The following is a 115,343-nucleotide window of genomic DNA, read 5'->3' as shown; positions in this document are numbered from 1 at the left end:
CGATCGGGGCGCGGAACAGGAAGAAGGCGCCCGCGGCGATCAGCGCGAACCCGATCAGGTGGTTCAGCGTGATCTTCTGGCCGAGATACCAGGTCGAGAACACCACGAACACGGTGAGGGTGATCACTTCCTGCATCCCCTTCAACTGTGCCGGCGAGTAGACGTCGCTGCCCCAGCGATTGGCTGGGATGACGAGGCAATATTCGAAAAAGGCGATCCCCCAGCTCACGAGGATCACCGCGAGCATCGGCTTGTCCTTGAACTTGAGATGCCCGTACCAGGCGAAGGTCATCAGGATGTTCGAGCCGATCAGCAGCAGGATCGGCAAGGCGCGGGTCAGGAGGATCGGCATCCGGGCGACGAGCACGGCTGCGGCGCGGCGGTCAAGCGCGAAAACGGCGTAGGATTTCCAGACGGGCGTTTTGTAGGGTTTCGCCGGCCTAGAGTCGCAAGAGTCGCGGTAGAACGACTCTCGCGTTGCGCGGGCAGGAAATATTGTTGCGCCGACCTGTAGGAAAAATCGACGGTGTCAAAGAGCGCGGTTGGCAATTGCCCGACCGGCGGGCAGGGGAGCAGGCGAAATCCTAATTTGCAAGGCAGGGGGCGGATGCAATCGACGACATGCGACGAGCTGGTCGCGCAGCTTCGCGCACTCGGGGTACGCGAAGGCGGCGTGCTGCTCGTCCATTCGAGCTACCGCGCGGTGCGCCCGGTCGCGGGGGGTCCGATCGGGCTGATCGCGGCGCTGCGGGAGGCGCTGGGGCCCGAGGGGACGCTGGCGATGCCTTCGGCGACCGGCGAGGACGATCAGCCCTTCGATCCCGCCGCCACGCCCAATCGCGAGGATCTGGGGATTGTCCCCGCGCTGTTCTGGCAGCAGCCGGGCGTGGTGCGCAGCGCGCATTTCGACGCAGTGGCGGCGATCGGCCCCAAGGCCGAATGGATCACCGGCGGGCCGTTCGTGCTGCCGCCGACCGCGCCGGGGAGCGCAATCGACCGGATCCGCGAGGCGGGCGGGCAGATCTTACTGCTCGGCGTCGGCCATGACGCCAATACGATGCTCCACCTCGCCGAGCTGATCGGCGGCGCGCCCTATCGCAGCGACTTCCACTACACCGCTGCCGACGGGACGCGCGTGCACTATGGCGAGAATGACAGCTGCTGCGAGAACTTCGCGCTGGCCGACGACTGGCTGCGCGCCGAGGGGCGCCAGCGCGAGGGGCGGGTGGGGCATGCCGAGGCGCGGCTGATCGAGGCGGCCGACCTTATCCGTGTCGCGGTGGCGCGGATCGCGGCGGATCCGCTGGTCTTTCTCCACGGATCGGCGGAAGGTTGCGAGGAATGTGACGAGGCGCGGGCGAGCATCCGTTGATTGCACGCCTGCTGCAGCGGCCGCGCGGGAAGGGCGCGCAGGGCGGGACTACGCCGTAGACTCATAAAGCTGCCTATCGGCTAACGCCCCGATTGCGGCGGTTCGAATAGCCATAGCGGATCACAAAAGCCGCCGCCGTTCACAGTACCTTAGCGCTTTTCCGGATAGCTCGGCGAACGTGGCGAGCACCGGAACGTTGTCTTTATGGGAATGCTGATCGGGCGTCTCAGGCTGGTCCCGGCGGCAGCTCTGCTGCTGAGCGCTTGCGGCGAGAGGGCCCAGGTGAACTACCGGCTCGACGTGGAAGTTGACGACAACGGCGTCATCAGAACAGGCTCACGCGTTTGGTCTTTCGAGCTGGCTCGGCCGATAGTGCCTCTCGTTTCCAGTTTTTCCCCGCGTTTCAGGGGTGAGGCGGTGCCTGTGGAACTTCCGGGCAGGGGAACCCTGTTCGCGCTGGTCGTGGGGCGCACCGAAAACAATTTGGTATCGCTCGATGCGATGGCGATGCTGCCAGAACGTGTCCTCCAGCCCCAGTGGCCCAATCGGAACCCTGATCGGATTCTTGGTCTCGCTGAAATTGCTACCCGCCGTGGGCAGAGCCGCGTCCTCAACTGCGGTCGTGAGGACGCGCTAGTCTGCCCCTACCTAGTCTCGTTTGCCGATATCAATGACCCCCGAACAGTGGTTCCGCTAGCCCCCGACGACCTCGAGGCACATTTCGGTAAGGGCGTACGGTTGCGGAAAATTTCGGTAACAGTAACCCATCAACCGGTCGAGTTCTCCTCATCAGCCCCTTACCCGGTTTACAGCAACCGGCCCGACTGGGCCGCTTGGGTGAGAGAGTTCCCCTCTTATGACGTTCGGACGATTGGCCCTGAGGCTTTCAGACGGGAACGCTGAATCCGCGCTGCCAAAGCGTTTTGAGGCAGCGGTTAGCGTGGGTAACGAATGTATTCGCTAAGCATCGTTCACGCAGGCTAGCCCCTCAACGAATAGCTATCCGGCCCCTTGGCACGAAAGCCGCAAGCCCGCTTCCCACCCGGTCCCGGACGCTCGGCCCTCGTGCCAAAGCGGTCGTTTATGGGTTCACAGCCTGGTCGGTGACGATCTCGAGGACCGTGTCACCGGCGAGAAGGGCGTGGGTCTCGGGCTCGGCGAAGCTATAGGGCTGGCCGTCGCGATAGATGCGCACGCCGAGGCCGGTGGCGATGGCCGAGAGCGGCTTGCCGATCTCGCCGGGGTGGACCTTGCGTTCCTTGAGCTGCACGCGGCCATGGATCGAGGCGAGGTCCATCAGATAGTCCGAGAGGTGCGTGCCCTGGCACGAACCCGCGAGCAGCAGCCCGGCGAAGCTCACCGGATTGACCACAGTGGTGGCGCCGGCCGCCCGCGCGGGCAACTCATTGTCCTCGTTGCGGACGATCACGCTGATCGGCAGCGCCGGCGCGAGGTGGCGCGCGGTGAGCGTGATCAGGATCGAGGTGTCGTCGCGCCCCGCGCAAACGATCATCGACTCGGCGCTTCCGATCCGCACGTCCTCGAGGATCTGATCGCGCGTCGCATCGGCCTGCAGGACGATGCAGCCGCATTCCTTGGCGCGGGCGAGATTGGCCTCGTTCTGGTCGATCACGACGATCTGGCCGCGATCGGTGCCCCGCGCGATCAGCTCGTCGACTGTCTCCGAGCCGGTGGTGCCATAGCCCGCGACGATGATGTGCCCCGAAAGGGTTCGCTGGATCACTGCCATACGCCATTTGTCCCAGGTTCGCTTGAGCACGAAATTATAGGCGGTGCCGAGGAAGAGCAGCACCACGAAGACGCGGATCGGGGTGACCACGAAGGCGTCGAACATCCGCGCCGAATTGCTCACCGGCACGATGTCGCCATAGCCGGTGGTCGTCACCGAGATCGAGGTGAAATAGAGGATGTCGAGGAAGCTGACATGCCCGTCGGCAGTATCCTTCAGCCCGTCGCGCTCGATCCAGTGGACCCCGACCGCGAGCGCGAGCAGCGCGAGCACCGCGAGGACGCGCCAGCCGATCGAGACCCAGACCGGCAGGCTCGACTTGCGCTTGAGGGTGGCGGGGGGAAGGACGGCCATGCCGCTCTTCTATCCCCTCCCTGAAGAGGAGGGGCAAGGGGGCGCTGATCCTGTCCGGCCGGTCACCCCATTCCTCTCCCGGAGGGGGAGGTGGCAGCGAAGCTGACGGAGGGGTAGCGCGCCTCGTGCGATATCGCTGGTGGAGAGCTACCCCTCCACCGCTTCGCGGTCCCCCTCCCCCTCCGGGGGAGGAATGGGTCAGCGGGCCGGTAGCCGCGTGACCGGATCGACCGGGGTGCGGCCCTGGCGGAGCTCGAAATGCAGCTCGGGACGATCGGCGAAGCCCGAATTGCCCGAGAGCGCGATCATCTGGCCTTTCTTGACCGACTGGCCGCGCTGGACGAGCAATTGCCCGGCATGGCCGTAGACCGTGGTCATGCTGTTGCCGTGCTTGACGATGACCAGCCCGCCGAGCGCGGGCACGTCGCTGCCGACATAGGCGACGACGCCGTCGGCGGCGGCGAGCACCGGCGTGTCGAGCGGGACGGCGATCTTGATCCCGTCGTTGCGCTCGCCGCTCTTGCCCGGGCCGAAGCGCTTCACCACCGTGCCGCGCACCGGCCAGGCGAGGTTGCTCGCCACCCGGCTGGCCGGCGCGGCGACCGGGGTGGTCGCCGGCAGCACGCGCGCCGAGGAGGCGGTGGGCTTGGCCGGCTTGGCATTGGCCGCGAGCGCGGGCTGGCCGCCGGTGAGGATATCGTCGATGTCGAGATGGAAGCGCGCGGCGCGCTCCTCGATCGTCTCGGGGCGGCTGCCCGGGATCAGCAGCCGCTGGCCGGTGCGCAGGATATAGGGCTCGGCGAGCGCATTGGTGGAGACGACGCGCGACCATTCGACCTTATAGGCGCGCGCGATCGCGATGCCGGTCTCGCCGGTGCGGACGAGATGATAGCGCCCGCCGGGGATGGTCAGCCGCTGGCCGGGCTGGATCATGAAGGGCGCGGCAAGATTGTTGGCGCGCGCGATCGCCTCGGATCCCGCCCCGGTCTTCGCCGAGATGGTGCGCAGCGTGTCGCCGGGCTGAACCACCCAGGTCGAGCTCGACACCAGCCGCGCGTCGGGCGTGACGCTGCGCGCCTCCCATGCGGGCGGCGGCGCGGGCAAAGCGCGCACGTCCTGATCGAGCGAGCGCCGCTCGAAACGTTCCAGCTCCTGTTGTCGATCGGGAGCCGGCGCATCGTAGCTGCCCGGTCCCCGTCCGGCCTCAGCCGGTATGCAGCCCGACATCGCGAAGACGCCGAACAGCAGTGCCCCCATCCGGCGCATTGCCAGCTCCCTAACCCCTGAAAATTTAATAAGGGAAATGCGGGTGGTTAACAATAGACCGACGCAAGACTTTCCAGCGACTTGCGGTGGGTGAGATCGAGATGGAGCGGGGTGACGGTGACCCAGCCCTGCTCGATCGCCTCGAGATCGGTGCCGGGCTCGGGGGTGTGCGGCAACCGGCTCATCGCGAGCCAATAATAAGGGAAGCCGCGCGGATCGACGCGCTTGTCGAGCCCGACCCGGCCATAGTCGCGCAGCCCCTGCGCGACCGGCTTGATGCCCTTGACCGCTTCGGGCGGCACCGGCGGAAAATTGATGTTGATCAGCGTGCGCGGCGCCCATTCGGCATCGAGCAGCGGCTTGAGCGCGCGTTCGCCCCAGGCTTCGGCGGTATCGAAGGGCACCTTGTCGCCCATGCCGGTCTGGGCGTAGCGCTGGCTGAGCGCGACCGAGCGGATGCCGGCGAGCGCGCCTTCCATCGCCGCCGAGACGGTGCCCGAATAGCTGACGTCCTCGCCGAGATTGCCGCCGCGATTGACCCCCGACAGGACGAGATCGGGCGGCGAATCCGCCATCGCCTCGGCGAGCGCGAACATCACGCAATCGGTGGGCGTGCCGCGCACCGCATAGCGATTGTCGCCGAGACGGCGGACGCGGAACGGCTCGGTGAGCGTCAGCGCGCGGCTCTTGCCCGATTGCTCCTCGGCCGGGGCGACGATCGTGATGTCGTCGGAAAGCGTCCGCGCGATGCGTTCGAGCACGGCGAGGCCGCGCGCGTGGATGCCGTCGTCATTGGTGAGCAGGATTCTCATTTGATCCTCCCCGGGACGGGGAGGGGGACCAGCCGCAGGCTGGTGGAGGGGGCTCTCCGGGAGGGATGTCGCTGGTGGACAGCCCCCTCCGTCAGCGCTTCGCGCTGCCACCTCCCCGTGCCGGGGAGGATCAAGTACGCGGCTCCAGCAGGGTCAGCCCGCCGAGATAGGGCTGAAGCACCGCCGGCACCGCTACCGCGCCGTCCGCCTGCTGATAGTTCTCGATCACCGCGACGAGGGTGCGGCCGACCGCGAGGCCCGAGCCGTTGAGCGTATGGACGAAACGCGTGCCCTTCTCGCCTTCGGGGCGATAGCGGGCGTTCATCCGGCGCGCCTGGAAGTCGGTGCAGGTCGAGCAGGACGAGATCTCGCGATAGCGTGCCTGGCCGGGGAGCCAGACCTCGAGATCATAGGTCCGCGCCGCCGAGAAGCCCATGTCGCCGGTGCACAGCTTCATCCGGCGGAAGGCGAGGCCGAGCTTGTCGAGAATGTCCTCGGCGCAGCCGGTCATCCGCTCGTGCTCGGCATCCGAGGCGTCGGGGGTGACGATCGAGACCATCTCGACCTTCTCGAACTGGTGCTGGCGGATATAGCCGCGCGTGTCGCGCCCGGCCGAACCCGCCTCGGAGCGGAAGCAGGCGGTGAGCGCGGTGAGGCGGATTGGCAGCTCCTCCTGCCGCAAGATCTGCTCGCGGATGCTGTTGGTGAGGCTGACCTCGGAGGTGGGGATCAGCCAGCGGCCGTCGGTCGTCTGGAAGCTGTCCTCGGCGAATTTGGGGAGCTGGCCGGTGCCGAACATCGCCTCCGAGCGGACGAGCACGGGGGGCACCGCCTCCTCATAGCCATGGTCGCGGGTCAGCGTGTCGAGCATGAACTGGCCGAGCGCGCGGTGGAGCCGCGCCGCGGCGCCGCGCACGAAGGTGAAGCGCGTCCCCGAGAGCAGCGCGCCGGTCTCGAAATCGAGCCCGAGCGCGGGGCCGATCGCGTCATGCTCCTTCGCCTCGAAGGCGAAGACGGGCGGCGTGCCGCGCGCGTGGACGAGGGCGTTGTCCTCCTCGTCGGCGCCCTTGGGCACGTCGGCGAGGGGGAGATTGGGGATCGCGGCGAGCGCCTCGGTCAGCGCGGCGCCGACGGCCTTTTCCTCGGCGTCGATCGCGGGCATCCGCTCCTTGAGTTCGGCGACCTCGGCCATCAGATCGGTGGGATCGTCGCGCCGGGCCCTGGCCGCGCCGATCGCCTTCGACACCTCGTTGCGGCGCGCCTGCGTGACCTGCGCCTCGGTGATCAGCGCGCGGCGGCGCTCGTCGAGCGCGAGCAGATCGGCCGATCGCGGTGCGAGCCCGCGCTTCGCCAGACCGGCGTCGAATGCCTCGGGGTTTTCGCGGATGAAGCGGATGTCGTGCATGGCCGGGCGTATGACTGCGCGCGATGGCCTGCGCAACCCTGCGCCGCGCGGCTGCGTTGAGCGATCAGCACCGAAACACAGGAGATGAGCGATGCAGGTTCCGCACGATGCAGTCGTGGTGGTCGCGGATGGCCGGAAGATGCTGTTCCTGAGGAACGAGGGCGATGCGCTGCATCCCAACCTGCAGGTCGAGAAGAAGGTGATCGACAAGCACAACCCGTCACACAATGATCAGGCCACCGACCTCGCCGGCGGCGCATCGAGCACGCGCGGCGGCGGGCAATGGGGCGGGGGCAACATGGAGGAAGTCGACTTCCACCAGCTCGAGGAAGACCGCTTCGCCGCCGAGACCGCCGATCTGCTCCGGAAGCGCGCGCTCGCCAATGACTTCGAGTCGCTGATCATCATCGCCCCGCCGCGGACGCTCGGCGAGCTGCGCAAACATTATCACAAGGAAGTGAGCGACCGGCTGCGCGGCGAGCTCGACAAGGACCTGACCGGGCACACCGTGCCGCAGATCGAGCAGGCGCTGGTCAACGCGGAATAGGCGATCGACCGGGCGGTTTACGCGCCATCGTCACCCCGCGTTCGCGCGGGGGCATCTCCTGCGCTCGCACAAACTACCACGCGGTGGTTGGTAGGGGCGCACGGGGGAGATGGGGCCCCGCGTTCGCGCGGGTGACGGCTTTGTGGGCTTTGGCTGATGCCGTGACGTGTCCGACCTCAGGCCGCCGCGTCGGCGAGCTTCTTCTTGACGAAGCGCTTGCGGGCGACCAGCGCCGCCGCGGCGCCGCCGAACAGCAGGATCATCGGCGGTGCGGGGACCGGCTCGGGGGGCGGACCGCCCGACGAGCCGCTCGAGCCGTGGCCGCCGCAATGCTTGCCCCATTTGCAGCCCCAGCTGCTCGAGGTGCTCCAGCCGCTCGACGTGCTCCAGTTGCCGCTCGACGAGGTGCTCGACGAGGTCGACGATGACGTCGACGACGAGGTGGACGAGGACGTCGAGGACGAAGTCGACGAGCTGACCCCGCTCGAGCTCGAGGTCGAGCTCGACGAGCCGCCGGTCGAGGTCGAAGTCGACGAGCCGCCCGAAGACGTGCTCGTCGACGAGCCCCCGCTCGAAATCTCGATGTTGATGCCGCTGCTGCCCGAGCTGCTGCCTGAGCTGCCGAAGAAGCCGCCGGCGAAGAAGCCGCCGCCGAAGCCGCCATAGCCGCCCGAACCGCCGACGACGCCCGCCGCGGCGCTGCTCGCGGCGGCGACGGTCGGCATCTCACGCGGGGGAAGCGGGATCGGCGCGCCCTGGTTGGTCACGACGACGACCTGCGGCGGGGCCTGGGTCGTGGTGGTCGTGGTCACGCGGCGCACCAGCTTCTTGCGCGCCCCGCTCGCCGCGACCTTGCGCATCACGCGCTTCTTCGCGACGGTATATTGCTGGACCACGCTGGGCTGCGTCACGCGCTCCACGGCGTAGACGCCGCTGCCGCCGATGACTGCGCCGCCACAGGCACATGCGCAGAGTTTCGCCAAGGCCATGCGAACCGACATGATGTCCCACTCTTCCCTGTTGCTGGCGCCTCGCTCCCCACAGGACCGTCAGCAGCTTGTGCGCCTTCAATGCGGAAGAAACGCAAAACAAACTATTAAGCGCAAGCGCAACGAGGGCTGTTTACCTTGTTCCTGGACGATTTTCGCCGCATCTGCCGCAGAGCTTATGGTTAACGTCCGGTTTCGGTACGGTCCCGTGGCTCGTCGCAGCGATACTTGTGAACGAACATGGTTAATCGTCGGCGGCGCGGAGTCGTTGTTCAGCCGTCGCTAATTTCCCCCGTGTTACCGGTGATTAGACAGCGCGCCTGCCATAATAGCGCGCTTGTTTATGCGTCCGCGCGCAAGTATAGGGCGAGCGGGCAAAAGCAGTCATCCAGCGGCTTGGCCACTGGGTGACCGGTGTGGAGAGTGGGGATGGCTACGGTTTTGGAACGTTCCGAGGAACCCGGAAAACATTTTCCGCCGGCCGCGAACGATGGCGACGACGGCTATCGGCCGAGCAACGACGAACCCTTTATGAACCCGCGGCAGCAGGAATATTTCCGCGAGAAGCTGCACGCGTGGAAGGACGCGATCTACCGCGAGGCGGCGGGGACGCTCAACCAGCTCCAGACCGACTCGCTGCGCGAGGCCGATCTCACCGACCGCGCCTCGAGCGAGACCGACTGGTCGATCGAGCTGCGCACCCGCGACCGCCAGCGCAAGCTGATCGCCAAGATCGACGCGGCGCTGCGCCGGATCGACGAAGGCGAATATGGCTATTGCGAAGTGACCGGCGAGCCGATCTCGCTCGCCCGGCTCGAGGCGCGGCCGATCGCGACGATGACGGTCGAGGCGCAGGAGCGCCACGAGCGCAACGAGAAGGTCTCGCGCGACGAATAGCGACATCGGGGGCCGCGCGATTTTTCGGTGCGGCCCCTTAAATTTACGCTTTCGTCAACGATTGCTGCTCTAATTGACGCAGATCAATTTTGCGTTTGAGCAGCTCCGATGGACCAGTTTTCTACCGATTCCGTGAACGCGCTCTCGGCCGATGACTTCACCGGCCAGCGCACCGGCTCGCGCGACAGCCTGTTGCTGACCGCGCAGTTCCGGCTCACCGGCGACGACAAGATCGCGCAGGTTCGCGTGCGCAATCTCTCGTCGGGCGGGTTGATGGCCGAATATGCCGCGCCGGTCGAGATCGGCACCCCGGTCGAGATCGAGGTGCGCGGCGTGGGCTGGGTCAAGGGCCGCATCGCCTGGGCGACCGATGGCCGCGTCGGCGTGGCCTTCGACATCGAGATCGACCCGATGCTCGCGCGCAAGCCGGTCGGCACCGGCGCGCGCTCGCCGCAATTCGCACGACCACCGCTCGCGCGGCGCTGATCGCAGGCCGCGCGCGGCGCCGGCGACTCGGTATTGCATGGGAAATGGGGATATCCGGAGGTGCGGCGCTGAGACCACACCTCCGCAGCAAAGCGCCGGAACCCGGCGCTAGCGGTTCAACTCCTCCTTGACGCGCAGTTTCTGCTTCTTCAATTCCGCGAGCAGCATTTGATCGGGAAGGGGTCGCTGCGACTCGGCAGTGATCCGTTGATCCAGAGTCGAATGCTTGGCATTGAGTGCCGCGAAATGCGCATTCTGCATGGAAGCGTCCTCCTTCGTTAAGCGACCGGGGGGACTCAATAAATCACCTTTCGCGTGGCTTGTCGCCCCCCGTATTCGGCGCAATCGACAGCTTGCGGAAAAGGCGCGATGGTCCGTTACGGGTCCTGTGGGCCCGGGCGCGTGTGCGTAGAGGGGGCGAGATGGAAGAGAGCGAGATCCAGCGGCGGCTCGAAGCGCTCCGGACCGAGCATCGCGACCTCGACGCCGCGATCGAGGCGCTGCGCCTGACCGGGGTGGCCGACCAGCTCCAGATCGCCCGGCTCAAGAAGCGCAAGCTGCGCCTGCGCGACGAGATCTCCCAGCTCGAGGATCATCTGATCCCCGACATCATCGCCTGAGCCTCCCGCGCCGGGACGCAGGTGCTTCAATATTAAGCATTCAACTGCCGCGCGCGATATGGCACTCCTTGTCGGAATGACGGAGCAGGCAACCTCGACGATCCACCGCAGGCTGGTCGACTCGCTCTATGTCGAGGCGATGGTGCTGGCCGACGAGGCGCGCGCCTATTTCGACGTGGTCGGCCGCGCCGAGCGCGACTCGCTCGAGGCGCTGAGCCGCGTCACCTTCTCCTGCGAGTCGCTCAAGGTGACGACGCGGCTGATGCACATCATCGCGTGGCTGCTGACCCAGCGCGCGGTCGCCGCGGGCGAATTGACGCCGGGCGACGCGCTGTCGCCGGCGCGGCGGCTGGGCGAGGCCCCCGAGACCGAAGAGGGCACGCTCGCTTCGATGCCGCTGCAGGCGCGCACGATCATCGCGACGAGCATCGAACTGCACCGCCGGGTGGCGCGGCTCGACACGTCGCTCGACGATCCCGCCGTGGATGACAGCCCGGCGCGGCGGATGCTGGATCGGCTCAGCGCTTCTTTTTGATTTCTTGTTCCTCCCTCGCGAAGCGGGGGAGGGGGACCAGCGAAGCTGGTGGAGGGGGCCTCTCCGCAGGCGATGTTGCCCGGGGAGGCGCCCCCTCCGTCGCCTTCGGCGCCACCTCCCCCGCTGCGCGAGGGAGGATTTGGTTCAGCCCAGCGCCGCTTTCGCCGCGGCATATTCGCGCTTCAGCCGCTCGACTCGCACCGCGGCGGGCTCGATCGCGCTGACCGCGCCGATGCCCTGGCCCGATCCCCAGATTTCCTTCCACGCCTTGGCGCCGCCGAAGTTCATCGCGCTCGGATCGCTCTCGGGCAGCTTCTCGGGATCGAGCCCCGCGGCGACGATCGAGCTGCGCAGATAATTGCCGTGCACCCCGGTGAACAGGTTCGAATAGATGATGTCGGCCGCGCGGCCCTCGACGATGCCCTGCTTATAGGCGTCGACGGCATTGGCCTCGTCGGTGGCGATGAACGGCGAGCCGATATAGGCGAGGTCGGCGCCCATCACCTGCGCGGCGAGGATCGCACGGCCGGTGGCGATCGCGCCCGACAGGATCAGCGGGCCGTCGAACCACTCGCGGACCTCCTGGACGAAGGCGAAGGGATTGAGCCGGCCGGCATGGCCGCCCGCGCCCGCGGCGACGAGGATCAGCCCGTCGGCGCCCTTCTCGACTGCCTTGTGCGCGAAGCGATCGTCGATGACGTCGTGGAGGGTGATCCCGCCCCAGCTGTGCACCGCGTCGTTCAGCTCGGGCCGGGCGCCGAGCGAGGTGATCACGATCGGCACCTTCCATTTGGCGCAGGTGTGGAGATCGGCCTCGAGCCGATCGTTCGAGCGATGGACGATCTGGTTGACCGCGAAGGGCGCGGCGGGAGTGTCGGGATTGGCACGGTCCCAGGCGGCGAGCTCTTCGGTGATCCGGTGGAGCCATTCGTCGAGCAGGCTCTGCGGGCGGGCGTTGAGCGCGGGGAACGAGCCGACGATCCCCGCCTTGCACTGGGCGATCACCAGATCGGGCACCGAGATGATGAACAGCGGCGAGCCGATGACGGGAAGCCGGAGGCGATCGAACAGCGGGGGAAGAGCCATGGATGGGTTTTGTAGCGCAACCGATAGGGCTGTCTATCCCGGCGCGCGCGACGCTACGTCAACGCCAGCGCAGGCGCGACGCATCGACCACAGGAGCGCCCATATTGGCGATGAACGATTCGCGCATTCTCTCGCGATGTGCCGCCGGATACTCCTCGAGCTTCATATTTTCGGCTTCGACCAGCCAGTCGATAAACTGATCAGCCGTCACCGGCCCCGATCGCGGAATCAGATCGGTGACGTGGATCGGTTCGCCATCCTTGCTGCTTCCGCAGCAGCCCATCGTGACGCAGGCGAAGTCCATTAGCCCTTCGAAGCCGCGGACGACCTCTTTCAACTCGGCCGCGTAATCGCGCTGCTTGCTGGCGTAGAGGGCAGCGGAGGCCGTGAGCAGCGCCTTTTGCGCGTCATCTAGCGGGCGGATCGCCCTTGCCGGGGAGCCGACGATGAGATGGCCGGGCGGGAAGGCCTTGCCCTCGGTGACCAGCGCGCCGGCGCCGACGATACAGTCTTCGGGGATCACTGCGCGGTTGAGGATCGTCGCGCCCATGCCGATCAGGCTGCGGTCGCCGATCGTGCAGCCGTGGAGGATCGCGTGATGGCCGACAGTGACGTCGTCGCCGAGCGTGCACGGCGCGCCGGGATCCGAATGGAGCATCGCGCCGTCCTGGACGTTGGTGCGCGCGCCGATCAGGATCGGGGTGTTGTCGGCGCGGATCACGGCGCCGAACCAGATGCTGGCCAGCGCGGAAAGCCGCACGTCACCGATCAGATCGGCGCTCGGCGCGACCCATGCGTCGGGAGCGATTTGAGGCTGGTGGCCGCCGATCGCGTAGAGCGGCATCGGCCTTTAGAAGAGCGACGCGTCGAAGCTGGCGGGCAGGGGCATGTGCAGCCCCATCGCCAGCGCTAGGCCGACCGCGCCGAGCAGGATCGCGAGCGTCGAGGACAGCGAGAACAGCCCCCAGCCGACCAGCGTGACCATCTGCGGGTTCGGGCGCTGCTCGCGCTGGTTACGGCGCATCGCGAACAGCACGAACATCGCCATCATCGCGTAGATCGAAAGGAAAAACTCGGCCATCGTCCTCTTGCCCGCCCCGCATGAACCCCGCAGCAGGCGTTAGCCCGACAAGGTTAACGCTTCAATGCCGGGAACTTGCGGATCATCGCGTAGCCGCCGGCTTTGGTCGCGTACCGGCGCTGGACGATCCGATTGAAAATACATAGCATATGTAAAAAATGGGGGAGAGGGCGGTTGCGGAAGTTGCTGGGAAGCGCGGCGCTCGCCGCGATGCTGCTGTCGGGAACGGCGCTGGCGTCCGACGTCGAGCGCGTCGCGCACGGCGTGATCGTGACGCCCGATCACGGCGCCGCGAAGCGCGTGCGGGTGATCGCCTATGGCGATGCCGCGTTCCGCGTCACCGCCGCGCCGGCGCGCGACTTCAACCTGCCCAAAAGCCTGATGGTCACCGCCGATGCCGCCGGCGACCCGGTGATCACCGAAGCCGGCGGGCTGCTGACGCTCAGACTGCCGCGGGCCACCGCCGAGATCCGGCTCTCCGACGGGCGCGTCCAGTTCCGCGACGCCGGCGGCAAGCTCGTCCTCGCCGAGGAGGCGCAGCGGCGCTTCGCGCCGACCAGCGCCGACGGCAAGCCGTTTCTCGCGACCGCGCAGCAGTTCAACCGCGGCACCGATGAAGGGTTCTACGGGCTCGGCCAGCATCAGAACCGGCAGATGAACTATAATGGCGAGGACGTCGAACTCGGCCAGCACAATATGGACATCGCGATCCCGTTCGTCGTGTCGACGCGCAATTACGGGCTGCTCTGGGACAACAACGCGATCACGCGGTTCGGCAATCCGGCGCCGTACCGGCATGTCGGGCAGGGGCTGAAGGTGACGAGCGGCGGCAAGCCGGGCTGGCAGGCCGATTATTTCCTCGGCGACCGGCTCGCGGTGACCCGGCAGGAGCCGTTCATCGACTATCAGTTCATCAAGGACCAGGCGAACTGGCCCGAAGCGGCGAAGGCACGGACGGTCGCGTCGTCGGAGAGCGGGCAGAACACCGCCGGCGTGGTGGTCGGCCAGCAGCGCGTGGTGTGGCGCGGTAGCGTCACCCCGGACAAGACCGGCACGCACAAGTTCCGGCTCTATTCGTCGAGCTATGTGAAGGTGTTCGCCGACGGCAAGGAAGTGCTGTCGCGCTGGCGGCAGAACTGGAATCCGTGGTTCCACAATTTCGAGCTGGCGATGAACGCGGGCAAGCCGATCGAGCTGCGCGTCGAATGGGAGCCCAATGCCGGCTATCTCGCGCTGTTCCATTCGGACCCGCTGGCGGCGCCCGATCGCCACTCGCTGTGGCTGTCATCGGATGTCGGGCGCGCGATCGACTATTATTATGTCGGCGGGCGCAGCATGGACGAGGTGATCGCCGGCTATCGCGGGCTCACCGGCAAGGCCGAGATGATGCCCAACTGGGCCTATGGCTTCTGGCAGAGCCGCCAGCGCTACGAGACGCAGGACCAATTGCTCGGCGTGGTGCGCGAATATCGCAAGCGGGGAATCCCGCTCGACAACATCGTCCAGGACTGGTTCTACTGGCCCGAGGATCAATGGGGCTGCCATTGCTTCGACGCGAAGCGCTTCCCCGATCCGGCCGGCATGGTCAACGAGGCGCATGCGCTGAACGCCCGGGTGATGATCTCGGTCTGGCCCAAATTCTATCCGAACACGAAGAACGCGCAGGAACTGATGGCGAAGGGCCATCTCTATCTCGGCAATCTCAAGGCGAAGGAGAAGGATTGGGTCGGCAAGGGCTATGAGAACACCGACTACGACCCCTACGCGCCCGAGGCGCGGGAGATCTATTTCCGCCAGATGAAGGAAGGGCTGGTCGACAAGGGCTTCGACGCGTGGTGGATGGACGCGACCGAGCCCGACATTCATTCGAACCTGTCGATCGAGCAGCGCATCGAGCGGATGGGCCCGACCGCGGCGGGACCGGCGGCGGCGCTGTTCAACAGCTTCCCGCTGGTCCATGCCGAGGGCGTCGCCGAGGGGCTGCGGCAGGCGCTGCCCGACAAACGGCCCTTCATCCTCACCCGCTCGGGGTTCGGCGGGCTGCAGCGCGCGAGCGCGGCGCTGTGGTCGGGCGATGTCGCGGCGCGCTGGGACGATCTGCGCGACCAGATCTCGGCCGGGGTCAATCTGTCGATGTCGGGCGTGCCCAACTGGACGCACGATATCGGCGGCTTCGCGCTCGAGGATCGCTACACCAGGCAGGATGCCGCGCACGTCGCCGAATGGCGCGAGCTCAATTTGCGCTGGTTCCAGTTCGGCGCGTTCACGCCGCTGTTCCGCAGCCATGGCGAGACTCCGAAGCGCGAGATCTTCGAGATCGCCGCGGACGACAAGGCGATGTACGAGTCGATGCTATGGTACGACCAGCTGCGCTACCGGCTGATGCCGTACATCTACACCATCGCCGCCGACACCTGGCACCGGGACGGCACGATGATGCGCGGGCTGGTGATGGACTTCCCGGCCGACCGCAGGACGTGGAATGTCGACGACGAATATCTGTTCGGGCCCGCCTTCCTCGCCGCGCCGGTGACGACGTTCAACGCCCGCGGGCGCGACGTATATCTGCCCGCCGGCGCCGGCTGGTACGACTTCGCGACCGGCGCGTTCCTGAAGGGCGGGCAGACGATCGCGGCCGCGGCGCCGCGCGAGCGGATGCCGCTGTTCGTCCGCGCGGGCTCGATCGTGCCGACCGGCGCGGCGATCCAGCATGTCGGCGAGCAGCCCGACGGCCCGATCGTCCTCCATGTCTTCACCGGCGCCGATGGCGGCTTCTCGCTCTACGAGGACGACGGCGTCAGCCCGGGCTACAAGCAGGGCAGGTTCGCGCGGGTGCCGCTGACGTGGAACGAGGCGGCGGGGACGCTGACGATCGGCGCGCGCCAGGGCGGCTATGACGGCATGCCGGGCAAGCGCGCGATCTCGGTGCGCTTCTACACCCCCGGCCGCGCGACCGCGCCCGACTTCGCCGAATCGGCGCAGAGCTTCGTCTATGACGGCAAGCCGATCACCGTGCGGCGACCCTGAGCGCGCATACTGGTAAACCCGGGGTCCGCACCCCATATCGGCGCCATCGCGTGATCGTCGTTCGAGCAAGGCGCGGCTGAGAGATTCTATGTGCTCCCGCTCCAACGGGAGACTTATGTGTCGCGAGCAATCAATATCGATGCCGAACGTGCCGACGTCGAGGCGATGGCGGCCAAGCACAAGGCGGCGATCAGCGCGATCGAGCCGCTGCACCCGCGCGGCACGCGCGTCGTGCTGATGAACATCGATGGCGCCAACGCAGTCGCCAAAGCCTTTGGCAAGCGGGTGCTGACCGGTCCGGTCACGCGGACCCGGCTACGTCCTTGAGCGCGGCCGACGGCCTCCGTCGGCCAGACCAGCCCTATTTCGAAATCTATCGCGCCGACCGCGTGAAGCTCACGTCGATCCTGTTCTCGGGCGAGGATTGGCGCTGGCGCTTTTGCTCGAGCGCCGGCGTGGTCATCGCTTCCGGCGACGGCTTCGGCAGCCAGCGCGCGTGCGTGGCGGCGGTCGAAGCGCTACGCGAAGGCGCCGGAACAGCTACGTTGCGCAGGCGTTCCTGACAGAACTGATCCCGTCGCCATTTCTCCCGTTGAAAGGACTTCTCATACCCCCATCCTCGATCCTCTGCCGCGCGCAGGAAGCCCTGCAGCGCGCCCGTGCGGCTGCCTCGACCCTCACCAGCGTCCGTAAGCAGGCCGAGATCGCCGCCGCGGCATGGGCGAAAGAGGCGGTCGCCGCCGAGCATCGCGAACGCCGTAAACTCGCCGCCGCGGAGCGCGAAGGCCAGTTTGCCGAGCGGAATGCGGGGCCCTTCGGCGACGCGGCCGTGTTGGCCAGCACCTGACCTAGTTGGTCGCCACCGGCTCGCGCCGTTGCGCCGCCGGGGCATTTTCCCAGCCGCCGCCGAGCGCGTTGAACAAGGCGACCTGCGCCTCGGCGAGCGCAGCGTTCGACTGCGCCAGCGCGGCGCGGGCGCCTGCCCGATCGCGTTCGGCGTCGATCCGCTGGAGCAGCGTGTCGCGGCCCGCGCTGAAGCGCAGCCCGGCGATGCGCGCGGCATTGCTCGCCGCCGCCTCGGCGCGGCGCAGCGCGACGTTGCGCTCGATCTCGCCCGAATAGCGCGCGAGCGCCTGCTCGACCTCGCGCAGCGCAGTGAGCACGGTGCCGTCGAAGGTCGCGAGCGAGCCCTCGGCAGTCGCCTCGGCCTGGCGCAGCCGCGAACGGGCCTGGCCCATGTTCGGGAAGCTCCAGCTGATCAGCGGCCCGAGCGAGAAGCTGAACGAATCCTTTTTGGCGAGATCGCCGATATCCTGCGCGCCGAGCGATACCGAGCCGAGCAGCCGGATCGACGGGTAGAGCGCCGCGGTGGCGACGCCGACCCGCGCGGTGTCGGCGGCGAGCGTACGCTCGGCCTGGCGAACATCGGGACGGCGGGCGAGCAGCGCCGCACCGTCGCCGACCGGGATCAGCCCGGTGACCTGCGGCGGCACGGTGCACTGGGCCGCGGCGGCATCGGTCTCTTCGGGCGGACGGCCGGTGAGCGTGGCGAGTGCGTAGAGCGCGGCGCGGCGCTCGGCCTCGAACAGCGGTACCTGCGCGCGGGCATTCTCGGCGAGGACCAGCGTCTGGTCGACATCGCGCTGGGTGCCGCGGCCGGCCTCGAGCAGCCGGCGGGTGAGGCCGAGCGTCTGTTCCTGCAGCGCCGCAGTCTCGCGCGCCACCGCGGCCTGCGCGGCAAAGCTGCACGCCTGGGCATAGGTGCGCGCGGTCTCGGCGGCGATCGCGATGCGGGCGGCGTCGAGCCCGGCCTGCGCCGCCGCGACATCGCCGCGCGCCGCCTCGATCGAGCGCGATACGCCACCGAACAGATCGACCTGATAGCCCGCGTCGAACCCGACCTGGAAGAAGTCGAACTCCTGGCTCTGCACGCCGGGGATCTGGCTGCTTCCCGCGCCTACCCGTTGCCGGGTGTAGCGAGCGCTGAGATCGGTGGTCGGCAGCCGCTGGTTGCGCGCTTCCGACAGCACCGCGCGGACGCGGCGGAGATTGGCGGCGGCGACGCGGATATCGGTATTGTGCGCCAGCGCGTCGACCACCAGCCGATCGAGCACGGGATCGCGGAAGAGATGCCACCATTCGCCCTCGACCGCGCCCGTCGAGACCTTGGTCGTGCCCGGATCGACGAACGTCCCCGCCGCGGCTTGCGGCGTTGCGGGGCGCTCGTAATTCGGGCCGACGGCGCAGGCGGAGAGCAATCCGGCGGCGAGCAGAGACAGGCGCTTCATGCCGTGGCCTCCGCTTCGGGCGCAGGCGGCGTTTCGGGCTTCTTGTGCGAGAAGCGCGCGCGCTGCCGCTCCGCCCAGCCCGCGAGCTTGCGGACCATCACGTAGAAGGCCGGGGTGAACAACAGCCCGAAGAAGGTCACCCCGATCATCCCGAAGAACACCGCGACGCCGAGCGCCTGGCGGAGCTCCGCCGCCGCGCCGGTGGCGATCACCAGCGGCAGCACGCCGAGGATGAACGCGATCGAGGTCATGATGATCGGCCGCATGCGCTGATGCGCGGCCTGCTCCGCCGCGGCGCGCGGTTCGAGCCCTTGCTCCTCCTCGCCCTGCCGCGCGAACTCGACGATCAGGATGGCGTTCTTGGCGGCGAGGCCAATCAGCACGACGAGACCGATCTGGGTGAGGATGTTGTTGTCGAGACCCATCACGTTCACACCGAGGATCGCGGCGAGCAGGCACATCGGCACGATCAGGATCACCGCCAGCGGCAGCACGAGGCTCTCGTAGAGCGCCGCGAGCAGCAGGAAGACGAACACCACCGCGAGCCCGAACGCGATCAGCCCGGTATTGCCCGCCTGACGCTGCTCGAACGCGAGCTCGGTCCATTCGAACCCCATGCCCTTGGGCAGCGTCTTCGCGGCGAGCGCCTCCATCGAATCGAGCGACTGGCCGGTCGAATAGCCGGGCTTGGTGTCGCCCATCAGCTCGGCGGCGGGATAGAGGTTGTAGCGCACCACGCGATACGGACCGGCATCGTTCTTGAGCGCCATCACCGCGCTCATCGGCACCATCTGGCCCGAGGCCGAGCGCGTCTTGAGCACCTGGATGTCCGACGCGTCGTCGCGATAGGGCGCGTCGGCCTGCGCGGTCACGCGGAAGGTGCGGCCGAGATAGTTGAAGTCGTTGACATAGGCCGAGCCGAGATAGGAGCCGAGCGTCGAATAGATGTTCGCCACCGGCACGCCCATCCGCTCGGCGCGATCGCGATCGACATCGGCGGTGAGGCGCGGGGTGCCCGTGTTGAACAGCGAGAAGGCGCCGGCGACGCCCTCGGCCTGGTTGGCGCCCATCATCATCGCCATCGATGCCTGGGCGAGCGCCTGATAGCCGGCGCCGCTACGATCCTGGATCATCATCTTGAAGCCGCCGCCGGTGCCGATGCCGGGAACGGGCGGGGGCGCGATGATGATGATGTCGCCGCCCTTGATCCCGCCCAGCGCCGGATAGAGCGCCTGCTGGATCTCGTCGGCGCTCTGCTTGCGATCGGCATGCGGCTTCAGCGCGAAGAAGATCACGCCCGCGTTCGGCGCGGTCGAGAAGCTCGCGCCGTCGAGGCCGGCGAAGCCGATCGAGGTCTGCACGCCGTCGAGCTTCATCGACTCCTTGATCGCCTCGCGCACCACCGTGTCGGTGCGCTGGAGCGACGAGCCCGGCGGCAGCGAGACCACGCCGATCAGATAGCCCTGATCCTGCGGCGGGATGAAGCCGCTCGGCGTCGCGGTGAAGCGCCACGCCACGACGAGGATCAGGCCGAGATAGATCACGCCGACGATCACCAGCATCCGCACCAGCCGCGCGGTGAGGCGGCTATATTTGTGCGAGAGCCAGTTGAAGCCGCTGTTGAACTTGCGTCCCAGCCGCCCGGGCAGGCCGCGCCAGCCGGGCGTCGGTTCCCTGCCATGCTCGGGCTTCTTGAGCACGAGCGCGCACAGGGCCGGCGACAGCGTCAGCGAGACGAAGGCCGAGATGATCGTCGCCGAGGCGATGGTGATCGCGAACTGCTGGTAGAAGGCGCCCGAGATGCCCGGGATGAACATCGTCGGGATGAACACGCCGACGAGCACCAGCGAGATCGCGACGATCGCGCCCGACACTTCGTCCATCGTCTTGTGCGCGGCCTCGCGCGGGCTGATGTCCTCTTCCTCCATCAGGCGCTCGACATTCTCGACGACGACGATCGCGTCGTCGACGACGATGCCGATCGCGAGCACGAGCCCGAACAGCGACAGCGTGTTGAGCGAGTAGCCGAAGGCGAGCAGCACCGCGAAGGCGCCGACCAGCGACACCGGGATCGCGATGATCGGGATGATCGCGGTGCGCCAGCTCTGCAGGAAGACGAGCACCACCAGCACGACGAGGATCAGCGCCTCGATCAGCGTATGCTCCACCGCGCTGATCGACTCGGCGATATAGTCGGTGGGATTGTAGTCGATCGAATATTTCATCCCCGCGGGGAAGCTCTGGGCGAGCGTGTCGAGCTCCTTCTTCACGGCATCGGCCGTGGCGAGCGCGTTCGAACCCGGCATCTGGAAGATGCCCATGCCGACGGCGCTCTTGCCGCCGAGATAGCCGTTGAAGTTGTAGTCCTGCGCCCCGAGCTCGACCCGCGCGACGTCGCGCAGGAAGGTCAGCCGGCCCTGATCGTCGCGCTTGACCACGACCGCGCCGAATTCCTCGGGCGAACTGAGGCGCCCGCGCGCCTGCACGCCGAGCTCGAAGGCCGGGCTGGCCTTGCCATAGGGCGGCTGGCCGACGGCGCCGGCGGCGACCTGAAGGTTCTGGCCGCGGATCGCATTGACCACTTCGTCGACGGTCATGTCGCGCGCGGCGGCGAGGCCGGGGTCGATCCACACGCGCATGTTATAGTCGCGGCCGCCGAACGCCTGCGCCTGGCCGACTCCGGGCACGCGGGCGATGCGATCGAGCACCTGCAGCGTGACGTAGTTCGAGATATACTGGATATCGAGGCTGTTGTCGGGCGAAGTGAAGAACACGACCATCAGGAAGTCGGGCGAGTTCTTGTTCACCGTGATGCCGAGACGACGGACGTCCTCGGGCAGGCGCGGCTCGGCCTGCGCGACGCGGTTCTGCACCAGCACCTGCGCCTGATCGACGTCGGTACCCTGCTTGAAGCTGATCGTGATCTGCGTCTGTCCGTTACCGGTCGACGACGAGGTCATGTAGATCATGTTCTCGACGCCGTTGATCGCCTGTTCGAGCGGCGCGGCGACGGTCTCTGCCAGCGTCTCGGCGCTCGCACCCGGATAGGTGGCGGTCACCACCACGGTGGGCGGAGCGATGCTCGGATACTGGGCGACCGGCAGCGACGGATAGGCGATCGCGCCGATGATCACGATCAGGATCGAGAGCACCGCCGCGAAGATCGGCCGCTCGATGAAGAAATGGGGGAACTTCATCGGGGCGGCCTAGCGGATCGTCGCCTGGCCCGAAGCCGGCTCCCGCGTCGCCGCGGTCGGCGCGGCCTGTCGGGTCGGATCGGCCTTGATCACGCCCTTGACCGGCGAGACCGGGGCGCCGGGCTGGATGCGGCCCATTCCGGTGATCACCACCAGGTCGGTCGGTGCCAGACCGTCGCGGACGATGCGCAGGCCCTCGACCATCGCGCCGACCTCGACCGGACGCGGTGCCGCCTTGTTGTCCTTGCCGACGACATAGACGAGGCGACGGGTCTGGTCGGTGACGGCTGCCTCGTCGGGGATCAGCATGGCCTTGTAGGTGCCCGAGCCGAGCAGTCGCGCGCGGCCGAACATGCCGGGAGTGAGGAACCGCGTCGGGTTCTGCACCACCGCATGTGCGCGGATCGTGCCCGAATTGGGATCGACGGCATTGTCGAGGAACTCCATCCGGCCGCTCCAGCGATACTCGGTCTCGTCGGCGAGCTGGATCTGGATGGGGTTGGGCGTGTTGCGCGAGGAACCGCGCTCGCCGCGCTTATCCTGGCGGAGATTCTTGAGGTAGAAGGCCTCGGCGCCCTCGAACTGGAACCAGATCGGGTCGAGCGAGACGATGCGGGTGAGCACCGTCTGGCCGTCCGCCACCGAGTCGCCGATGCTGACCCGGCGATCCGACATGCGGCCGCTGAACGGCGCGCGGACGGTGGTGAAGCTGAGGTTGAGCTCGGCGGCGTTGATCGCGGCACGCGCCGCCGCGAGATCGGCGGCGGCGGTACGCTCGGCGGCGATATTCGCCTCGAGCTCCTCGGTGCTCACTGCCTGCGCGGTCGCGAGCTTGCGGCTGCGCGCCGTCACCTGGCGGGCGTTGGACAGCGCGGCATTGGCGCGCGACGCCTGTGCCTGCGCCTGGGCGAGCGCGGCGCGATAGGGACGCGGGTCGATCGTGAGCAAGGGCGCCCCCTGGCGCACATCCTGCCCGTCGCTGAAATGGATCGCGGTCACCACGCCGTTGACGCGCGGACGGATCTCGACGTCCTGCGGCGCGACGAAGCGGCCGGTATAATCGTCCCAGTCGACGACTTCGCGCTGGAGCGGGGTGGCAACGGTCACCTGCGGCGGGGGCGGGGCAGGCGGCGCCTGCTCCCCGCCGCAACCGGCAAGCAGCGTGAATCCGATAAGAACGAGCGCGCGCCTCACAGAGAACTCCCTTTTCTGCGGTGCAGCAAGTAACGCCCCCGGCGAGCGTTGCAAGCAGATTCGTACCTATCGGTAGGAATTGAAGGGGCCGCCGCAAGACCTGCGATCGACAATCGATGTTGCGGTAACCGGGATCATGCGTTCAACTATTTCAGACCTTCAGGACGAACCCTCATGAGGCCGCTCACCGACGCGCATCTGGCCATTCTCCGGCGCCATATGGTCGAGCTGATCGATATCGAATTCGATCTGTTGCAGGAGGAGATCGGCCGGCCCGCACCGTCGCCGCGGGTGCGCGACGCGGTGCTGGCGGTGCCGCGGCACCTGTTCGTGCCGGCGCAGTTCGCGGCGCTCGCCTATCAGAACAGCCCCCTGCCGATCGGCTTCGACAAGACGATCTCGCAGCCCTTCATGGCGGCGCTGATGATCGAACTGCTCGACCTCGCCGAGACCGACAGCGTGCTCGAGGTGGGCACCGGGCTGGGCTACCAGACCGCGATCCTCGCGCGACTCGCCGCGCGGGTGTGGAGCGTCGAGGTGGTCGAGGAGTTCGCCGGGATCGCCGATGCCCGGCTGATCGCGCTCGGGCACGAGCGGGTCGCGATCCGGATCGGCGACGGATCGCGCGGCTGGGCCGAGGCGGCGCCGTTCGACGCGATTCTCGTCTGCGCCGCGGCGCGCGAGGTGCCGGAGGCGCTGGTCGCGCAGCTGAGCCCCGAGGGCGGAAGGCTGGTGATGCCGATCGGCGATCCCGGCGCGCAGCGGCTGGTGCGTGGCGTGCGCGAGGGCGACGAGTTGATCCTGCGCGAAATAATGGCGGTCCAGTTCACCCAGCTCGAGACGGTCTGACGCATCCGGAAAGGCGCGCCGTCGACTCATCGCTTGACACCGGCGCGCCGTACGGGCGTTGGGGCGGGACTATGGCGAAATCGGCTACCGACCTGATGCAGGAGATTCTGTTCTCCACCGTCCTCGATTCGATCGTGGCGCTGAAGGACGCCTCCAACGGGCTCCCCAACCTGCTGGTGCGCGAGGTCAACAGCATCCATCCGAACACGACCTTCGCCGATCTGCCGAAGGACGTGCAGGCGGCGATCGCCACCAATGTGCGCTCGGCATTCACCAGGCTGCTCAAGGAAGGCTATTCGGTCGCGCAGGGCGTCGAGCAGCGCCGGCCCGCGCCGGCTTCGCCGTCGCCCTCGCATCGCCCGCGGGGCGGTGGCGGCGAGCGACGCCCCCCGCGCGACGGCGGCGGGCGTCCGCCGCGCGGCGAGGGCGGGCAGGGCCCGAAGCGCGGCCCGAGTGGCGGCGGTGGCGGCAGGCCGCGCCGACCCTGAGCTTCTAGTCGCCGCCCAGGATCACTTCGGCCACGCGGCGCTTGCCGCCGCTCCGCGCGAGATGGACGAACACGTCGACCGTGCTGCGCACGTAGTGGCGGACATCCTCGCGGCCGAGCTGGGTGCCGGCCTGAAGAACGAGCAGCACGATCTGCTCGACCGCGCGCTCGGCCGAGTCGGCATGGACCGAGGTCATCGAACCCGGATGGCCGGTGTTGATCGCGCGCAGAAAGGCATAGGCCTCCTCGCCGCGCAGCTCGCCGAGAATGATGCGGTCGGGCCGCATGCGCAGCGAGGCGGCGAGCAGATCGGTGGTGCTCGCGCGCGCCTCGCCCAGCGTGCCGCGTACCGCGAGCAGCCCGACCAGATTGTCGTGGTGCTGGTGGAGCTCGGGGGTGTCCTCGATGAGGATCAGCCGTTCCTCCGCCGGGATCTCGCGGATCAGCGCGTTGAGGAACGTCGTCTTGCCGGTCGAGGTCCCGCCCGACACGAGGATATTCTTGCGCGCCCGCACCGCAGTGGCGAGCATGCCGGCAATGTCCCCCGCGTCGAGCATCGCCGCCAGCCGGGCGCGGACCGCGTCGCGCTCGGCGCGGTGACGCGTGTCGTCGAACGCGCCGGTCGCGGCATAGTCGGCGAGCGAGAGATCCGAGGTGACATGCTTGCGGATCGCGATCGCCATCGGCCCGCGCGTCGCCGGCGGCGCGACGATCTGGACGCGGGCGCCGTCGGGCAGGCTGGCCGAAAGCAGCGGATGCTCGCGGCTGATCCCCTGATGCGAGAGCGCGGCGATCTGGCGGGCGAGCCGCTCGAGCGTCGCCCCGTCGAGGCCCGGCGCTTCGTGCCGCTCGATCGCGCCGCCGAGCGTCTCCACCCAGACCTCCTGCGGGCGATTGACATAGATGTCGGTGACGTCGGGGCGCGCCAGCATGCCGGTGAGCGGCGCGAGATAGGAGCGGAGATAGACTTGCCCCTCGCGCTCCGGCGCGGCGCTGCTCATCGCCCTTCGACACCCGTGAAGTCGAGGTCCCGCGCGACGAAGATCGAGATGCTCGTCGCCGCCTTGACCTTGAGCGTCGGCCGGACCTGATTGGGGAAGACGCGCGGTCCCCCGCCCGAGCCCGGCAGCACCACCACCGGCGAATCGACCGAGCGCGAGGCAAGGTTGACGCCGACGTCGAGCGCCGATTGCAGGATCGCCCCGGCGAAGCGCTCGAAGAAATGGCTGTTCACGCTCGCCCGGATCCCGCTGCCGCCGAGCGTGTCGCTGGCCGGGGAGCCGATCGCGATCGTCGCGCCGTCGGGCCGGATCAGCCGGATCCAGTTGACCAGCATCCGGTTCTGGCCGGCCTCGGCATCGGAGCGATATTCGCCGATCAGCCGGCTGCCGCGCGGGATCAATATGCGGCTGCCGTCGAAGCCGCGCACGTCGCGCGAGACGATCGCGCGCGCCAGCCCCGGCCGTGTCGAATCGAGCGCGGTCTCGAGCACTGCCGGGATCAGCGTGCCCTGCGGTACCGTCGTCGCGCGGTTGGCGAGCACGCCCGCGCCGGCGCGGGTGCCGGCGAGGCTGTTGGCCGCGTTGCCGATCTGGCTGATCGGCACCTGGGGTCCCTGCGTCGTCGGGGGATTGGGCGATGCCGCGGCGGTATTGTCCATCACCAGCGCGGGCTCGGTGGTCGCGCGCTGCGGCGGCGGCGGCAGCTGCGTGGGTCCGGGCATCGGCTGCGGCACATAGACCACTTGCGGCGGCGGCGGATTGTTCGGGGCGGGGGCGGGCACCCGCACTTCGCGGACGATCACCGCCGGGGGCGGCGGCGCCGGCTCGGGCGGGACGTAGAGCGCCGGCGGCGGTGCCGGCGTAGTCACCAGATCGGCGGGGCGCGGTCGCACCGCGGGTGCGGTCAAGGATCGCCGCCGCGCGTCGAGCACGGTGAACAGCAGCAGCCCGACGAGCGCGACGCCGAGAAGGATCGCCCAGACCGGCGGACCGGAGCGCGGCCGCGCGACCACCGGCAGCACATTGGCCTCGTGCGTCGTGCGCGGATCGATCGAGGGCGGCGCGGTCGCCATCAGCGTCCGCCCTCGGCGACGCGCACCGCGGTCGCCTTGCGATCGTCGATCCGGAAGACGAGCTTCTGCTGGATGCTGTCGATGACCATCCGGCCGTCGCGCATCATGCCGTTGACCAGCGTCTCCTTGCCCTGATCGTTGACCGCATAGACTGCCGGCAGCGTGCGCCCTTCGGCCCATTCGATATAGGTGTGCACGCCGTCGTCGTGCATGCCGCTGGGGATGAGCGCGCGGTTACCCTGCATCTTGTAGCGGCCGGCTTGCACCTCACTCGCCGCGGTGACGGACGTCGCCGCCGGATCGGGGTAACGAAAGCGCAGCGCATAGGCCATGTCGGACTGGGCGTCGGGCAGGGGGATCAGCTCGAACGAATAGAGCCGCGCGTCGGTGATGACGGTCATGTTGGTCGTCACCTCCCCGCGGATCGCCTTGACGAAGAGCCGGTCGCCGCGGCGATTGGCGGTGACTTGCCACGCGCCGCTGTCGCCCACTGCGATATTCTCGATCCGCTCATCGGGGGCGAGCTCGACCACCACCTGGTAGCCCGGCGCGCCGCGCAGCGTGAACACGGTATCGGGGCTGTACTCGATCGACTGGAAACGCGGATTGGGCGGGGTCGCCGGCAGTTCGGCCTGCGCGAGCGCCGCCGAGGGGATCAGCAGCAACGCGGCGGCGAGCAACGCCCTCACAGCTCGACCTCGGGCTGAGCCGGGCGGGGCACGGGCGCGGCCGTTCCCGCGCCCGCGCCCGGTACGACCGGGACGAGGGTCTGGACGGGCGTCGGCGCGGGAGCAGGCGCCGGCTCGGGCGGTGGCACGGCCTCGGCATTGCGCTGATAGCGCGTCACCTCGAAGCCGAGCGGGTTCACGAAGCGGTCCTCGAGCCGCATCGGCTCGCCCGAATAGCGATAACGGATCACCGTCACCCAGGGGCGCGGCGCCTCGACGCGCCCGCCGGCATCGCGCCGGATCGTGTCGAACCGGACCAGCGCGGCATTCTGGCCGATCGGCGAGACGCTCTTCACCCGGGTCTCGATCACCGTGGTGCGCGGCAACCGGGCGAGCGGGCTATCGGGGTTGGACGCCTGCACGCCGGTGACATAGGCGCGCCGCGCATCGCCTTCGGACCAGAGCGAGACCTTGCGATAATTGGCCTGGAGCGCGGAGACGTCGAAGCTTTCGCGCGCGATGACATATTGGACGAGGAAGGACTGGGTCAGCGCGGTATTGCCGCTCACCTGTTGCGGATCGAGCGGCTTGAGCGCCTGGACGAATCCCGTCTGCCGATCGACGAGCAGCGTATAGGGCTCGACGGTCTTGAGCGGCATCAGCACCAGCAGCGCGAGCGCGAGCATCAGCGCCGCCGCGGTTGCCACCGACGCGATGATCCAGGCGGTGCGCCGCGACGCGCGCAGCGCGGTCTCGCGGTCCTCGGCCCAGCTTCCGGCCTCGCGATAATAGGCGTCGAGCGCCTCGCGGGATTTGTTCTTCATCGTCCCGTATCCCTTCGCGAGGCGCTCGCGGAGACGCGGCCCTGGGTTCGCCGCCTGTGGCTCTGGCCGAGCGGCACCGGCGCGGCGACGGGCAGGTCGCGCGCGCCGGTCCGCGTTGTCGCGCTCTGCGGGGCGATGCCGGCGATGCCGGCCGCTGCCCCGGCCATCGCCTCGCGGCGCTGGGCATGGACGACGGCCTCCGCCACCGCCGCGGCACGCGACAGCTGCTCGGCGGGCGCCTGCCCATGGCGTTGCGCGAGCGGCACGTGCAGCCGATCCCCGGCGCGCAGATTCGCGACCAGCCGCGAAGACAGGTTCCGCCATGTCGACGGCATGCGAAACGCCACCGCCACGCGCGCGGCCATGCCGAGCCCGGCGACCAGCGCCAGCGCGAAGGCGGTCATCACCACGAGCAGCTCGGTGGGGGCGCCGCCGATCGGCAGGGTCGCGCCGCGCCGCGCGATGAGCTCGGCGAGCCACGGCTCGAGCAGCGCGAGCTCGACGCCGAGGAGCAGCGTCACCGCCACCGCGCCGAGCGCCGCGGCACCGAGCGCGCGTATCCAGCCCTCGAACAGGCCCCGCGTCCCTTCGAACAGCAGGAAGGCGATGAAGAACGGCCCGAGCGCGAGCAGCAGTCCGGCGAGCAGGCGCACCGAGGCGAAGCAGGCGATCGTCGCCGTGAGAAAGACCCAGCGCGCGGTACCCAGCGCCGAGGTGCCGAAGATCGTCTGGGGCTCACGCGATGGCGGTGGCACCACCACCTCGCGGCCATCGACGACGCGCACCTCGCCGCTATTGTTGGTGGGCGCCAGTTCGAGCCTGCCGAGCTCGAGCAGGGCATCGTCGACCAGCTCGAGGCGCGTGACGAGCCCGCCGTCCGCGCCCGGCACGCCGGCGGGCGCGCCGACCTGTGCGACCAGCTCGGCAGGTCCGTGCAGCGCGGTGTCGTAGAACAGCGTGCGATAGACCGGCCAGCTGACCGCCAGCGCGAGCACGACGCCGATCTTGACCAGCGCGAGCACGCCGTCGCGCACGCCGGGCACTTCGCCCATCAGCATGCGATAGCCGACAAAGGCGATGAACAAGGTAAGCAGCCCGGTGAGGAACAGCGACAGCGGCGATCCGGGCGCGGCCAGCGTCTGATAGGCGGCAGTGCCGATCGACTGGGCCTGGCAATCGACGAAGCCGAGCACGCTCTGGAGGAACAGATCCTCGACGACGCCGGGGCAGGCGGCGCTCATGCGACCTCCAGCAGACGCGGCAGCCACGCGGCGGGATCGTCGCCGCTGGTGGCGCGGATCTCGTCGAGCAGGCGCACGGTGCGCTCGCGCCCGGAGAGCAATGTGAGCAGATCGCGCTCGCCGCTGAGATTGAGCCGCGCGACGACGCTTTCGTTGCCGTGCTTGATCAGGAAGCAATGCGCGTTGTCGGGAAGCGTGCGGACCAGCTCGAACTCGTGCTCGGTGAGCCCGAAGCCTTCGACATAATCGGCGGCGCGCGCCTTGGGATTGGCCATGAAGATCTGCGTCGCGGCCTGCTCGATGATCGCGCTGGCGATGCGGCTCTCGAGCGCGTCCTGCGCGCTCTGGGTGGCGAAGCCGACGATGCCGTTGCGCTTGCGGATCGTCTTTTCCCAGTCCTTGATCCGGCGGACGAAGACATCGTCGTCGAGCGCCTTCCAGCCTTCGTCGACGACGATGATCGCGGCGGTGCCGTCGAGCCGCTCCTCGACCCGGTGGAAGAGATACATCATCGCCGGGGTGCGCATCGCCGGATCGTCGAGGATCTGGGTCATGTCGAAGCCGACCGTGGCGGCGGTGAGGTCGGTCTCGTCGGTCGCGTTGTCGAACAGCCACGCGCGCTCGCCTTCGCCCCACCAGGGCCGCAGCCGCGCCCACAGATCGGCGGCGTGCGGGCGGTGGCCGCCACGGAACAACTCGGCGAGATAGCGGAGCCGGCGCTGCTCGATCGGCTGGCCGAAATTGGCATCGATCGCGTCCTTGATCCGCGCCATCTCCTCGATGTCGGCGCCGCCGGCGAGCAGCGCGATCCAGTCGATCAGGAATTGCCGGTTGGCGGGGTTGTCCTCGATCTGCAGCGGATTGAGCCCCGAGGGCGTGCCCGGGCGGAGCAGATCGTAGCGTCCGCCGATCGCGCGCAGGAACAGCTCGGCGCCGCGATCCTTGTCGAAGAAGATGATTCGCGGCGCGAACTTGCGGCTCTGCGCGAGCAGGAAGTTGAGCACCACCGTCTTGCCCGAGCCCGACGGGCCGATCACGGTGAAATTGCCGAGATCGCCCTGGTGGAAATTGAAATAATAGGGGCCCGCCGCGGTGGTCTCGAGCAAGGTCACCGCATCGCCCCAGTGATTGCCGGCGGGGCGGCCCTGCGGAAGATTGTGCCCGCTGGCGAACCCCGCGAAGTTGCTCGTCGAGATCAGGCCGCGCCGGGCGATATATTTGAAGTTGCCCGGGAACTGCGCCCAGAAGGCGGGCTCGAGCGCGATCTCCTCGCGCACCGCGATGATGCCCATGTCGGCGAGCACGGCCTGGACCTCGGCGACGCCTTCATCGACTGCGCCCGGCGCGCCGCCATGGACCGCGATCGTCATGTGATGCTCGCCGAAGCCGGCGCGCCCTGCGGCGACATCGTCCTTGGCGCCCGACAAATCGGCGCGCAGGCTGACCGCCTCGTCCTCGGCCGAGCGCATCCGCCGCAGCGCGAGGTTCATCTTCGACAGCGCCGCCTGCCGCTCGACGAAGCCGAAGCTCTGCGCGATCGTCAGCTCGAAGGGCAGGCGGAGCAATTCGTCGAGCATCCCTGGCGCGGTCTGGCCGGGATAGTCCTTGATCGAGACGATCCCCGTGAAGCTGCGCTCGAGCCCGCCGGTCGGGCCGAGCTCGACGGTCTCCTGCCCGAAGCTCACCCGGCGATAGGGCAGATAGGCGCCGAGATCCTGCAGCGGCAGCAGCACCGGGCGGACCTCGCCATTGTAGAGCGAGGAGAGGAATTCGAGCGGCTCGGAGCAGGTGCCCTGCGGGGTCTGGTAGACCCCGAGCAGCCGCGGCTCGTAGCTGCCGAGCGCGGCGAGCAGCGCATCGCGGGCGACGTCGAGCTGGCGCAGCTCGTGGCCGGTATTGCTCTCGGCCACGCCGCCGCGCAGCCGATCGAGCAGGCCGATCCGGCCCTGCAACGGCCGCCGGACGAGCGTGAGGAACAGATCGTTGACGTAGAGCCGCTTCTGCGCGAGCCGCGCCTTCCACGTCGCGTCGAGCTGCGCCGAAAAGGGATCGGGGAACGCGGCGGTCAGCCCGGCATCGACGCGCCGCCGCACGACATGGCTGTAGACCGCGAAGCGCGACGATCCGATCGACTGGAGCATCGCGTCGCGCAGCCGCTTGCGATAATTGATCTCGTCGGTGTCGGCGGTTTCGAAGAGCAGACCGCGCAGGTGGAGCACCTGCATCAGCAGGCCCTCGCGCGTCTCGATCGTGTGATCGTCGACGTGCCGCGCATAGGGCAGGTGCCGCCCGGCCGGCGCCTCGCGGCGCACGACCTCGGGATCCCGCGTCAGGGCCGGTAGGAGTTGCATCGCCAGATCGCATGGTTGCGGATGCGCGGGCAGCGCCCCAGCCGGGTCAGCCACAGATCGAAGAAGCGCGGCTCGCGCAGGCAGAGGATCACGCCGACAAAGTGGATCGCCAGCGCCACGACCACCGCCCAGACCGACTTGAAGATCAGAAACAACTCGGTCGCGATCACCGCATTGGCGATGAAATAGCTGTAGGTGACTCCGGCGAACATCTGCGGACGGGTGAGCGCGACGAACAGCGGGTCTCGTTCGAGCCCGTTCATCCTATTGGCCCAGCTGCGCCGTCGACTGGATTCCCGCGACGATGCTGGCGGCGCCGAACAGGATGAAGCAGCCGAGGATCACCGTCGCGCCGTAGCGCCAGTTGATCCGCCCGGTCAGCATGAGCAACCCCACCGAGGCGACGGCGATCACCGCGACGACGGTGGCGATCGTGCCGAGCAGCGTGCCCTCGAGCCAGCGGACCGCGGCGACGATCACGCCCGACCCCTCGGGATCGGCCAGCGAATCCTGCGCCGCCGCCGGGAGCGCCCAGACCGCGCCCAATACCCACGCCAAACCTGTCCTTGCCGACCGGAACATCCCGTGCTCGCCCCCCGATTCTATGCTGCGATGATGGGGCAGCGACAGGATTTTGCAACAAGTGAAGCGCGATGGCCAGCGCTGACTCGCATCGGGGCGTGCCGCGCGGGCGCCACGCAACCGATCAGGCGCGCGCCAGGCGAAGCTCCGCGGTCACCTCGCGCGCGGTCGCCGCGTCGAGCTGCACCGCCTCGGGCTGGACCACGACGCTGTTCGGCGGCACGTCGCCGAGCAGCCAGACATTGCCGCCGATCGTGCTGCCGCGGCCGATCGTGACCCGGCCGAGGATCGTCGCCCCGGCATAGATGATCACATCGTCCTCGACGATCGGATGCCGCGCGAGCCGGTCGCGCGGACCGACGCTGGCGAGCCCGAGCGGGCTGCGCGCGCCGAGCGTGACGTGCTGATACAGGCGCACGTTGGCGCCGATGATCGCGGTCTCGCCGATCACCACGCCGGTGCCGTGATCGATGAAGAAGCGCGGGCCGATCGTCGCGCCGGGATGGATGTCGATCCCGGTCCGGGCGTTGGCGAGCTCGGAGATCACTCGCGCAACAATCGCGGCGCCGAGCGCGAAGAGCTGATGCGCGATGCGATAATGGAGGATCGCCAGCGCGCCGGGATAGCTGATCAGGATCTCGTCGGCGGTGCGCGCGGCGGGATCGCCGACGAACGCCGCCTCGATGTCGCTGTCGATCAGCGCGCGGATCTCGGGGAGCGCGGCGGCGAAGAGGCGGACGATCGTCTCGGCCTGCTCCGCGTCGAAGGGCGCATCGCACCAGCCCTGCCAATAATCGAGCTCGCGCGTGACTTGCTCGCGCAGGATCGCGAAGGCCCGGCCGAGCGCGTCGGCGACGAAATCATCCTCGCGAAGCGCGCCGCCGCGAAACCCGCCCAGCCGCACCGGATAGAGCGCGGCGGCGAGCTGTTCGACGGCGCGGGCCAGTTCGGGCGGCGCGGGGAAGCGCGCGACGTCGTGGCGCCCGGCCTCACGCTCGCGCCACGCCCCCCGCGCGGCGTTGAGCCCGGAGACCGCCCGGGTGATCTCCGCCGCGAACGGTGACGCCGCGGGTGCCGTCGACATCTCGCTCACGCCGATCGCGGCTGCGCGACGGTGCGCAGATAGGGGGTGTGCTCGGTCCAGCCGGCGGGGAAGAGCGCTTTCGCCTCCGCGTCGCCGATCAGGGGGAGGATGATCACGTCCTCGCCCTGCTTCCAGTCGGCCGGGGTCGCGACCTTGTGCGCGTCGGTCAGCTGCAGGCTGTCGATCGCGCGCAGGATCTCGTCGAAATTGCGCCCGGTCGAGGCGGGATAGGTCAGCGTCAGCCGCACGCGCTTCGCCGGATCGATCACGAACACGCTGCGCACCGTCGCGGTATCCGACGCATTGGGATGGATCAGCCCGAGCAGGCCCGCGACGCGGCGATCGACATCGGCGATCAGCGGGAAGTTGAGCGCGGCGCCCTGGGTACGTTCGATATCGCCCGCCCAACGCAGATGCTGGTCGACCGGATCAACCGACAGGCCGATCACCCTGACCCCGCGCTTGGCGAACGCCGGCGCCAGCTTCGCGACCGCGCCGAGCTCGGTGGTGCAGACCGGCGTGAAATCCCGCGGATGCGAGAACAGTACCACCCAGTCGTTGCCGGCCCAATCGTAGAAGTTGAGCGGGCCCTGGGTCGATTCCTGGGTGAAATCGGGAATGGTATCGAAGAGCTTGAGCGACATCGTCGTCTCCTGTGCTTGGGGGCGATGCGCACGGCCTAGCGCGCCGCCGCGGCACCCCGAACAACTGAATTCCTATCCATCCAATAGGAAATCTTTCGCGCCGGTTCGATCCGCCGCAGCAGGAGCTTCCGCCGGCGCCGGGCGCGGCAGTGCTCAGCCCGTCGCCGGCAGCGAAATAGACCCGGCACGTTCAAGAAGACGATTCTCTTTGGACTCGAACAAGTTGAAGATAGTCAAAGTATTGTCGGTGACATAATCGTAACATTATTAAGACCGGAAACGATCTGGAAATAAATGCTGGACCTCAACTCGCGGTCGTAATATTGTCTTGAGCTTGCCCGTACGTGTTGCGCGCATGGGCCTGCTCGGTCGTGACTATGGTCGCCTTTCGCCGAGCCAAGGGACGGCTGGCAGCAGCAAGATAGTCCCGTTGACGGACTGCGCCGCGGCGGAGCGCCATCAACTTCAGAACCGGGGTCGCCGATTACAAGCGTGCAGCCTGGGGGAATGGCATGGCCGAATTGGCGTTGCACCTGTTGGGTGCCCGAGTCGCGCTGGGCGCGGCCGGCGCGGCGATCGCACTGCCCGGAATCGGCTGGTCGCTGATCGGCTCTGTCCTCGCTGCCCCGCATCGGCGGATCGGACGCGGCCAGCTCGCCGCGGCGCTGTGGCCCGACCAGGACAACGATGCGGCGCGGCGCTGCCTCGCCACCGCGCTGTGGCGGCTGAAGCAACGTTTCGGCCGGCTCAACGCGCTGCTCCGCATCGGCAAGGAGACGATCGCGCTCGCCGACGACGACGGGATCTGGGTCGACGCGATCGCCTTCGAGCGCGGCGTGGAGGCGGTGCTCGACGATCCGGGCAAGCTCGATGACGCCGCCGCGCGCGATGCGTTGAAGCAGGCGCTCGGCCATTATCGCGGCGATTTCCTTGAGTTCAGCGCGATCGATGCGATCGTGATCGAGCGCGAGCGGCTCCGCGCGCTCTATCTCGACGCGGCGCTCGAGCTGGCGCGTGCCTGCAAGCGGCACGGCGACTGGCGAACGGCGTGCGAGCTGGGCCGGACGATCTGCACCGTCGAGCCGCTGCGCGAGGATGCGCAGCGGCTGCTGATGGAGGCGATGGTGGCATGCGGCAACCGCGCGCAGGCGGTGCAGCATTATCGCGGCTTCGAGCGCCTGCTCGCCGACGAGCTCGACGTGCGGCCGATGCGCGAGACGCGTGATCTGGCCGCCGCGATCGCGCGAGTCGCCACGCCGCCGCCGCCTGAGCAACCGGCCCCCGCCGAAACCCTCGACCGACGCACCTTGCTGCTCGCCCGCCAGCAGCTGGCCGAGAGCCTGTCGCTGCTCGACCAAGCCCTTTCCCGATAGACCGCACGCCTGCACCACGCCGCCGCCGGGCCCCTTGTGTCCGGCGATTTTTGACGTTCGGAAAAGTTTTTGTCGTCGAAAATCAATGAGAAAGCCGGGTGTGATCGCGCGGTGATCCTGGTGTGATCGGTCGGTGATCGGGCACTGCCAGGTTCCGCTTCAAGAACAACCGGGTTGCGACTCCAATCTTGGAGGAGAACTTGAATGAAGAGGATCGGTTACGCGTCGACCAGCGAGCCAAGACGCTCGTCATTCGGTGCTGGTACGAGCGCGGCGACGATGACGTCGTCTGGCTGCGCGGCACCGTTCGCGATCTTTCGCGCGGCCGGTCGCTCGCCTTCGAAGGGCTCGAGTCGCTCCTCCTCAAATTGCCCGCGCTCATCGGCGACGGCGTGCCTCCCGCACGCCTTGAGCGATCGCCCGAATGACCGCGGCGCGGGCCCCTGTTTCGTCGGCTTGTTCGGAGATGATCGATGACGGACTATCCCCTGCTGCGCGCCAGCCTTGCGCCGCAATATGCCCAACTTCCCCCCGACCGCCTCAATGACCTGGTGCGATCGATCTACGGCCCCCAGGCGACGGCCGAGGATGTCGAGGGGCTGTTCGACGATATCGGCAGCGGGCTGCGACACGCGGCGGGCGCGGTCGGGAATTTCGCGCAGAAGGCCGCGCCGATGGTCGCGCGGGCGCTGCCCGCCGTGGCGAGCGGAGCGGCAGGCGGCGCCGCGCTGGGCCCGTGGGGCGCACTGGTCGGCGCCGGCGCCGGGCTGGCGAGCGGATTGCTGTCGCAATCGGGCAATCGCACCGCGCGCGGCATCGGCGGCGCGATCCACAATGTCGGCGGCCTCGTCTCGACCGTTCGCGGCGGCGGCGCCAATGGCGCGCTCGGCTCGCTGGCGTCGGTTGCCAGCGGCGCGCTGGGCACCACGCGTGCGGGCAGGGCGGCGCTGAGCGGCATGCAGGGCGCACGCGGCGGCGCCGGGCGCGGCGGCGCGGCGAACATGCTCGCCGGATTGCTCGCCCGGCCCGAGCTCTCCCAGTCGCTGATGTCGTCGCTGATGGGCGGCGCGGGGCGGCAGAACGTCTCGATCGGCGGGCAGCAGGTGCCCGTCAGCCAGATGCTGTCGGCGCTCAGCAACGTCGCCGGGCGCGCCGCGCACGAAGCGGCCGAAGCCGAGGGCGCCGGCGAGGACACCCCCGAATATGCCAGCCTCGCCGCCGAGGCCTTCGGTATCGATCCCGAGGATTCGGAAGGGCGGACCGATGCGCTGCTCACCTTGCTTGCGCTGACCCCGTCGATCTGGATGAGCAGCCGGCCGCCTGCGCCGGTGAACGTCCAGGTCAATCCCGCCGATCCCTATTTCCCCGCCGGCGAAAGCGGCTGGAGCGAATGGGACCAGGAGGCGTCGTTCGACGAGGACTGGAGCCAGGAGGATTGGGACAGCGAGGATTGGGACAGCGAGGATTGGGACAGCGAGGATTACGAGAACGACGAAGCGGTGGAGCACGCCAGTGTTTGACGCCGCTGCCCTTGCCGGTGGCGCGGGGCTCGATCCCGCGGCGATGATGCAGGAGTTCGCCGCCGGCGATCCGCGCATGGCGGCGCTGATGGAGATGATGCAGGCCCAGCGCGTCCCGCCGAGCAACGATGTCGAGGCGCCGGACGAGCGCGACGACCTGATCGCAGAGCTGAGCGCGCGGCTCGATGCCGCCGAGGCGCGGCTGACCAAGATGACGCGGATCGCGCGCCAGCTGCACGAGGCCGGCCGCGCCGGATCGCAGCGGCTCAGCCGGCTGGCCGCGGCGCTCGGCGCCTGCGGGCTGTGCTGGGGCGAGGACCCGGCGTGCCTCGGCTGCCGCGGGCGCGGCCGCCCGGGAATGGTGCGTCCGGACCCGCAGGTCCGCGCCGAGCTCTTCGGGTCGCAACCCCCTCTGCGCGAGGCGGCAATGCACGCGCACTGATCGGTTCAACGAGTGTGATGACAGGAGAAAAATGATGTTGGAAACCGCCTTTGAGAGCGATTTCGAAGGGCTCATCGAGAGCGATTTCGAGTTCGACAACGAAGATTATGGCGAGGACTTCGGCGAATTCGACGAAGCCGCTCGCCCACGGTCCCGCGGACGGTCCGGACGCGGCGCGCGGCCGGGCGTCAAGCTGCCGCCGCGCGGCAATGCGGTGCCGCGGCCCGCGGCGACCGGCTTCGCCACCAAGGCCGAGCTGAACGCGACCGCCAAGCGGCTCGACGACCGCATCCACACCACTTCGGCAGCGGTGAAGACGCTCGAGACGCGCTCGCGCGCCGTGGAGCGCGAAGTCGGATCGATGGGGAATGCGCTGCGCAAGGAAATCGCGCTGCGCAAGAAGGAGACCGCCGAGCTCAAGAAGGGTCTCGATGAGTCGCGCCAGATCGCGATGATCCTGCCGCTGATCGGCGGCGGCAACGACAAATTCTCCAAGATCCTGCCGATCCTTCTCTACGGCGGCGGTCTTGGCGGCACGACGCCATCGGCCGGCGGCGGTGACAACACCGGCATGATGACGACGATGATGATGGCCATCGCGCTCACGGCCTGATCCGGCTGCCGTCACCGAAAGGAATGCGATCATGTCAAACCAACAGTTGAACAGCCTCGTGCTTGGGCGCGCGGCGGGAAATTCCTTCGGCGTGCCCGAAAGCGATCTCGGCCGGCTGGGCGTCATCGCCTATGCGATCGGCAACCCGCTGCTCGCCATCGTCGCGGCGCGATCGATGGCGGAGAAGGACACCGACACGTCCGAAGAAGAGGAGAATGAGGACGAGGAGGACGCCGTCGAGGCAGCGCAAGAGGCAGCCGAGGATGCCGAGGCGGCAAAGGATGCCGCCGAGAAGGCGGAAAAAGCCGCCGAAGTCGCGCAGCAGCAAGCCGAAGCGGCGGCGCTCAACGCCAAGAATGCCGCCGCCGCGGCGGAGAAGGCCGCCCTCGCGGCGCAGCAGGCTGCGGCCGAAGCGCAGAAGGCGGCAGCCGAAGCGGCGGGTGGGGTGAAGCAGGCCGCTCCCGCGCTCGCCGCGCCCAAGAAGTAGCGGCAAACGGGCAGGGTGGTGGACCATGGACCCCGGGCTGCAGGAATTGATCGCCGGAGGCGGTCCGGACGAGGAGGTCTCGGTGATCGTCCGCCTGCATCCGGGCGCTCCGCCGCCGCCGGAGCTGCGGCTCGTCGCGCGGTTCGGCGAGATCGCCACCGGACGCGCGGCGCGCGGCGCGCTGGCCGCGATCCATGCGCATCCCTCGGTCGCGAGCCTGAAGGCGCCGCGCGTCTATGCCGGCGAGGCCTGTGGCTGCGGCGCGCGCAATCCTTTCGCCGATCGGCCGCCTCCCGGTGAGCCCGGGCTGAGCGAAGCCGATCCGGCGCCGGTCGACAGCGACACGCGCCGCCCCGACGGGCTCGCCGAGACGGGCAGGGGCGTCGTCGTCGCGGTGATCGACTGGGGCATCGACTTCGCCCATCCCGACTTCCGCAACCCCGATGGCGGCACGCGCCTGATCGGCCTGTGGGACCAGCGCGCGGACGGCGTGCCGGCGCCCTATGGCTATGGCCGGATCCACCGCCGCGGCGAGATCGACCGGGCGCTGCGCAGCGCCGATCCGTTCGCGGCGCTCGGCTACCGCCCGTCGGAGGCGCCGCAACCTTCGCATGGCACGCACGTGCTGGGGATCGCCGCGGGCAACGGGCGCGCCGGCGGCCCGCAGGGCGTGGCGCCCGAGGCCGACCTGATCTTCGTCCATCTCGGGCCGGGCGTCGGCGATCTCGGCAACTCGATCGACTTGCTCGAGGCAATCGACTTCGTCATCCGCACCGCCGATGGGCGCCCGGTCGCGCTCAACATGAGCATCGGCCGGCATGCCGGGCCGCATGACGGCACGCTGCTCGTCGAGCGCGCGATCGACTGGCTGATCGTCAACCGTCCCGGCACCGTGGTGGTGCAGAGCACGGGCAATTATTATGCGCGCAACGTCCATATGGAGGGCCGGCTGCGCGAAGGGCACGCCGAACGCCTGCCGTTCGAGCTGCCGCGCAGCGACGCGCATCCGGCCACGGTCGAGATCTGGTACAAGGGGGGCGATCGCTTCGTCGCGCGCGCCGTCGCGCCGGACGGCGGCGCGGTGACCGCGGCGCTCGGCGCCAATGCCGTGGTGCGCGACCGCGACGGCGCCGAGCTGGCGCGGCTCTACCACCGCGGCGCCGACCCCAATAACGGCGACAATCTGATCGCGCTGGTGCTGCGCCCGATGGCGCCGGCCGGTCGCTGGGCGATCGAGATACGCGGCGTCGACGTCGCCGATGGCCGCTGGCACGCATGGATCGAGCGCAATGCCGGTTGCCCCGCCTGCCAGGCGGTGTTCGCGCCGGGGGTGGCATCGCCGCTGGCGACCACCGGCAGCATCTGCAACGCGATGCGGACGATCGCGGTGGGCGCCTATGACGCGCACGACCCCGATCAGCCGATGGCGCGCTTCTCGAGCACCGGGCCGACGCGCGACGGGCGGCGCAAGCCGCTGCTGGTCGCGCCCGGGGTGCGAATCCTCTCGGTGCGCTCGCGCCAATCGGCGCTGGAGCCGCCGGGCTATGTACGGATGAGCGGCACCAGCATGGCCGCGCCGCACGTCACCGGCACGGTGGCGCTGATGCTCGAGGCGGCCGGCGCCCAGCCGGTCGCGGCGATCCGCAACGCCCTGTTCGCATCGCTCACGGCGCCGCCGGCCCCGCTGGCCGACGAGATCGAGCGCTGGGGCTATGGAATTCTCGACATCGCGGCGGCGGTCGCCGCGGCACGACGATTGCGCGACGGCCCGGTCGTGCCGGCCCGCGCGCCCCGCCAGGTACAGGAGATGGCAGTCATGGAATCGGACGAATCCGAAACCCCCGAAACCGCCAGCGTGGGTCCGCCCGTGACCGACGACGAGCGGCGCTGGACCAAGGGCCGACGGCACAGCCTGCCGACCCCCGAGCAGCGCGTCCTCGCGCAATTCAGCGAGGCCGAGCTGCGCGAGATGCTCGATCTGCCGCCGCGGCCGCCGGTCGCGGTGTCGCAGCGCGAGAGCGGCGAGGCCGATGCGCCGACCGCCGAGCCGGTCGCGCCGGCATCCACACCTGCAGCCGCGCCCGAGCCGCCGATGCCGGAACCTTCGACCTATGATGTCACGCCCGGCTTCGAACCCGCGCCCGAGCCCGCGTCCGCGCCGGCCGCGGCCCCGGAGCCGCCCATGCCACCGATGCCGCTGGCGCCGCCGGTCGACCCCAAGGCGCTGCTCAACGTCGCGGTCAATCCGCAGGCGCCGTCGACCCAGATTGTCGGCTTTCCGGGGACGCGCCTCGTCGCGCCGCTGCTCGCCGGCGACGTCATCCTGCGCGGCACGCGCAAGCGGCGTGCGCGGATGGTCACCCGCCCGGGCATGCACCGCGCCAATACGATCAAGCGCCGCGCCGGCCGGCCGCGCGAGGGCGGCTTCTATGCCGAAGTGATCGGCGAGGACGGCTATGAGCGGATCGCCGGGCCGGATGGGCTGCTGCTGCCCGATGTGCTGATCGTGCGCTCGCGCGATGGCGCCGGGCTCGGCGAGACCGATCCGCCGGTGGTGCCGCGGCCGACGATCCGCCAGGGATCGCGCGGCCCCGCCGTGACCGAGGCGCAGACGCGGCTCAACACGGTGCACGCCGGGCGGGTCGCCTCGGGCGCGCCCGGTCTCGATCGCTGCCCGCTCGCCACCGACGGCGTGTTCGGCGCCAATACCCGTGCCGCGACGGTCGCCTTCCAGCGCACTGCCTTTCCCGGCCAGCCCGGCGAATGGGACGGCGTGATCGGCCCGCGCAGCTGGGCGGCGCTGATCGCGGCGAGCGGCAGCGGCGTCAGCCAGATCACGCTACCGACGCGCTGCCCGGGCCTGCCGCGCGAGCAGGTGATCGATCATTTCGAGTTCGGCTCGGCCGAGGTGCTGCCGCGCCACCAGCCCCAGATCATCGGCATCGCCCGCTGCATCATGGAGAGCCAGAGCACCGCGACTCCGGTCCGCCATCTCCGCCTGATCGGGCATACCGATCCGGTCGGCTCGGCCGGCGAGAACCTCGCGCTCGGCACGCGCCGTGCCGAGGCGATCCGGCGCGAGATCCTCGCTGCGATCGCGCGGATGACCGGGCGGCCGGCGCCGGCGAGCCTCGTCATCGACGTCGAGAGCCGTGGCGAGACCGAGCCGCTGGCCGACGCCGCCGAGAGCCGGCGGGTACAGGTGCTGAGCGACTTCGCCTTCGTCGTGCCGGTGCCGCCGAGGCCGCGGCCGGCAACCGCCGCCACGGTCGAGTTCGTGCTCGACGACGATGGCGATCACCGCGTCGACGGTTCGTCGCCGGTGGCCACCGCGCTGATGTTCGGGCTGTGGGACAATGCCTATGATGCCGCGCGCGCCGTGCGCAACGATGCCGCCGAGGCGAGCAATTTCGTCGGCGCCGATCGTCGTCGCTTCTACATCCGCGTCACCGATCGCGGCGCGACCGGATCGACCGTCACGGCGCGCTGGCGCACGCTCACTGCCGGGGGCGGCGACGACGACGCCCCGGCTTCGCAGAACGTGACGCTGACCGAGACCGCGGCGGGATCGAAGGTGTTCGTCTCGCGCGCGCTGATGCTGGTGACCGACGACACCGATGCCGATCAGCCGACGCATTCGGGGCTGACCGCCGGGCCCGATGCCGGGGTCCGCAATCGCGGCCAGAGCAACCACCGGCTGCGCCGCGCCGACCTGACCGGATCGGTGCGCGCGGACTATACCGCGGCGGCCGGCGGCACTGTATCGGTGACCTTGCCCGTCTTCCGGCGCACGCCGGACCGACGCCGGCGGATCACGCTGCGCGTCGTCCGGCTCGGCCTGACGATGACACCGGCGCGGCAAGCGCAGATCGACGACCAGTTCCTCCACGCCAACCGCCGCTGGGCGCAGACCGGGCTGCGGATCGACGCCGGCGCCGCAGTCGATCTGGCGCTGCCCGCGGGCGCGCGCGATGCTGCCGGAAACTATATCGGCTTCCTCGACACGCCCGAGGAGCGGCTGGTGCTCGATCTGCTGCTGCCGACCACGCCCGACAACACCGTGACGGTGTGCTTCTGCACCCTGCCGCGCCCGCGCAGCGACGGCCGGCGCACCTTCAATGCCTATGCGGGAGTCACCCAGACCCAGGAGGCATTGCTGGGCGGGCGCTTCTTCATCTTCCAGCACATCGACCTGAACGCCGACCTCGAGACGCTGGCGCACGAGCTCCACCATGTGCTGTTCAACCGTTTCGACAGCGCGCAGGCGCTGCAATTCTTCACCTTCAACACCTTCGCGCCGAGCGGGCCGCTGCCCAACGTGTCGACCTATCGGCGAATCCAGACGCTGTTCACCCCCGACCCGGACAACGACGCGGCCAACGCCAACACGTTCAACTGGATGCGCCGGGTGCGGACGACGCGCCTGCCCACGCCGCCGGACGATCCCGCGATCGGCGCGGCCGACACCACCACCGGCAATACCTCGGTAGGGACATTTTGAGATGACCGGCACAGCAACCCTCACTCCCCGGCAACGCGTGCTCATGGTGGTCGGCGGCAATTTCAGCAGCGCGGCGCTGGGCCCGCGCTATGATGCCGTGGTCCGCGCGATCGCGGCCGATCCCCGCGCCCATCTGCAGGCCTTCCAGCAACTGTACGTCGCGCGGCCCGCAAGCCGGCTCGCCCTGACCGATCTGCACCTCGACAGTTTCCTGCAGATGATCAGCCGCCAGCTGCCCCAGGAGGCCCGGGCGGTGGCACGCCAGCTGCTGGGGCGGATGGCATCGCTGGCGCGCGCGCAGGAACAGGAAATGGCCGAGGCCGCCGACGAAGCCGCGTCGGGCGAGCTCGGCCGGCAGCAACGCGAGCTCGTCGCGCGGCGCGAGGTGCTGGCGCAGATCGCGCGTGCGGCATGAGGAGGATGCGATGACCGACACCCGCTCGACGCTCGATACCGGCGGCCTCGCCGCGGCGACGATCCACGACCATCTCGCCGATCCCCTGATGCAGGTGGTGGCGTGGCCGGGGCGCCGGCTCGAGCGGCCGCTGCTTGGCGGCGACGTCGTCTTCCGCCAGCCGCTGGGCGGCGCGCGCCGCGCGTTCATCCTCACCAGCCCATTCGAGAGCGGCGAGCGGCAGGCCGAGGCGATCGATGTCGAGGCGCTGGCGGCCGGGCGGCCGGGCAGCGTCTCGATCGGCCTGTGCGGCCCCGACCGATTGCTCCATTCCGACCTGACGGTGATCCGTCCGCTCGGCGAGGCGGAGCTCGCGTTTGGCGAAACCTTGCCCCCGCCGCCGGCCTCGCGCCCGACGATCCGCACCGGATCGCGCGGCCCGGCGGTGATCGACGCCCAGCAGCGGCTGAACATGGTGCATGCCGACCGCAGCGCGCGCGGCGAGAGCGGGCTCGCCGACTGCCCGCTCGCGACCGACGGCATCTTCGGCGCGCACACCCGCGCCGCGACCGTCTCGTTCCAGCGCGTCGCCTTTCCCGGCCAGCCCTCCGAATGGGACGGCGTCATCGGCCCGCGCACCTGGACCGCGCTGCTCGCGCATACCGCCCGCCGGCCGCCGCGGCCGGGACCGGGGCCGATTCCCGTGCCCCCGGTCGGGCAGATCGATCCGAGCCGCTGGGGCGCGATCCTGCGTCCGCTCGCGACCGGGCGCACCGTGCTGCGCGCCGGCAACGCCGTAGCGGCGCTGATCGACGGCAACGCGACCTTCAACGCCATGGCCGCCGACATGGGCGCGACCAATGGCGAGCGCGATTTCATCTATCTGCTCGGCTGGGACAATTTCGACACCTTCCCGCTCGGCGCGGCGAGCAGCTTCCGCGACATCTACACCGCCGCGGCAGGGCGGGGAGTCGAGGTCGCGGCGATGCTGTGGGACCAGTTCGGCATCGTCACCGCCGCCGATCGCAGCGCGACCGAGGTGGTCAACCACATCAACGCGCTCACCGCCGGCAAGGCGATCAAGGACGACCTGACCACCAACCACACCACTGCCTCGACCGTCCGCCTCGCCATCGCGGCGGCGCTCGTCGGGCTCAACCATCACCTGATTCCGGTGATCTTCCGGATCATCGAGCCCGATATCGCGCGGCTGACCGGATCACATCACCAGAAGGTGCTCGTGGTCAAGCGCGGCGAGCTGCTCGTCGGCTATTGCGGGGGCATCGACATGAACCCCAACCGCGTCCGCGTCGTCGATGCCGATACCGGGCAGCCGCACCACGACACGCATTGCCGCATCATCGGGCCGAGCGCGCACGATCTGCTCTCCACCTTCGTCTCGCGCTGGCGGCACCACCCCGGGAGCAGCCGGTTCGGGGGGCTGCGCGGCGACGGGCTGGGCGTGCCCGCCGCGATCGCCAGCCCGAGCCCGGTCGATGCGCCGTTCGGCGGCCCCCTGTCGGTGATGATCGCGCGGACCTTCAATCCGGTGCGCAGCGCGCCGCCGCTGGTCGTCGCCGAGCGCGGCATCAAGCCGGCGCTGCTCGCCGCGATCGCCAGCGCCCGCAGCTTCATCTATTGCGAGGACCAGTATCTGCTCGACCTCGACACCGCGCGCGCCTTGATCGCCGCGGTGCCGCGGCTCAACCATGTGACGATCCTGATCCCCGGCAATCCGATCACCGACGTGCCCTTCGGCAAGGAATATCGCCGCGATTTCGTGGGGCTGATCGACACGCTGCTGCTGCCCCCGCACCGCGCCAAGCTCGGCGTGTTCCAGCTCACCACCAGCCAGAGCGCACCGACCTTCGGCGACCACACCTATGTCCATTCGAAGAGCTGGGTGTTCGACGATGAGCTGGCCGTGATCGGCACGGCGAATTGCAACCGGCGCAGCTATACCTTCGATAGCGAGGTCGACGCGTTCATCTTCGAGGACAATCGCCGCGAGGGCGATACGCGACAGACCTTCGCGCAGCGCTATCGGATGGCGCTGTGGCAGCATCATCTCGGCGTTCCCGGATCGGCGGTCGCCGACGGCGCGGCGAGCGTGCGGCTGTGGCGCGCCGGCACCCGGCCGTCGAGCGCACGGGTGATCGAGTTCGACCACCGGCTGCCGACCGGCTTCACCTCGATCGCGGGGCTGCGCCAGGCCGTGATGAACCGCGGCGCCGATCGCCTGCGCGACATCGTCGACCCGATGGTGTGATCGGGCGCGATTCCGAACCACCGGGCCGCGCCGTGCGCACGGCTCGCTGGACGGACGGCAACGCGCGATGATATTGGTTCGACCATCGTAACGTACATGCGTAAGGGTCGATATGACCAAGGTACTTGTGGCGGAGGATGATCCGCTCACACTGGCGGGCATCGAAATCCTCCTCGACAAGACCAATTTCGAGATCGTCGCGAAGGTCAATTCGGGCGCGGCCGTGCTGGACAGCCTCGCGAGCGCGCGGCCCGACATGCTGATCCTCGACAATGGCATGCCCGAGCGTACCGGGCTCGACGTGCTCCGCACGCTGCGCAATCGCGGCGACGGGCGCCCGGTGATCCTGCTCACCGGCGGGATCAACGATCAGGTCTCGAAGGAAGCGATGAACCTCGGGGTCAACGGCATCGTCATCAAATCGACCGCGCCGCGCGATCTGCTGACTTGCCTCGAGACCGTGGTGCAGGGGAAGCGCTGGCTCGATCAGGAAGTGATGCAGCGCGCGATGGACCTCGCCATGTCGCCCGATGCGGAACGCGATCCGCTCGAGACGCTCAGCGGCCGCGAGCGGGCGGTGGCGTCGCTGGCCCAGCGCGGGCTGCGCAACAAGGAAATCGCCGACGAGCTCGGGCTGACCGAAGGCACGGTGAAGGTCCATCTCCACAAGGTTTTCGACAAGCTCGGCCTGCGCAGCCGCACCGATCTGATCCTGCTCGGGCAGGCCCGTCAGGACTGATTCTATATCGAAAGATAGAGGCGCATTACATCTGCGGTGAGTGCGGTTCTGGCCGCCGGTTGAATGGTGAACGCGCGGTTTGCCATGCATTTCAGGGGCATGAAGCGGCTTGCCCTGTCCTTGCTGGCGATCGCGATGGCCGTTTGCGCCGTCGCCCAGCCGGCGCGCGCGCAAGTCACGGCCTATGCCGCCGGGCAGGGGGCGGTGAACAGCGTCGAGGTCGGCGTCGAGGTTCGCGCCTCGGTGCGCAGCCGCTGCGGCTTCGCGACCGGCGGCGCCCCCGCGGGCAGCATCGATCAGGCCGATTTCGACCAGAGCGGCTTCAGCAAGGATTTCGCGATCCAGCTCAACTGCAGCGGCGCCTCGCGGATCGCCGTCTCCTCGGCCAATGGCGGGATGGCGACCCAGACCGCGGGTGCCAATGGCTATGGCACCAAGGCGCCCTATCAGGTCGCGCTCAAGGTCGTCGCCGACAACGGCACCAGCGCCACGGCGACCTGCGACGCGGCGACGCTGTCGGCGGGGGGGAGCTGCGGCTTCGCCGGCACCGCCGGCAGCGCCACCGGGCTGCGCCTCGCCGGCGCCTCGACCAAGGCCAATGGCTCGTATCTGCGGGTCAGCGCGCCGGGCTATGCCGGCAGTGCGCCGCTGGTGGCGGGGCGCTATGCCGATACCTTGTCGATCACCATCAGCGTTAGCCCTTAAGGGTCTGCTAAGTATCTGAACCGATGATTTATTCACGCCTGCGCACGTATAACCGGCCTCGCTATGAAGCGAGCGCCGATCCTTGCGTGCAACACCCATTCGGGCACCGGCCTGACCGCGATGACGGCCGTCGTGTCGGTCACGCTGGTGGTGATGCCGGCAGCGGCGCAGAACGGCCCGCAGGTCGACCTCTACGGCTATGTCGCACCGCGCTGCTGGGTGGCGAATCCGGTGATGCTCCAGCCGGCCGCGGACACCGCGATCTCGCGTCCGCGGGTGATCTGCAACCAGGCGACGCCGCGGCTCAGCACCAATGTCCGCACCCTCGAGGCCGACGGCACGCGGATCCAGCGCGTTCAGCAGAGCGTGCCGGCGCAACAATCGGGTCGCGCCGCGCTAGAGATCGTCGTATCACCGCAAATATGAGGTTTGCTTCAGGGGGGCTTGCGACAACCGGCGTGCTGTCCGCGATTCTCTGCGTGTCGCCCGCGGCCGCGCAGACACAGCTTTCGGCGGTCTGCGGGGTGACCGGCAACGCCACCGCGCCGGCCAGCATCACCTATGATCCCTTCTCGCCGGCCGGATTGTCGGAAGTGACGATCCCGCTGGTGCTCCGGCGCAACCGCGGGCTGCTCACCGGGCGGACGAACGAAGTGAGCCTCGTGCTCACCGCACCCTCGGGCACCCCGCCGCTGCAGGTGACCTATAACGGTTACCGCGTGCTCTATGCGGAGGGCGCGACCGCCGGCCGCCCGCGATCGCTCAATTCGAAGGACAATGGCGTCGGGGCGGCGGGCGAGATCCGCTATGATTTCGGCAATCTCTTCGCCTCGGACCTGTCGACGCCGCTCAACCTGCGCGTGACCGTCCCGCCGGGGACCGATCTCTCGGCGGGCGAGCCGATCGTGTTCGACATGCTCTATATCTGCTCGGGCGAGGGCGGGATGCTGAGCGTGCCGACTCCGGTGCGCGACACCGGCTCGGTGCGGATCAACGTCAACACGGTGAGCGCGCTCCAGGCTTATTATGCAGGTTCGGCGCTCGATTTCGGCGAGGTCGGCGATTTGACCAGCGCGACGGTGCTCGCGGCGCCCGATCGCTACACCACCTCGTCGGCCAACACGCTGCGCGTGCGGAGTTCCGGACCCTTCGAGGTCCGCATGCGCTCGCAGAATGATTTCCGGCTGACCTATCCCGGCGGCAATCCCGGCGATGCGGCGCAAACGATCCGCTACAGCGCGCGCTTTCTCGGGCAGGAGGTCAGCTCCAACACCGCGTTCGGCACGCGGGTCTGCGCGCGCGCCGGGGTGGGCGGCGAGGCGGGAACGCTGCCGCTGCGCGCCACGTTGCTCGAAGGCGGGACCACCAAGACTCCCGCGCCCAATTACACCGATACGATCAGCATCACCTTCACGCCGATCGTCACCGCGGCTTCCGCCACCAGCTGCGCGGGGCTGTGAGCGGCCGCCTATATCCTCGGGTATAGAAAGTTACGCTCGAAGTTAGCGCGCTTTTCGCCGCCCGCTAAATGGGGCCGGGCGCCGATCCGGGGCATATCCAAAATCGTCGGGGGCACAGGGGCCCCAAGCGAGTTTGGAGATTTGAGATGAAGAAGCTGGTTCTTTCGGCGCTGGTGATCGGTTCGGCCTTTGCTGCGGCTCCCGCCTTTGCGCAGGCGAGCGGCTCGGTCGACGTCAGCGGCACCGTCTCGGCGCGCTGCACCGCCGCCACCCCGATCAGCGGCAGCATCACGCTGGGCGAACTCGCCAAGGCCGACGGCACCGTCGATCCCGCCTTCTCGGGCAACACCGGTGGCCTGAGCCGCAACTTCACGATCAAGTGCAACGGCGCCAACCCGAAGGTCTCGGTCGAGGCGAAGCCGCTGGTGAACGCCGCCGCGACCAACTCGCCCAACGGCTACACCAACACCGTCCACTACACCGCGACCGTCGTCGCGATGGGCGCCAAGGGCGGCACCACCAGCGTTGCCGATCAGTCGCTCAGCTCGGGTGCCACCTCGAGCCAGCTCGGCGATCGTCTCGCCGCGGTTTCGAACAATCTCTCGCTGACGATCGGCAGCGGCATCACCAGCGAGTCGACCGCGATCCTCGACGCCGGCACCTATGCCGGCAAGGTTGAGATCACCGTCGCTCCGGCCGCCTGATCCAGCGGGTTCCGGCAAGCCTTCGGGGGAAGGCTTGCCGGAACTTTTTCTCGACGAATGCACGAGCACAACTCCCTGGCTCTCGCAGCCGAACTTCGCGCCCGGGCCTTGTCCGCCACGGCCGAGGATCGCGCCGATCTGCTCTTTCTCGCCATGGAATATGAGCGGCTTGCCGGGACGATCGACACGGTTCTGCAGCAGGCAGCGGTCAAGGTGTTCCTGCCCAAATAACGTTCCGGGCGCCGCAAATTGCGCCGCCGGAATGAACCTATGCCGTCCTGTCGCTTTTCCTGCCTTGGCGGGAATGATCCAACCGTCCATCATTCCGCCGTGCGCATCCGGTGATTTGGTGCAAGCGAGTAGGAGTAGGGGCCGTGAAGCGTAGATCTTTCATCGTCGCGATGGCCGCGTCGGCCGCGGTGCTGGGCATCTCCACCGCAGTCTATGCGATGACGGTGCAGCCGGTGGTGATCGATCTGACCACGTCCGGGCGCGGCATGAGCCAGGTCATCACCGTCGAGAACACTTTCGACAAGCCGCTTCCCGTCGAATTGCGCATCGAGGCGCTCGACCTCACCGCCGACGGCGTCAAGCCGACCGGGCGCGACACCGGCGAGCTCGCGGTCTTCCCGCCCCAGGCGCTGATCCAGCCCGGGCAGCGCCAGAATTTCCGCGTGCAATATGTCGGCGATCCGGCGCTCGCGCGCAGCAAGCACTTCTTCATCACCGTCGCGCAGCTGCCGGTCCAGACCACCGACACCCAGTCGAACATCCAGCTGCTGTACAATTTTCAGGTGCTGGTCAGCGTTTCGCCGGACGGCGCCAAGCCCGCGCTGACGATCGCTTCGGCCGAGATCGGCAAGGACGCCGAAGGCGGCCCCGCACCGGTGATCACCGTTTCCAATGCCTCGGCGGCGCATGGCTATCTGTCTCGTGGGCGGGTGAAGGTCACCCAGTTCGCGCCAGACGGTCGTCAGGTCTTCAGCAAGCAATTCACCGGGCCCGAACTCCAGCAGACGATCGGCTACGGCCTGATTGGCGGCGGACAGACGCGCCGCATGACCTTGCCCGTGCGCCTGCCCCAGCCCGATGGGCGGATCGAGGCGCAATTCACGCCCGAGGGCTGAGGCATCGCGCCTGCCATGAACTCGAATTTTGCCGGTGCGGGACTGGCGCTCGCCTCCTGCCTTTACGGGGCCGCGGCCTATGGCCAGGTCGCCGGGGTGGGGCAGGCGCAGGTGGTGATCGATCCCGACGCCAGCGCCGCCGGGATCAACCCCACCGGCCGCCCGATCGTCCTCACCGCGCCGGTAATGGACGGAACGGCCTATCTCGGCGACGCGACCCTGACATTGGACCCGAATGGCCAGGCCAGTTTCTCGGCAGTGCGACTGATCGCGCTGCTCGAGCCCCGCATCGCCGCACCGCTGACCGCGAAACTGCGCGCCCGGCTCAGCGAGCGGGGCCGGCTCGATCGTGCCGATCTGCAGGGCGTCGGGATCGGCATACGCTACGATCCGCAGGCGCTGCAGATCATGCTCGACATCGCCGCGTCGAGCCGTGCCAGCCGCTCGGTCCAGCTCGGCGACGACAGCAGGCGAGGGCCAGTGACGTACACGGCGCCGGCAGGGCTCAGCGCCTATCTCAACATTCGCGGCTCACTCGACTGGGTTCAGCAGGGCGCCGACGAGGGGCTCGCCGCGCCGGTGACCTTTCTCGACGGTGCGGTCCGCGCCGGCGGAGTAGTGCTCGAAGGCGAGGCGAACTGGCAGGTAGGCGCCGTCGGACCCGACTTTCAACGCCGCGGCACCCGGCTGGTCTATGACGATCGGCACAGTCTGGTGCGCTGGACCGCCGGCGACCTGCAGACGCTCTCGCGCGGCTTCCAGTCGGCGCCCGAGATCGCCGGCTTGTCGGTCTCGCGCTTCTATTCGCTGCTCGATCCGCAGACGATCATCCGGCCGCGCGGCAGCCGCAGCTTCCAGCTCGAGCGCCGCTCGACCGTCGAGGTGCGCGTCAACGATCAGCTCGTCCGTCGGCTCGAACTCGATCCTGGCACCTTCGATTTGCGCGACTTCCCGTTCACACAGGGCGCCAACGACGTCCGGCTGACGATCACCGACGATGCCGGGCGGACCCAGTCGTTCGATTTCGACATCTTCCTCGATCAATCCCAGCTCGCCGCCGGGCTGAGCGAATTCGGGCTCTACGCGGGCACCCGCGCACCCTTGGGGCGGCGGGGACCCATCTACAGCGACGATCTCGCATTCAGCGGCTTCTATCGTCGCGGCCTCAACGATCGGCTGACTCTGGGAGCGAATGCGCAGGCCGACGGCAATGGCTGGATGGGCGGCGTCGAGACCGTGGTGGCGACGCCGATCGGTTCGTTCGGCGGTTTCGCCTCGGCCTCGCATGTCAATGGTGTCGGCTCGGGCTGGGCGTCGATCCTGACCTTCCAACGGACGATCAGCCGCGCGAGCGATCGCGCCGATGCGCTGTCCTTTTCGTTGGAAACGCGGAGTCGCAACTTCGCCCCGATCGGCACGGGCTTGCCGTCGAACCCGTACAGCTACATCGCCGGGGTGAGCTACAACAGCGCGATCAGCGACGCGGTCTATGCCGGGCTCGACGCGCGCTACTCGAAGGGGCGCGACGCCGAGCCCGATGTCGGCAGCATCCGCGCGACCGGCGGCTGGCGGATCTCGCCCGATCTCAGCTTCACCGGAGACCTGAGCTGGGAACGCGACGGCCGCGGCAATCGCATCGCCGCCTTCCTGTCGCTGACCCTGCGGCTCGATCGCGCATCGAGCCTGCGCGGCGATTATGACAGCCGCAGCAATCGCACCCGGCTGACCTACCAGACCTATCATGGCACCGGCACCGGCGCGTATAATTTCAGCGCCGATATCGAGCGCAGCGATCTGGGCGCGGGGGCGAACGCCAATGCGATCTACTATACCAATCGCGCCGAGCTGGGCCTGAGCCATTTCGGCACCTTCGAACGCGATTTGGGCGGATCTACCGGGCAGCGGACCTCGCTGCGCTTCGGCACGGCGCTGGCGGTGGCGGACGGCAGCTTTTCGGTGGGCCGTCCGATCCAGGACGCCTTCGCGATCGTGCGTGCCCATCCTTCGCTGCGCGACGCCGACATTCTCGTCGACGCCACCGGCAAGACCTCGGCGGCGAACACTGGGGCACTGGGCACCGCGGTCCAGCCGAGCCTGAGCAGCTATAGCGAGCGCAACCTGCAGGTCACCGCGCCCGATGCGCCGCTCGGCGCCAATCTCGGCGAGGGCTCGTTCCGCTTGCTGCCGCCCTATCGCGGCGGATACCGGCTCACGGTCGGCTCGGACTATATGGTCAGCGTCGTCGGGCGGCTGCTCGGGGCGAACGGCGAGCCGATCGCGCTGGTCGCCGGCAGCGCGATCGAGGAGGCACACCCCGAGCGCGAGCCGGTGCCGCTGTTCACCAACTCGACCGGCCGGTTCGGCGCGACCGGGCTGGCGCCGGGACGCTGGCGGATCACGCTGACCGATGCCGACAAGACGCGCTTCGACCTCGTCATCCCCAAGGGTGCCGAGGCGACGATCGCCGTCGGCGAACTGCGCCCCGGCGCGCGCTAAGCGATGGCGCGATCCGTCGAGGCGATGCGACCCACGGCCGGTTTACCGGTGACTCGCGGGCGCTGCCGGTGCGATAGAGCGGGCGCGCGATCCTCGTTGCGCAAGGAAACCCCGCGTCGATGTCGCTGATCCGTGCCACCCGCCGTGTCGAATTGTCCCGCTGGGCGGTGATCGCCGCGGTGGTAGGGGTTCCACTGCTCCTGCTGGTGCTGACCCTGCTCGTTGGGCGCGGCTTCGAGGAGACCGCCACGCTGCGCCGCGAGGTCGTGCGCTCGTACGAGGTGCGTGGCGATTTGCAGCGGATCCTGTCGCTGCACCAGGATCTCGAGACCGGCCAGCGCGGCTTCCTGATCACCGGCGACGCGCGTTTCCTCCAGCCGTGGCGCGACGCCGTTCGCCGCATCGATCCGGCGTTCGCGGCGCTCGAACGGCACCTCCCGGCCGATGCGGCATATCGGCCCCAGCTCGCCGCATTGCGCGAGGTCTCGCGCGACAAGCGCAGCTTTGTCGAGCGGGCGATCACGCTCGGCGGTGCCGATGGCCGTGCCGCGGCGCACCTCGTCGCCGAAGGCGAGGGCAAGCGGCTGATGGACCGGATCCGCGCGCTGATCGGGGATATCGAAGGAGTCGAGCGCAGCCAGCTCGACCGGGCGACGGCTCATTTCGAATCGGCGCGGATAGAGCTGCGCAACGAGACCTTCGCGCTCGAGACGCTGTTGCTGCTGTTTCTCGCCGCCGCCGCGTTCCTCGCCGCGAAGAGCAACGCCGCACGCAATCGGGCGCGGCGCCGATCCGAGGATCTCGCGACGCGGCAGGAAGCGATCTTCGCCAGCGCGAAGGACGGGATGATCGTTCTCAACGGCAGCGGCAGCGTCGAGAGCCTCAATTCGGCGGCGGCGCGCATGTTCGGCTATGCGCCCGAGGATCTGCTCCGCCGCGATATCGGGATCCTCTTCGAGGTCGCCCCCGATCGCGGCCAGATCGAGAGCTTCCTGCGCCGGCTGCAGGCGAACCGCAACGGATCGGCAGGCGAGGTTCAGGAATTTGTCGGCCGGCGGCGCGACGGCGCGGTGTTCCCGCTCGAGGTTTCGCTCAGCCCGGTGCCGCTCGCCGAGACCACGCTGTTCCTCGCGGTTTGCCGGGACATCAGCGAGCGCCGCGAGATCGAGCAGATCAAGGGCGAGTTCGTCGCGACGGTGAGCCACGAGCTGCGCACGCCGCTCACCTCGATCGCGGGCTCGCTCGGGCTGATCACCGGCGGCGCGGTGGGGGCGATCCCCGAAAAGGCGCTTCGGCTGATCCAGATCGCCCAGAGCAATTCGGCGCGGCTGGTGCGGCTGATCAACGACATCCTCGATATCGAGAAGATCGAGGCGGGGCGGATGACCTTCGACATCAAGCCGATCACGCTCGACCATATCCTTCGTCGGGCGGTACGCGACAATGCGGGCTTCGCGGCGGAATATGGCGCGCAGGTCGAGCTCGAGCCGATCCCGGCGGGCGCCACCGTGCTGGCCGACGAGGACCGGCTGACCCAGGTGGTCACCAACCTGCTCTCGAACGCCGTGAAATTCTCGCCGATCGGCGGCACGGTCCGGCTTCGCGTCACGGCGCTCGACCGGCGCTTCCGGATCAGCATCGCCGACGAAGGCGAGGGCATTCCGGAAGCCTTTCGCGACCGCATTTTCGGCAAGTTCGCCCAGGCCGACAATACGGACACGCGCGCCAAGGGTGGCACCGGGCTGGGCCTGAGCATCGTCCGAGAGATCGTCGCGCGGCTGGGTGGCAGCGTGACCTTCGACAGCGCGGTGGGGCAGGGGGCGACCTTCCATGTCGACCTGCCCGCCGCGACGATTGTCCGCGAGCCGGCCGCGCCGGCCGCCGCGCGCGATCGCACCGGCCTTCCCGGAATCCTGCATCTCGATGACGATCCGGACATGCTGCGGGTTCTCTCGAGCTTGTTCGAGAATCGCGCGGAAATCTACTCGACGCCGAGCGTCGTCGAGGCCTGTGCCGCGATTCGGCACCGCCGCTTCGATGGCGCGATCCTCGACATCGGCCTCGCCGATGGCAGCGGGCTGGAGGTGGTGCCGTTGCTGCGCAGGCAGCGTGCGGAAATGCCGATCGTCGTGTTCACCGCGCAGGAGGTCGATCCGGCGGAGATCGCGGACGTCGACCTGGTTCTCGTCAAATCGCGGGCGAGCCTCGATCATCTCGTCGAGGAGGTGATCCGGATGATCGCCACGCGCCGCGAGGAGCAGGCCCGATGACACGCATTCTCTATGTCGACGACGAAGCCGATATTCGCGAGGTCGCGCAGATGTCGCTCGAGCTCGAGCCGGACTTCGAGGTGCAGACCTGCGCGTCGGGCGCGGCGGCGATCGGGCACGCGGCGGCGTGGCAGCCCGATCTGGTGCTTCTCGACGTGATGATGCCCGGCATGGACGGCCCGACGGTGTTCTCGCGGCTACGCGAGCAGCCGGAGACTGCGACAATTCCCGTGGTGTTCATCACCGCACGTACCCAGGCGGCCGAGGTGCGCGGGTTTCTCGATCTCGGCGCCCGCGGCGTGCTCGCCAAGCCCTTCGATCCGATGACATTGTCGGTCCGCGTTCGCGAGCTGCTGGGATGATCGAACTCGAGGCGCGATTGCAGGCATTGCGCCGGCGCTTCATCGATCAGGCCGCGGCCGACGCGATCGCGATCGAGCGCCACGCCGCGGCAGGCGAATGGCCGGCGGTACGCGATCTGGGCCACGGCCTCGCCGGGCGCGCCGGGATGTTCGGCTTCCCGCTGATCACCGACGCCGCCCGCGCGCTCGAAGAGGCAGTCGAAGCAGGCGCGGCGCCGGCGCTGCTGCGCCCTCTGGCCGCAGCGCTGATTGCAAAGCTGAACGAACTCCGCGCGTAGCGGCGGCTGCTACGCCCTCAACGCTCGACGACGTCGCGGCGCATCGGCGCGAGCTTGGCGAGGAAGCGGTTCTGCGCGGCGAAGGGCACGCGTTCGACATGCATCGCCGCCTGCAGATTCTCGACCAGCCGATTCATGTCGCCTTGCTGCACGCCCATATTCTTGTGGGCGGTGCGCATGTCGCGGCCGGTATAGGTGCAGCCGGCGTTGAGGATGAAGCAGAACTGCTCGAAGAGCACGCGTTTGAGCCGCACCTTGTCCTGGTTCATGAAGATCTCGCCGATGCGCGGATCGGCGAAGTTGGAATCGACGAAGCGGTCGACGATGCGGCGGATGCCGGCCTGCCCGTGAAAGGCGCGTGCCATCCCATCGCCCGCGAACGGTGTGGCCCCGGCATTGTGCGGATCGACCTTGTACGGATCGACCGGATCCTCGCCGGGCATCGCATGGGGCTGCGGCGCGGGCGCGTCCTGTGGGGTGGGGGAGAGAAGCAGGAGAAAAGCGGCGAACGACATCGGGGATCTCCGGAAAACGGGGCTCAGAAGCCGCCTTGCAGCTGGAACAGCACGCCGCGCTGTTTCTCGAACGTCGCGATCGATCCGAGATCGGTATAGGCGATCGTCGCGGTGAGATGGCGGTTGATGCCATAGGCCGCGAACGCGTCCCACCAATCATCCTCGCGGGCGATGGCGAGGTTGCTCGGCTTGGTGCGGTATTCGCCGCCGACGACGAAGCGGCGCGAGAATTGATAGGCGGCCGATCCCTCGATCTGGATCTTGTGGCTGTCGCCCAGCGTGCCGCCATGGCCGAGCAGGCCGAGCTGGTTGGCCTTGGTCGCGCGGACGGTGACGTTGGTGAGCAGCGACCAGTCGAGGAACAGCTTGGTCGCCGAGGCATAATAGTCGATGCCCTCGGCATGGGCGGCGCCCACCGCGCGGACGATCGGCGCGTCGAGGCTCTTCTTGTACTGCACGCCGACTGCGATCGCGGGCATCCAGCGCGGCCCATAGACCGCGTCGCCGGCCAGCTTGAGCTTCGCCCCCCAGATATCCTGATCGAACTTGAAATTATCGCCGAGGCCGAGCGCGCCGCCGACCTTGTTGGTGTCGAACACCTGCCGGGCATAGCTGAGCTCGACACGGTCCCATGCCCCGACCGCGACCGCGAAGCTCTGGAAATCATAGTCCGGGAGCTCGGCCACCGTCGCGCTGGCCTGCGCGCCGATCCCGTCGCGGGTGGCGTTGCCCGCGATCACCGCCCAGGGAGCGAGGCCCCCGCCGGCGGCGCCTTCGACCGTGGTGACGCCGTTGGTGAGCAGCAATTTGCCGGGCTCGCCGACCTGCTGCGCCGCGGCGGGGATCGCGATCAGAACCGGCAATGCGGTGCCGAGGATTGCGGCAAGGGAAAATCTGGCCATGCGGCCCGCATAGCGCGATCCTGCTTAAAGCGTGGTTAGCGCCGCGATAACGCGGGCGTTTACCGGAGTTTGACGCATTCGTTTCATATCAGCGGCATGAAGCGTTCAATTCCACTCGCGCTGGCGGGACTTCTGGCCGCGCTTCCCGCGCATGCTGGCGATGTCGCCGTCCGCGTCGTCGACGCCGCGGGCAAGCCGGTTGCGGATGCGGTGGTCACCATCCATCCCGCGGCCGGGGTGCGCGGTCCGATCCACTTTCCGTGGCCGACGACGATGGTTCAGAAAAACATCGCCTTCAATCCGGGCACGCTGATCGTGCCGGTGGGCGCCACGGTGAGCTTTCCCAACGAGGACAAGGTCCGCCATCACGTCTACAGCTTCTCGAAGCCGGCGCGTTTCGAGCTCAAGCTGTTCGGCAAGGACCAGAGCCGCAGCTACACCTTCCGGACGGCCGGCGCGGTGGCGCTCGGCTGCAACATCCACGATACGATGTCGGGCTTCATCAAGGTCGTCGACACGCCCTTCGCCAACAAGACCGACGCCAACGGCACCACGCGACTCACCGGCGTCGGCGCGGGCAACGCGACGATCACCGTCTGGCATCCGCGGATGCGCGGCAAGGACAACGAGGTCTCGTTCCCGATCGCCGTCCCCGCGCAGGGCGATCTCGCCAAGCGTATCCAGATCGTGCTGCGCTGATCGATGCAGATGCTGCGCGTCCCCCTCCGGCGTCTGGCCGCCCGCATAGCGGGTTCGCTGACGACGAAGCTGACGCTGCTCTATGCCCTGCTTTTCGCGGTGGCGATGGCGCTGATCCTGACCGCCGCGCGGACCGGGATCAGCAGCTATGCCGAGCGCATGGTGAAGAGCGAGATGATCGCCGGCGCCAAGGTCTTCGACCGCGTCGCGGCGATGCGCTATGCCCAGCTGGGCGATGCGAGCAAGGTGCTCGCGGCCGATTTCGGCTTCCGCTCCGCCGTGGCGACGCAGGACGCGCCGACGATCGCCTCGGCGCTCGATTCGCTGCGCGGCCGTCTCGATCTCGACCAGGTCTTTCTGGTGACGACCAACGGCGAGGTGATCGGCTTTCGCGGTAAGCTCGCTCCAGCCGATGCCGAAGCCCTGCGCGAGGCGCTCGAGGATGGTGCGAGCCGCGGCGTGCTGCGTCTCGGCGCGGTGCTGTTCAATGCCGCTGCCGCCCCGGTCAAGGCGCCGGTCACCGTCGGCTGGGTGGTGTTCGGCAACGCGCTCGACGGCGGCGAGATGGCGGACCTCGCCAAATTGTCGTCGATCGATCTGTCGCCGCGTGTCGTGCCCGCCGCGACGCTGCCCGCCAGCGAACGGTCCGGTGCGGCGGTCGAGCAGGACGTGGCCGGCGAGCGGGTGCTCGTCCAGGCCTCGCCGATCGCCTCCTTCCGCAGCGACGAGCCGCAATATCTGCTGCTGCAATACAGCCTGACCCATGCCCTTGCCGATTATGCCCCGATGCTGTGGCTGCTGCTCGCCTGCGGGTTCGCGGGCGTCGGCGTGGTCGGGGCGGGAAGCTGGCTGCTCGCGCGCCGCATCACGCGGCCGATCGCCGTGCTCGATGCCGCGGCCCGCCGGGTCGCGCGCGGCGATTATGCCGAAGTGCCGGTCGAAACCCGCGACGAGCTGGGGACGCTCGCCGACAGCTTCAATCGCATGGTCAACGACATCGGCGAGCGCGAGCGCCAGATCACCCATATGGCGCTGCACGACGCCCTGACCGGCCTCGCCAATCGCACGCTGCTGCGCGAGCATCTGCTGCAGGCGGCACGCGGCTCCGCCGGGCGGCAACAGGCGCTGTTCTATCTCGACCTCGACAATTTCAAGGTGGTCAACGACACGCTCGGCCACCCGACCGGCGACGCGTTGCTCTGCGAGATCGCGCGACGGCTGACCGACTTCACCGGCGACGGCTTCGTCGCGCGGCTGGGCGGCGACGAATTCGCGCTGGTGGTGGACGACGACCACCGCTCGCTCGATCGCACCGCGCACGAGCTGCTCCGCGTCATCGCCGAGCCCTGCAGCGTCAACGGCCACCGCATCGTGCCCGGCACGAGCGTGGGGATCGCGATCCTGCACGTCGACGGCAGCGACCCGGTGACGCTCGCCCGCAACGCCGATCTGGCGCTGTACCGCGCCAAGCACGAGGGGCGCGGCGGCTATCGCTTCTTCGAGCCGGCGATGGACGCCGAGGCGCAGAAGCGGCGCCAGATGGAACTCGATCTGCACGATGCGATCACCGAAGGGCAGCTCTCGCTGATGTTCCAGCCGCTGTTCAACCTGTCCGAATCGCGCGTCTCGGCGTTCGAGGCGCTGCTGCGCTGGAACCATCCGGTGCGCGGGCTGGTGCCGCCGCTCGATTTCATCCCGCTCGCCGAGGATACCGGGCTGATCATCCCGATCGGCGACTGGGTGATCCGCGAGGCCTGCCGGGTGGCGTGCAACTGGCCCGAGCATGTGCGGATCGCAGTGAACGTGTCGCCGGTCCAGTTCCGCAGCCCCGGGCTCAGCGCGGTGATCCTGCAGGCGCTGTCGGAGACCGGGCTGTCGCCGCAGCGGCTCGAGCTCGAGATCACCGAGAGTCTGTTCATCGACAATCCGGAAACCACGCTGGCATCGCTGCACAGCCTTCGCGCGCTCGGGGTCCGGGTCGCGCTCGACGATTTCGGCACGGGCTATTCGTCGCTCAGCTATCTGCGCGCCTTCCCGTTCGACAAGATCAAGATCGACCGCAGCTTCATCATCGACCTGCTCAACAACGACGGCGCGACCGCGATCATCAAATCGATCACCACGCTCGCCGAGGCGCTGGGGATGGAGACGACCGCAGAGGGCGTCGAGAACGCCGGCCAGCTCGACATTCTGCGCGAGCAGGGGTGCAGCCACATCCAGGGCTTTTACTTCAGCAAGCCGGTCCACGAAGCCGAGGTGTCGACGATGCTCGGCATGGACGCGGCCGAGCCCGCGCGGATCGCGGGCTGACCCGCAGCGCCAGCGGTCGCGGGCCTAGCGCGCGGTTCCGCTGAGGACGCCCGGCTGCGGGGGACCGGCGAGGCCCGTCGTGACGGCTTGCTCGACCGTGCGCAGCAGCAGCATTTCCGGCACCGGCTTGTACAGGAAGGTCGCTCCCGCCACGGCGAAGCCGACGAGCGCCTCGCGCTCTTCGCCGCTGACATAGATGACGGGAAGCGTGGGCGAGAGCCGGCGTGCGAAGCGCGAAATATCGAATCCGGTGGTGCCTTCGCGCAGATTGATATCGGTGATCAAAAGGTCGAGCCGACGCGCGTTCGCTTCGATCGCCCGATAGGCCTCGCGATCCGTCTGCACCCAATCGACCGTCGCGCCCTGCTCTTCGAGCACGGCGTGCGCCATCATGCCGATGAGAGCCTCGTCCTCGACGAGCAGCACGCGCGTATCCGCCAGGCACGCGCTCATCGCGTCCGGCTCGCCCGCACGACAATTGATGACGGCTGCCGCTCTGCAGCCCCATTGCGATCAATCCCCACGCTCATTCCACTCTACTTTACTCACACGCGCCCCGAGCCTTAACGACGCCGGCGCGGCCGCGTTCCGGCGCCAGGGCCGTCGATCGGGGCGGGGACGGCGCGGCGTGTAAAAGCCGCGACCAGCGGCGCTGGCCCATATGTTCGGTGGCAGGGGAGGCGGCCGGCAAGCGCCGGGCAAAGCCTTCCGGCAAGCGTTTCGCGAGGATGGGCGGTTCGCGCGCGGGCGGCTCGGGGAGCGCGGTGCGTGTAAATCTGTCAGATTCACGCATCTCCGCCGGCATCGGCGGAAGTGGTGACCCCTACGGGAAGGCGGAATGCTACGTATCCAATTGATTTATAACAAGAGTTAGCAGTTTAGGCTGGTCGGTACCATCAAGTATACCATCAAGATATACAGTACAAATTGGCGGCGTTTGAACAGGCGCCCTCAACAATCTGGAAGATTGTCCGTGCCGAGAAACAGGCGTAAAATCCTATGGCATGCCGGAATGCGGAAGCCCCGCCTGTCGGAAAGCGACCTTCGGGGAATGGTGGCAACTGACGCAGTTCGCCAATGCCGGGGTTACACGGCGCTCTCGGACCATCACTCAATCTGCGGCTCTGCAATCCCGGGCGGGTCGTAGCTGGAAAGCGCACGCGTTTCGGTTGTTGCTCTGACGATCACTTCCGGTTCGCGATGCGTTCAGGATCCGGACGACCGAGGCGGGCGCGGATCTCACCGACCCAACAAACGGCGGTTTGCGGTTCCTGAGGACGGGCGACACGCAGACACTGTAACCAGCGACCAACCCGATCGACGCCAATGCTTCGCTTCGAACCGATGTTGCGGGCCTGGCAAGCGGTGGCTTAGCTCTCAGTACTGCCTTGTGCCGTCAGCCGCATTCTCGTCTAGGCATCCGACGAGTTCGTGCGCGCTTCTTGATTCTCTTCCTCCTGCTGACGAAGCGCTGCCCGGTAGAGACGCACGCGTACGTCCATGGGAGACTCTTCGCGAGCCTCTCTCGTCTGTGTGTCTGGAGATTCATCATTCATCGTGTTCGGCCTCAAAGATGAGATCGCGACAATATAGCGCGCTTGCCGACTGGCGATAAGGGCCCTGCATTGCCGCTGACTGCGGGCGCCATCAATTCTGCTCAGCCGGCTCGGCCATGGCTGCGTTAAATGCGAGAGGATGGGGGATTGCGAGCAGTTTGCGGGCCCGCTCGCTCAGGCCCGTGATATCCGTTTCTTTCACGACCACTTCGGGGTCCGCACGATATCGGGCCTGAAGATCAGGATGCCGGCTGAGCTTCAGGAGGAAATCCGCGGCTGGCGAGGGCGTCGCCGCGCGATAATGCTCTGGTGTGCTAAAAGCGGCAAACCATGAAATCGCAACGCGCTCACCCGGGCCATATCCGGAGATATCGTGGTCGACACTATGCGTCTCGTCGCGGGCATCTTGCGAGAAACCGAGGGACGCACTTCGCTCCCGATTTGTCCTGGCCAACGAGGCGGGGGGCAGATAGAAGGTCGAGAGAGCGGTGACACGCGATCTTGTTGCCGCCATTCGCATGGCAGAAATGGTGTGGCGGTCCACCAGCGATTCAACGCCGACATATTGCGACGCAATGTAGTGAATGACGGGCGCGTCGCCACCATATGCCGCTTCCAGCTCATCCAGCAGCATGTCGAAGCCGTGGTTCTCAAATCCATTTGGGGCGAACTGGAATTCGCCCACCGTTCCGACCTGCCACAATACGGTGTGAAGCGTCGGGTCCAGCCGACGCTTGCGCAACAGGAGATCTGAAGCTTCGTAACTCAGCAACCCTGGTATCATGGGGTCGAAACCAACGTCAGCAACGAGATAGTCGAGCGCCGAGATGCCCGGCCGCATCGAGGCGGCATGTCCTTCCTTGCGAGCGATCTGAATGGCGCGATGCGCCGGCGTCGCGAAGAAGCCGGGATGGCCATAGTAGATGGCAACGACCTTTTTTCCTCGGCGGACATAGTGAAGCAACGCTTCCGCCATGCAGACATAGGTGTCATGTCGGTCGCGGCCCGATTGATAGAGGATCCTCAAGTCGAAGGCGTCGGGACGCATCCGGTCTATCCAGATCTGGGTGACGCGATCGTAAAGGCAGTAAAACACGTGATCTGCGGAACGGATGATTGCCTCATCATTCAGCATGATATCACAGTGAGCGAGGCCGGTGCCGATCACCGCCAGTTCGCCGGCGGCGGAGATTCCCTCTGGCTTGGCGATTTCCTGCGCAAGTAATTTCCAGCGAGCGCCCATGGCTTCTGTCGCGGCGCGCGTTTCATCGCTAACGTGCACCAGATTCTCCAATTCCACGGGTTTCCAGCAGTCCGATATGCGTCGATCCCACCTCTGCCGCAGATCGACTTCCGGATTTCACCGCAAAGGCATCTCACAGACTTCGTGGATGGCGCAAGTGCGATCCCGAAGACAATTCCGTTACGCGCCAGGTGTCATAGGCCCTCCGCAACAAACTGGACATAATATTCATATTGCGAAAACCTCTCCGGGTCGCTGAAGTAAGCGCGTTGGATTGATTCGCGCTGTCGAATGGTGGGCGGATTGTATATGGTAATCCTGCGTGCCGCGTTTCGGTGGCGTCAGTAGGAAAAGGGGGGCTGATGCGTGAACTGACAGACGCCGAGCTTGATCTCATCTCCGGCGGATATGAGTGGGATGAAGACATCGTCGTTACCGGTGTGCCCTATCCGCCATATTTTCCGCCCTATTGGCCCGGCTATACCCCCACCTATCCTTCTTACCCTGGGGGCGGTGGAGGCGGTCCTGTGACGCCCCCACCCGCTGACGCCCTGAGCCACGATGTCGTGATCGGGAATCTGGATTACCCGCTGACGGCGGAGCAGTTGGCCGATATCCAAGAGTTCAGGGACAGTGTCGCCCGGGCAAACACTTGGGTGAACAATCTCGCGGATAATGCACAGCTGGTTCTGGAGAACGGTGACGTAATCACCGGCGCCGAAGTGAAAGCGGCTTGGGCGAATACCGACTTCGTGATCAACAAGGCGGGAACCGTCTATAATCCCGGCACCCCGCAGGCTTCCACCAACAGCGAGTCGCGCTATAACGATGGAAATCCCGTGGTCAGCATCAATATGAACTTGCTGCATGATTACGCGGGCTCTGACGGCGGGACAGATTACTTGGTGCTACATGAGATAGCGCATCTGACGTCGGATCAGCGAGCCGACTATACGAACAAGCTTCAGGACGGGTACACGGCGGCGGAGGCAACCTCCCACGAGCGCATGGCAAGTGATATAGCGCGAGCGATTGTGCTTTATAACCAAGGCACCGTCATGGCTGACCCCACCAATCCGGACCGGTACAGCACGACCGTGAGGACGTTTCAGGCACCTTGAGTCTGTCGCTGGTCCGTCCGGCTTCAACCATGATCGAGGTTCGCCAGTTCTTGAGTAAACTGCGTTGGGAGTAGCTATGTCTATCAGGCGCCGAGTGCATCTTCTGGTCCTTTGGGTTGGAGTCTGCCTGCCCGGGTTGACCGTCGCCTCCTCGCAGGCAACGCCGGCTCACACAGAATGCTCCGCTCCCGTCAGCAAGCAGGCGCTCGTACTGACACCGGAGAAGATTTCCGCTGATGGGCTGGGCCTGACTCTGGAGGTCAGCGGCGACGGAAACGAATTGCGAAGCGTCGCGAGCGAGATGGCCACCGGGTCTTGCGCGGGAGCTGTGAAGGGCTTCGTGACGGACCGGATCTATCTGGCTGGCGATCGTGTTCTGCGTCGCGGGGCTACCGGCGCGCCTTCGTTTTCGGAAGAGCAAGGCTCCGACTTTAGCAAGCGGCGGCTCTCGGCTGAAAAGGGTCCTGGCGGTGGAACGGGGCAATTTACTATGGGATATCCGGTGGCATATCGCCAAATCGGAGGCACGCTCGTAACGGACTATATTGGCATCTGGCGGGTAGCCGGCGGTTCGGTCGTCCGTAGTTTCTCCAGCCGGCCTGAAGGCGGATTTACCACGCCCCGGCCGGTTCTCCGGTCGAACTTGCCGTTGCGCAGCGTCACCTATTTTCCGGCGCCCGATGTTCCCTCCGGTCAGCTAGGATTGGTTCAAGAGGTTAATGGCGGCACCGTCAGGCTGATCGGAATCACGTGGTGGCACTCATCAACCTTTCGTTGAGATTCCAGAGGCGGGACAATTCCGACCAGGTGCTGGCGCAGCTACTGCACAACGCCGGCAGAAGCCGGGATGGTGGCCCTGAGTGACACTCGATGCCGGCGCCGGCAAGGGAATTGCCGGTCACCAGATCCACGAGGTGGCCGGCGGTTTCTCCCGTCGGGAAGACCCATTGCCGCTCTTTCGGCCAGAGGCTCTCGCCGCCGCGGCCGACAATGGGTTCGGCAGGCCGGTGGCGGCTTTACCCGTTTCGTGGACGTTTCTTACGGCATCCCTGGCCATTATGGCGATCGCCTTCGTCCTCATCCTTTCGCTAGGCACCTATACGCGCAGGGAAAGCGCGAGGGGCGTTGTGAAGTCTATCGATGGGGAAGCGCGTGTAGCGGTTCCGGCGCAGGGAATCATCGACACTCTCTATGTTCACGAGGGGCAGCGCGTGCGCACAGGCGACGTGCTGCTGCTGGTCAAGACAGGGCGGAGTGGTGCGGACGGGCGCCCGATAGATGGAGCCTCAATGGCGTCGCTCGATCGCGAGCTTGCCAGTCTTGAAGAGCGGGTAAGGGCGCTCGACGCTGCGGCCCAAATCGACAGCGCTGCGGATCCTGCGCGGCTCGGCGCACTACGCGCTCAATGGAAGGCTGCTTCGGCCCAGGAGTCAGGGCTGACGCAACGCCTCAAGCTCGCGAGAGAGGCACTCGTCCGCGTCGAGCCGCTGGCGAACAAGGGCTTCATCTCGGGTGAGGCGCTGCGCCGACGCAAGGAGGAAGTCATTGCGCTGGAGCAGGCGGTGGCAGATGCGCGCGGCGCCCAAGCGCGCATCGATGGCCAGATCGGGGAACTGCAGGCGAATGCCGCCCAACGGCCGATGTCGCTCGTGCAGGAGCGTGGGCGCCTCCTCGATCTGATGGCGCAGAGCAGGCGCGAACGAGACGCCCTTGCCGGCAATCGGCAGTTTACGATCACGGCGCCAGTTGACGGGACGATTACTGCGCTCCAGGTCGCGCGGGGCCAGCCCATCGATCCCGGGCGACCGCCGATGACGATTAGCCGTTCGGGGGCCGGACTTCAGGCAGAGATTTTCGTTCCGTCGCGTGCGATCGGGTTCCTGGAGCCGGGCCAGCGCGTCCGCGTGCGATACGAGGCATTTCCTTTCCAGCGGTTCGGGACTGCCGCTGGAACGGTAAGCACGATTTCCTCCACCGTATTGAAGCCGCAGGAAGTGGATGCGGCGCTGAGGGTTGAAGAGCCGGTATTCAAGGTGTTGATCACACTCGAGGGGGATACTGTCGACGCGTATGGGCGTCGCTATCGCGTTCGCCCGGGAATGGCGCTGAGCGCTGACTTCGTGCTTGATGAAAGAAGCTTCGGCGAGTGGCTGCTTGACCCGATCCTCGCCCTGCGGGGGCATTTGTGAAGGGAATCCTCAACCTTTCGGGCGCCCACGCGCTTCCTCTGATCCGCCAAGCTGAGGCGGCGGAGTGCGGCCTCGCTGCACTGGCGATGGTCGCGGGTTATCATGGATATGATGTTGACCTCGCGACTCTTAGGCGACGCTTTGCCCTATCCTTGAAGGGCATGACACTGCGGACGATGATGAACGCGGCCGGCACAATCGGCCTCAGCGGTCGTCCCATCCGGTGCGAGCCCGACGAGATCATAGACTTGCGTCTCCCGGCGATACTTCACTGGGGGACGAACCACTTCGTGGTCGTTCAGTCCGCAACACGCCGCAAAGTAACCATTCATGATCCCGCACATGGGCGAATGACATTGCCGCTGGCCGCCGTTTCTGCGCAATTCACGGGGGTCGCGCTGGAACTTACGCCGAACACTAGCTTTCAGCGGCAACGTGAACGCAACCCTCTCAGGCTCGGCACGCTTTTGTCGTTCAGCGGCGGCGTTTCGCGCGCGCTGATCCAGACCGCAATTCTCTCTCTGATCGTCGAAGGAGCGCTGCTCGTCGGCCCATTCTACCTGCAGTTTGTGATCGATGAAACTATCGTCAAGAATGACCGCGACCTTCTGCAGATTTTGGCGATAGCTTTTGCTTTTCTGCTCTCCTTTAGAATAGCCGCATTGGTGATGCGAGGCCTGACAATTCAATTTGTTTCAAATGTTGTATCGTACGATATGAAGGGCAGGATATTCAATCATCTAGTCCGCCTTCCGTTAGACTGGTTTCAAAAGCGCAACGTCGGTGATATTCAGAGCCGGTTCTGGGCGGTAAAGTCAATACAGGTTTTCGTTGCCCAAGGCGTGTTGACGGGCGTTCTAGATGGAGTGCTTGGTTCGCTGGTTCTTGTGATGATGTTTCTGTATTCACCGAGTTTGCTTGCAATCGTTGCTGGCTCTATTATTTGTTATGTGTTCATCCGCATCGCGACTTTTAAGATTACCAAGAGATTTGCGGCGGACGTAATCGTGACGGACGCCCGCGAGCAGACCCGCTTCCTTGAGACACTCCGCGCCGCCCAGACGATCAAGGCGGCCGGCTCGGAGAACGTTCGGGAGATCCAATACCGGAACGCAGCGGCTGCCTCGATCAATGCCCAGATCAGGTCTGGCAATATCAACATCGGATTCATCGCCGCCGAGCAGGGGCTCAATGGCGTCACCGATATTCTTGTCATCTATCTCGGTGCCGTCGCCGTAATCGATGGAAACCTTACCATCGGTATGTTGACCGCCTTTCTAGCTTACAAAGCTCAGTTTGTCGCACGCTTCCTGAGCTTGATCGAGCAATGCTTCGCCTGGTGGCTGCTCGACCTGCAATTGGAGAGGCTGGCCGATGTCGTCCTCACACCGAAAGAAGCGCGAATCGATTTCGGAGGATATGAGGGCCCGGTAAGCGGCGAGATCGAATGCCGGAATCTCGCGTTCCGATATGCCTATGGCGAACCACTCGTCTTTGCAGGCCTGAGCTTCAGGATCGAGCCCGGCGAATGCGTCGCCATCGTCGGTGCCTCCGGCTCGGGCAAGTCTACTTTGGCCAAGCTTCTCACCGGCCTGTATCGACCCACGGGCGGTGAAGCGCTGATCGATGGACGTCCGCTGGAGCATTGGAGCAACCGGTCACTCCGCTCGCAGATCAGCTACGTGTCGCAGGACGACCAGCTCCTCGCAGGTTCGATTGCAGAAAATATCGCGTTCTTCGATGAGCGCATCGATATGACGCGGGTGCATGAATGTGCGCGGCTGGCCTGCATCAACGACGAGATCGCTGCGATGCCCATGGGCTATGAAAGCTTGGTCGGCGACATGGGATCCAGCCTGTCGGGGGGCCAGAAGCAGCGCGTCCTTATCGCTCGCGCCCTCTACCGCCGACCCCGTATCTTGGTGCTGGACGAGGCCACTGCGCATCTCGATACAGCGAACGAAAGGGCAATTGCCCAAGCCATGGCGGTGCTGGACATCACGCGCGTCGTGATCGCGCACCGACCGGAGACGATCGCGGCCGCAGACCGCGTGATCTCGCTGGATCCCCAGGTACGCGCTCCCTCCCGCACCCCATTGTGGCAGAGGCAGCCGGCAGAATGACCCCTACGCCTCGCGAAAAATCCGGCGGCGCAGCCCTGCCGGCCGCGCGTTATAACGCGGTGCTCGACCATCCGACCGTGCGAACTGCTCTACGTTACGCAGCCCGCAGCAGGGCCGAATACGATTCCGGTGTCCTCATCGAGCGCCTGGCGCAGCTCGAAACCTTTCCCGCAATCTCCGTTGGCGCGTTATTGTCTGCGGCGCGAGCTGCTGGGCTTGAACTGCGTGGATTCCACGCCGAACATGACGAGCTTTCGTCGCTGATGACGCCGTTTCTTACCTATCTCGAGCATCCTCGCGCGGACACCGCCGTGCACGAGCTGGTACAGGTACAGGAATTGAGGCCGCGTAGCGTGGTCCTGAATAAGGATCGCTTAGGCTCCAGCAGCATGTCCCGGGAAGTATTCGAACAACGCTGGTCGGGGTTGGTGCTGAAATGCGACGCGGCGCCTCATCCGGGTACTGGGCTGCCAGCCGAGCTCGCCTCCTATCGTAATTGTGTGACCTTTGTTGACGCCTTGCTCACGCCAGCGGAATGCGCTGAACTCATTCGTTACTGCGAAAATTCCGGTTTCCGCCGGAGTCGTGTCGCCCAGCGGCGCAACGGGCAGGTCAACGACGTCGTCGAGACAAGAACGCGTAGTAGCTCCTCGGTTGTGCTCGAGGATCGAAACCATCGACTCCTCGCGCGCCTATATTCGCGATGCGCAACCATGGAGGGGGTTGAGGAAACCGACATCGAACACATCCAGTGTGTCCGGTACAAGCGCGGACAGCGCTTCCACGCTCATTTCGATGGTGGCGTCGAACTCCCGCGACTGACGACGTACCTATTGTATCTGAATGACGATTTTGCAGGCGGCGAGACTTATTTTCCGATGCTCGACCTCCCGATCGCTCCGCGTACAGGGTGTTGCCTGCGTTTCCCCAGTTGCGACGGGGAGGGACGCGTATTGTGGCCATCGGAGCACGGCGGCATTCCGGTGCGCTCGGGCGTGAAATACGCGCTCAATATTTGGGTGCGCTGTCCGCAACCACGTTTCCTCTCGCGGATGCGCGCGCCGGAGTATCTCACCGGGAACGATGGATACCAGGCTGCTGCACAATGATTGTCGGAACAGTCAATCAGGCTGCTTGGGACGAGGCCGCGATGGTCGGGCTGATTGTGAGCCTGCTTCGTGATTCAGGGCGAGCCCGACTGAGCATCGCCAGCCTCGACGCCTGGATCCGGATGCCGGTTCGCCTAGGACAGATCATTCTGCTCCTCGGGGAGCGCGGGACCGCCTTGGGCTTCGCCAGCTGGGCCTATGTTTCCGCGGAAACGGCCGCCCGCCTCGGGGATGCGAGTCATCGGCCGCCCGATCCAGAGGACTGGAACGACGGAACCTTACTATGGATCGTGGATGTCGTGGCGCCTCACGGGAATCTTGCCCATGTTGTCTCGGCGCTTCGTCAGCGACATCTCGGCGCGCATCGGGCTGTCGCGTTCGCTGACCGGCGTACCGGTTACGGTCGGACGATTCGGGTTACCGCGCAGCCGACGCAACCTTCGGAATGAGCGCTCGATACGTGCCGGTCGGCACTGGTGCCGGACGGCCTCCATCCCGAGCTTCAACAGGGCGCGAAGCCCTCTTCGTCGCCTTGACCAGTGGCTTGCTGCTGGCGATGCTCACCGCCTCGGCGTGCGCGCTGCGCGCCAATGGGGCGAGCGCCTTGTTGGCCGCAACGATGGTTGTCGCCGGCTTCCCGGCCGTCTTCCAGTTCGCTATCTGCATCGCCCGCCTGGCGCTGCGCGTTCTGTTGCGCCCTCTGTCCCCCAGGCGGCAGACCGACCATACCGCTGCACTTCCACCGCTCGTCATTCCGTTTATTTTGCGAAAGGCGGGAGACATGGAGGTCCTCCGTCGTTGCGTCGATGAAAATCTTCCGCATGTGCAGCGCCGCCCCATGATGGTGCTTCTCGACGGCCCGGACTCGCGCTCGGCAACTGCGCCGGAGGACCACGCACTTCTGGAACTGGTTCGGGGGAAGCTGGCGCAGGATATCGCCACCGGGGACGTGGCGTTGCTGGTGCGCCGACGGCGCTACGATCCGGTTGACGGTGTCTGGCGCGGCTGGGAGCGAAAGCGTGGCAAGATCGTCGAATTCTGTCGCTTGGCTCAAGGCGGTCGCGACACCGACTTCATCGATCCGTTGCCAAGGACAATGCGAGGCCTCACCGAATTCGTGGCGATCGACGTCGATACACTTCTGACACCTTGCACGATCATGCGGCTGGCCGAAGCTGTTGACGACGAGGCCGCGATCGTGGTGCCGGCAATTGAGGATCTACGGCGGCCGTCGCCATCATGGTTCGAGCGTCTCCAAGCCCCCTACTGGTGTGCCCGACCTTTCGACCCGCGGATGAGCTTCAACCAGGACTACCTCGGCCGTGACCTGTTCTTCGGCAAAGGCCTTATAGTCGTGGATCGCTTCCTGGACCGGACCGAAGGCAGGATCGCCGATCGGACGGTCCTGAGCCATGATCATCTCGAGGCGATGCTGGCGGGCGCTGTGTTCAATCCTGCCGCCGTAGTGCGCGAATGGGTTCCGCCGCTGCGAAGTCAGTGGGCCGCGCGCCAGCATCGCTGGATGCGTGGAGATTTCCAGATCGTGCCGTGGCTCGTTCGCGGCGGGCTGCGATTGTCTGCGCGATTTCATCTGGCACTGGTCATCTGCGCTCAACTGACGTCGCTGGGAAGCCTGGTCCTGCTCGCGACTGCACTGCTCGCGATGCCGTGGCCGATCTCCGGGTGGATTGCCGTGGCGGCGATCGCGATCATTTATCCACCGGCACTCCTTATGCCATTAGAGGCCCTGTGGTTGTTCGCCTGCGCTCCCGGCTCTCGGTCGCAACGTCTCCGGCGCGCGGGCGCACTTCTCGTCAACGACGCGGCGGCTTGGCTCCTTCGGGCCTGTTACACCCCCGGCGACGCGATGCTCACGATGCATGCGGGCGCACTGGTGGCGTGGAGACGGTTGGTGACGGGGAGAAACATGCTCGCGTGGAGCGATGCGACTGCCGTCCCGCAACCCTCGCCCATCTGGATGGCGGCTTGCGCCTGCGCAGGCGCCGCGGCGATTGGCGGCGCGTTCCTCGCGGAGGGCCCGATGCAAGCTGTGGGGGCGCTAGTCGCCTTTTGGCTGGTCGCCCCTCTCGTGCTCGAACGCGGCGCGGTCAATCGCTCCGCCCGCAACGCCGTCAGTATTTCGGACGGCGCGGTACCGATCTCGACATGAGCATTTTGGACACGCTGCTTCGCCAACAGGAGCCGGCATTCGCGGATCGAAGCCCCAATCTGTATGCCCCTTTCGAGGCGCGCCGACTCCAAGGTGCTCGTGTGGCTTGGTTGAATCGCCGCTGGTTCGCGCAGGCCGGCGTCGATGTTGATGCGCCCGGAGTTCGCGCTGGGATCGAAGCTTGGCTTCTAAGACACTACGCGGTTTGCGTTCCTGGAGCCGACGATCCCCACGATCTCTACACCGCCGATCTCCAGACACTCTTCGCGGATCGGTACGGCGCACCTGGCGGCAGCGCGCATGGAGGCAGCGGTCGCGTGGGCACGTTCGGCGGGTTTAACGCGAAGGGTATCGGCCGCACGCCGCTCGCCTCGGTTCAAAGCGATTGGTACCATAGCCACGGTTACATGTGGCTCGAAGAAGCGGTCCGGGAGACGATCCTGTCGGAAGTGGCTTCGCGGATATTCCCGCATGGTGCGGTCCCGGTCGTCGCCTTGCTGGATGCAGGGTGCAGGATTCATTGGCGGGACGGAAGTACCGGTGCGCGGCGCGCGATCATCGTTCGCCCGGCCTTCCTCCGGATCGCCAGCTTCATGCGGTCGATCTTTTTCGGGCGGGGCGGTTATGCCGGTTCGGAGCAATGGATCGACTCGCAGCGGGTGCGCGATCTGTGGCGATCGGACTGGGGCTCCGGCGGTGTGGGCGCGGTGTTTCGGGCCGCGTTCACAGCGACGGGGCGGCAATATGGATTTGGACGGGTGCTCCGTATGTGGCCGGGACCGCCATTTGCGTCCAACCTGACGCTCGAGGGGGCGCTGGTCGACTTTGGTTCATTTCGGGCATTACCTGATTGGTCCTGCGCGCAAGGCGAGACGGCTTCGCACGGCTTTGGCGCAGAGAATACGCTCATTACTGCGGCGGCCCGTGCGCTCGAGCGCATCGGGCGTCAGAACGGCATTCCGATCTGCGCGCGCGAACTGACAGCATACTTTTCGGCAGGAGTCGAGCGCGGGGAAAGCGAGGCGCTGCTGACCCATGACATAGCCGTGGGATCTCCCTTAGCGCTGGAGCTGGCGGCGCTACGGACGCAGCAAAGGCGCCGCGTGACAAGCTTGCAGGGAGCGCGAGCGGACGCAGTCGTCATCGGAAGGCTCGCGCCTTTCCCCGATCTGTATCGGGAGCGGCTCCTGCGCGAAACCGAGGCCATGATCTGTGTGATGGGCGAAGGGGCCAATAGCGATTATGTGTCGCTAGACGGGTTCATCGACGCACGTGTAAGGCTGGCTTGGCAGCACGCGTCGCCGGCTTCGCTGCGGGCATGAGAAAGCTTGGTCCGCCTTTCACTGCGCCGGGCTGCCGTGAAGCAGATGGCGTTTAGCCGAAATCGAACTGAACCATCGGGAACCGGATCCCTCGACGGTCGAATGCCCAGTCCGCATAGGGACCCGCAGCTTCGACCCAATGGCAAAAAAGATGGGCGGACCATTGGTTTGGGTTGGGCGTGGTGCGTCCGTGACGGCGCGTGATGCCGTTGTAGATGACGGCGTCGCCCGGAGACATGCGGATGGATCCGAACCGTGAAGGGCCAAAGTTTTCCTCGATGACACCTTCAAGCGGCGGCACAGCGTCCTCGCCGATTTCGAAATCCCATGTTTGGCTATCGCTGTACGCCAGAGTAAGCGAGACGCTGTGTTCGCAGGATTGTCGATCTGAATGCACGCGACAGCGATCGCCTCCGCGATAGATTCGGAAATAGTTGTAGGTAGGCATAAGCTCACAGCCTGCCTGATGCGCCATCATAGGCGTGAGGCCCCAAAGGAACATCAGCAACGGTGGATAGTGATATCCGTAAATTTCGCTGGCCGGACGCGGCAGGATCGGCGAGGTCTTGCCCATGTCTTCAAGACGCCGTCCGGCGCGGGCGGCATCGGTCTGCATCTGGCCCAAGATGGCGGCGCAGACCTCGGCCGGCACCAGACCGCGAACTAGCGCGTACCCGTCACGACGATAATCACCTTCGATCTCCATGGAGGATAGCCTATCCCATCTTCGTCCGCTTTCCACCATCCTCGGACATCCCAACCTGATGACCGACGCACCCGAACTGAATGACGGGGATCAGGCAGTTGTTTGATGCGCGCAATAGCGCGCCGCCTTCTACCGCTTGACCACGCGGTCGGAGAGGTTCTGCGCGTCGCCGATCGCTGGGTCGAGAACATGTCGTCCTCATGTTCGCATCGAAGGGAGAAGTTGCCTCACAGATCTGCGACGCGGACGAAGAGTTCATCGGCCGGGCGGAGCTTGGGTTCGATGAGGTGAAGCGTCTGATCGAGGAAGATGGCATCCCCAATCTCCGAAACCGCGGCTGCATCGGGCCGCCGCAGCTGCGGGTACTGCAGAAAGCGACTCATGAAGGGATGGTTTCGATCGGCTGAAGGCGGGTCACGCTGGCTCCCGGCGCCGGCTATTCACCGCTCTCAGTGGAGTAGAACATCGGATTGCGCAGCCAAACGTTGATGGCAGATTCGCGCCATCCGACGCACCGGGTGCTGATCCGGATGTTTCCGGGGAACGTGCCGTTCCCCATCTTTCGGTACATGGTCGAGCGGCTGAGGCCGGTGCGCTTGAGGACGGTCAGGATCCGGAGGATGGGCAATCTGCTGCCCCGCATTCGTGGCCTCTATCGCAAGGGCGACATCGACGCGGCGACGGTGCGGCATCTGGCCCTGGCTTCGAAGGCGAGGCAGCGTGATTGGCTCGGGTTGCTCGACGACCCGGAGGCCTATTGCCCGACCGGCCATCAGCTCAAGGCGTGGCTGTTCGGCGGCGCGCCGATCCCGGTCAGCGCGGCGCTGTTCGACGTGACCGACTATCAAGGCGAGATCGTTTCCGACCTGTTCGACGACGAGCGCTACTTCGCGGACAGCGCGAGTTTCTGGACCGCACAAGCTGCTGCCGTGGAGGCGAAAGGCGAAGGCCTATCGCGAGGCCGGATGGGAAGTGGTCGTGCTGCAGACTGGCGACACCTTCCGCGGCTGGGAGCATGAGCGTTGCCCCAAGCGCAAGGGCGGCAAGGTGTTTATCGCGGTCGGTTCGCGCGGCGACGTGGCGATCCACGAGGGCTATATATCCCGCAAAGAAGCGCGTCGGTGCGAGCAGGGCGAGGCTGGTCAGGATGGCAAGCCGGTCCGGCCCGAGATCACGGCACCGATCCAGAGCTATGTCGATCTGCACCGATATGCAGCGCAGTTTCGCAACGCGTGTCTGCGGGCGGATCGAGCGCCAGGAAATTCGGCACCTGAGCGTTTTCGCGCTCGCGCCCCAACCCTTGCTCGTCGAGCTCGGGCGCCTGCTCTGCGACATCGTGCCGATGGTCTACCCCGCCATTAACGCCCAAGTCCGCGTCCTCGCCCAAAGTCGATCCCATGATTGAACGCCAGCTCCGCTCCGAGCCTGCGACCGGTGTCGATCGTGATTCCAAGCTGCGCCTTGCGGCGTGCGAGGATCGATTCCATCTGCGGGTCTCGTTCGAGGCTCTTCGCCATTCCCGCCATCTCCCTTTGGATCGCTTTGCGGCCTGTCATGTCGCCCGCCACATAGGCGCGGTCAGACTGCTTCTGCAGCTTGCTCCAGCGCGCAACAAACTGATCGGCGCGCTTGGCTGGATCGGCCCGCATCTCCGCCTCCAACATCATTGCCCGGATCGTCCGTTGCGGCCGCCCGCTCGCAGCCTCATCGATCGTCGTGCGATCGGCGTTGAATACGTTCTGAAGGTCGCGCTTAGCACCGGGGCGTAGCGCCTCCATTCCAGCGACCGCCTTGTCGAGGGCGGCACGCTGATGCGGAAGCTCCGCATGTCCTTCCGTCCGCACGCGCACGATGTCGGCGACCGAGCGTGCAACGCGCACCACCGCCCGCTCGAATGGGCTCAACTCCGGAGCATCGGGTGTCACGCGCAGCTTCAACCCCGCGAACCGGTCGCGTGGTACCGGCCGCTCCTGCGCGGGCTCGATGGCCAGATAGTCCGACGCCACGTCCTTGCCGCGCTCGCGCGAGAGTGTCCGGGTCAACGCATGTCCGTCGGCAAAATCGTCGCGAGCATAGTGGAGATCGACGCTGTCGCGGTGGCGTGACAACGCTACGTAAGCGGCATGACGATCGAGCCCTGGCGTCGCCAGCACATGGACGCGATCGACTGTCACACCTTGCGCCTTGTGCACCGTCGCGGCGTACCCGTGATCAACGTTCGCGTAATCCTTTACATCGAACGCGATCGAGCGCCCGTCGTCGAGCAGCATTGCCATGCGTGCCTGAGTGACAGACTGCACTTGCCCCAGCGTTCCGTTCTTCACGCCAAGGCTGCGCTCATTGCGCAGGAACATCACTCGGTCTCCCGGCGCGAATTCACGCTGCCCCCGGTCGGTCGAGATCATCACATCCTCGCCCAGTTCGCCTGCGGCGCGCAGTCTGTCGCGCGCGGCGATATTCAGCGCGCGCACCTCATCATTGGTGTGGGTGAGGATGATCCGGGAGGCGCCGGGCGCCTCCGTACGATCCCGATCCCAGCGGTCAATCAGGTCGGCGCGTGCATCCTCGCGCGTTTCGGCAGCATGGATGCGATCGTGCCGACCGTAGGCGCTGATCGCTTCCTCAGTCCGCTCGGTGGCGAGGTAGCGCGTGGCATCACGCTGCCAATCCTCGCGCTGGCGGCGGATCTCGGTGATCTCGATACTGCCATGCCGCTCGGCAGTTCCGCGGAACGCAGCACCGGCCTCAATCGCCTGAAGCTGCTCGGGGTCGCCGACCAGCACCACCTTGGTGCCGCGCTTCTCGGCTTCGGTAAGCACGCGCTCCATCTGGCGCGAACCGATCATGCCGGCCTCGTCGATCACCAGCACATCGCGATTGGTGAGCAGCTCGCGCCCCTCGGCCCATTGATGTTCCATGCTCGCGATCGTGCGCGAAGCAATACCAGAACCGCTTTCGAGATTTTCGGCGGCGATACCGGAGAGCGCCACGCCGCGCACCGAATAGCCTGCGCTCTCCCAGGCCTCGCGCGCGACGCCCAGCATGGCCGACTTGCCCGTCCCGGCATAGCCGATGACCACGCCAAGCCCCTGGCTCTTGGTGACATGATCGAAGGCGCTGCGTTGCTCGCTTGACAATACCAGCCCGCGCATCTCTGCACGCACGAGGGCGAGCTTGCGGTGCTGCTCAACGACGCCGTGCCTTCGGCCCGCCTCCAGCCGGACCGTGGCACGCTCAAGCCGCTTCTCGGTCTCGATCATGTCGCGGCTGGTAAAGCGATCTTGGCCGCGTCCATCCTTGCCGAGCGAGACCAGTTCCGGCGACGCGCGTACCGCTGCCATCACCCGGTCGAACTGCTCTTTCCCCTCGCTATGCCGGTGCACGAGCATCGCCAGATCACGCGTGGTGAATGTCGCCTGGGTGCGGGTGATCGCATCGAGCGCCAGCGCCGGGTTCGCCAGCAGCTTCTCGCCATTGCCGCGCGCGATGGCGTGGTGCTCTTCGAGCCGCTCGGAAGCGAGCCCCTGTTCTGCCATCCGGGCGGCCGCCGGACCGATCTTATGCTGCGGCTCCAGCTCGATTCCCTGCGCTTCCAGGGAGCGATGATCGACACGCGCATCGATATCCAGCTCGGCCAGCCGCTTGTTGACGTCCTCGGCCCAGCGCTCACGCCATTTCTCCAGAAGATCGGTGCCGTTCCAGTCGCGGTTCTTCTTGCCGAACCCGTTCTCATCGACATTGCGCAAGGTGAGCATCACGTGCGCGTGCGGCTTTGGCTCGCCATCGGCGCCGACGTCCCAGTGCACATTGACGTCGGCGATCATCCCGCGCTCGACGAATTCCCGTTCGACGAAATCGCGCGCCAGCCGGATGCCCTCGGCCTGATCCAGCTCACGCGGAATAGCGAACTCCACCTCGCGGGAGAGCTGCGCGTCCTTTCGCAGCTCGGCGGCCTCGACGGCGTTCCACAGCGTTTCGCGATCGGCGAATTGCTCGGGCGCGCCGTTCGGCAGCATCACTTCCGAGTGAACGACGCCTGACTTGTTGGTGAACTCGTGATGGCGGTCGAGCCGCTCGTCATGCAGCCGAGAGGCCGAACGATAGGCAGCGGCGGCAATGGCGCTGCGACCGGCAGCGCGGCTGATGACCTTCACGCTGAAATGGTAAATCGCCATGGCGATCAAAGCAGTTACACCTGAAAGCACACGTCGGCACGACGTATAAGCGCGCCCTCACACGAAAAATTCCTGTGAGGGACCGAGTGGTTCCAGATCGTGCCGGCGACTGTACAGCATTGCGCTCAGTATTCCTTTATAATGATCGCATCGCCAGCAAATGGAGACTGTGATGCGCAAGCCGCGTGACTTCGATTCGGAACTCAAAGCGCTCGCTGACAAGGCGAAGCAACTCAAGGAACGCCGTGTGCGCCAGCTTGGCGAGCTTGTGGCGGCTTCTGGGGCCGATACGCTCGACGCTGACATTCTTGCCGGTGCGCTGCTCAATGCGGTGGATGAAAAGGACGCCGCGACAAAGGAGGGCTGGCGCAAGGCGGGTGCAGCCTTCTTTCGCGTCACGCGCCAGCCTCGCAGCCGCCCTTGCGCGGAGCCGGAAGGCGGAGCGGAGCGCGAGGGCGGCGGCGCATCGGCTCGAGGCTAGGAAGGCACGAGCTGACATGCGCGAATGGGTCGTCAAGCGCCGGGAGCGCACGCGGCATCTGATCGAGCTGGGCGGCCTGGTCGTGAAGGCAGGGTTGGTCGAACTGACCGGCGATGATCGCGCCACACTCTATGGCGCGTTCCTGTCGATCGCGGGCAAGCTGCAAGGCGAAGAACGCGATCATGCGCTTGCCCTGTGGGCGCGACGCGGCAGGCGCGCGTTCGAAGCCGAAGCACAAGCGAAAAGCGGCGCAATGGCTGTCTTACCGTCACCGCCAGCCCCACCACCATCTGCGGCGTAACGGTCGGCCATGCAGCGCAGAGTGGAGGCCGTAGAGGGCATCGGCCATTCTGCGTTCGACCTGTCGCACGCTGAGGCCGGTGATCTCGGCGATTTCGGCATAGCTGAGATCGTCGATCCGGTGGGCTAGAAACACTTCGCGGGTGAGACGCGGCAGCGTCAGCAGGGCTGCTTCCATCCGTGCCAGTTCCTCTGCCGTCGCCATCACCTCGCGGGCGGGGGCGGGATTCACGGTCGCTTCGTAGGCAGCCGTGGCGCGCTCCTTCCTCACGGCAAGCGATTCTGCCAGCCACGTGGGCGCGGATGACCGGTCACCTGATGCACGCGATCGAGCAGCGCGCGGGTCAGCATTTGGAGTTCCTCGGCAGAGAACGGAAAGTCCGGGGCTACATCGCGCGAACTCGCATTGCGCCACTTGCTGTACGGCGAGAGGATCGCCGTCAGCAGCTCCATGTCGGTCGTTTCGAAGCGGAGGCCGGTTGCATTGGCGTAGGCGAGCGATCTGGCGACGTTTAGGCCGATATGGCGGGCACACCATGCATCGGCGAACCCCACATCGAGCAGGTGCGCACTCAGCCCAAGCTGTAGCACAATGCCGATCTGATAGAGTCTGTCGGTCGGATGCCGCACACTGCCTTTCTCTATGCCGAGAAAGAAGCTTTCGGCGTTGTGATAGCGGAAGCGGCTGAGGCGGCGCCCTGCGCAGCTGCGCCTCAGAGCAATCGGTTCGTTACCATAGACGTCAAACAGGGAAGCTATTCTGCCGCTCCCGGGTGCGACCACTGCGCCCGCGGGAATTGCGAGCGGCGCCGTCAGTGCTCTCAGCACCGATCTACGTGACGTTGTGGCTTGCGGCTCGGGACCGCCATTTCGGATGCCAAGCGCCGTCATCGCCTATCCTCATCGCATCGACGCAGACACCGGAGCGGAAGAAGCCCAGCCCTGCGGTTCAGTAACCGATATCGGATATAGACTTTTATCGAGAAACTCGCAATAAGAGATATCGGTTATTCAGCTTCCGATTGATCGCATCCAATGCCCGGCTACGACAGCGGCATGGGAAGGCCGCCGCTCAAAGTGAAATCGACTGTGGTCCGTTTGCCGGAGGGATTGGGCGAGCGCATCGACAAACTGGTCGGTCCGCAGCGTCGAGCGGCGTTCATCCGTGAAGTCGTCGAGCGCGAAGTGGATCGGCTGGAGAAGAAGGAAGCCCAGTAGGTCCTTCTGATTCAGGCACGAATCGCTGTACGGGAATTGCTTCGCATTCAGGACGAGATGTCTGCGCTGGGAGTTGGCGACAGTCGATCAGCTCTTGCCGGGACGGCGTGGGAAAATTTCTTTTCACCGCCATCGGACGACAGGGGCCGCCACGGGACGCCAGAGTCCGCCACCGTACACCGGCACCGTTTTTGGCACTCTTGCACTTCGTCCCAAGGCTATCGATCCTGTTTCGGGGAGCTTCGCTAAACCCCGAGTATGGAAGTATAGCCCATGTCCAACACCGAAAGGATTATCCGTCTCAAGACCGTCCTCGCTCGCACCGGGCTTTCCCGTACGACCCTGTATCGAAAGATGGGTGAGGGCACGTTTCCCCAACGGGTGAAGATCAGCATTCACGGCGCCGGCTGGCACGAGTCCGCCATCAACCGCTGGATCGCCGATCCGATGGCCTATCGAGGTGATAGTGCAGAATGATGTCTGCTACCGCGCTCTCCCGGGGCGAGAGCGCGGTCAAGACGTCGCCGAGTGAAGGCGGCTTCGCGCCTCAAATTTGGCCGTTCGGCGGAATGGGCCTAGTCCCGAAACCGACCGTTCGCGGGCCACCGATTTTGTACCATATCCGCGAGGTTGAAGGTTGCCTCCGGGCGGTGGCGCGGTAGTTTTCCAGGATGATCGCGCGCTATACGGTCCACTTGAAGCAGCCTATTCGCATGCTGGACCATTGGCCGATTGATGTGCTGGGCGCCCGTATGACGTTGGTATCAGACGGCGACATGGTGAGGGCATTGAAGTTCACCTTCACCGGGCAGCCCACAACCCTTGCACCTGCCTTGACCGACCCGGACAAGCCGGGGCAGCCTCCTAAAATTACGGTCAACGATCCGCTGCAAACGATGCTTCGTCAGCAGGTTCGGAATGGCTTCAGCTTCATGCAGGCACTATTCCCCGTTCAAGTCGCTTTCGATCGGACGGATGCCGAATACGAAGGCGAAACGCCGGAAGAGAACGACGCCATTGCGATAAGCCATTTCAGCTATGGCGAGGCAGATGACCGTCCGCTCGTGCTGACTTACGACTACTTCACCAGAGCGATGATGGCTGCAGAGAAACCGTATGACGAACGATACCGACTCTTTGCCACGTTGACCAGTTACGCCCGCGAAGCATCGAAGGAGGCCCGCTACATTGATGCCTTCCGCTACTACTTCCTGATCCTCGATGCTTTTTTCAGCGACGGGCAGTTCAAGAAGGCCGGCCTCGAAAAGGCGTTCAAGGGCCACGCGACGCTCATGGACGCGATCAAATTGGCAACGGCTGACTTTCGGGAGGATCGAACACGGCCTGCCACTCCGACTGGCACCCTCTTGCGGCGATCACTGACGCCGGAAGAGATCGCCGACCACCTGATCGAGCGCCGGGGCCATTACTTCCATAGCAACCGGCGGAAACCTGGGGCGTGGAGTCCAGACAAGCAGGATGAAGCCCGCGACCTATCATGGCTATGCTCCATGATCTGCTTCTATCTGTCAGAGGAGTATTCCGCGCCGATGTTTGCGGAGGAGCTTGGACCACGGCACTTTGCGGAGGCCACGAAGTCAGGAGCGATAATCGTGCTCAGGATCGACTACACCTATGTTGACGACGACGGCGGTGAGCCAAAGCAAGGGCGCACGAACATCAACATGCCCGGCACCAAGGTCACCCGGAAGATGGCGACCGAGATGACGCAGAATTTCGTGCAGAACTTCATCGACTCGCAGCCTGCCAGCAGCTTGATGCACGCAATCTGCCGTGAAGCGAAAACGGGCAAGCCAATCTTCGAGATTAGGTATCCGCAGGAACTTCCTTAGTGCGCCGCTAAGGACTCTGGTAGAACCCAATCCTCGCCAACGAAGGCGCCAAACTGTCGGAGAACCGCACGAACGGCGTGCGATGTATTCCATACCAGCTTGTCGGTGCTCAGCACGCCATTGAAATAGGTGCCCACGGTGGCGAGTTGCATATCTATCACGTCGTTCACGCGCAGATGCTCGGGGCGTCCTACCTGCCGCCCATTCTGCACCCACAGAATGTAATAGATCATCATACACAGCGAGTAACGGAACGCGAACATGCCGCGCGCTTCGGTGAGCGAAATACTCTTCCGGTTCAGGGGCTGTTGGTTGTCGATGAAGAATCGCGCAGTCGTTTCCTTCAGCAGCCGGAAAAGGGTTTGCCGCGTGTCCTCCGTGACGTCGCGCCCGGTCCGCAATTGCTTCACCTGATCGGGCTTGAACTCCTTGGTGATGTCCACAAGCGCCTCTTCAAGGTCGTGCATCTGCTTGCCCAACTCCGCGACGACGTTGGCCGCCTCCGGTTCGAGTGCCGCCATGCGAACCTTCAGGCGTTCAGGCACTGGGACCGTCGAAAGGTCCAGCATATCTTGGTTCAGCTCCACGCCTGCGACGTAGTCGAAAAGGGCATTAACGTCGGCACTGGCCGACATGTTCAGCTCCAAAATTTCGTGGGCGCGCTTCAGCACGAACACTTGCGACGGGAATTGCGAAGCGATGCGCAGCGACATGCGGGAATTGGTGATGGCGTGTTCCTTCCGCATCTCAACCAGCGTGAGGTCGGATAGCGCGATGTTATGATCGCGGGACGCGGCGAGATAGGTTTTGAGCTGGGGATTACCTAGCGCGTTCGAGTCAGCGAGTAGCATTGCCATCGCTGGTAGGTAGCGCGCGCCTAGTCAATTTGCAGCAGGTGAGGCATGATTGCAGCCCATGGTATTCGCCTATGGGGGATGGATATGTTGTGGCGCACTAAGTCGCTGCCGCTCGCGGAATGGGCGGCGTTACAGGGTCATTTCGGCAATCTCATGGTGGCGAGCGGCGGGCCTGAAAGCCTCGCGATGTTCATGAAAAGCGAGCCGGGACAGGCCGAGTCCGAAATCTATATCACCGGCCCCGGTACCAGTGCCATTGAAGCGCTCTCACCGGGTGGCTGGGAAGACTCGGCGGCGCCCGCAGGCGAAAATGTGGCGCTGCTTGTCGGCTCCGGCGATCCTTGGAGATTTTTCGGTATCGAGAAACCTGACCTTTAGATGATGCCGCTTCGACCGGCGGCAATCTAAAAACGGGACACGCTGGAGACGGTCCAGTTCAAGATCTAGATTCGGCGACTATAGCCGCCTTCGGGCCTTTCCAAACTTGCCCTTGAGCACCTTGGCGCCATCGCGAAGGAAATCGAGATGGTCGGACCAGTGCTGCATCATCTTGACCCGCTCGTCCCAATATTCGCCCCGGGCGTAGGCTCGGCGGACGGCGTTGTTGTCGCAGTGGGCGAGTTGGCGCTCGATCGCGTCGGGATGCCATAGCCCCATCTCGTTCAATAGCGTCGCTGCCATCGCCCGGAAGCCGTGGCCCGTCATCTCGTCCTGAGCGAAGCCCATGCGTCGCAGCGCCGCGTTGATCGTGTTCTCCGACATCGGCCGATCCACTGACCGCAGGGAGGGGAACAGGAAACGGCTATACTCCGCGTCGTGCTCGATGGTTTCGAGGATGGCGAGCGCTTGGTGGGAGAGGGGGACGGTATGCGCCCGCCGCATCTTGGTCTTGTGCGGCGGAATCGTCCAAAGCGCCTTGTCGAAATCGAAGTCGCTCCATTCGGCATGGCGCAGCTCGCCGGGCCGCACGAACACATGCGGCATGAGCCGCAGCGCCGCCTTTGTGTTGGGATGCCCTTCGAACGCCTCGACGGCGCGGAGCAAGCCGCCTGCTTCCTTGGGGCCGGTGATTGCGGCGCGGTGGACCGGCTTGGGGGCGATCAGCGCGCCGCGCAGGTCGGCGGCAACGTCGCGTTCAGCGCGGGCCGTGGCGATGGCGTAGCGGAACACTTGGCTGCATGTGCTGCGTAGTCGCTTGGCCGTCTCGTACTTGCCCTTGCCCTCCATCTTGCGCAGCATGATCAGCAGCTCCTGCGCGGAGATCGCGGCGATAGGGCGCTTGCCGATCGACTCATTGATGAAGTCGAGCAGCCAGCGCAGCTTCTTCATCGTGACCGCCGAACGGCCTTCCTTCTCGGCCTTGGTCAGCCATTCGTCGGCGACCGCCTTGAAGCTGTTGGATGCCGCCACGGTTGCGGCGATGCGTTCCAGCTTGATCTGCTCGGCCGGATCGTCGCCCCGCCCCAGCACCTTGCGCGCGGCATCGCGCCGCTCGCGAGCGTCGGCAAGGCTGGTGTCGGGCCAGGTGCCGAATGCCAGAGTCTTCTGCTTGCCGAGATGGCGATAGTTCATCCGCCAGCAGCGGCCGCCCGAGGGCGTCACCAGCAGATAGAGGCCGTCGCTGTCGGCTAGCTTGTAGGGCTTGGCGCGACTCTTGGCGCTTTTGATCGCGAGGGCGGTCAGGGCCATGATGGTATCTCCCGATCCGGGGCCGGCGAGCTACCATCGAACATACCATCAAAATGTTGGTATCTGGTGGTATCCAGCCGATCCGATCGGGACGCTTATACCACAAAAAACCGCAGAAAACAGCCATTTATGGCATCTTCTGGCACCCTCTGGGAGGGCTTGTTGGTGACCCCTACGGGACTCGAACCCGTGTTTTCGCCGTGAGAGGGCGACGTCCTAGACCGCTAGACGAAGGGGCCATGTGCTGCGGAAGGCGGGCAATTAGGGGTAGCTTCCCGGGCCGTCAAGCGCGTTTCGGCACAAGGCCCAACCATTTGCACGCCGCGGGCCCGCGCGGCGGCAAGAACGCCCGGCGCCCCTTGCCGTCGCGAGGGTGGCGGCCATCAGAACGCTGCCCGCACGCCGGCGAACAGGCTGCGCCGCTCGACCGGGTAGAAGATCGCGCTGGCGGGGGTGTATTGCACGACCGCCGAGATGTCCCCGGCCGCCTTGCGTCCGGCGAGGTTGCGCGCGTCGGCGAACAGCGTGAAGCGACGGTCGAGCCGCGCCTCGGCGCCCAGCCCGAGCAGCGCATAGCCATCGGTGCGGAAGCTGTTGGCATAGTCGACCCAGGCGCCGCGCGGCACCCACTCGACATTGGGCGAGACGTGCAGCGCGTCGCTGCCCAGCCGCAGCTCGGCGCGATAGAAATGCTCGGGGATGACCGGCAGGCGATTGTCGCCGAATTGCGCGTCGCCGCGGAAATGGAAATCGCTCCACATATAGGTCTGGCGCAGCCGCGCCCAGGCGGCGAGATCGAGATCGATGCCGAGCTCGACGCCCTGATGCCGCGTCCGCCCGGCATTGAAGGTCGCGGCCGGGATCGTCGGCGGCACGATGTTGTACTGGAGCAACTCACCGTCGAGATCGGCGCGATAAGCGCTGAGGTCGAAGCGCAGCGGCCCAATCCGGCCGCGCCCGCCAATCTCTGCGGTCCAGCCGCGCTGGGCGTCGAGCGGCACGAAATCGGAGATTTGCGCGAGCTCGATGAAGCCGGGCAGCTCGTGGCTGCGGCTGAGATTGGCGTAGAGCTGAATCCGGGAATCGGGCTCGAACAGCAAGCCGAGCTTGGGCGAGAGCTGGTCGAAGGTGGCGCGCCCGTTCGCGATGGTCGGAAACACCTGATCCTGCCGGCGCAGGCCCGAGGTATAGACCGCGCCCGCGATCAGCGTCAGCCGCTCGACCGGTCGGATGCGCGCTTCGGCATAGGCGTCGATCGTGCGCGCCGCCTGATCGGCCGCGAAAGTCTTCGCGCCCTGCGCGCCATTGATGTTGACGAAGCGCCGTGAAGCGACGCTGCCGAAGCGCGCGGTGACCCCCGCGGTGACGCCAAACGTGCCGAAATCCTGATCGAGCCGGGCATAGCTGCCCCAATCGAGCGATTTCTGGTCGATCAGCTGGTAGATCGGGTGGTGGAGCTGCTTGGCGTTGAGAAACAGCCCGACATCGAGATTGCCGGCGCCGATCGCGATGCTCGTCCGGTTCTGCAGCCGCAGCGAATCGATGTCGCGCGCCTGATCGCCGGCGAAATTGCCGGTTTCGGGCGCGCTGCGGGCGACGGCGTAGGTCAGTGCGCCGGGCAGCTCCTGCCGGATGCTCTGCGCGCTGGCATAGAAGCGCGTCTCGACGGTATCGCTCAGCCGCAGCCCGACATTGCCGTTGACTCGCAGCGCCTTGCGCCGGGCGTGGTCGCGATCGCCGTCCGAACGGTCGCCGGCGATGGCCAGCCATGCATCGCCGCGCGCGTCGGCATAGCCGATGCTCGCAAGGCCGCGCAGCGTATCGAAGCTGCCGCCGTCGATGCGGAGGCGCACGCCGTTCGACGAGCGGCCGGTCGGCGTCACGCCATTGATCGCGCCGCCCAGCGTCGAGGCACCGAAGCGCAGCGCATTGGCGCCGCGGAACACTTCGAGGTGCTGGAGGAAGGCGGGGTCGAGCTCCTGAAAGTCGCCATTGTCGTCGGCGAGATTGATCGGAATGCCGTCCTGCAGCAGCGTGAGCCCGCGCATGTGGAAGCCGCGGCCGATGCCCGAGCCGCGGATCGAGAGGCGCACTTCCTGTCCGAAGCGGGGCTGGGCATAGACGCCGGGAGAAAAGGCGAGCGCGTCGCGGAGCGACACGGCGAGCTTGCCGTCGAATTCTTCGGCTGACACGACATTGGCACCGCCCGGCGTCTCGCCGACGCGCTGGATGGCTTGCTCGACGAGCTTCTCGGCAGTGACGACGACATCGTCGCTGCGCTCGGCGGCCTCTTGGGCAAAGGCGGGTAGGGCGGCAAGCAACAGAGGCACGCCGAGCAAGGCGCGTACGGACTTCGACATGCGTATTTCCTCGACAAGAACGGATACGCGGCGCGCGAACGCACGCCGGCAGCGTCAGGCGAGGTGCGGAGGGCCGGTGGCGAGCGGGGGCGGCGCGGCGAGGCCGCGGCCCGGTATCGTCTCGAGCCGCGCATGCTCGATCGGTTCAATGCGCGATACGGGGTGCGGAAGCGCGAGCTGCGCGGCGGGCGCGAGCGGCTGCGCCGCCACCGCGAAGGCGCAGGGCTGATCACCGGCCTTGTGCTTCTCGGGCGCGGGCTTGCCGATCGCCTTCGCGAGCAGCGCCCTGGCCGCGTCGAGCGCAGCGGGGCCGCTAGTGCCGCTGTCGGCGCACCACGAGAGCGTGACGTGCCCGGCGCCGATCTGCGGCATCCAGCCGGCGGGCACCGCGACGCGCAGGAGCAGCGCGCAGCCGACCAGCAACAGCGCGAGGCGCTGCCACGGGTTCCGCCGGATTTTCGCCGATCCTGTCACGCGCCGGCCTTCGCCCAGGCTGTGCGCAAGGGCAAGCGGGCATTTTGCCCAAGCCGCCCTATGGCCGGACGATCCCGTCCGGAAGCAACGTTAAGCCATTGTCATCAGGCGAGAAGCTGCATAGTCTTGCGGCAAATCGGGGGAGGGGACAATGCGGAAAATCATGCTCGCGGGGCTGCTTGCGGGAATGGCGATGGGTGCGGCGGGCGCCGCGGCCTATCAGGCCGATCCATGGACGACGGCAGCCTATGACATCGGCATCAAGAAGAATGCCGACGCACTCCGGTTGATCGACAGCGGCCAGTTCGACGTCAATTTCCAGACCGACGAAGGCTATACGTTGCTCCATCGCGCGGCCGATGCGGGCAATCTCGAGATCGTCAAGGCGCTGCTCGCGCGCGGCGCCGATCCCAACCTCAAATCGGCGCTGGGCCGCACGGCCTATGACATGGCGTCGGGGGTGGCCGTGAAGGCCGAGCTCGCGCGGGCGATGCACGCCCCCGCCACCGCCTCGCGCGGCGCCCTTCCCGGGGCCGATCGCGCGGCCGCCGGCGCCGGCGCCGGCAACGGCAGCTGCGCGGCGGTGGTCGCCGAAAAGGTCAACAACGGCCGCACCCCGGCGATGCGTCCGATCCTGCGCGCGCGCGACGACATCTGGTACAATCACCCCGACGAGTTGGCGCTGCTGCTCGACGATTGCGTCGACGCCAATGGCAAGGACGATACGGGCGCGACGCTGCTCCACACCGCGGCGAGCCGCAACCGGGTCGACGCCGCGAAGCTGCTGCTCGCGCACGGCGCCAGCCGGTCCGCGCGCGACCGTTCGGGCAATGTCCCGGCCAATTATGCCACTTCGCCCGAGATGAAGGCATTGCTCGGCGCGGCGAGCGCGCCGGTCGCAAGCTCGGGGCCGGCCGGCACGGCTTCGGAGGCGCGCAAGAAGGAATGCGCGCAGAAATATCAGGCCGATGCCGCGCTCTGCTCGGACAGCTCGTGCAAGATGCGCGCGAACAGCCATTGGGCGCAGTGCCTCAAGACCGGGCGCTATTGGTGAAATTCATCCGGTGACGGGGAGTCGCAGGCTGCCATCGGGCTCGTGATGGACCTCGCTATACGCGATCACTGCGTCGAGCGGCAGCGCGCCATAGATGTGCGGGAACAGCTGCCCACCGCGCGAGGGCTCCCACTTCACCGCATCTCCCAGCGCTTCGAGATCGACCGCGGCGAGCCATAGCCCGTCCTGCCCGGCGAAATGCTTGTCGAGCGTCTCCTCGAGCTGCGCGGCGGTGGAGAGGTGGATATAGCCGTCCTGCAGATCCACCGGCGCGCCGGCGAAGCTGCCATCGCGCTCGAGCGCCGTCATCTGTTCGGCGGTGAGCACCTTGTACGCGGTGGAATCGGGCATGTGGTTCTCCGGAATGGTCTCACCTTCGGTAACACTACCCCGTCACCCCGGACTTGTTCCGGGGTCCACCGTCCCGCACGCGGTGCAGCACACAATCGAGGCCGGCACTCGCCGCCCGGTGGACCCCGGCACAAGGCCGGGGTGACGATTATTGTTTATTGGCCATCTTCTGGCCCACGCGCGAGGTCCTCGCTGGTGGTGCCATCCGGGGTCGGTTCGCCGCCGGCGGGGCCGTCGGCGAGATTGATCTCGGCCTCGTCCTCGCTCTCCTCGATCCGCGCCGCCGAGACGACATGCTCGTTGTCGGCGACGTTGAACAGCCGCACGCCCGCCGAGCCGCGGCCGATCACGCGCAGATCGCCCAGCGACATGCGGATCATCTTGGCCTGATCGGTGACCAGCATCAGCTGGTGCCCCTTGCTCGCCGGGAAGCTCGCCACCACCGGCCCGTTGCGGCCGATATTGTCGATATTGGTGATGCCCTGGCCGCCGCGGCCGGTACGCCGATACTCATAGGCCGAGCTCAGCTTGCCATAGCCGTTGGCGCAGACGGTGAGGATGAACTGCTCGCGGTTCTTGAGATCCTCGAAGCGGTCCGCCGACAGATCGGGCTCGCCTTCCTTCTCGGCCTTCCACGGGGCGAAGCGGAGATAGGCCTCGCGCTCCTCCGACGTGGTGCCGACGCGGTGGAGAATCGACAGCGAGATGACCTCGTCGCCCTCGGCGAGGCGCATGCCGCGCACACCGGTTGAGTTGCGGCTCTGGAACTCGCGGACGTCATCGGCGGCGAAGCGGATCGCCTTGCCCTGGCGGGTGGCCAGCAGCACGTCGTCGCCCTCTTCGAGCAGCGCGACGCCGATCAGCCGGTCGCCGGCGTCGTCGCCTTCGAACTTCATCGCGATCTTGCCGTTCGAGGGCACGTTGGTGAACGCGTCCATCGAGTTGCGCCGCGCCGAGCCCTTCGCGGTGGCGAACATGACGTGGAGCTTGCCCCACTCATTCTCGTCCTCGGGGAGCGGCAGCACGGTCGAGATCGTCTCGCCCGCCGCCAGCGGCAGGATGTTGATCATCGGCCGCCCGCGCGTGGCCGGCCCGCCTTCGGGCAGCCGCCAGACCTTCATCCGATAGACCTTGCCCAGCGTCGAGAAGAACAGCACCGGCGTGTGCGTCGAGGTGACGAACAACTCGGTGACGGCGTCCTCTTCCTTGGTCGCCATGCCAGCGCGGCCCTTGCCGCCGCGATTCTGCGCGCGGAAGGTGTCGAGGCTGGTGCGCTTGATATAGCCCTGCACCGTGACGGTGACGACCATGTCCTCGCGCTCGATCAGGTCCTCGTCCTCGATCCCGTCGGCGGCTGCGGCGATCTCGGTGCGGCGCGGCGTGGCATATTGGTCGCGGACCGCGACGAGCTCCTCGCGCATCACTTCGTAGAGGCGCGCCCGGTTGCCGAGGATCTCGAGCAGCTCGGCGATCGACTCGGCGAGCTTGGCGAGCTCGTCGCCGATCTCGTCGCGGCCGAGCGCGGTGAGGCGGTGCAGACGCAGATCGAGGATCGCGCGGACCTGAACCTCGGACAGGCGATAGCTGTCGCCGGTGACTTCGGTGTCGACCGCCTCGACGAGGCGGATATAGGGCGCGATCTCGGCGATCGGCCATTCGCGCAGGATCAGCGCGTCGCGTGCCACGGCCGGGCTCGACGACCCGCGGATGATCCGGACGACTTCGTCGAGATTGGTCACGGCGATGACGAGGCCGAGCAAGACGTGCGCCCGGTCGCGCGCCTTGGCGAGCTCGAACTTCGAGCGGCGGGTGATGACTTCCTCGCGGAAGCGCACGAACGCCTCGACGATGTCGCGCAGGTTGAGCAGCTCGGGACGGCCGCCGCGGATCGCGAGCATGTTGGCCGGGAAGGACGACTGGGCCGGGGTGTTCCGCCACAGCTGGTTGAGCACGACCTCGGGAGTCGCGTCGCGCTTGAGGTCGATGACGATGCGGACGCCCTCGCGCGACGATTCGTCGCGGATGTCGCTGACGCCGTCGATCCGCTTTTCCTTGGCGGCCTCGGCGATCTTCTCGACCAGCGCGTTCTTGCCCTGCTGATAAGGAATCTCGGTGAGCACGATCGAGCGGCGCTCGCCGCGCTGCTCGAAGACATGGCGCGAGCGCACCATGATCGAGCCGCGCCCGGTCTGATAGGCTGAGCGGCAGCCCGAACGGCCGAGGATGATCGCGCCGGTCGGGAAGTCCGGCCCCGGCACGATCTCCATCAGCTCCTCGAGGCTGACCGCGCCATTGTCCATGTACGCGAGGCAGGCGTCGATCACTTCGCCGAGATTGTGCGGCGGGATGTTGGTCGCCATGCCGACCGCGATGCCGCCGGCGCCGTTGACCAGCAGATTCGGGAAGCGGGCGGGCAGCACCGTCGGCTCGCTCTCCGAGCCGTCATAATTGGCCTGAAAGTCGACCGTATCCTTGTCGATGTCGTCGAGCAGCGCCGAGGCGACTCGGGCGAGTCGCGCTTCGGTGTAACGCATCGCCGCGGGCGGATCGGGATCCATCGAGCCGAAATTGCCCTGGCCATCGATGAACGGCACCCGCATCGCCCAGTCCTGGGCCATGCGCGCCATCGCGTCGTAGATCGAGCTGTCGCCGTGCGGGTGATATTTGCCCATCACGTCGCCGACGAGACGCGCCGACTTGCGGTAGGCGCGGCCGGCGACATAGCCGCCTTCCTGCGCGGCGTAGAGAATGCGGCGATGGACGGGCTTGAGGCCGTCGCGAACGTCGGGCAGGGCGCGCGCCACGATCACGCTCATCGCGTAATCGAGGTACGAGGTCTTCATCTCGTCGACGATCGAGATCGGGGTAATGTCGGAAGGGTCGGCGAGGACGGTCTCGTCGGTCAAAGGATCACGCTTTCGGAGTTTGTTACGTTACGATGGCTCTAGCGTGCCCGATACCACCTGCCAACCCGCGCGGGCGCGTACACGCGCGCGAGAAGGCCACGCTCCGGCTAGAGCCCCGTCACCCCGCAGGCGGCGGCGACCCCCAGCGGGTTGCCCATGTCGATCGAGGCGATCATCACGTCGCTGAGCGCCTTCATGAACGCGCCGTCGTCGGCAAGTCCGCGCTTCGCGAGCTCGGCGTCGGTCATCTTGTCCGACAGCGGCTTGAGTCCCGCGGCGATCTTGTTGAGCGGGGCGGAATCGCCGTCCTTGCCGATTTCCTGGGCCGCGCCCTGGAGCAGCGAAAGCGTGCCGAAGCAAAGCGTGTCGCGGCGGAAGGGGTCGGCGGGCAGGCGGACGGGCGCGGTGCTGCGCGTCAGCGGGAAGCGCTTGTCGCATTGCGGTGCGAGCAGCTTCGCGTTCTCGGGCGAGAGGTCCGGTTGTTTGGAGATCTCGTCCGACAGCGCGTTGAGCCGGTCGAAGAGCTTCGCGCCGGCGCCTTCGGCGCGCGCCGCGTGCATCGCGAGATGGGTGAAGTGCGAGGTCAGCCGCATCGGCGAGTCGGTGCCAGCGCTGGCGATGACGAGCGCCTGCGCGCAGGTTTTGGCCGCCTTGGCGGTATCGGTGTCGAGCGCGGCGGTCTGAAGCATCAGTGCGAACAAGGTGAGCATGCAAGTTCCCCCAAATCAGAAATCGACCTAAGCCGGTTTTGGATCGGGACGCCAGTGCGACGCGACGAACATGTTCAATCGTCGTTCAGGACGCGCTTGCCATCGCACATGGTGAATGCGTCCGCTTGAACGGCGCGCGGCGGCCATTTAGAGGAGCCGCCGATCGGTATGCCGTTCCCACGAGGAGAGTTGTACATGACGTTCGTTTCGAAGCTCGCGCTGGCCGCCGCGCTGACGCTGGGCACCTCCGCGCTGGGCACCGCCCCGGCGCTGGCGCAAAAGGCGGACAAGAATCAGGCTGCCGGGCCGCAGCTGAAGGTCAGCGACGCGTTCCGCACCCCTGCCGCCGCCGCCGAGGCGGCGCTCAAGCTGAAGGATATCGCCACCGCCGACGCGCAGCTCACCGCTGCCGAAGCGGTCGCCGCGAATGACGACGAGAAATATTACTCGGCGTTCCTTCGTCTCCAGATCGAGCTCGAGCGCAAGAACGAGGCGGGCCAGATCAAGGCGCTCGGCATCCTCGCCAGCAACCCCAAGACCCCGGCGGATCGCGTCAACGTCTATGGCGGTCTCTACAACTACATGCTCGGCTCGCAGCTGGTGGCGCAGAAGAAGCCCGCCGACGCCATTCCGGTGCTGCTCAAGGCGCGCCAGCTCGGCACCAACCAGCCCGATCTGCCGGTGCTGCTCGCCAACGCCTATGCCGCGACCGGAAAATCGGGAGAGGCGATCGCCGAAGTGAATCGCGCGATCGAGGCCAGCAAGGCGGCCGGCCGCAAGCCGCCGGTCGACTGGTACAAGTTCGTGATCCCGCGGGTGAACGCCACCGGCGATCGCGCCGCGATGGCCGATTGGCTCAAGCGCTTCATCGCGGAATATCCGACTGCGCAGAACTGGCGCTGGGCGATCCAGGTCTATCGCACGCCGACCGACACCAAGACGCAGAAGATCAACCTTTATCGCCTGATGCGCGCGACCAACGCGCTCGCCGATCGCGCCGACTATGCCGATTATGCCTATGCCGCGCAGCAATCGGGCCTTCCCTGGGAAGCGGTCGCGGCGATCGACGAGGGTCGCAAGGCCGGCAAGATCCCGGCGGGCGACGCCGATGCCCAGCGCATCTATGCCGCTTCGCAGACTGCAGTGAAGGCGGAAGGCTCGCTCGACGGCCTCGCCAAGCAGGCGGGCGCCGGCGCCAACGGCAAGGCGGCGCAGCAGACCGCCGACGCGTTCCTCGCCTCGGGCAATTACGCCAAGGCGCTCGAGCTCTATGACCTCGCGCTGCAGAAGGGCAGCGTCGACACCGACGAGGTCAATCTCAACCGCGGCGTCGCGCTGCGGGCGCTCGGCCGCAAGGACGAGGCGCGCACCGCGTTCCAGGCGGTCAAGGGCACCCACGCCAATCTGGCGCTGCTCTGGCAGACCTCGATCGATTCGCCGCCGCTCGCCTGAGCCGCCGGCCATTCGGAAATTGGAGAGGGGCGGCAGCGATGCCGCCCTTTTTCACATCTCGGGGACGGGGACGCCCGGCAGCGCCTTCGAGGTGCGGATCGTCAGCGACGTCTTCACATGCTCGACATTGGGCGCGGTGGTCAGCTTGGTGGTAAGGATCTGCTGGAAGCTCTGCAGATCGGGCGCGACGATCTTCAGGATGAAATCGATCTCGCCGTTGAGCATGTGGCATTCGCGGACTTCGGGGATGTCCGCCACCAGCTGCTCGAAAGCGCGCAAATCGCTCTCGGCCTGGCTCTTGAGGCTGACCATCGCGAAGACGGTGAGGTTGTAGCCGAGCGCGGCCGGATCGAGCGCGGCGTGATAGCCGCTGATCGCCCCCTGCTGCTCGAGCGCGCGGACCCGGCGCAGGCAGGGCGGGGCGGTCAGCCCGACGCGCTCGGCGAGTTCGACATTGGTCATCCGGCCATTATCTTGCAGCAGCCCAAGGATCCGCACGTCGATATCGTCGAATCGCATGGAGTCGTCTCTTTCATTGTGGATTCGTTGCATGCGGAGGTTGCTAGACTATAAGATAATTACAACGCAACGCAATTGTCCCACAATGCGACGTGCCGAAATGGGCTGTATCCAGCAGCGGCTTCAAACCGTTAAGAAATTCTGAAGGCGCAGTTCCGCGCCCCGGGGACGATGGCAGCGCGTGCGCTTCGACGACACTCTGGAGACGGTGCTCACCGCCGATCTGGGCACTCCCTATGGGGTGCAGTCGGCGTGGCGCCAGCTCGTCGATCTGATCGGCCGCCGCCGCGTTCCCCCGGCGACTCGGGCGATGGCGACCTTGCGCGCGATTCGCGGCGAAGTGCCCCGCGCGATCCGCGCCGCCAGCGCCCGCGCGCTCGAATATGCCAATCCGCCGGCGCCGCTGGTCCGGCTGTTCGCGCTCGACGAGCTGCCGATCGCGATTCCGGTGCTGCGCAGCGCGCGGCTCGCCGCTGCCGAGTGGATCCAGCTGCTCCCCGATCTCCCGCCCGCCGCGCGGACGATCCTGCGCAACCGCCGCGACCTCGGCCCGGAGGTCCAGCGCGCGCTGGAGAGCTTCGGTCCGGTCGATTTCGTCCTGCCCAACGATGCGTCGGTGCCGGACGCCGACGTTCGCGCCGAGGCGTTTGCAGAAGCTGTGGATAGTTCCACCGGATCGATTGCGGAACCCTTCGCCGGCGCGCAGAACCGGGACATGGATCACAGCGACAGGATAGGGGCCGCGGCCAGCGCGGGCGCACGCGCGCAGCCTGTCGCGCCCCCCGCGCCCGTCGAGGACGAGGGCCCGTTCGAGATCGCCGAGGTCGTCGCGCGGATCGACGCCTTCTGGCGCAACCGCGAGGAGACCGGGCCGGTCGCCCCGCCGGCGCCCGTGCAGGTCGGCGAATTCCGCTTCGAGACCGACGAGAAGGGCATCGTCCGCTGGGTCGACGGGGTGAGCCGCGCGCCGGTGATCGGGCTCTCGCTCGATCTCGCGGGCGAAGCCGAGGCATCGCAGGTCGACGGCATCGCCACGGGCGCGTTCCGCCGCCGCGCCGGCTTCTCGACGGCGCGGATGCGCGTGGAGGGCCATTCGGACGCGGCGGGCGACTGGCTGATCTCGGCGGTTCCGGTGTTCGATCCCGCCAATGGGCGGTTCACCGGCTATCGCGGCACCGCTCGCCGGCCGCGCAGCGACGAGCGCGCCGAGCCGGTGCATGTGCCGGTCGCGTCGCCGGCCGAATCGCTGCGCCAGCTGGTCCATGAGCTGCGCACCCCGACCAATGCGATCGCCGGCTTCGCCGAGATGATCGAGGCGCAGATGCTCGGCCCGGTCCCCGAGATCTACCGCTCGCGCGCGCACATCATCCGCAGCGAGGCGCGCGAACTGCTCGGCGCGATCGACGATCTCGATCTCGCCGCGCGGATCGATAGCGCGGCGCTGGCGCTGATCCCCGGCAGGGTGGCGCTGCGTCCCTTGCTCGCGGGCATCACCGACGATCTCTCGCCGCTGCTGGAGCTGCGCGGCTCGATGATCGCGCTGCCGGTCGAGGATCTCATCGTCGCCGGCGATCGCCGCGCGGTCGAGCGGCTGCTCGCGCGGCTGATGGCCACGTTGGTCTCGGCGAGCGGATCGGGCGAGCGGATCGGCGTGCATATGGCGACCGAGAGCGACCAGCGCGTCGCGGTGGCGATCGATCGCCCGCGCGCGCTCGCCGACTATCCCGGCGATTCGGTGCTCGGCATCGACGACGAGCATGAGGATTCGACGTTGCTCGGCACCGGCTTCGCCTTGCGCCTCGCGCGTAATCTCGCCCGCGAGCTCGGCGGCAGCCTGACGATCGAGCCGACGAGCTTGACTTTGCGGCTCCCCGCCGCCGTAAACAGTCAGGTGGGCCAGGCGATTTAACCGACGGTGGGGGAGCGGCATTCCGGCAAGGGCTATCGCCCGCCCGCGCCCGCTTCGTTCGTCGACTGGCCCGAGAGCTTCGGCACCCGCTTCGCGCTGTTCGTCGACACCGAGGAAGAGTTCGACTGGCGCGCGCCGCTGTCGCGCGACGGGCATGGCACCGGCCATATCGCCGCGATGCCGGCGGCGCATGCCCGCTTCGCCGCGCACGGCGTTCCACTCACCTGGCTGGTCGATTACCCGGTCGCGACCGACCCGCGCGCGATCGATACGCTGGGCCAGCTGCTTGCCGACGGACGCTCGGCGATCGGCACCCAGCTCCATCCCTGGGTGAACCCGCCCTTCGACGAGCAAGTGAGCGGCTTCAACAGCTTCGCCGGTAATCTTCCGTCCGCGCTGGAACATGCCAAGATCGCCGCGCTGACCGACGCGATCGTCTCGGCGTTCGGCGCACGGCCGCTGGTCTATCGCGCGGGCCGCTACGGGATCGGCCCGGGCACGCTCGAGACCCTCGCGCGGCTCGGCTACCGCGCGGACAGCTCGATGCGCTCGCGCTACGACTATGCGGGCGAGGGCGGACCCGATTTTGCCGCGATCCCCAACCACGCCTTCCGCGCGGGACCCGATGGCGCGATCGTCGAGCTGCCCCTGACCACGGTGTTCACCGGCGCGGCGCGTGGTGCCGGCGCCGGGCTCTATCGCGCGCTGGGCAGGCTGCCGCGCGGGCGCGGCGCCGCGGCGCGGCTCGGGCTGCTCGCGCGGGTCGCGCTCACCCCCGAGGACATGCCGCTGGCCGACGCGCTCGAAGCGGTGCGGGTCGCGGTCGGCGAGGGGGTGCGGCTGCTCAATTTCGGCTTCCATTCGCCCTCGGTCGAGCCCGGGCACACGCCCTATGTCCGCGATGCCGCCGATCTCGCTGCGTTCTGGCGGTGGTGGGACGCGGTGTTTGCCGAGCTCGCCCGGCGTGGCGCCGCGCCCGCGGCGTTCGCCGAGATCCTCGACGCCGCTTGCGGCCCCGCCCCAACCTCCGCTAGTGCCGCGGGCGCTGGGGGCCTGTAGCTCAATGGTTAGAGCTGGCCGCTCATAACGGCTAGGTTGCGGGTTCGAGTCCTGCCGGGCCCACCAGCAGCCGCCCTTGTGCATGTCGGCGCAAAGGCCTAGGCGGCATCGGCGTCGGGGAGTGGCGCAGTCCGGTAGCGCGCCTGCTTTGGGAGCAGGATGTCGCAGGTTCGAATCCTGTCTCCCCGACCATTTTCCCGACATCCTGCAATTCATCGCGTGGTTGGCCGCTCGCTGTGCGTGGCCGCGCTGTGGATTGGGCGCAACCGATCCCGCTTTTCGCGAGCGGATGCGACAGATCGTTACGCGAAACCAATTGACAAAATAATTTATTTAATCGAATTTCGGCGGGTCGGATGCGATGCGCGAAAAGCGCGGGCGTCGCGGCGGCAGGGGAAGGGGCGGGAACAAGACGGCCCCGCAGACGAAGGAGGGATCTGAAATGGAGCTTGGCCGGTTGTCCGGGTCGCTCACCCGCCGGCGGACTTCGGTCCCTATGCTGTTGACCGCTGCCGCGAGCCTTGCGCTCGCCGGCCCCGTCACTGCCCAGAATCGCGCCGATCCGGTCGACGAGGCCAATCCGCTGGTCGGCACCGCGCCGCTCGATCGTCCCGAGCTGATCGGCAATGCGCCGCCTGCCGGCGAGCCGCTTTATTCGGGACTGACCTCGCCCGGCGCGCGGTTGCCGCACAGCGCGGTCGAGGCGGCACCGGTCAATTCGAACGTCGAGCTGAGCTATCCGTGGGGCGTCGCGACTCCCTATTACTACACCAACCCGACGATGATCGGCTTCACCGGGGGCGGCGGCCCGACCTATGGCGCGCGCGCCACGCCGACGCTGATGCCGGTGGTCGGCACCTGGACGGTGCCGCCGGTCTATACCGAGGCTTATTACGACAAGGCGCGCGAGAAAGCGGCGCCGGGCTATTATTCGGTGTTCCTCGACACCTTCAAAACCAGGGTCGAGCTCACCGCGACGCAGGCGACCGCGCTGATGCGCTTCACTTTTCCCGCGACCGAGCGCGCGCATGTGATCCTCAATCTGCAGGGGCGCGGGGGCACGGTCGAGATCGTCGGCGACCGGACGGTGCGCGGCGTCGTCGCCACCCGCAACGACAATGAGGCGCGCGACGGCCGCTATTTCGTCGCCGAATTCTCCAAGCCGTTCAAAAGCTATGGCACCTTCCGCAAGGCGCCGGGCAATGCCCGCGGCTATGGCATCGGCGACAAGGACGTCCAGCCGGGCACGCGCAGCATCGAAGGCAATTTCGCTGGCACCTATCTCGACTTCACCACCGCGAAAAACGAGGCGGTGCTGGTCAAGATCGCGCACGGCGCCAGCTACGAGGTCGCCGAGGCGCGGCTGCGCGCCGAAAGCCCGGGCTGGGATTTCGACGGCGTGCACGCCAGCGCGCGCGCCGCCTGGGCGCAACTGCTCGACCGCGTGCAGGTGACCGGCGGCACCCCGAAGCAGCGTATGCTGTTCTACTCGACGCTGTTCCAGTCCTTCGCCAGCCCGCGGCTCGTCGCGCGCAAGGGCGAGGACTTCACCGACGGCAAGGGCAGGACCCAGACCGCCGCCTATGACCGTTACGGGCCGGTGCCCTTCTGGGATACCGGGCGCAACCAGATCGTGCTGCTCGAGCTGATGGAGCCCGAGACGGTGCGCGACATCATGCAGTCCGAGCTCGACATGGCGCGCGAGCGCGGTTTCATGAACAGCTCGTTCCACGGCGACAATGCCGTGTTCCTCTATCTCGGCGCGATGCGCCGCGGCATCCCGTTCGATTACGCCGCGGCCTATGAATATATGCGCAAGAACGCGATGGACCCGAAGGGGCCGCGCGATTTCCTCGCCGAATACAGCAAACAGGGCTGGGTCTCCGACGAGATCCCCGCGGGCAATCCCAGCCCGCCTTATGCCGGCGGCAAGGCGGGCGCGGCCAAGACGCTCGAATATGCATGGGATGACCATGCGATGGCCGAATTCGCCGAGCGGCTGGGCAAGCGCGACGATGCGCGGCTGTTCCGCAAGCGCGCGGGCAATTGGCGCAACGTGTTCGATCCCTCGATCGGCTTCGTCCGCGGACGCACCGCCGACGGCAAGTGGATCAGCCCGTTCGATCCGGCCGAGCCCTATTACAACTTCATGATGAAGGAGGCCTCGGGCTGGTCGACCTTGTGGCTGGTGCCGCACGACGTGCAGGGGCTGATCGATGCGCTCGGCGGCCGTGCCGGTTTCAACGCCAAGCTCGATGCATTCTTCACCAAGCCGTACAATCCGACCGGGATCTGCCGCGACTGCACCGGGATGATCGGCCAGTATGTCCATGGCAACCAGCCTGATCAGCAGGCGCCGTTCCTCTATGTATGGAGCGGCCAGCCGTGGAAGACGCAGGAACTGAGCCGGCGCATCCTCGCCGATCTCTATGGCAGCGACGATGCCGGCTATGGCTATGCCGGGATGGACGATCAGGGCGCGACCTCGTCCTGGTATGCGATGGCGGCGCTGGGCTTCTATCCGGTCGATCCGTCGAGCGACGAATATGTCCTCGCCAGCCCGATCTTCGATCGCTCGGTGCTCCAGATGGGCAATGGCAAGACGCTGGAGATCGTCGCGAAGAACAATTCGGCGAGGAACCTGTACATCCAGTCGGCCACGCTCAATGGGCGGCCGTGGAGCAAGCCGTGGTTCCGCCACGCGGACATCGCCAACGGCGCGAAGCTGGTGCTGACGATGGGACCGAAGCCCAATCAGGCCTGGGGCAGCGCGCCGGGCGATGCGCCGCCCTCGATGTCGCGGCGCTAAGGGAGAGAAGAATGCGACTTTTGACGATGGTTTCGGCACTGGCGTTGCTCCCCGCGACAGCTGCGATGGCGCAGCCGGCGCCGGCGGCGCGCGACGACAAGGTCTATACCGGCGCGATCACCACGCGCTGGGGCAAGGCGGTGACTCCGGAAAATGCGTGGCGCAGCTATCCGCGACCGCAGCTCCAGCGCGACAAATGGCTGAACCTCAACGGCCTGTGGGACTATGCGATCGTCAAGGCCGGCACGCCGCAGCCGCGCCAGATGGACGGCAAGATCCTCGTGCCCTTCGCGGTCGAATCGCGGCTTTCGGGTGTGGCCCGGAAGGTGCTGCCCGAGGACCGCGTCTGGTATCGTCGCCAGTTCACCGTGCCCGCCGACTGGGCCGGCCAGAACGTCAAATTGAACTTCGGCGCGGTCGATTACGAGGCGGTGGTGTGGGTCAACGGCGCGGTGGTCGGCGCGCACAAGGGTGGGTCGGACAGCTTCGGGTTCGACATCACCTCGGCGCTCAAGCCGGGCAGCAACGAGATTGTCGTGCAGGTCGCCGATCCGACCAGCGCCGGCAGCCAGCCGCGCGGCAAGCAGATCCTCGATCCCGAAGGCATCTGGTACACCGCGTCGAGCGGCATCTGGCAGACCGTCTGGCTCGAGCCGGTGTCGAAGCTCCACATCGCCGACGTCCGCGCGACCCCGAACATCGATACCGGCAAGGTCGAGGTCGATGTCGCGCTCAGCGCCTGGGCGAGCGACACCGACGCGGTGCGACTGACCGTCCGCTCGGGTGGCCAGCCGGTCGCCTCGACGATCGTCCGCGCCAATCGCCACGCCAGCGTCGCGATTCCCAACGCGCATCTCTGGTCGCCCGAGGACCCGTTCCTCTACGACCTCACTGCCGAGTTGGTGACGGTGAAGGACCCCTATGCCGGCAAGCCCGAGCGCGACCGCGTCGCCTATGATTCGCGCTTCACCACCGGCGAGACCGCGGCCTATGCCGGCGCGCAGATTGCCGGCACGCCGCACGACACGGTCAAAGCCTATTTCGGCATGCGCAAGATCTCGGTGGGGCCGGGCACCGTCCCCGGCCAGCCGATGTTGCTGCTCAACAACAAGCCCTATTTCCAGAACGGCACGCTCGATCAGGGCTGGTGGCCCGACGGGCTGCTCACCCCGCCCTCGGAAGAGGCGATGCGCTACGATCTCGAGTTCCTGAAAAAGGCCGGGTTCAACATGGTGCGCAAGCACATCAAGGTCGAGCCGGCGCGCTATTACTACGACGCCGATCGCATGGGCATGCTGATCTGGCAGGACATGCCGTCGGGCGGTGGCGAGGACCAGTTCCTCGCTGGCACCAGCCAGAGCCAGGCAGTGCTCTCGTCGGACGTGATGAGCGATCAGCAGGCCGAGCTTTCGCAGATGATCGGCGATCTGCGGGCATTTCCGTCGATCGTGCTGTGGGTGGTCAACAACGAGGGCTGGGGCCAGTATGATTCCGCGACGCTGACGCGCTTCGTCAAGGGCCTGGATCCGAGCCGGCTGGTCAATTCGGACAGCGGCTGGCTCGACGTCGCGGCGCGCGACTCCGATGTTTTCGATATCCACACCTATGAGGACGTGCCCAAGGTGCCGACCCGTCAGGCCGAGCGCGCGATCGTGATCGGCGAATATGGCGGGGTGGGGCGGCCGATCGAAGGCCATCTCTGGCGCGCCGGCAAGCGCAACTGGAGCTATCAGGTGGCGAAGGACGCCGACGACTATCTCGCGCGCTATCGGCGCAAGTTCGAGGAAGTGGTCCGCCAGGCAAGGGTTCATGGCCTCAGCGCCTCGGTCTACACCCAGACCACCGATGTCGAGGGCGAGATCAACGGGCTGCTGACCTATGACCGCGCGGTCGCCAAAGCCCCGGCCGAAGCGTTCGCGGCGATGGCGAAGCCCCTCTGGGAAGGTGGCGAAGGTGCCGCGGCGGCGGCTTCCGCGCCCTAGGTCGAATCGCAACTTTTGCGCCCTCGCGGCGGCCTGACCAACGGGTCGTCGAGGGGGCAACACAAACTGACCCGATCCAATTGACAAATTGCTTTTTATATTCAGGATTGAATCGGTGAGTTGGTCGCGGCGCTGTCCGCAGAGTCCACAACATGCCGGAGGCGAGGACGTCCCGGCGCAGGGAGGAGAGAGGGTATGAATTTCCACCAGAACGACCGGAGTGCCACGCGCAAGCGAGTGGCGCGTGATCTGATGCTCTCGGCGAGCGTGCTCGTCGCGATGTGCGGCACGGCGCACGCCCAGACCGAGGGCACGGCCGCGCAGGAAGCCCCCGCGGCGGACGCTGCGGCGCAGGACGAAACGCAGGACGTCGTCGTCACCGGATATCGCCAGTCGATCGAACAGAGCTTGTCGCAGAAGCGCGAGGCCAACGCGTTCATCGACGTGATCACCGCCGAGGACGTCGGCAAGTTCCCCGACAAGAACGTCGCCGACGCGCTCCAGCGCGTGCCGGGCGTGATCATCGATCGCGACGGCGGCGAAGGCAGCCGGGTCAGCATCCGCGGCCTTTCCTCGGATCTGACGCTGACCGAGCTCAACGGCAACTTCATTGCCTCCACGGGCGGCGATCCCTCGCGCTCCTTCGACTATCTGCTGCTGCCGGCGAACCTGATCGGCAGCGTCGAGGTGTTCAAGTCGTCCGAGGCGCGGCTCGATGAAGGCGGCGTCGGTGGCGTCATCATCAACCACACTCGGAAGCCTTTCGACCTGAAGCCCTTTTCGGGTAGCTTCACGGCCGAAGGCACCTATTCGGACGTGACCAAGAAGGTCGAGCCGCAGCTTTCGGGCCTGCTCTCGTGGCACAATGAGGACAAGACCTTCGGCGTGCTTCTCGGCGCGACCTATCAGGTGCGCACCAACCGCACGCTCGGCGCGAACACCGAGAGTTGGCACTGGTGGGCCGACGATTCGACCGCGACTCCGGCGACCGACGTCAACGGCAATACCTACGCCAATGACGACGCGATCTCCTATTGGGGCGGCGGCGTCACCACCCAGGGTGGGACGCACTATAACGGCTATTGGGCGCCGCAGTCGGTCGACGAGTCCGTCCTGATCGAGAAGCGCAAGCGCCTCGGCATCCAGGCGACCGTGCAGGTGAAGCCTTTCGACAATTTCGAGCTCACCGCGAATTATTTCCGGTTCCAGCTCAAGGGCAACCAGGTCAACAACGTGCTCAAGATCCCCGAATGGGGCTATGGCAACTTCCTGACCAACGCCGCCTTCGATTCGAGCGGCACCATCCTCCAGTCGGCGACCTTCCAGGTGCCGGCGGAAGGCACTGCCTGCCGTGCCAACGCCAATCCGTGCACGATGGAAACGCCTGCGATGCAGAGCTATTTCGATCGCCAGCGCAGCGTGTCGAACACTTTCGACCTGCATGGCGACTGGAATCTCGGCCGTCTCAACGTCAGCTTCGCCGGCGGCAAGACCAAGGCCTCGGGTGGTCCCGAATTCCAGTTCTTCGTGCAAGCCAAGCCGCGCAAGGTCACCGGTGCGGGCGCCGCGGGCAACGTCAACGGCAACCTGCTCAGCCAGTGGACCTTCAACGGCCAGTCGGTTGACATGGCGTTCTCGCCCGAGCTGCAGCAGAATCTGACGAGCGGCATCTCGCAGGTCGATCTCGGCTCGACCGGCTCGGGCTTCAGCAACAGCTCGATCGAGCAGAAATATGCCCAGATCGATCTGACGCGGAAGTTCGACAGCTTCATCGACTCGATCCAGATCGGCGGCAAGTGGCGCGACGCGCGGGTCCACCGCGAGACCGGCCGGTACGAATGGTATTCGGACGCGGCCAACACCCGGCGCTATCAGGATACCGCCGGCGCGGCCGTCACCCAGCCGGACTTCTTCCTGAGCAAGCCGATCGACAACATCGCCGGCGGTTTCACCACCACGGTGTTCCCGGCGTTCGACATGAACAACTATCTCAACTACCTGAACGCGACCTATAACGGTCCGGTCCGCGTTCCCGAGCCGGAGAACCAGTACGACATCCGCGAGAAGATCTGGGCCGGCTATGCCCAGCTCAACTTCAAGAGCGGTCCGGTGCGCGGCAATATCGGCCTGCGCGTCGCCAACACCAAGCAGTCGGGCGTCTCGACCGACGTCATCACCTACGAGAACGACTATTGCTTCAATGGCCCGGGTGGCGCGTTCGATCCGAACGTGCCGGTCGGCCCGGACGGCAACTGTCTGGTGATCCCGCGCGACGGCGACCCGGCGACCGGCACCCCGGCGCGTCAGGTCAAGGTGTTCAGCCCGAACAACGAGAGCAAGCAGTACACCGACTGGCTGCCGAGCTTTAACATCTCGTGGGACGTCACCCCGAACCTGCTGGTGCGCGCCGCTGCGGCGAAGGTGATCGCGCGGCCGGGCTATGGCGACCTCGCCGGCGCCCGTTCGCTTACCTTCAACTCGGATGCGTTCGTCTTCGACCGTGCCCAGTTCGGCGCGCTGCCGGGCTGGTTCGGCGGCGGCGGCAACTTCGACCTGAAGCCGTTCAACGCGTGGCAGTACGATCTCGGCCTCGAATGGTATTTCCAGCACGGATCGGTGATCGGCGCGACCTTGTTCCGCAAGGACGTGTCGGATTTCATCGTTCCGCTCGTGCTCGACATCCAGACCGAAGTCGCCGGCCAGCAGGTGACCGTGCAGCAATATTCGACTCAGGCGAACGGCTCCAAGGCGCGCTCGCAGGGCATCGAAGTCTACGCCCAGCACACGCTGCCCTTCGGCCTCGGCGCGCAGGTCAACTTCACCTACAACGACACCTCGGTCGCCGATGTCAGCCTGAACGGCACCAAGGTCGGCACCTCGCCGCTCGTCGGCAGCGCGAAGACCCAGATCAACGCGTCGGTGTTCTACGAAACCCCCAAGCTGCTGCTGCGGGCTTCGTACAACCGCAAGGGTGAAGTCGTCGGCGGGATCCAGTCGGGTCTCAACGTCTACTCGGATCCGTACGATCAGGTCGATCTGAATGCGTCGTACAACTTCTTCGACAACCTGCAGTTGACGGCCTCGGTCATCAACCTGACCAAGTCCGAGCAACGGGCCCATCTCGGCAACGACACCAAGGACCGGTTCATCTCGAACTACTACTCGGGTCGCCGCGCCTATCTGGGTCTTTCGTACAAGTTCTGACGCGTCGCATCGACACGTACCTGAATGCCCCCCAAGGCACCTAGGAGGTGACCCGATCCCCGGGTCACCTCCACCTTTGTGGGGTTGGTGCGAAGCGGCAAGCGCGGCAGAATGGGGGCAGGGAGAGCAAAGGACATGAAGCGTTTGATCCGGACCGGCCTCGCAGCGGCGGCGGCGCTGCTCGTGGCGGGATCGGCGCCCGCGCCGAATCCGATCGTGCCGGGCTGGTATGCCGACCCCGAGATCCATGCCTTCGGGGACCGCTACTGGATCTATCCGACCTACTCGGATCATGGTGCGGTGCCGGACGTCTCTCCCGGCTTCACGCCGGCGCAGCAGGAACTGCGCAAGCAGAAGATGGTCCGCCCGTCCTATGGCATCCAGACCTTCTTCAATGCCTTTTCGTCGCCCGACCTCGTTCACTGGACGAAGCACGAGCATGTCTTCGACGTGAAGAACGCGGCCTGGGCCGCCTTCGCGATCTGGGCGCCCTCGGTGATCGCGGCGAACGGCAAATATTACATGTTCTTCAGCGCCAACGACATCCAGAAGGATGGCGAGCTGGGCGGGATCGGCCTCGCGGTGAGCGACAAGCCCGGCGGGCCGTTCAGGGACGCGATCGGCAAGCCGCTGATCGGCCAGTTCCGCAATGGCGCGCAGCCGATCGATCCCTTCGCCTTCCGCGACAAGGACGGGCAGGTCTATCTCTTCTATGGCGGATGGCAGCACTGCAACGTCGTCAAGCTGAGCAAGGATCTCAAGACCATCGTCCCGCACGCCGACGGATCGCTGTTCAAGGAGATCACGCCCCCCGGCTATGTCGAGGGTTCGTTCGTGATCCAGCGCAAGGGCGTCTATTATCTAATGTGGTCCGAGGGGGGCTGGACCGGCCCCGACTATAGCGTCGCCTATGCGATGGGGCCGAGCCCGACCGGACCGTTCAGGCCGATGGGCAAGATCCTCCAGCAGGATTTCAAGATCGCGCGCGGAGCGGGGCACCATTCGGTGGTGAACCTGCCCGGCACCGACGAATGGGTGATCGCCTATCACCGGCGCCCGCTGAGCGAGGACCGCGGCGAGCGCCGCCAGCTCGCGCTCGACCGGATGGAATTCAACGCCGACGGGACGATCCGGCCGGTGGTGATGACCAATGAGGGCGTGGCGCCGCACCCGATCGGCCGGCGGGCGCGATGACGATACCATGCATTCACCCCGGCGAAGGCCGGGGCCCAGTTGCAAGTCGGCCCGAGACTGGGCCCCGGCCTTCGCCGGGGTGGGTTGGCTGCCGATCGAAGACCTTAGGGGGAGACCTGCTTTGAATACCTTCGCTCGATCGCTGCGCAGCGCCGTCGCGCTTCTCGCGACAACCGGTCTGTGCCTGCCCGGCACCATGGCGCTGGCCCAGACCGCGCAGAAGGAATCGCTGGTCGATCTCGCCAATCCCCTGATGGGCACCGACTCGAACTACGAGCTGTCCTACGGCAACACCTATCCCGCGGTCGCGGTGCCGTGGGGGATGAACTTCTGGACCCCCGTCACCGGCGAGATGGGCGATGGCTGGGGCTATACCTATGACGCCAACCGCATCAGCGGGATCAAGCAGACCCACCAGCCCAGCCCGTGGATGAATGATTACGCCGCGTTCGAGCTGATGGCGACCACCGGGCCCTTGCGGATCAAGCAGAAGGAGCGCGCTTCGTGGTTCAGCCACAAGGCCGAGGAGAGCCGGCCCTACAAGTACAAGGTCTATCTCGCCGATCACGACGTCACCGCCGAAGTGGTGCCGACCAACCGCGCCGCGCAGTTCCGCTTTACCTTCCCGCAGAGCGACGACGCGCACATCATCCTCGACGCCTATAACGAAGGCTCGATGGTGACGGTCGATCCGGCGCGGCGGCGGATCACCGGCTATGTCCGCAACAACAGCGGCGGTGTGCCGGCCAATTTCCACAACTGGTTCGTTCTCGAGTTCGACCACGACTTCACCGTCAGCCGCACCTGGGACGAGAATTGGCAGCTCCGCGACAATGCGAAGAGCGAAGGCGCGCATGTCGGCGCGGTGGTCAGCTTCAAGACGAAGAAGGGCGAGCAGGTAGGGGTCAAGGTCGCCTCGTCGTTCATCAGCCTCGACCAGGCCGAGCGCAATCTGTCGCGCGAAGTAGGCGGCGACAGCTTCGACGCGACCGAGGCCAAGGCCAAGGCAATCTGGGAGAAGGAATTCTCGCGGATTCGCGTGACCGATCCCGACATCGACAATCGCCGGACCTTCTATTCGGCGCTGTACCGGATGCTGCAATTCCCGCGCACCTTCCACGAAGTCGACGCGCAGGGGCAGACGGTCCATTACAGCCCCTATGACGGCAAGGTGCATCCGGGCCCGATGTTCACCGACAACGGCTTCTGGGACACGTGGCGCGCGGTCTTCCCGTTCTTCGCGCTGATGTATCCCGAGCAGGACAGCCAGATCATGCAGGGTCTGGTCAACACCTACAAGGAATCGGGCTGGCTTCCCGAATGGGCGAGCCCGGGCCATCGCAGCGTGATGATCGGCTCGAACTCGGCGATCCTGATCGCCGATGCCTATGCCAATGGCGTGCGCGGCTTCGATGTCGAGACGCTCTACGAGGCGATGGTCAAGAACGCGACGACCTCAGAAGGGCGTCCGCGCGACGCGCGGGGCAGGGTGCTCACCGCCGTCGGTCGCGAGGGTGTCGAGCTCTACAACAAGCTCGGCTATGTGCCCTATGACGTCGGCATCAACGAGAGCGCGGCGCGCACGCTCGAATATGCCACCGCCGATTTCGCGATCTCGCGGCTCGCCGCGGCGCTCGGCAAGACCGCCGATGCGGAGAAATACGCTGCGCAGGCGCAGAACTATCGCAAGCTCTACGACAAGGAGAGCGGCTGGATGCGTGGGCGCAACCAGAATGGCAGCTGGTCGACGCCGTTCAACCCGCTCAAATGGGGCGACGCCTTCACCGAAGGCAATTCGATGCACTATAGCTGGTCGGTGATGCAGGACGTGCAGGGGCTCGCCGATCTGATGGGCGGCGACAAGGCGTTCGTCGACCGGCTCGATTCGATCTTCAGCACGCCGCCGCTGTTCGACGACAGCTATTACGGCCAGACGATCCACGAGATCCGCGAGATGCAGATCGTCAACATGGGCCAATATGCCCATGGCAACCAGCCGATCCAGCACATGACCTATCTCTACGACTGGGCCGGCGCGCCATGGAAGACGCAGTTCCACGTCCGCGACGTGATGCACCGGCTCTACTCGTCCGCGCCCGACGGCTATCCCGGCGACGAGGACAATGGCCAGACCTCGGCCTGGTACGTCTTCTCGGCCTTGGGCTTCTATCCGGTGACGCCGACGGTCGGCCAGTACGCGATCGGCAGCCCGCTGTTCCGCAATGTCGAGCTGACCATGCCGAACGGCAAGAAGCTGAGCATCGAGGCCGCGAACAACAGCGCGCAGAATATCTACATCCAGTCGGTGACCTTCAACGGCAAGAAGCACGACAAGACGTGGCTGACGCGCGAGGCGCTCCAGGCCGGCGGGACCTTGCGCTTCGTGATGGGGCCGACCCCCAACAAGCAATGGGGCGTCGACAAGGCCGCAGCGCCCTTCTCGATGAGCGCACCGGGAGAGCGTAAATGAACCGTCGTGAAGTGATCGCGGGCGCGGGTACGCTCGCCATGGCGGCGTCGCTCCCGGGCATGGCGTTCGCGCAGACGCAGGTCAGCAAGCGGCCGGCCAGGAGCGAGCGTCGCTTCACCAGCAAGGCCGTCGAGGCGGAGATTGCTCGCGTAAAGGCGAAGATCGCCGATCCCGAGCTCGCCTGGCTGTTCGAGAATTGCTATCCCAACACGCTCGACACCACCGTCACGCTCGGCGAAGTCGATAGCAAGCCCGACACCTTCGTGATCACTGGCGATATCGACGCGATGTGGCTGCGCGACAGCTCGGCGCAGCTCCAGACCTATGTCCATCTGACCCCGAAGGACGCCGATCTGCGCCGGCTGTTCCACGGCGCGATGCAGCGCCAGGCGCGCTGCATTCTGCTCGATCCCTACGCCAATGCGTATACCCGCGATCCGGCCGCGAAATCGAACCTGCCGGCGATCAACGACCGGACCGACATGAAGCCCGGCGTCGCCGAACGGAAATGGGAGATCGACTCGCTCTGCTATCCGATGCGGCTCGCCCACGCCTATTGGACCGCGACGCGCGACAAGACGCCGTTCGATGGGCTCTGGGCCAAGGGCATGGCGCAGGCAGTGGCGACGCTCCGCGAACAGCAGCGCAAGGACGGGCCGGGCGGCTATCATTTCCAGCGCGTCGATCCTTCGCCGACGGAGACGTTGATGTTCGCCGGCTATGGCGCGCCGACGAAGAAGGTCGGGCTGATCCATTCGGGCTTCCGTCCCTCGGACGACGCCTGCGTCTTCCCGTTCCTGATCCCGTCGAACCTGTTCGCGGTCTCGGCGCTCACCATGCTCGCCACGGTGCTGCGCGAGGCGCGCGGCGATGCCGCGGCGGCGCAGGACGCGGCCGCGCTCGCCGCCGAGGTCAGGCAGGCGCTCGACGCGCACGGCAAGATGCCCGACGGCAAGGGCGGCGAGGTCTGGGCGTTCGAGGTCGACGGTTATGGCAATGCCATCTTCATCGACGACGCCAATGTCCCGAGCCTGTCCGGCCTGCCGCTGCTCGGCGCGGCAGATCGCAACGATCCGCTCTACAAGCGCACGGCCGCGCTCGCATGGAGCCCGCGCAACCCCTATTTCTTCTCGGGGAAGGCCGGGGAGGGGATCGGCGGGCCGCATGTCGGCATGGACATGATCTGGCCGATGTCGCTGATCACCCGCGGGCTGGTCAACGACGACGAGGCGGTGGTGCGGCAGTGCCTGCGCACGCTGCGCAACTCGCATGGCGGCACCGGCTTCATGCACGAGAGCTTCCACAAGGACGATCCGACGAAGTTCACCCGCAGCTGGTTCGCCTGGGCCAATGGCCTGTTCGGCGACCTGATCCTCGACATCGAGAAGCGCCGCCCCGCGCTGCTCGCCCAGCGCTACTGACCGGGAGACCGACATGATCGCCGCCAATCGCCGCCAGCTGCTCGCCGGCGCGGGGTTCGCCACGCTGACTTCGGCCGCGCCCGGCCTCGCACGTGGGCAGCGTGCCGCGGCGACGCGGCCCGATCTGTTCATCGGGACTGGCGGGCACGGCCACACCTTTCCGGGCGCCGCTTTGCCCTTCGGGATGGTCCAGCTGAGCCCCGACACCGACAATAGCCGTTGGGACGCCTGCTCGGGCTATCACCGCACCGACACGTCGATCATGGGCTTCTCGCACACGCATCTGTCGGGCACCGGCATCGGCGACATGCTCGACGTGCTCGTGGTGCCGACCCGGGGCAAGCTCGAGCTCGATCCGGGCAAGCTCGACGATCCCGACACCGGCTATCGCCAGCGCTTCTCCGAAGAGCAGGCCGAACCCGGCTATTACCGGGTCAAGCTCGAGTCCGGGGTGCTCGCCGAGCTCACCGCGACCGAGCGTACCGGTCTTCACCGCTACCATTTCCCCAACGGCGCCGGGCACATCCTGATCGACTTCGCGCACATGATCATCGACGTGTGGGACAAGGGCACGATCGTCGACCAGGCTTCGCTCGCGATCGACGATGCCGGCATGCTCACCGGCAGCCGCCGCGTCCATCGCTGGGCCAAGGGGCGCGAGATCCACTTCGCGCTGCAACTCTCGCGCCGGCCGAGCCGCGTCCAGTTCTTCGGCGACGACAACCAGCCCGCACCCGCGGGCGCCAGGGGCGTCACCGGCAACAAGCTCAAGGTCGCGCTGTTCTTCGAAGAGGCTGGCGGCGCGCCGATCCTGATCAAGACCGGCATTTCGGCGGTCGACGTTGCCGGGGCGAAGGCCGCGCTTGCGGCCGAGGCGCCCGGATGGGATTTCGATCGCGCCGCCACCGCCGCGCGCCGCGCTTGGGCCAAGCAACTCGACGCCGTCCGGGTCGAGGGCGGCACGCCCGCCCAGCGAACGATCATGGCGAGCGCGCTCTATCATTGCTTCCTCGCCCCGACACTCTTCACCGATCGCGACGGCCGCTATGTCGGGATGGACCGCGCAGTGCATCAGGCGTCCGCCGATACGCCGGCGTTCAGCACCTATTCGCTGTGGGATACCTATCGCGCGCTGCATCCTTTGCTCACGCTGGTTCAGCCCGAGCGCGCGGCGATGTTCACCCGCGACCTGATCCGCCAGACGCAGCAGAGCCCGTACGGCCCGCCGGTGTGGCAGCTCCAGGGCGTCGAGACCGGCTGCATGATCGGCTGGCATTCGGTGTCGGTGCTCGCCGAGGCGCACGCCAAGGGGATCGAGGCCGATTACGCCGCAGCCTGGCCCAATGTCCGCCGCCGCGCCTTCGATCGCACCTTCAAGGACAGCGACGGCTCGCTCGGCCGCGGCTATTATTACGACCTGAACTACATCCCTGCCGACAAGATCTGGGAGTCGGTCAGCCGCACCCAGGAATATGCCTATGACGACTGGGCGATGGCGGTGCTCGCCGACGCGGCGGGGGCGAAGGACGATGCGGCGGCGCTGCGCAAGCGCAGCCGGAACTATCGCAACGTGCTCGATCCCGAGACGCGCTTTGCGAAGCCCAAATTCTCGGACGGCAGCTGGTGGGCGAATTACGACCCGATCCAGATCGGCCACGACGTCAAGAAGCACCGCGATTACACCGAGGCCAATGGCTGGCAGGCGACGTTCCTCAACCAGCACGACGTCTATGGCCTGATCGAGCATTTCGGCGGCGATGCGGCGTTCGAGAAACAGCTCGACGCGCTGTTCAACGCGCCGTCGACGCTGCCCGAGAACGCGCCGCCCGACATTTCGGGGCTGGTCGGGCAATATGCCCATGGCAACGAGCCAAACCACCATGTTGCCTATCTCTACGCCTATGCCGGCGCCCCGGCGAAGACGCAGGCGATGGTCCGCCGGCTGTGCACCGAGATGTACAAGGCCGATCCCGACGGCGAGATCGGCAACGACGATTGCGGCCAGATGAGCGCGTGGTTCGTGCTCAGCGCATTGGGTTTCTATCCGGTCGATCCGGTGAGCGCGGTCTATGTGTTTGGCGCGCCGCTATTCGACAAGGCCGAGGTCCGGTTGGGGCAGGGGCGGACGCTACGCGTGCTCGCGGAAGGCAACGCCCCCGACGCGCCGTACATCCAGTCGGTGCGCTGGAACGGCAAGCCGTGGACGAAGAACTGGATCAGCCATGCCGATCTGGCCAAGGGCGGCGAGCTGGTCTTCGTGATGGGGCGCAACCCCTCGCGCTTCGGCACCGCCAAGGCCGATCGTCCGCCTTCGTTCGGGCACGGCGCCTAGAGCCTCCCGCGGCCGAGGCCTGGCCCTGCCAGGTCAGCTCCCGGCCGAGGCGGGCCGGCGCTCGACGATCTCGGTCGTGGTTTCGTTTTCGAAGCGCCCGCTCGCTTCGCGAATCTCGACCTTTGTCAGCCTGACACGTCGCCATGCGCGGCCTTCTGCGTCCGCGTGAAAGGTGAGGGAGATCGTACCGGAAATCTTCTCGCCCGATCGCTTGTGGAGCGCAGTCTCGAACGCCAGCTTTTCCCCACTGAGTTCCGCGACGCCCACGTCGGTTTGTGCGCGGCGGCGCCGAACGACTTCCGGATCGATCGCCATGTCGACACCATAGACCGCCCCCGCCGCCCCGGTGCTCATTCTGTGCATGGGTGCGGGCGCCAACGCATCGGGATCCGCGTAGGAGGCGCCCGCGCGAAGATCCTGCGGCGCCGGGTCCAGTGCTTCGAGCGTTTTCAGCACCGATTGCGGTTCGCATTCGATGCGAAAGGCGTTCCAGGTGAAGATCAAGCGACCGCATGCTTCGCGCGTCAGCGTCGCGGCTTTGAGCCAGCCATCGAGGCGCGCCGCCATTTCCGCCCGATTGAGGAGCCGCATAGGCCCTTGTTTCGGCTTGAATATTCGGATCGGGAACCGCCACTCCCGCGCATGGTCCTGCTCGGAGGCGTCGGCGGGAAGATCATATTCCAGCTCGATCCCGTCTTCGCGCACGGCGAGCACGCGTTCGACGAGCCGGTCGATGTCCCGCGAACTCCCCGAGGAGTCGTCGCTGCCGCGCTGCGAGCTTCGCCGCTCGCTTCTTATTTCATATACTGCATTCGGCTGCGGCGGCGGGGGCGTGATCTGCAGGAACGAAAGCAGCGCGACGGCGGCGCCGAGGCCGATCACCGGCGCCTTCGCCCTGAACTCACGCCGAGGCCTTCCACAGCGCCGCCTGTTTGGGCAGCAGGAAGTGGCTGAACGGCAGGATCGCCGCGCCCACCGCCGGCGCGTCCTCGGACAGCGCCGCGCGCGCCACCGGCGCCACCGTCGGCAGCAGGCCGGCGCGTTCCTTCATCAGCTCATTGGCCCGCGCCGCCAGCCGCTCGAGGATCGCGGTCGGCAGCCGCCCGCCGACGAGCACCGCGGCGGGGTTGATCAGGCAATTGATCGCGTCGAGAGGGACGATCAGCTGGCGCGCCGCATCCTCGATCCATGCCGAGACGCAAGCGATCGTGGCATCGTCGGGATCGGGGCCGTGCATCACGTCGGCAAGCTTGCAGCCGTTGCGCTCGAGATGGCGCGCGAGCCCCGACAGCGATACCAGCCGCTGGACTTCCTCGCCGGGCGCCGCGCCGTCGCCGGCGCGCATGAAGCCGAGCTCGCCGCTGCGCCCGTCGGCGCCGCGCAGATAGGAACCGTCGACCACCAATCCGCCGCCGAGACCCGAGGAGATCAGCACGTAGAAGAAGCTGTTGTTCTTCTGGCCGAGCCCCAGTTGCATCTCGCCCATCGCGGCGGCGGCGGCGTCGTTCTCGACGAAGACCGGCAAATCGAGTGGCTCGCGGAACAGCTCGGCCATGTTGACCTTGTCCCACGCCGCATAGTCGGCGGGCCGGCCGGGCAGATCGACCAGCCCGAGATCGTCGGGCACCGCGACGCCCAGCCCGACGACCTTGGCGACGTCGACGCCCGCCTTGCGCAGCATGTTCTTGACCGAGCGCCGATAGAGCGCGCGGACGTGATCGGGGAGCGCGAAATCGACTTCCTCGGAGACGCGCGCCAGCGTCTCGCCCGAAAAGTCGACCAGCACGAGCGTGATGTGGTCGCGGTCGATATTGACGCCGATCGAGTAGCAGGCATCGGCCCGCACCACGAGCTTGGTCGGCGGCTGGCCGCGTCCGCCGCGGCGCTGCCCGGCCTCGTCGATCAGCCCGTCCTGGAGCAATCGCTTGGTGATGTTGGCGATCGCCGGGCCGGTCAGCCCGGTAATGCCCGCCAGCTCGACCCGGGTGAGCGGGCCGAGCACGCGGATCGCGTGGAGCGTGACGCGCTGATTGTGATCGGCCGCGCGCTCAAGGTTGGTGCCCGAAAGCCTCGGGCGCTCGCCGGTGTTGCTCGCCGTCATGCCGATGCGATCACGCGGCGGCGGGGAAGGGCGGCGGCGCGACGCCGCTCGATCGGAGAGGTAGCGCTATCATCAGCACGAGCCATCACTTGCATGCCTGTCATCCTCGACCCTCGACCGTCCTTTCCATCGTCTCCAGCGCGACGCCGCGGGTTTCGGGGAAATATCGCCAGATGACTACAGCCTGCACCAGCATCGCGCCAGCGAACAGCCAGAATGGCAAGGCCTGGGTATATTGTGCCACTACGGGAAAGCCGAATGCGATGAGCGCGTTCATGCCCCAATGCGTCGCGCTGCCCAGCGATTGACCGCGCGCACGCACCGCAGTGGGGAAGATTTCGGACAGATAGACCCAGATCACCGCACCCTGCGAGACCGCGAAGAACAGGATGAAGCCGATCAGCGCGGGGAGCAGCAGATGCTGACCCTGACCGCTCGAATAGATCAGCGCGACCGAAGCCAGCGCGACCGCGGTGCCGAACGCGCCGACCAGCAGCAGCGGCTTGCGCCCGACGCGATCGATGATCGCCATGCCGAGCAGGGTCGCGAGCAGATTCGCCACGCCGATCGCCACCGCCTGCAGATCGGCGGAAACCGCGTCGAATCCGGCGGCGGCGAAGATGTCGCCGAGATAATAGAGGATCGCGTTGATCCCCGAGAGCTGATTGAACATCGCCAGCGCCACTGCGAGCAGGATCGGGCGGCGATGGAGGTGCCAGCGAAGCCGGTCTCCGCCGGGCGCGGCGACGCCTTCGCCGAACTGGGCGAGAAGCGTGTCGGGATCGCCCATCGACAGGATCCCGATCGCGGTGCGCGCTTCTTCGCTGCGGCCGCGATGATGGAGCCAGCGCGGGCTGTGCGGCACGCGCAGCATCAGGAGCAGGAAGAGCAAGGCGGGGGCGGCGGCGACGCCGAGCTTCACGCGCCATTCGAGTTCGCCGTCGAGCGACAGGCCGATCACGAAGTTGCTGACATAGGCGGCGAGGATGCCGAGAACGATGCTCAGCTGGAAGAAGCCGACCAGCATGCCGCGCCGCGCGGGCGGGCT

At 66.8% G+C, this 115,343-nt stretch carries 105 protein-coding genes, 3 tRNA genes and 1 pseudogene (2 of these 109 cut by a window edge); 65 read left to right on the top strand and 44 right to left on the bottom strand.

Translation table 11 applies throughout. From position 1 onward, the window contains the following. On the bottom strand, positions 1–352 hold the 5' portion of the coding sequence (locus E5A74_RS01960; RefSeq protein WP_135982303.1) for a DMT family protein. The gene continues 14 nt to the left of window position 1, outside the view; only the first 352 of its 366 coding nucleotides appear in the window; the start codon lies at positions 350–352; its stop codon lies beyond the left edge, outside the window. 255 nt (positions 353–607) lie between these two features. Between E5A74_RS01960 and E5A74_RS01955 the strand changes: the two genes are divergently transcribed. Both E5A74_RS01955 and E5A74_RS01950 read left to right on the top strand, forming a co-directional pair. Continuing rightward, entirely contained in the window at positions 608–1,372 is a 765-nt protein-coding gene (locus E5A74_RS01955) for an AAC(3) family N-acetyltransferase (RefSeq protein WP_135982301.1), read from the top strand. A 282-nt stretch (positions 1,373–1,654) separates the two neighbouring features. After that, positions 1,655–2,275, top strand: coding sequence for a hypothetical protein (locus E5A74_RS01950; RefSeq protein WP_168355589.1), 621 nt, complete (start codon positions 1,655–1,657; stop codon positions 2,273–2,275). Positions 2,276–2,453: 178 nt separating this feature from the next. On the opposite strand, the gene E5A74_RS01945 is transcribed toward E5A74_RS01950, so the two are convergent. The 4 genes from E5A74_RS01945 to serS all read right to left on the bottom strand — a co-directional run bounded on the left by E5A74_RS01945 (position 2,454) and on the right by serS (position 6,959). Beyond that, on the bottom strand, positions 2,454–3,476 hold the full coding sequence (locus E5A74_RS01945; RefSeq protein ID WP_135982297.1) for a potassium channel family protein: 1,023 nt from the start codon (positions 3,474–3,476) through the stop codon (positions 2,454–2,456). A gap of 198 nt (positions 3,477–3,674) precedes the next feature. Further along, positions 3,675–4,742: a M23 family metallopeptidase gene (locus tag E5A74_RS01940; protein ID WP_135982295.1), complete on the bottom strand. Its 1,068-nt coding sequence runs from the start codon at positions 4,740–4,742 to the stop codon at positions 3,675–3,677. A 47-nt stretch (positions 4,743–4,789) separates the two neighbouring features. Beyond that, positions 4,790–5,554 carry a 5'/3'-nucleotidase SurE gene (surE, locus tag E5A74_RS01935; RefSeq protein ID WP_135982293.1) on the bottom strand — a complete coding sequence of 255 codons (765 nt, stop codon included), beginning with the start codon at positions 5,552–5,554 and terminating at the stop codon, positions 4,790–4,792. A gap of 130 nt (positions 5,555–5,684) precedes the next feature. Beyond that, the gene (gene serS / locus E5A74_RS01930; protein ID WP_135982291.1) at positions 5,685–6,959 is read right to left on the bottom strand and encodes a serine--tRNA ligase; all 1,275 of its coding nucleotides are present in this window, start codon (positions 6,957–6,959) and stop codon (positions 5,685–5,687) included. A gap of 91 nt (positions 6,960–7,050) precedes the next feature. Between serS and E5A74_RS01925 the strand changes: the two genes are divergently transcribed. Then, complete coding sequence (locus E5A74_RS01925; RefSeq protein WP_135982289.1) at positions 7,051–7,506, top strand: host attachment family protein; 456 nt, start codon at positions 7,051–7,053, stop codon at positions 7,504–7,506. 176 nt (positions 7,507–7,682) lie between these two features. Here E5A74_RS01925 and E5A74_RS01920 read toward each other — a convergent pair whose 3' ends face one another. Beyond that, a complete protein-coding gene (locus E5A74_RS01920; protein WP_240699599.1) occupies positions 7,683–8,495 on the bottom strand; it encodes a hypothetical protein in 813 nt (270 codons plus the stop codon). 429 nt (positions 8,496–8,924) lie between these two features. On the opposite strand from E5A74_RS01920, the gene dksA reads away from it, so the two are divergent. Together dksA and E5A74_RS01910 are read left to right on the top strand one after the other, a co-directional pair. Beyond that, on the top strand, positions 8,925–9,392 hold the full coding sequence (gene dksA, locus E5A74_RS01915) for an RNA polymerase-binding protein DksA (protein ID WP_135982286.1): 468 nt from the start codon (positions 8,925–8,927) through the stop codon (positions 9,390–9,392). A gap of 108 nt (positions 9,393–9,500) precedes the next feature. After that, positions 9,501–9,878, top strand: a complete 378-nt coding sequence (locus E5A74_RS01910; RefSeq protein WP_135982284.1) for a PilZ domain-containing protein — start codon at positions 9,501–9,503, stop codon at positions 9,876–9,878. 108 nt (positions 9,879–9,986) lie between these two features. On the opposite strand, the gene E5A74_RS01905 is transcribed toward E5A74_RS01910, so the two are convergent. After that, a complete protein-coding gene (locus E5A74_RS01905) occupies positions 9,987–10,139 on the bottom strand; it encodes a YdcH family protein (RefSeq protein ID WP_135982282.1) in 153 nt (50 codons plus the stop codon). A 161-nt stretch (positions 10,140–10,300) separates the two neighbouring features. On the opposite strand from E5A74_RS01905, the gene E5A74_RS01900 reads away from it, so the two are divergent. After that, positions 10,301–10,498: a YdcH family protein gene (locus tag E5A74_RS01900; RefSeq protein ID WP_135982280.1), complete on the top strand. Its 198-nt coding sequence runs from the start codon at positions 10,301–10,303 to the stop codon at positions 10,496–10,498. A 76-nt stretch (positions 10,499–10,574) separates the two neighbouring features. Continuing rightward, positions 10,575–11,033 carry a DUF1465 family protein gene (locus tag E5A74_RS01895; RefSeq protein ID WP_135982278.1) on the top strand — a complete coding sequence of 153 codons (459 nt, stop codon included), beginning with the start codon at positions 10,575–10,577 and terminating at the stop codon, positions 11,031–11,033. 144 nt (positions 11,034–11,177) lie between these two features. Here E5A74_RS01895 and E5A74_RS01890 read toward each other — a convergent pair whose 3' ends face one another. From E5A74_RS01890 to E5A74_RS01880, 3 genes and pseudogenes are all read right to left on the bottom strand, one after another. Beyond that, a complete protein-coding gene (locus E5A74_RS01890; protein WP_135982276.1) occupies positions 11,178–12,119 on the bottom strand; it encodes an NAD(P)H-dependent flavin oxidoreductase in 942 nt (313 codons plus the stop codon). A gap of 325 nt (positions 12,120–12,444) precedes the next feature. Continuing rightward, positions 12,445–12,963: pseudogene (locus E5A74_RS01885) on the bottom strand (gamma carbonic anhydrase family protein); the annotation flags it as partial. A 6-nt stretch (positions 12,964–12,969) separates the two neighbouring features. Next, positions 12,970–13,200 (bottom strand): hypothetical protein, encoded by a 231-nt coding sequence (locus E5A74_RS01880; protein ID WP_135982272.1) that lies wholly within the window; start codon positions 13,198–13,200, stop codon positions 12,970–12,972. 174 nt (positions 13,201–13,374) lie between these two features. Here E5A74_RS01880 and E5A74_RS01875 point away from each other — a divergent pair, with 174 nt between their 5' ends. From E5A74_RS01875 to E5A74_RS01860, 4 genes are all read left to right on the top strand, one after another. Next, positions 13,375–16,227, top strand: coding sequence for a TIM-barrel domain-containing protein (locus E5A74_RS01875; protein WP_135982270.1), 2,853 nt, complete (start codon positions 13,375–13,377; stop codon positions 16,225–16,227). A 117-nt stretch (positions 16,228–16,344) separates the two neighbouring features. After that, positions 16,345–16,554 carry a hypothetical protein gene (locus E5A74_RS01870; RefSeq protein ID WP_135982268.1) on the top strand — a complete coding sequence of 70 codons (210 nt, stop codon included), beginning with the start codon at positions 16,345–16,347 and terminating at the stop codon, positions 16,552–16,554. After that, entirely contained in the window at positions 16,551–16,790 is a 240-nt protein-coding gene (locus tag E5A74_RS01865; protein ID WP_135982266.1) for a YegP family protein, read from the top strand. Before E5A74_RS01870 ends, E5A74_RS01865 begins: the two co-directional genes overlap by 4 nt. Before the next feature lie 29 nt (positions 16,791–16,819). Beyond that, positions 16,820–17,074 (top strand): hypothetical protein, encoded by a 255-nt coding sequence (locus E5A74_RS01860; RefSeq protein ID WP_135982264.1) that lies wholly within the window; start codon positions 16,820–16,822, stop codon positions 17,072–17,074. 1 nt (position 17,075) lies between these two features. On the opposite strand, the gene E5A74_RS01855 is transcribed toward E5A74_RS01860, so the two are convergent. From E5A74_RS01855 to E5A74_RS01845, 3 genes are read right to left on the bottom strand one after another with little or no spacing between them, the layout of a single operon-like run. Beyond that, positions 17,076–18,515, bottom strand: a complete 1,440-nt coding sequence (locus E5A74_RS01855; protein WP_135982262.1) for an efflux transporter outer membrane subunit — start codon at positions 18,513–18,515, stop codon at positions 17,076–17,078. After that, positions 18,512–21,712 carry an efflux RND transporter permease subunit gene (locus E5A74_RS01850; RefSeq protein ID WP_135982260.1) on the bottom strand — a complete coding sequence of 1,067 codons (3,201 nt, stop codon included), beginning with the start codon at positions 21,710–21,712 and terminating at the stop codon, positions 18,512–18,514. Before E5A74_RS01850 ends, E5A74_RS01855 begins: the two co-directional genes overlap by 4 nt. A 9-nt stretch (positions 21,713–21,721) precedes the next feature. Then, complete coding sequence (locus E5A74_RS01845) at positions 21,722–22,906, bottom strand: efflux RND transporter periplasmic adaptor subunit (protein ID WP_135982258.1); 1,185 nt, start codon at positions 22,904–22,906, stop codon at positions 21,722–21,724. Positions 22,907–23,080: 174 nt separating this feature from the next. Between E5A74_RS01845 and E5A74_RS01840 the strand changes: the two genes are divergently transcribed. After that, the gene (locus E5A74_RS01840) at positions 23,081–23,755 is read left to right on the top strand and encodes a protein-L-isoaspartate(D-aspartate) O-methyltransferase (RefSeq protein ID WP_135982256.1); all 675 of its coding nucleotides are present in this window, start codon (positions 23,081–23,083) and stop codon (positions 23,753–23,755) included. A gap of 71 nt (positions 23,756–23,826) precedes the next feature. Then, entirely contained in the window at positions 23,827–24,243 is a 417-nt protein-coding gene (locus E5A74_RS01835; protein WP_206365740.1) for a hypothetical protein, read from the top strand. Positions 24,244–24,247: 4 nt separating this feature from the next. Here E5A74_RS01835 and virB11 read toward each other — a convergent pair whose 3' ends face one another. From virB11 to E5A74_RS01785, 10 genes are all read right to left on the bottom strand, one after another. Next, positions 24,248–25,243 (bottom strand): P-type DNA transfer ATPase VirB11, encoded by a 996-nt coding sequence (gene virB11 / locus E5A74_RS01830; protein WP_135982254.1) that lies wholly within the window; start codon positions 25,241–25,243, stop codon positions 24,248–24,250. After that, positions 25,240–26,316: a TrbI/VirB10 family protein gene (locus tag E5A74_RS21185; protein WP_240699598.1), complete on the bottom strand. Its 1,077-nt coding sequence runs from the start codon at positions 26,314–26,316 to the stop codon at positions 25,240–25,242. Before E5A74_RS21185 ends, virB11 begins: the two co-directional genes overlap by 4 nt. Continuing rightward, positions 26,316–27,005 (bottom strand): TrbG/VirB9 family P-type conjugative transfer protein, encoded by a 690-nt coding sequence (locus E5A74_RS01820; RefSeq protein ID WP_135982252.1) that lies wholly within the window; start codon positions 27,003–27,005, stop codon positions 26,316–26,318. The genes E5A74_RS21185 and E5A74_RS01820 overlap by 1 nt, the downstream gene beginning before the upstream one ends. Continuing rightward, a complete protein-coding gene (locus E5A74_RS01815) occupies positions 27,002–27,808 on the bottom strand; it encodes a VirB8 family type IV secretion system protein (RefSeq protein WP_135982250.1) in 807 nt (268 codons plus the stop codon). The genes E5A74_RS01820 and E5A74_RS01815 overlap by 4 nt, the downstream gene beginning before the upstream one ends. Next, a complete protein-coding gene (locus E5A74_RS01810; RefSeq protein WP_135982248.1) occupies positions 27,805–29,049 on the bottom strand; it encodes a type IV secretion system protein in 1,245 nt (414 codons plus the stop codon). Before E5A74_RS01810 ends, E5A74_RS01815 begins: the two co-directional genes overlap by 4 nt. Next, entirely contained in the window at positions 29,046–31,400 is a 2,355-nt protein-coding gene (locus E5A74_RS01805) for a VirB4 family type IV secretion/conjugal transfer ATPase (protein WP_135982246.1), read from the bottom strand. The genes E5A74_RS01810 and E5A74_RS01805 overlap by 4 nt, the downstream gene beginning before the upstream one ends. Next, a complete protein-coding gene (locus E5A74_RS01800) occupies positions 31,379–31,663 on the bottom strand; it encodes a VirB3 family type IV secretion system protein (protein WP_135982244.1) in 285 nt (94 codons plus the stop codon). Before E5A74_RS01800 ends, E5A74_RS01805 begins: the two co-directional genes overlap by 22 nt. A gap of 1 nt (position 31,664) precedes the next feature. Next, positions 31,665–31,982 carry a TrbC/VirB2 family protein gene (locus tag E5A74_RS01795; protein ID WP_135982242.1) on the bottom strand — a complete coding sequence of 106 codons (318 nt, stop codon included), beginning with the start codon at positions 31,980–31,982 and terminating at the stop codon, positions 31,665–31,667. A 124-nt stretch (positions 31,983–32,106) separates the two neighbouring features. Further along, positions 32,107–33,066 (bottom strand): serine O-acetyltransferase EpsC, encoded by a 960-nt coding sequence (epsC, locus tag E5A74_RS01790; RefSeq protein ID WP_135982240.1) that lies wholly within the window; start codon positions 33,064–33,066, stop codon positions 32,107–32,109. 5 nt (positions 33,067–33,071) lie between these two features. After that, positions 33,072–33,710 carry a peroxiredoxin gene (locus tag E5A74_RS01785; protein WP_135982238.1) on the bottom strand — a complete coding sequence of 213 codons (639 nt, stop codon included), beginning with the start codon at positions 33,708–33,710 and terminating at the stop codon, positions 33,072–33,074. 512 nt (positions 33,711–34,222) lie between these two features. Here E5A74_RS01785 and E5A74_RS01780 point away from each other — a divergent pair. The 20 genes from E5A74_RS01780 (at position 34,223) to E5A74_RS01690 (ending at position 55,450) form a co-directional block, all read left to right on the top strand. Then, positions 34,223–35,083, top strand: coding sequence for an AfsR/SARP family transcriptional regulator (locus E5A74_RS01780; protein ID WP_135982236.1), 861 nt, complete (start codon positions 34,223–34,225; stop codon positions 35,081–35,083). 188 nt (positions 35,084–35,271) lie between these two features. Further along, entirely contained in the window at positions 35,272–35,511 is a 240-nt protein-coding gene (locus tag E5A74_RS01775; RefSeq protein ID WP_135982234.1) for a hypothetical protein, read from the top strand. Positions 35,512–35,556: 45 nt separating this feature from the next. After that, on the top strand, positions 35,557–36,603 hold the full coding sequence (locus E5A74_RS01770; RefSeq protein WP_135982231.1) for a hypothetical protein: 1,047 nt from the start codon (positions 35,557–35,559) through the stop codon (positions 36,601–36,603). Further along, entirely contained in the window at positions 36,596–37,045 is a 450-nt protein-coding gene (locus tag E5A74_RS01765) for a hypothetical protein (protein WP_135982229.1), read from the top strand. Before E5A74_RS01770 ends, E5A74_RS01765 begins: the two co-directional genes overlap by 8 nt. A 31-nt stretch (positions 37,046–37,076) precedes the next feature. Continuing rightward, positions 37,077–37,658 carry a hypothetical protein gene (locus E5A74_RS01760; protein WP_135982227.1) on the top strand — a complete coding sequence of 194 codons (582 nt, stop codon included), beginning with the start codon at positions 37,077–37,079 and terminating at the stop codon, positions 37,656–37,658. Between the two features lie 31 nt (positions 37,659–37,689). Next, positions 37,690–38,145 (top strand): hypothetical protein, encoded by a 456-nt coding sequence (locus tag E5A74_RS01755; protein WP_135982224.1) that lies wholly within the window; start codon positions 37,690–37,692, stop codon positions 38,143–38,145. 25 nt (positions 38,146–38,170) lie between these two features. Then, positions 38,171–42,646 (top strand): S8 family serine peptidase, encoded by a 4,476-nt coding sequence (locus E5A74_RS01750; RefSeq protein WP_135982222.1) that lies wholly within the window; start codon positions 38,171–38,173, stop codon positions 42,644–42,646. 1 nt (position 42,647) lies between these two features. After that, on the top strand, positions 42,648–43,061 hold the full coding sequence (locus E5A74_RS01745) for a hypothetical protein (RefSeq protein WP_135982221.1): 414 nt from the start codon (positions 42,648–42,650) through the stop codon (positions 43,059–43,061). Positions 43,062–43,071: 10 nt separating this feature from the next. Then, entirely contained in the window at positions 43,072–45,309 is a 2,238-nt protein-coding gene (locus E5A74_RS01740; RefSeq protein ID WP_135982218.1) for a phospholipase D-like domain-containing protein, read from the top strand. A gap of 112 nt (positions 45,310–45,421) precedes the next feature. Beyond that, positions 45,422–46,048 (top strand): response regulator, encoded by a 627-nt coding sequence (locus tag E5A74_RS01735; RefSeq protein ID WP_135982216.1) that lies wholly within the window; start codon positions 45,422–45,424, stop codon positions 46,046–46,048. 99 nt (positions 46,049–46,147) lie between these two features. Beyond that, complete coding sequence (locus E5A74_RS01730; protein WP_135982214.1) at positions 46,148–46,753, top strand: hypothetical protein; 606 nt, start codon at positions 46,148–46,150, stop codon at positions 46,751–46,753. 63 nt (positions 46,754–46,816) lie between these two features. Next, the gene (locus E5A74_RS01725; protein ID WP_135982212.1) at positions 46,817–47,179 is read left to right on the top strand and encodes a hypothetical protein; all 363 of its coding nucleotides are present in this window, start codon (positions 46,817–46,819) and stop codon (positions 47,177–47,179) included. Between the two features lie 32 nt (positions 47,180–47,211). Further along, positions 47,212–48,213: a hypothetical protein gene (locus E5A74_RS01720; protein WP_135982210.1), complete on the top strand. Its 1,002-nt coding sequence runs from the start codon at positions 47,212–47,214 to the stop codon at positions 48,211–48,213. Between the two features lie 146 nt (positions 48,214–48,359). Continuing rightward, positions 48,360–48,917 (top strand): hypothetical protein, encoded by a 558-nt coding sequence (locus E5A74_RS01715; protein ID WP_135982208.1) that lies wholly within the window; start codon positions 48,360–48,362, stop codon positions 48,915–48,917. 108 nt (positions 48,918–49,025) lie between these two features. Beyond that, on the top strand, positions 49,026–49,148 hold the full coding sequence (locus E5A74_RS21340; protein ID WP_276469510.1) for a hypothetical protein: 123 nt from the start codon (positions 49,026–49,028) through the stop codon (positions 49,146–49,148). Between the two features lie 143 nt (positions 49,149–49,291). Beyond that, positions 49,292–50,044, top strand: coding sequence for a fimbria/pilus periplasmic chaperone (locus tag E5A74_RS01710; RefSeq protein ID WP_240699596.1), 753 nt, complete (start codon positions 49,292–49,294; stop codon positions 50,042–50,044). Between the two features lie 15 nt (positions 50,045–50,059). Beyond that, positions 50,060–52,540, top strand: coding sequence for a fimbria/pilus outer membrane usher protein (locus E5A74_RS01705; protein ID WP_135982206.1), 2,481 nt, complete (start codon positions 50,060–50,062; stop codon positions 52,538–52,540). A gap of 119 nt (positions 52,541–52,659) precedes the next feature. Next, positions 52,660–54,810: an ATP-binding protein gene (locus E5A74_RS01700; protein ID WP_135982203.1), complete on the top strand. Its 2,151-nt coding sequence runs from the start codon at positions 52,660–52,662 to the stop codon at positions 54,808–54,810. Next, positions 54,807–55,172, top strand: coding sequence for a response regulator (locus tag E5A74_RS01695; RefSeq protein WP_135982201.1), 366 nt, complete (start codon positions 54,807–54,809; stop codon positions 55,170–55,172). Before E5A74_RS01700 ends, E5A74_RS01695 begins: the two co-directional genes overlap by 4 nt. Then, positions 55,169–55,450 (top strand): Hpt domain-containing protein, encoded by a 282-nt coding sequence (locus E5A74_RS01690; protein WP_135982199.1) that lies wholly within the window; start codon positions 55,169–55,171, stop codon positions 55,448–55,450. Before E5A74_RS01695 ends, E5A74_RS01690 begins: the two co-directional genes overlap by 4 nt. Before the next feature lie 17 nt (positions 55,451–55,467). On the opposite strand, the gene E5A74_RS01685 is transcribed toward E5A74_RS01690, so the two are convergent. Then, entirely contained in the window at positions 55,468–55,965 is a 498-nt protein-coding gene (locus tag E5A74_RS01685) for a group I truncated hemoglobin (protein ID WP_135982197.1), read from the bottom strand. Between the two features lie 23 nt (positions 55,966–55,988). After that, positions 55,989–56,867, bottom strand: a complete 879-nt coding sequence (locus E5A74_RS01680) for a DUF3034 family protein (RefSeq protein WP_135982194.1) — start codon at positions 56,865–56,867, stop codon at positions 55,989–55,991. Between the two features lie 96 nt (positions 56,868–56,963). Between E5A74_RS01680 and E5A74_RS01675 the strand changes: the two genes are divergently transcribed. Both E5A74_RS01675 and E5A74_RS01670 read left to right on the top strand, forming a co-directional pair. Further along, a complete protein-coding gene (locus E5A74_RS01675) occupies positions 56,964–57,566 on the top strand; it encodes a cupredoxin domain-containing protein (protein WP_135982192.1) in 603 nt (200 codons plus the stop codon). A 9-nt stretch (positions 57,567–57,575) separates the two neighbouring features. Further along, complete coding sequence (locus E5A74_RS01670; protein WP_240699595.1) at positions 57,576–59,876, top strand: putative bifunctional diguanylate cyclase/phosphodiesterase; 2,301 nt, start codon at positions 57,576–57,578, stop codon at positions 59,874–59,876. Positions 59,877–59,900: 24 nt separating this feature from the next. On the opposite strand, the gene E5A74_RS01665 is transcribed toward E5A74_RS01670, so the two are convergent. Both E5A74_RS01665 and E5A74_RS01660 read right to left on the bottom strand, forming a co-directional pair. Then, positions 59,901–60,302 (bottom strand): response regulator, encoded by a 402-nt coding sequence (locus tag E5A74_RS01665; RefSeq protein ID WP_166745563.1) that lies wholly within the window; start codon positions 60,300–60,302, stop codon positions 59,901–59,903. A gap of 1,221 nt (positions 60,303–61,523) precedes the next feature. Beyond that, a complete protein-coding gene (locus tag E5A74_RS01660; RefSeq protein WP_135982186.1) occupies positions 61,524–62,726 on the bottom strand; it encodes an SAM-dependent methyltransferase in 1,203 nt (400 codons plus the stop codon). 311 nt (positions 62,727–63,037) lie between these two features. Between E5A74_RS01660 and E5A74_RS01655 the strand changes: the two genes are divergently transcribed. The 8 genes from E5A74_RS01655 (at position 63,038) to E5A74_RS01620 (ending at position 72,709) form a co-directional block, all read left to right on the top strand. Further along, positions 63,038–63,796, top strand: coding sequence for a hypothetical protein (locus E5A74_RS01655; protein ID WP_135982184.1), 759 nt, complete (start codon positions 63,038–63,040; stop codon positions 63,794–63,796). 94 nt (positions 63,797–63,890) lie between these two features. After that, entirely contained in the window at positions 63,891–64,574 is a 684-nt protein-coding gene (locus E5A74_RS01650; RefSeq protein ID WP_135982183.1) for a hypothetical protein, read from the top strand. Between the two features lie 82 nt (positions 64,575–64,656). Next, positions 64,657–65,985 (top strand): HlyD family secretion protein, encoded by a 1,329-nt coding sequence (locus tag E5A74_RS01645; RefSeq protein ID WP_135982182.1) that lies wholly within the window; start codon positions 64,657–64,659, stop codon positions 65,983–65,985. Then, positions 65,982–68,108 (top strand): peptidase domain-containing ABC transporter, encoded by a 2,127-nt coding sequence (locus E5A74_RS01640; protein ID WP_135982181.1) that lies wholly within the window; start codon positions 65,982–65,984, stop codon positions 68,106–68,108. Before E5A74_RS01645 ends, E5A74_RS01640 begins: the two co-directional genes overlap by 4 nt. Beyond that, positions 68,105–69,217: a 2OG-Fe(II) oxygenase gene (locus E5A74_RS01635; RefSeq protein WP_135982180.1), complete on the top strand. Its 1,113-nt coding sequence runs from the start codon at positions 68,105–68,107 to the stop codon at positions 69,215–69,217. The genes E5A74_RS01640 and E5A74_RS01635 overlap by 4 nt, the downstream gene beginning before the upstream one ends. Beyond that, positions 69,214–69,666: a toxin-activating lysine-acyltransferase gene (locus tag E5A74_RS01630; protein ID WP_135982179.1), complete on the top strand. Its 453-nt coding sequence runs from the start codon at positions 69,214–69,216 to the stop codon at positions 69,664–69,666. Before E5A74_RS01635 ends, E5A74_RS01630 begins: the two co-directional genes overlap by 4 nt. A 95-nt stretch (positions 69,667–69,761) precedes the next feature. Next, entirely contained in the window at positions 69,762–71,387 is a 1,626-nt protein-coding gene (locus E5A74_RS01625; RefSeq protein ID WP_135982177.1) for a glycosyltransferase family 2 protein, read from the top strand. Further along, a complete protein-coding gene (locus E5A74_RS01620) occupies positions 71,384–72,709 on the top strand; it encodes a hypothetical protein (RefSeq protein WP_135982175.1) in 1,326 nt (441 codons plus the stop codon). The genes E5A74_RS01625 and E5A74_RS01620 overlap by 4 nt, the downstream gene beginning before the upstream one ends. Before the next feature lie 52 nt (positions 72,710–72,761). On the opposite strand, the gene E5A74_RS01615 is transcribed toward E5A74_RS01620, so the two are convergent. Further along, positions 72,762–73,415, bottom strand: a complete 654-nt coding sequence (locus tag E5A74_RS01615) for a 2OG-Fe(II) oxygenase family protein (protein WP_135982172.1) — start codon at positions 73,413–73,415, stop codon at positions 72,762–72,764. A gap of 200 nt (positions 73,416–73,615) precedes the next feature. On the opposite strand from E5A74_RS01615, the gene E5A74_RS01610 reads away from it, so the two are divergent. Then, the gene (locus E5A74_RS01610) at positions 73,616–73,822 is read left to right on the top strand and encodes a hypothetical protein (RefSeq protein WP_135982170.1); all 207 of its coding nucleotides are present in this window, start codon (positions 73,616–73,618) and stop codon (positions 73,820–73,822) included. Between the two features lie 29 nt (positions 73,823–73,851). Here the strand turns inward: E5A74_RS01610 and E5A74_RS01605 are convergent, their stop codons facing one another. After that, positions 73,852–74,058 carry a helix-turn-helix transcriptional regulator gene (locus E5A74_RS01605; RefSeq protein WP_135982168.1) on the bottom strand — a complete coding sequence of 69 codons (207 nt, stop codon included), beginning with the start codon at positions 74,056–74,058 and terminating at the stop codon, positions 73,852–73,854. Here E5A74_RS01605 and E5A74_RS01600 point away from each other — a divergent pair. Together E5A74_RS01600 and E5A74_RS21090 are read left to right on the top strand one after the other, a co-directional pair. After that, positions 74,036–74,434 (top strand): hypothetical protein, encoded by a 399-nt coding sequence (locus E5A74_RS01600; protein WP_166745562.1) that lies wholly within the window; start codon positions 74,036–74,038, stop codon positions 74,432–74,434. The two genes, E5A74_RS01605 and E5A74_RS01600, sit on opposite strands and share 23 nt — an antisense overlap. Positions 74,435–74,607: 173 nt before the next feature. Beyond that, positions 74,608–74,820 carry a hypothetical protein gene (locus E5A74_RS21090; RefSeq protein WP_206365739.1) on the top strand — a complete coding sequence of 71 codons (213 nt, stop codon included), beginning with the start codon at positions 74,608–74,610 and terminating at the stop codon, positions 74,818–74,820. Here the strand turns inward: E5A74_RS21090 and traA are convergent. Further along, positions 74,774–77,590, bottom strand: coding sequence for a Ti-type conjugative transfer relaxase TraA (gene traA / locus E5A74_RS01590; protein ID WP_135983164.1), 2,817 nt, complete (start codon positions 77,588–77,590; stop codon positions 74,774–74,776). The two genes, E5A74_RS21090 and traA, sit on opposite strands and share 47 nt — an antisense overlap. 172 nt (positions 77,591–77,762) lie before the next feature. On the opposite strand from traA, the gene E5A74_RS01585 reads away from it, so the two are divergent. Then, positions 77,763–78,071 (top strand): conjugal transfer protein TraD, encoded by a 309-nt coding sequence (locus tag E5A74_RS01585; RefSeq protein WP_135982166.1) that lies wholly within the window; start codon positions 77,763–77,765, stop codon positions 78,069–78,071. Positions 78,072–78,087: 16 nt separating this feature from the next. After that, on the top strand, positions 78,088–78,372 hold the full coding sequence (locus E5A74_RS01580; protein ID WP_135982164.1) for a conjugal transfer protein TraD: 285 nt from the start codon (positions 78,088–78,090) through the stop codon (positions 78,370–78,372). On the opposite strand, the gene E5A74_RS01575 is transcribed toward E5A74_RS01580, so the two are convergent. After that, positions 78,340–78,642, bottom strand: a complete 303-nt coding sequence (locus E5A74_RS01575; protein WP_240699594.1) for an RNA polymerase sigma factor — start codon at positions 78,640–78,642, stop codon at positions 78,340–78,342. The genes E5A74_RS01580 and E5A74_RS01575 overlap by 33 nt on opposite strands. Further along, positions 78,639–79,262, bottom strand: coding sequence for a hypothetical protein (locus E5A74_RS01570; protein WP_135982161.1), 624 nt, complete (start codon positions 79,260–79,262; stop codon positions 78,639–78,641). The genes E5A74_RS01575 and E5A74_RS01570 overlap by 4 nt, the downstream gene beginning before the upstream one ends. A 144-nt stretch (positions 79,263–79,406) precedes the next feature. Between E5A74_RS01570 and E5A74_RS01565 the strand changes: the two genes are divergently transcribed. The 3 genes from E5A74_RS01565 to E5A74_RS01555 all read left to right on the top strand — a co-directional run bounded on the left by E5A74_RS01565 (position 79,407) and on the right by E5A74_RS01555 (position 81,442). After that, entirely contained in the window at positions 79,407–79,589 is a 183-nt protein-coding gene (locus tag E5A74_RS01565) for a hypothetical protein (protein ID WP_135982159.1), read from the top strand. A 273-nt stretch (positions 79,590–79,862) separates the two neighbouring features. Further along, positions 79,863–80,066 (top strand): helix-turn-helix transcriptional regulator, encoded by a 204-nt coding sequence (locus tag E5A74_RS01560; protein ID WP_135982157.1) that lies wholly within the window; start codon positions 79,863–79,865, stop codon positions 80,064–80,066. A gap of 218 nt (positions 80,067–80,284) precedes the next feature. Next, positions 80,285–81,442, top strand: a complete 1,158-nt coding sequence (locus E5A74_RS01555) for a hypothetical protein (protein WP_166745560.1) — start codon at positions 80,285–80,287, stop codon at positions 81,440–81,442. Here the strand turns inward: E5A74_RS01555 and E5A74_RS01550 are convergent. Further along, a complete protein-coding gene (locus E5A74_RS01550; protein WP_240699593.1) occupies positions 81,439–82,299 on the bottom strand; it encodes a hypothetical protein in 861 nt (286 codons plus the stop codon). The genes E5A74_RS01555 and E5A74_RS01550 overlap by 4 nt on opposite strands. 45 nt (positions 82,300–82,344) lie before the next feature. Between E5A74_RS01550 and E5A74_RS01545 the strand changes: the two genes are divergently transcribed. After that, positions 82,345–82,677 (top strand): hypothetical protein, encoded by a 333-nt coding sequence (locus E5A74_RS01545; RefSeq protein ID WP_135982153.1) that lies wholly within the window; start codon positions 82,345–82,347, stop codon positions 82,675–82,677. 78 nt (positions 82,678–82,755) lie between these two features. Here the strand turns inward: E5A74_RS01545 and E5A74_RS01540 are convergent, their stop codons facing one another. The 4 genes from E5A74_RS01540 to E5A74_RS01525 form a co-directional block, all read right to left on the bottom strand. Beyond that, a complete protein-coding gene (locus E5A74_RS01540) occupies positions 82,756–83,988 on the bottom strand; it encodes a tyrosine-type recombinase/integrase (RefSeq protein WP_135982151.1) in 1,233 nt (410 codons plus the stop codon). Positions 83,989–84,151: 163 nt separating this feature from the next. Then, a tRNA-Glu gene (locus E5A74_RS01535) sits at positions 84,152–84,227 on the bottom strand. A 144-nt stretch (positions 84,228–84,371) separates the two neighbouring features. Then, complete coding sequence (locus E5A74_RS01530) at positions 84,372–86,348, bottom strand: TonB-dependent receptor family protein (RefSeq protein WP_135982149.1); 1,977 nt, start codon at positions 86,346–86,348, stop codon at positions 84,372–84,374. Between the two features lie 54 nt (positions 86,349–86,402). Then, on the bottom strand, positions 86,403–86,822 hold the full coding sequence (locus tag E5A74_RS01525; RefSeq protein WP_135982147.1) for a hypothetical protein: 420 nt from the start codon (positions 86,820–86,822) through the stop codon (positions 86,403–86,405). A gap of 151 nt (positions 86,823–86,973) precedes the next feature. Here E5A74_RS01525 and E5A74_RS01520 point away from each other — a divergent pair, with 151 nt between their 5' ends. Next, on the top strand, positions 86,974–87,876 hold the full coding sequence (locus tag E5A74_RS01520) for an ankyrin repeat domain-containing protein (RefSeq protein WP_135982145.1): 903 nt from the start codon (positions 86,974–86,976) through the stop codon (positions 87,874–87,876). Between the two features lie 3 nt (positions 87,877–87,879). On the opposite strand, the gene E5A74_RS01515 is transcribed toward E5A74_RS01520, so the two are convergent. The 3 genes from E5A74_RS01515 to E5A74_RS01505 all read right to left on the bottom strand — a co-directional run bounded on the left by E5A74_RS01515 (position 87,880) and on the right by E5A74_RS01505 (position 91,843). Further along, on the bottom strand, positions 87,880–88,227 hold the full coding sequence (locus tag E5A74_RS01515; RefSeq protein ID WP_135982143.1) for a DUF952 domain-containing protein: 348 nt from the start codon (positions 88,225–88,227) through the stop codon (positions 87,880–87,882). 155 nt (positions 88,228–88,382) lie between these two features. Continuing rightward, the gene (gene gyrA / locus E5A74_RS01510) at positions 88,383–91,133 is read right to left on the bottom strand and encodes a DNA gyrase subunit A (protein WP_135982141.1); all 2,751 of its coding nucleotides are present in this window, start codon (positions 91,131–91,133) and stop codon (positions 88,383–88,385) included. Positions 91,134–91,240: 107 nt separating this feature from the next. Further along, positions 91,241–91,843 carry a hypothetical protein gene (locus E5A74_RS01505; RefSeq protein WP_135982139.1) on the bottom strand — a complete coding sequence of 201 codons (603 nt, stop codon included), beginning with the start codon at positions 91,841–91,843 and terminating at the stop codon, positions 91,241–91,243. A gap of 195 nt (positions 91,844–92,038) precedes the next feature. Here E5A74_RS01505 and E5A74_RS01500 point away from each other — a divergent pair, with 195 nt between their 5' ends. Next, complete coding sequence (locus E5A74_RS01500) at positions 92,039–93,295, top strand: tetratricopeptide repeat protein (protein WP_135982137.1); 1,257 nt, start codon at positions 92,039–92,041, stop codon at positions 93,293–93,295. A 51-nt stretch (positions 93,296–93,346) separates the two neighbouring features. Here the strand turns inward: E5A74_RS01500 and E5A74_RS01495 are convergent, their stop codons facing one another. After that, entirely contained in the window at positions 93,347–93,814 is a 468-nt protein-coding gene (locus E5A74_RS01495) for an Lrp/AsnC family transcriptional regulator (RefSeq protein ID WP_025495035.1), read from the bottom strand. Between the two features lie 181 nt (positions 93,815–93,995). Here E5A74_RS01495 and E5A74_RS01490 point away from each other — a divergent pair, with 181 nt between their 5' ends. The 11 genes from E5A74_RS01490 to E5A74_RS01440 all read left to right on the top strand — a co-directional run bounded on the left by E5A74_RS01490 (position 93,996) and on the right by E5A74_RS01440 (position 112,194). Further along, positions 93,996–95,723, top strand: a complete 1,728-nt coding sequence (locus E5A74_RS01490; protein WP_206365738.1) for a sensor histidine kinase — start codon at positions 93,996–93,998, stop codon at positions 95,721–95,723. A gap of 6 nt (positions 95,724–95,729) precedes the next feature. Further along, positions 95,730–96,782, top strand: a complete 1,053-nt coding sequence (locus E5A74_RS01485) for a polysaccharide deacetylase family protein (protein WP_135982135.1) — start codon at positions 95,730–95,732, stop codon at positions 96,780–96,782. Beyond that, positions 96,773–96,848, top strand: a tRNA-Ile gene (locus E5A74_RS01480). Before E5A74_RS01485 ends, E5A74_RS01480 begins: the two co-directional genes overlap by 10 nt. Before the next feature lie 49 nt (positions 96,849–96,897). Then, positions 96,898–96,974, top strand: a tRNA-Pro gene (locus tag E5A74_RS01475). A 304-nt stretch (positions 96,975–97,278) separates the two neighbouring features. Further along, complete coding sequence (locus E5A74_RS01470) at positions 97,279–99,591, top strand: GH92 family glycosyl hydrolase (RefSeq protein WP_135982133.1); 2,313 nt, start codon at positions 97,279–97,281, stop codon at positions 99,589–99,591. Between the two features lie 11 nt (positions 99,592–99,602). Next, on the top strand, positions 99,603–101,573 hold the full coding sequence (locus tag E5A74_RS01465) for a glycoside hydrolase family 2 protein (RefSeq protein ID WP_135982131.1): 1,971 nt from the start codon (positions 99,603–99,605) through the stop codon (positions 101,571–101,573). Positions 101,574–101,768: 195 nt separating this feature from the next. Next, complete coding sequence (locus tag E5A74_RS01460) at positions 101,769–104,777, top strand: TonB-dependent receptor (RefSeq protein ID WP_135982129.1); 3,009 nt, start codon at positions 101,769–101,771, stop codon at positions 104,775–104,777. A gap of 135 nt (positions 104,778–104,912) precedes the next feature. After that, a complete protein-coding gene (locus E5A74_RS01455) occupies positions 104,913–105,971 on the top strand; it encodes a glycoside hydrolase family 43 protein (protein ID WP_135982127.1) in 1,059 nt (352 codons plus the stop codon). 178 nt (positions 105,972–106,149) lie between these two features. Further along, a complete protein-coding gene (locus tag E5A74_RS01450) occupies positions 106,150–108,441 on the top strand; it encodes a GH92 family glycosyl hydrolase (RefSeq protein ID WP_420822479.1) in 2,292 nt (763 codons plus the stop codon). After that, on the top strand, positions 108,438–109,862 hold the full coding sequence (locus E5A74_RS01445) for a glycoside hydrolase family 125 protein (protein ID WP_135982125.1): 1,425 nt from the start codon (positions 108,438–108,440) through the stop codon (positions 109,860–109,862). Before E5A74_RS01450 ends, E5A74_RS01445 begins: the two co-directional genes overlap by 4 nt. A 13-nt stretch (positions 109,863–109,875) precedes the next feature. Further along, positions 109,876–112,194, top strand: coding sequence for a GH92 family glycosyl hydrolase (locus E5A74_RS01440; protein WP_135982123.1), 2,319 nt, complete (start codon positions 109,876–109,878; stop codon positions 112,192–112,194). Positions 112,195–112,227: 33 nt separating this feature from the next. Here the strand turns inward: E5A74_RS01440 and E5A74_RS01435 are convergent, their stop codons facing one another. From E5A74_RS01435 to E5A74_RS01425, 3 genes are all read right to left on the bottom strand, one after another. After that, positions 112,228–113,076, bottom strand: a complete 849-nt coding sequence (locus E5A74_RS01435) for a hypothetical protein (RefSeq protein ID WP_135982121.1) — start codon at positions 113,074–113,076, stop codon at positions 112,228–112,230. Between the two features lie 19 nt (positions 113,077–113,095). After that, entirely contained in the window at positions 113,096–114,295 is a 1,200-nt protein-coding gene (locus tag E5A74_RS01430) for an ROK family transcriptional regulator (RefSeq protein ID WP_135982119.1), read from the bottom strand. A gap of 100 nt (positions 114,296–114,395) precedes the next feature. Beyond that, positions 114,396–115,343: the 3' portion of a sugar porter family MFS transporter gene (locus E5A74_RS01425; RefSeq protein ID WP_240699592.1), read on the bottom strand. The gene runs 381 nt beyond the window's last position; the window shows 948 of its 1,329 coding nt (coding positions 382–1,329); its start codon lies off the right edge, out of view; its stop codon occupies positions 114,396–114,398.

Source organism: Sphingomonas naasensis (assembly GCF_004792695.1).
GTDB classification, from domain to species: Bacteria; Pseudomonadota; Alphaproteobacteria; order Sphingomonadales; family Sphingomonadaceae; genus Sphingomonas; species Sphingomonas naasensis.
This window is presented reverse-complemented; position numbering and strand designations above follow the sequence as displayed.

Bases quoted from the DNA above. Each gene is read 5' to 3' on its own strand.
- E5A74_RS01955 (WP_135982301.1), top strand. From the start codon at position 608: ATGCAATCGACGACATGCGACGAGCTGGTCGCGCAGCTTCGCGCACTC.
- E5A74_RS01945 (WP_135982297.1), bottom strand. From the start codon at position 3,476: ATGGCCGTCCTTCCCCCCGCCACCCTCAAGCGCAAGTCGAGCCTGCCG.
- E5A74_RS01940 (WP_135982295.1), bottom strand. From the start codon at position 4,742: ATGCGCCGGATGGGGGCACTGCTGTTCGGCGTCTTCGCGATGTCGGGC.
- surE (WP_135982293.1), bottom strand. From the start codon at position 5,554: ATGAGAATCCTGCTCACCAATGACGACGGCATCCACGCGCGCGGCCTC.
- serS (WP_135982291.1), bottom strand. From the start codon at position 6,959: ATGCACGACATCCGCTTCATCCGCGAAAACCCCGAGGCATTCGACGCC.
- E5A74_RS01925 (WP_135982289.1), top strand. From the start codon at position 7,051: ATGCAGGTTCCGCACGATGCAGTCGTGGTGGTCGCGGATGGCCGGAAG.
- E5A74_RS01920 (WP_240699599.1), bottom strand. From the start codon at position 8,495: ATGGCCTTGGCGAAACTCTGCGCATGTGCCTGTGGCGGCGCAGTCATC.
- dksA (WP_135982286.1), top strand. From the start codon at position 8,925: ATGGCTACGGTTTTGGAACGTTCCGAGGAACCCGGAAAACATTTTCCG.
- E5A74_RS01910 (WP_135982284.1), top strand. From the start codon at position 9,501: ATGGACCAGTTTTCTACCGATTCCGTGAACGCGCTCTCGGCCGATGAC.
- E5A74_RS01905 (WP_135982282.1), bottom strand. From the start codon at position 10,139: ATGCAGAATGCGCATTTCGCGGCACTCAATGCCAAGCATTCGACTCTG.
- E5A74_RS01900 (WP_135982280.1), top strand. From the start codon at position 10,301: ATGGAAGAGAGCGAGATCCAGCGGCGGCTCGAAGCGCTCCGGACCGAG.
- E5A74_RS01895 (WP_135982278.1), top strand. From the start codon at position 10,575: ATGACGGAGCAGGCAACCTCGACGATCCACCGCAGGCTGGTCGACTCG.
- E5A74_RS01890 (WP_135982276.1), bottom strand. From the start codon at position 12,119: ATGGCTCTTCCCCCGCTGTTCGATCGCCTCCGGCTTCCCGTCATCGGC.
- E5A74_RS01880 (WP_135982272.1), bottom strand. From the start codon at position 13,200: ATGGCCGAGTTTTTCCTTTCGATCTACGCGATGATGGCGATGTTCGTG.
- E5A74_RS01855 (WP_135982262.1), bottom strand. From the start codon at position 18,515: ATGAAGCGCCTGTCTCTGCTCGCCGCCGGATTGCTCTCCGCCTGCGCC.
- E5A74_RS01850 (WP_135982260.1), bottom strand. From the start codon at position 21,712: ATGAAGTTCCCCCATTTCTTCATCGAGCGGCCGATCTTCGCGGCGGTG.
- E5A74_RS01840 (WP_135982256.1), top strand. From the start codon at position 23,081: ATGAGGCCGCTCACCGACGCGCATCTGGCCATTCTCCGGCGCCATATG.
- E5A74_RS01835 (WP_206365740.1), top strand. From the start codon at position 23,827: ATGGCGAAATCGGCTACCGACCTGATGCAGGAGATTCTGTTCTCCACC.
- virB11 (WP_135982254.1), bottom strand. From the start codon at position 25,243: ATGAGCAGCGCCGCGCCGGAGCGCGAGGGGCAAGTCTATCTCCGCTCC.
- E5A74_RS21185 (WP_240699598.1), bottom strand. From the start codon at position 26,316: ATGGCGACCGCGCCGCCCTCGATCGATCCGCGCACGACGCACGAGGCC.
- E5A74_RS01815 (WP_135982250.1), bottom strand. From the start codon at position 27,808: ATGAAGAACAAATCCCGCGAGGCGCTCGACGCCTATTATCGCGAGGCC.
- E5A74_RS01810 (WP_135982248.1), bottom strand. From the start codon at position 29,049: ATGAGCGCCGCCTGCCCCGGCGTCGTCGAGGATCTGTTCCTCCAGAGC.
- E5A74_RS01805 (WP_135982246.1), bottom strand. From the start codon at position 31,400: ATGCAACTCCTACCGGCCCTGACGCGGGATCCCGAGGTCGTGCGCCGC.
- E5A74_RS01800 (WP_135982244.1), bottom strand. From the start codon at position 31,663: ATGAACGGGCTCGAACGAGACCCGCTGTTCGTCGCGCTCACCCGTCCG.
- E5A74_RS01795 (WP_135982242.1), bottom strand. From the start codon at position 31,982: ATGTTCCGGTCGGCAAGGACAGGTTTGGCGTGGGTATTGGGCGCGGTC.
- epsC (WP_135982240.1), bottom strand. From the start codon at position 33,066: ATGTCGACGGCACCCGCGGCGTCACCGTTCGCGGCGGAGATCACCCGG.
- E5A74_RS01785 (WP_135982238.1), bottom strand. From the start codon at position 33,710: ATGTCGCTCAAGCTCTTCGATACCATTCCCGATTTCACCCAGGAATCG.
- E5A74_RS01780 (WP_135982236.1), top strand. From the start codon at position 34,223: ATGGCCGAATTGGCGTTGCACCTGTTGGGTGCCCGAGTCGCGCTGGGC.
- E5A74_RS01770 (WP_135982231.1), top strand. From the start codon at position 35,557: ATGACGGACTATCCCCTGCTGCGCGCCAGCCTTGCGCCGCAATATGCC.
- E5A74_RS01760 (WP_135982227.1), top strand. From the start codon at position 37,077: ATGATGTTGGAAACCGCCTTTGAGAGCGATTTCGAAGGGCTCATCGAG.
- E5A74_RS01755 (WP_135982224.1), top strand. From the start codon at position 37,690: ATGTCAAACCAACAGTTGAACAGCCTCGTGCTTGGGCGCGCGGCGGGA.
- E5A74_RS01750 (WP_135982222.1), top strand. From the start codon at position 38,171: ATGGACCCCGGGCTGCAGGAATTGATCGCCGGAGGCGGTCCGGACGAG.
- E5A74_RS01745 (WP_135982221.1), top strand. From the start codon at position 42,648: ATGACCGGCACAGCAACCCTCACTCCCCGGCAACGCGTGCTCATGGTG.
- E5A74_RS01740 (WP_135982218.1), top strand. From the start codon at position 43,072: ATGACCGACACCCGCTCGACGCTCGATACCGGCGGCCTCGCCGCGGCG.
- E5A74_RS01735 (WP_135982216.1), top strand. From the start codon at position 45,422: ATGACCAAGGTACTTGTGGCGGAGGATGATCCGCTCACACTGGCGGGC.
- E5A74_RS01730 (WP_135982214.1), top strand. From the start codon at position 46,148: ATGAAGCGGCTTGCCCTGTCCTTGCTGGCGATCGCGATGGCCGTTTGC.
- E5A74_RS01725 (WP_135982212.1), top strand. From the start codon at position 46,817: ATGAAGCGAGCGCCGATCCTTGCGTGCAACACCCATTCGGGCACCGGC.
- E5A74_RS01715 (WP_135982208.1), top strand. From the start codon at position 48,360: ATGAAGAAGCTGGTTCTTTCGGCGCTGGTGATCGGTTCGGCCTTTGCT.
- E5A74_RS01705 (WP_135982206.1), top strand. From the start codon at position 50,060: ATGAACTCGAATTTTGCCGGTGCGGGACTGGCGCTCGCCTCCTGCCTT.
- E5A74_RS01700 (WP_135982203.1), top strand. From the start codon at position 52,660: ATGTCGCTGATCCGTGCCACCCGCCGTGTCGAATTGTCCCGCTGGGCG.
- E5A74_RS01695 (WP_135982201.1), top strand. From the start codon at position 54,807: ATGACACGCATTCTCTATGTCGACGACGAAGCCGATATTCGCGAGGTC.
- E5A74_RS01690 (WP_135982199.1), top strand. From the start codon at position 55,169: ATGATCGAACTCGAGGCGCGATTGCAGGCATTGCGCCGGCGCTTCATC.
- E5A74_RS01685 (WP_135982197.1), bottom strand. From the start codon at position 55,965: ATGTCGTTCGCCGCTTTTCTCCTGCTTCTCTCCCCCACCCCACAGGAC.
- E5A74_RS01680 (WP_135982194.1), bottom strand. From the start codon at position 56,867: ATGGCCAGATTTTCCCTTGCCGCAATCCTCGGCACCGCATTGCCGGTT.
- E5A74_RS01675 (WP_135982192.1), top strand. From the start codon at position 56,964: ATGAAGCGTTCAATTCCACTCGCGCTGGCGGGACTTCTGGCCGCGCTT.
- E5A74_RS01670 (WP_240699595.1), top strand. From the start codon at position 57,576: ATGCTGCGCGTCCCCCTCCGGCGTCTGGCCGCCCGCATAGCGGGTTCG.
- E5A74_RS01655 (WP_135982184.1), top strand. From the start codon at position 63,038: ATGCGTGAACTGACAGACGCCGAGCTTGATCTCATCTCCGGCGGATAT.
- E5A74_RS01635 (WP_135982180.1), top strand. From the start codon at position 68,105: ATGACCCCTACGCCTCGCGAAAAATCCGGCGGCGCAGCCCTGCCGGCC.
- E5A74_RS01630 (WP_135982179.1), top strand. From the start codon at position 69,214: ATGATTGTCGGAACAGTCAATCAGGCTGCTTGGGACGAGGCCGCGATG.
- E5A74_RS01620 (WP_135982175.1), top strand. From the start codon at position 71,384: ATGAGCATTTTGGACACGCTGCTTCGCCAACAGGAGCCGGCATTCGCG.
- E5A74_RS01615 (WP_135982172.1), bottom strand. From the start codon at position 73,415: ATGGAGATCGAAGGTGATTATCGTCGTGACGGGTACGCGCTAGTTCGC.
- E5A74_RS01610 (WP_135982170.1), top strand. From the start codon at position 73,616: ATGTTCGCATCGAAGGGAGAAGTTGCCTCACAGATCTGCGACGCGGAC.
- E5A74_RS01600 (WP_166745562.1), top strand. From the start codon at position 74,036: ATGGGCAATCTGCTGCCCCGCATTCGTGGCCTCTATCGCAAGGGCGAC.
- E5A74_RS01605 (WP_135982168.1), bottom strand. From the start codon at position 74,058: ATGCGGGGCAGCAGATTGCCCATCCTCCGGATCCTGACCGTCCTCAAG.
- E5A74_RS21090 (WP_206365739.1), top strand. From the start codon at position 74,608: ATGTCGATCTGCACCGATATGCAGCGCAGTTTCGCAACGCGTGTCTGC.
- traA (WP_135983164.1), bottom strand. From the start codon at position 77,590: ATGGCGATTTACCATTTCAGCGTGAAGGTCATCAGCCGCGCTGCCGGT.
- E5A74_RS01585 (WP_135982166.1), top strand. From the start codon at position 77,763: ATGCGCAAGCCGCGTGACTTCGATTCGGAACTCAAAGCGCTCGCTGAC.
- E5A74_RS01580 (WP_135982164.1), top strand. From the start codon at position 78,088: ATGCGCGAATGGGTCGTCAAGCGCCGGGAGCGCACGCGGCATCTGATC.
- E5A74_RS01570 (WP_135982161.1), bottom strand. From the start codon at position 79,262: ATGACGGCGCTTGGCATCCGAAATGGCGGTCCCGAGCCGCAAGCCACA.
- E5A74_RS01565 (WP_135982159.1), top strand. From the start codon at position 79,407: ATGCCCGGCTACGACAGCGGCATGGGAAGGCCGCCGCTCAAAGTGAAA.
- E5A74_RS01560 (WP_135982157.1), top strand. From the start codon at position 79,863: ATGTCCAACACCGAAAGGATTATCCGTCTCAAGACCGTCCTCGCTCGC.
- E5A74_RS01550 (WP_240699593.1), bottom strand. From the start codon at position 82,299: ATGGCAATGCTACTCGCTGACTCGAACGCGCTAGGTAATCCCCAGCTC.
- E5A74_RS01545 (WP_135982153.1), top strand. From the start codon at position 82,345: ATGATTGCAGCCCATGGTATTCGCCTATGGGGGATGGATATGTTGTGG.
- E5A74_RS01540 (WP_135982151.1), bottom strand. From the start codon at position 83,988: ATGGCCCTGACCGCCCTCGCGATCAAAAGCGCCAAGAGTCGCGCCAAG.
- E5A74_RS01530 (WP_135982149.1), bottom strand. From the start codon at position 86,348: ATGTCGAAGTCCGTACGCGCCTTGCTCGGCGTGCCTCTGTTGCTTGCC.
- E5A74_RS01520 (WP_135982145.1), top strand. From the start codon at position 86,974: ATGCGGAAAATCATGCTCGCGGGGCTGCTTGCGGGAATGGCGATGGGT.
- E5A74_RS01515 (WP_135982143.1), bottom strand. From the start codon at position 88,227: ATGCCCGATTCCACCGCGTACAAGGTGCTCACCGCCGAACAGATGACG.
- E5A74_RS01505 (WP_135982139.1), bottom strand. From the start codon at position 91,843: ATGCTCACCTTGTTCGCACTGATGCTTCAGACCGCCGCGCTCGACACC.
- E5A74_RS01500 (WP_135982137.1), top strand. From the start codon at position 92,039: ATGACGTTCGTTTCGAAGCTCGCGCTGGCCGCCGCGCTGACGCTGGGC.
- E5A74_RS01495 (WP_025495035.1), bottom strand. From the start codon at position 93,814: ATGCGATTCGACGATATCGACGTGCGGATCCTTGGGCTGCTGCAAGAT.
- E5A74_RS01470 (WP_135982133.1), top strand. From the start codon at position 97,279: ATGCTGTTGACCGCTGCCGCGAGCCTTGCGCTCGCCGGCCCCGTCACT.
- E5A74_RS01465 (WP_135982131.1), top strand. From the start codon at position 99,603: ATGCGACTTTTGACGATGGTTTCGGCACTGGCGTTGCTCCCCGCGACA.
- E5A74_RS01460 (WP_135982129.1), top strand. From the start codon at position 101,769: ATGAATTTCCACCAGAACGACCGGAGTGCCACGCGCAAGCGAGTGGCG.
- E5A74_RS01455 (WP_135982127.1), top strand. From the start codon at position 104,913: ATGAAGCGTTTGATCCGGACCGGCCTCGCAGCGGCGGCGGCGCTGCTC.
- E5A74_RS01445 (WP_135982125.1), top strand. From the start codon at position 108,438: ATGAACCGTCGTGAAGTGATCGCGGGCGCGGGTACGCTCGCCATGGCG.
- E5A74_RS01440 (WP_135982123.1), top strand. From the start codon at position 109,876: ATGATCGCCGCCAATCGCCGCCAGCTGCTCGCCGGCGCGGGGTTCGCC.
- E5A74_RS01430 (WP_135982119.1), bottom strand. From the start codon at position 114,295: ATGACGGCGAGCAACACCGGCGAGCGCCCGAGGCTTTCGGGCACCAAC.